Raw genomic sequence first — 112,896 nt, forward strand, 5'->3', positions numbered from 1 at the left:
AACAGAGCGTCTGGCTCGGTTCGCTGCGCGCGCCGGTCAGGATGGCGGCAATCGGGATGACGGCGCTGGCCTGTCTGATCGCGGCCTACCTGATCCTCGGGCAGATCTTCGGCTACAGCGATGTCGGCATGTACGAGATGCTGCGCCCGGCGGGACGGCCGGTCGTTGCGGCGATGCTGATCACGCTGTCGCTTTCGCTGTTGCTGGCGTCGATCTACCTCAGCGACACCCGCGGCTCGATCGAAGGCGAGCCGTCCGGCTTCTTCGACATCATTTCGCTGATCTGCGGCCGGCTGGCGATGCTGTCCATCGTGTTCATCGTGCTGGTGATGTTCTACGAGGTCTGCGCCCGCTACCTATTCGAGAAGCCCACCCTGTGGGCCAACGAACTGTCGCTGTGGATCGCCGGTTTCCTGTTCCTGCTGGCCGGCCTGTACGCCATGCAGCAGCGCAGCCACATCCGCATCTATATCATCTACGACATCATGCCCCGCTGGGCGCAGAAGACGGCGGACTGCATCTCGGTCCTGCTGATCTGGATCTTCGCCTTCTGCCTTGTCTGGGGCGGCTACAACGAGGCGCGCGACAAGATCCTGCGGATGGAAGCCTTCGGCACCGCGTGGGATCCTCCCATTCCGGCCACAATCAAGGCCGGCATCCTTATCATCATCTCTCTGGTGGCGATCCAGGCGCTGTCGAACCTGATCGCCGACTGGAACAAGGCGCCCGAGCACCACTCGCCCGCCGACGAGATCGACGAGATCGAGATCGAGAACATCAAGGCCACCCTGAAAGAGGACGGGAAGAATGGTTGATATCGGCACCCTTTCCCTGATCCTGCTGCTGGCGATGTTCGCATTGCTGGCGATCGGGATGCCGCTTGGCTTTGCCTCGGCCTTCCTGGCGGTGGTGACGCTGGTCCTGAAGTTCGGGCCCGACCTGCTGTTCGGAGATTTCGGGCGCGGCCCGCTCGCGGTGCTGTCGCAGTCGGTCTACCGGCAGATGACGAACTACTCGCTGATCTCGGTACCGCTGTTCATATTCATGGCGTCATTGCTGGAACGCTCGGGCATTGCGCGGGACATGTACTCGTCGCTGAACGTCTGGCTCAGCCGGGCGCGGGGCGGCATTGCCATCGTGACCTCGATCATGGCGGTGATCATGGCGGCGATGTCCGGGATCATCGGCGGCGAGGTCGTGCTGCTGGGCCTGATCGCGCTGCCGCAGATGCTGCGGCTGGGCTACAACCAGAACCTCGCCATCGGCACGATCTGCGCCAGCGGATCGCTCGGCACGATGATCCCGCCGTCGATCGTGCTGATCTTCTACGGGCTGGTCACTGAAACCTCGATCAAGGCGCTGTTCACCGCGTCCTTCCTGCCGGGCTTCATGCTGGCGTCTTTCTATATCGTCTACATCATCATCCGCACCCAGATGCATCCCGAGCAGGCGCCGCTGCCTGAGCCGAAGGAAGGCGAGCCGGCAGGTGGCCAGAAGTTCCAGATGTTCCTGGGCTTCCTGTCCTGCCTTGTCGTGATGGCGAGCGCCGTGCTGACGCTTCGGGCGCTGTTCTTCCTGCTGACCGGCGCCACCGTGCTGGTCGAGGGCGAGGACCCGATCCCGCTGGGCATGCCGTCCGACCTGCCGTGGCTGATCGGCGCGGGCGTGCTGGGGCTGGTGCTGATCTTCGTGGTGTTCGGGGTCGAGCGCACGAAGGAAGGCTGGCAGATGGGCAAGGGTCTTGTCGCGCCGATCGTTGTGATCGGGGTGGTCCTGGGCTCGATCTACGGCGGCATTACCGGGATCACGGAAGCCGCGGGCATGGGCGTGATCGCCGTCTTCGTGATCGGCCTGATCCGGCGCGAGATGACCTTCGATATCGTGTGGGATTCGGTGATGCGGACGCTGAAGTCGACCGGCACGATCATCTGGGTGACCATCGGCGCAGCCTCGCTTGCCGCAGCCTACACTCTGGCGGGGGGGCCCCGGTATGTGGCGAACCTGATCGTGGGCGCCGACATGCCGACGATGACCATCATCCTGGTGATGATGCTGATCTTCCTGATCATGGGCATGTTCATGGACTGGGTCGGCATCGTGCTGCTGGTGATGCCGGTGTTCTTGCCCATCGTCCTGCGCCTTCCGGTCGAGGAACTGGGCTGGCTGGGCACGCTGGAGCCGAAGAACGTGGGCATCTGGTTCGGGGTGGTGTTCTGTATGAACATGCAGGTCAGTTTCCTGTCACCACCATTCGGGCCAGCGGCCTTTTACCTGAAGTCCGTCGCGCCGCCGCACATTTCGCTGACGGATATCTTCAAGGGCTTCCTGCCGTTCATCGCGATCCAGCTGCTGGCGCTGTCGGTGCTGCTGATCTGGCCGCCGATCGTCGAGGTCCTGCTGGACTGAGCCAATGCGAAGCCGGGGGGACGCCGTCCCCCCCGGACCCCCCTCCGAGGTATTTTTGAAGAGAAGAAGATCGGGACGGGTCCGGCTTCTTCTCTTTTCAAATACCTCGGGGAGCGCGAGGGGCTGGCCCCTCGCTTTGCCGGCCGCAATCGGCGCGCATCGCGAAGTGGGTGTTGTGGTTGCCGCCCGGTTTGTGCAGAAACTTCCTTAAGCAACGCCGCCGGGACACATTTAAAGCGGCGGACTGCATCTGCCGACATCCGTCAGGACCGCCCGCGCGCCGGAGGAGGCGCTGCCGCGGCCAAGCCAAGGAGCCCAAGACATGGAACCTTTCGTGCGTCTCGACCCGAGCGACAACGTCGTCACCGCCACCCGCGCCCTCGAGGCCGGTGTGCAGGTCGAGGGGGTCACCACCACCGGCCTGATCCCCTCGGGGCACAAGATCGCCACGCGGGCCATCGCCAAGGGCGAGCCGGTACGGAAATACGCGCAGCTGATCGGGCTGGCGCACGAGGACATCGCGCCGGGCGACCACGTTCACACGCAAAACCTCGATTTCATCGGGACCGACGTGGAGTACGAGTTCGGCACCGACCAGCGACCGGTCGAGATGGTTGCCGAGGACAAGCGCGACACGTTCATGGGCTACCGCCGCGCCAATGGATCGGTCGGCACGCGGAACTACATCGCCATCGTAACCTCGGTGAACTGCTCGGCCACCGCCGCGCGCCGCATCGCGGATCATTTCACGCCCGAGGTGCTGGCCGATTATCCGAATGTCGACGGCGTCTGCGCCTTCGTCCACGGCACCGGCTGCGGCATGGCGGGCGATGGCGAGGGGTTCGAGGCGCTGCAGCGGGTGATGTGGGGTTATGCCCGGCATCCGAACCATGCGGGCGTGCTGATGGTGGGCCTCGGCTGCGAGATGAACCAGATCGACTGGTTGCTGGAGGCCTATGGGCTGAAGCAGTCCGACACCTTCCAGGTGATGAACATCCAGGGCGTCGCGGGTCTGCGCAAGACGATCGAGATGGGCATCAAGAAGGTCGAGGCGATGCTGCCTCTCGCCAACGAGGCCAAGCGCGAGCCCTGCCCGGCGAGTGAGTTGAAGGTTGCCCTGCAGTGCGGCGGCTCGGACGCGTGGTCCGGCATCACCGCGAACCCGGCGCTGGGCTATGCGTGCGACCTGCTGGCGGCGCAGGGCGGCACCGGCGTTCTGGCCGAGACGCCCGAGATCTACGGCGCCGAGCATTTGCTGACCCGCCGTTCGGTCACCCCCGCCGTTGGCGAGAAGCTGGTGGGCCTTGTGAAGTGGTGGGAGGATTACACCGCCCGCAACAAGGGCTCGATGGACAACAACCCGTCGCCCGGCAACAAGAAGGGCGGTCTGACCACGATCCTCGAAAAGTCGCTGGGCGCGGCGGCGAAGGGCGGCACCTCGCCGCTGGCGGGCGTCTACAAATACGCCGAGCCCGTCACGGCCAGCGGGTTCACCTTCATGGACAGCCCCGGCTATGATCCGGCGTCGGTCACCGGCCAGATCGCCGGCGGTTGCAACGTGGTGGTGTTCACCACCGGGCGCGGCTCTGCCTTCGGCTCGAAACCCGCGCCGACCATCAAGGTCGCGACCAACACCGAGATGTACGGCCGCATGATCGAGGATATGGACATCAACGCCGGCGCTATGCTGACCGAGGGCCAGAGCCTGGAACAGAAGGGCCGCGAGATCTACGAGAAGATCCTTGCCGTCGCATCGGGCGAGGTGACCAAGTCCGAGGGGCAGGGCCTTGGCGACTACGAGTTCGTGCCGTGGCAGATCGGGGCGGTGATGTAGGACGATGTCCGCGACGCTCGCCTCTTCGTGGATCGTCTGGGCGCTTTTGGCCGCGGTCTTCGCCGCGCTGACGGCGATCCTTGCGAAGGTCGGCGTATCATCCGCAGACCCGGAACTTGCGACGCTGGTGCGCACGCTGGTGATCTCGGCCCTGCTGGCGGGGTTCCTCGCCACCACGGGGCGGCTGCGGGCCATTGGGTCCATGTCGGGGCAGACCTACCTGTGGCTCGCCGCCTCTGGCGTCGCGACGGGTGCGTCGTGGGTCTGTTATTTCCGGGCGCTGAAGCTTGGCAACGCGTCGCAGGTCGCGCCGATCGACAAGTTGTCGGTAGTGCTGGTCGCGATCCTTGCGGCGCTGTTCCTTGGTGAAAGGCTAAGCCTTGCGGGCTGGGCCGGTGTGGCGCTGATCGCGGCCGGCGCAATCCTCGTGGCGCGAGGCTGAGCCGGGTGTCTGCCGACAGCCGAACGATACCGAACAGGGCGGCCTGAGCGGGAATGGCCGCACCGCTTCCCCGCGAGGACCGGACCGCCGCCGGGCTGCTGCTGATGGCGCTGGCGGTGTTCTGCTTCACGGGCATCGACACCTCGGCGAAGACGCTGATGCTGGCGGGGCTGGCGCCCTTGCAGGTGGTCTTCGTGCGCTACGCGGGGCATCTCGTGATGTGCCTGTTCATGTACCTGCCGCAAGAGGGCATGTCGGCCTTCCGCTCTGCCGCGCCGCGGCGGCAGCTGCTGCGCTCGATCCTTCTTCTGGGCAGCACGGCGCTGAACTTCACCGCGCTGAAGTATCTGCCAATCACGCTGACCACGACGATCATGTTCGCGGCTCCCATCGTCATCACGCTTCTGGCGATCCCGATCCTTGGAGAGAAGGTGGGCCCGCACCGGATCGTCGCGGTCTGCGTCGGCTTTGTCGGGGTGATCGTGACGATCCGGCCATGGGACGTATCGTTCGAGCCGGCGGTGTTCTTCACGCTTGGCGCGCTGTTGTGCTCGGCGGGCTATTTCATCATGACGCGTATGCTGGCCGGGATCGAGAGCAACGCGACCTCTCAACTTTGGGGCGCGGGACTGGCGACGCTGGCGCTGGCGCCGTTCGGGATCGGATCATGGGTCGCGCCCGACAGTTGGGTGACTGTGGTCGTGATGCTGGTGATCGGCGTGATCGGCGCTTTGGGCCATATCGCGGCGACGATGGCGCACCGGCTGGCGGATGCCTCGGTGCTGGCGCCGATGGTGTATATCCAGATCCTGACGGCGGCGCTGGCGGGTGTGCTGGTGTTCGACACATGGCCCACGGTCTGGACGCTGGGCGGCGGGGCGATCATCGTTGCCTCGGGCCTGTATATCTGGCACCGCGAGCGGCAGCGGAGCGGTCTTAAGCTGCGGGCGATGCGCGCCAGCCCCTACGGGCCGAGACGGCGCAGGGAACAGGATCAAGGGAGGAAGGACTGATGGCGAAACCGGAAATCGGATTCATCGGGCTTGGGCTGATGGGATCGGCCATGGTCGGGCGTCTGCAGGATCAGGGCTATGCGCTGACGGTTCTGGGCAACCGCAACCGCGCCGGGGTCGAGGCCGCCGTCGCGCGTGGCGCGCAGGAGGCTGCGAGCGCGAAGGACGTCGCTGCGGCATCGGATATCGTGATGCTGTGCATGGGGACGTCCGAGCAGGTCGAAGGTCGGATGCGCGGCGACGACGGCGTGATCGCGGGTTTGCGGCCCGGCGCGGTGGTCATTGACTTCGGCACCTCGCTTCCCGGCTCCACCCGCGCACTGGGCGCAGAGGTCGCGGATGCGGGCGGCACCTATCTTGACGCGCCGCTTGGCCGTACGCCGAGCCATGCGAAAGACGGCAAGCTGAACATCATGGCCGCCGGGGACAAGCCGACCTATGACCGGGTAAAGCCGGTGCTCGACGATCTGGGCGAGAACGTTTTTCACCTTGGCCCGCTTGGGTCTGGGCACACGATCAAGCTGATCAACAACTTCATGGCGATGACGATGGCGAACGGCATGGCCGAGGCTTTCGCGATGGCCGACGTGATGGGTGTGCCGCGGCAGGGGCTGTATGACGTGATGTCCGCCGGGCCGCTGCATTCGGGGATGATGGACTTTGTGAAGGCCTATGCCATCGACGGCGATCCGACCGCGCTTGCCTTCGCGGTGAAGAACGGGCTGAAGGACGTGGGCTATTACGCGCGGATGGCGGAAGAAGCGGGCGTCGACAGCCTGATGTCCGGTGCCGCGCTTGGGGCGATGAAAGCCTCGGACGCCGCCGGGCGGGGCGAGACGATGGTGCCCGAGCAGGTCGACTTCTTCGCGGAAAGGTTCAAGGGCTGATGCGCGTCGCCTGCATCGGAGAGGCGATGGTGGAGCTGTCGCTGGACGCCGCGCCGTCGAACGCGGCGCGGTTGGGGTTTGCGGGCGACGTGCTGAACACCGCGATCTATCTCAAGCGGTCGGCGCCGGACCTGCAGGTGGACTTCGTGACCTGTGTGGGGCGCGACGCGTTTTCCGACCGAATGGTGGAGTTCATCGCGTCCGAGACCGTCGGGACCGAGGCGATCGGCAGGTCCGACACCCGCAACGTCGGCCTGTACGCGATCACCACGGACGAAAACGGTGAACGGTCGTTCACCTACTGGCGCGATACCTCGGCGGCGCGGACGCTGTTCGAGGGGCGGGATGGCCCGGATTTCACGGTGCTGGAGGACTACGACGTGGTCTATCTGTCGGCCATCACGCTGGCGATCCTGTCGCCCGAGGTGCGCGAAGCGCTGATGGACTGGCTGGAGGGTTTCCGCGCGCGGGGCGGTCTGGTGTCGTTCGATTCCAACTACCGACCGCGCCTGTGGCCCGATGCCGAAACCGCCCGGGCGGCGATCGAGCGGATGTGGAAGACCTGCGATATCGCTTTGCCGTCCGTCGATGACGAGATGGCGATCTTCGGCGACGCGGAGGCAGATGCCGTGGCGGCGCGGCTGAAGGGCTGGAAGGTCCGCGACGGCGCGCTGAAATGCGGCGCGGGCGGGCCGGTCTCGCTGGGCGACCCGGTGGACGCCAAGTATCCGCCCGCCGCGAAGGTGGTCGATACGACCGCGGCGGGCGACAGTTTCAACGGCGGATACCTGTCGGCGGCGCTGGCCAACCGGGGGCAGGACGTGGCGCTGCGGGCCGGGCACGATCTGGCGGCGATGGTCGTCGGCGTGAAAGGCGCAATCGCACCGCGCTGAGGTCCGGCCCGATGGCTGCGCCGGGGGGCGCTGTCGCGGTGCGTCAGCGGAACACCTCGTCCGCGATCCGGCTGGCAAGATCGGCGTCCAGCGGCTGGCCGTTGAGTAGTCTGTACCAGAACGCACCGTGGACGAAGGCAGAGAGAATGGGCACATCGCGATGCGGCGCAAGTTCGCCGCTGGCCTGTGCCCGGTACAGCAGCGCCGTCACGATCTCTTCGCGCGGTGCGACGAAGGCGGCGTGGAACTGGCTGCCGAACTCCGGGTCGTCCTGCGCAGCGGCGATCAGGCTTTGCAGCGTGCGGCCGTCGCGCGCAAGGTGGGCGAACACCTGGGTCAGAAAGGTCACGAGCGCCGCGTGCGCGGTGCTGCCGTCGTCGGTGATCGGATGCGCGACCTCGGCAAGTGCGTCCTCCGCCAGCGCGTCCAGCACCAGATCCGCCTTTGAATTCCAACGGTTGTACAGCGACTGCCGCGACACTTTCGCGGTCGCGACGATGCTGCTGATACTCACGTCACGATAGCCGTGTTCGCGCACGAGGTTCAGCGCGGTCTCTTTCAGGCGGCGGCTGACCTTCTGGTCGACCGGGCGTCCGGGGCCGGAGGGCGTATCGGTCATGCACATCTCCTGTGTCGGTGCGCACAGGCGCTCATCTTTTTAATAGACGGCAGTCTGTTAAATTGAAAGCCAAGCGCCGTGGCGGAGGGGGACCGGCTGCACCGCACGAAAAAGGACCCTTCCATGCCGACCTCTCTCGAACTGTCCCGCGGCAGGTTCATTCTGATTACCTGCATCCTTGCGTTGTTGTCTGTCTTTCCACCGATTGCGACGGACATGTACCTGTCCGCGATGGGGCATCTGGCCGAAGCGTTGAACACAAGCGAGGCCGCGACAGAGTTGTCGCTGTCGCTGTTTTTCCTCGGGCTGTGCGTGGGGCAACTGATCATGGGACCCCTTATCGATGGCTACGGCCGGAAAGGGCCGCTTTTGGCGGGAACAGCGTTGTTCGCGCTGACGTCGGTGGCGCTTTTGCTGACAGAGGACGTGGCGGTGTTCAACTCCCTCAGATTCCTTCAGGCCATCGGCGCCTGCGCGGGCATGGTCGTGGGCCGTGCCGTGGTCGGCGATCTGGTCAGCGGGCGCGCGGCGGCGAAGATGATGACGGTTCTGGTTATGCTGATGACGCTGGGACCCATCGTATCGCCCTTCGCGGGCAGCCTGCTGCTGGGCGCCTTCGGCTGGCGCTCGATCTTCGTGACAATGGTGATTGTCGGCGTGGTCGCCCTGCTGCTGGCCGGGGCGGCTCTTCCTGAAACGCTGCCGCCCGAGCGCCGCGCCGCACGCCCCTTCGCCACGTCGTTCACGCGGATGGGGCAATTGCTGCGGCGCGGCCGGTTCATGGTTCCCGCCCTTGTCGCGGGGTTCGTTCAAGGCGCGATGTTCGCCTTTATCACCGGCTCCGCCGGGGTGTTTCTTGGAACCTTCGGCCTCAGCACCACGGCTTACGGTCTTGTCTTCGCATTCATCGCGGCGGCGCTTGTCGTGTTCGGTCAGATCAACAACTGGCTGCTGAACTACCATACCCCGCGCGCGATCCTGAACGCCGGGCTGCCCCTGTTCGTCGTGGCAGGCGCTGTGCTGTACGCGGTGGCGGGCAGTCAAGACCTTTGGGTGCTGGTTGCGCCGCTTTGGCTGGCGATCGGGATGGTCGGACTGCTGAGCGCCAACGCGATGACGCTGGCGATGGAGGGCAGCCCCGAAGGCGCCGGGGTCGGTTCGGCCCTGCTTGGGGCTTTGCAGTTCGGCATCGCCTTCTCGGTCTCGACCGGCGTTGCGCTTGCAAGCGCCGAGGGAGCGGCGCCCATGGCGCTTGGCATCCTGATCCCGGGTCTTGCGGGGCTGGCGCTGTGGCTGGCCGGACGCCGCCGGGTCACACAACCGGTCTCGGCGCCGGGCGAATGAACCCGGCGCCCTCAATGCGTGACCTCAGTCGCGGTCCCAGTCACGCAGGCGACCGTCCGGGGCCCATTCCGCCTCGAACCGGCGACCGTTCTCGTCCATGCCTTCGGCTTCAAGTCCGTCGCGGTCGATCTCGAGGCTGGTGATCCGCATCGCGTCGCCAAGGTTCTCCGGCGCCTGTATCCCTTGCGGCAGCAGGGGGCGCAGATCCGCAAAGGCGATCGACCCGCCACGGTCCACGTCGATCTCGTCCAGCATGCCGTCTCGGTCGTATTCCAGCTTCACCCGGTCGCCGGACGGAAGAACGCCCCAAAGGTCATGGCCCCAGTCGTCTGGGCGCACCTCGGCTTCGGTCAGACCCAGCGTGGCGGCGTCGGTCTCGATCCGGTCGGGCTGTTGGGCGAAGGCGGGAAGGGCGGCTGCGATACTGGTCGTCGCAAGCGCGGCCAGTGCGGCGGCGCGGATAGGGGTAGTCATCTGTCGTCTCCAAGTCGGGAAAGAAACCGGCTGGCGCATGGCTTGCCACACCAGACAGATGGGGGTGTCGGGACCGGGTGCCGGTGGTGACCCGGCGGCACCTCTCAGAGACGTGAGCCGAGCCGTGTCAGCATGTCGAGACACTGACCAAGCTGGTCGCGCGAGATGAACTCGTCCGCCATATGCGCCTGCTGGATCGAACCGGGCCCGCAGACCACCGCGTCGATGCCCAACGACTGGAACAGCCCCGCTTCGGTGCCGAAAGGAACAATGTGGGTGCCGTTCGCGCCGGTCAGCGTGCAGCACAGGTCACGGGCGGCGTTCGTCTCCATCGGTTCCAGACCGGGAACCTCGGCGATGGTGCGGGTCGTGATGCCGGCGTCGGGCGAGACCGCCTTCATCGCGGGCAGAAGTACCTCGTTCACGTAGGCGTCCATGTCCGCTTTGACGAAATCGGCGTCTTCCAGCACCACTGGCCGCATCTCCCACGCCACTTCGGCGCGGGCGGGGATCACGTTGTGCGCGTGCCCGCCGGAAAGGACGCCGACGTTGATTGTGGTCCACGGCGGATCAAAGCGGCTGCCCTCGGGCGTCCGCGCCTTCAGCCGGTCGGCGACATTCAGCAGGCGTCCCACGTAGCGGCTGGCGTATTCCACCGCGTTCACGCCACGGTCGGGGGCCGAGCCGTGGCCTTCGAGCCCGGTGAACTCGGTGTGGTATTCGTAGCAACCCTTATGCCCCTCGATCACCCGCATCTCGGTCGGCTCGCCGATGATCGCCAGCGCGGGCCGCAGCTTGCGCTTCTTCAGAAGCTCCACCAACGCCTGCGCGCCAAGGCAGCCGGTTTCTTCGTCATGGGTGAACACGAAATGCAGCGGGCGGTCGGTCACCTGCTCGGCCAGCATCGGCGCGGCCTCGACACAGCAGGCGATGAAGCCCTTCATGTCACAGGTGCCGCGGCCATACAGCAGCCCGTCGGCTTCCCACATCTCGAACGGGTCCTGCGTCCACGGCTGGTCCGCCACAGGCACTACGTCGGTATGGCCGCACAGCATCAGCCCGCCGTCGCCCTCTGGCCCGAAGGTCGCGACAAGGTTCGCCTTGGTGCCGCTGTCGTCATGCACGACCTCGATCCGCGCGCCCATCTCCTCCATCCGGCGGGCAAGGTAGCCGATGACGTCAAGGTTGGTGTCCTTGGACACGGTCGGGAACGAGATCAGGTCGCCCAGCGTGGCGACGGTGCGGTCGAGAAGGGTCATGGTCTCTAGGTCTGAAAGAGGATCGCGCGGGATGCAACCCGTGCCCCCAACACCCGATGGGCGAGGGCACGCGGCATGGTCAGTTCTTCACGAACAGCTGTCGGGGCAGGTCGCAGAAGGTTTCGGCCGGGCCGTCCTCGGTGATCAGGATCGACTCGGTGATCTCCAGCCCCCAGGTCTCCATCCAGAGGCCGGGCATGAAATGGAAGGTCATGCCGGGTTCCAGCACGGTCTCGTCCTCGGGGCGCAGCGAGATGGTGCGCTCGCCCCAGTCCGGCGGATAGCTGAGACCGATGGGATAGCCGCAGCGCGCGCCCCGCTGGATACCGGCGCGGTCCATCGCCGCGCCAAGCGCGTTGGCGATGTCACAGGCGCGGTTGCCGGCGCGGGCGGCCTCGAGCCCTGCCTCCAGCCCCTCGACCAGCGCCTCTTCGCCGCGCTTGATGTGGTCTGGCATGTCGCGGCCCAGAAACACCGACCGGCAGAGCGGCGCGTGATAGCGGCGGTAGCACCCGGAGAGCTCGAAGAAAGTGCATTCGCCTTCCTTCATCGGTTCGCCGTCCCACGTCAGATGCGGCGCGGCGGCCGACGGTCCCGAGGGCATCAGCGGTACGATGGCGGGGTAGTCGCCCCACGCCTCGTCGGTGCCCTCGATCCCCGCGGCCATCAGCTGCGCCGCGATGTGGTTCTTGGCGACACCCGGCGCGGCTAGGTCGATGGCCAGCCGGTTGATCTTTTCAGAGATCTTCGCCGCCTTGCGCATGAAGGCGATTTCCTCGTCCGACTTCACCGACCGCTGCCAGTTCACCAGCGCGGTGGCGTCCACCAGCGTTGCGTCCGGAAGTTCCTCAATCAGCGTGGTGTAGGCCTTGGCGGAGAAATAGTAGTTCTCCATTTCCAACCCGATCCTGCCCGTCCCCAGCCCCTGACCGCGCAGCAGCGAGGCAAGGTGCTGCATCGGGTGCAGTTCGGTCGACTGCACGAAATGGTCGGGATAGCTGTCGATCCCCGTGCGCTCGGTATCCACGGTGCGCAGCGCACCGTTCGCGTCCTGTCGGCGTCCCCACCAGTAGGGGCGGTCGTTCAGCGGCAGGATCACCGCCTGATGCACGTAGAAGGACCAGCCGTCATAGCCCGTCAGCCACGCCTGGTTCGACGGGTCGGTGACGATCATCACGTCAAGGCCGCGCGCCTCCATCTCGGCGCGGGTCTTGGCAAGGCGGCGGTCGTATTCGGCGGCGGAGAAGGGGGGTGTGGTGTCGGTCATGCGGCATGCTTTCCTGCGGAAAAGGCGGATGTCGAGAGGGCGCGCGGTATTTTCCCGATGCCTGCCTTAGTCTTGCCCAACTTTTGTGGAAAAGATGACACGAAATCGAGCAAGGCGCGAACAACAGCGCCTGAAACATAAGAATTCCAAGGGGTTCGCATGATACAGGCAACTCTCTTCCGGGTCGTCCTATTGTCCGGCATAGGCCTCGCGCTGGCCGGGTGCAAGGGCGGTGATTTCTCGACCAGCCGCGCCGGTTTCAAGGCCAACTACCTCGTTGCACGGGTCGCGCTTGAAGGCGGTCAGTATGACAAGGCGGCGCGCCAGTTCGGCTCGCTGTTGCGCACCGCGGGCCCGCTCGAGCCGCGCCTGAGGCTTGAATACGCCCATGCGCTGCTGCGCGCCGGCAAATACGCCAAGGCGGCGGACGAGGCGCGGCGGGTGTCGATGGAACTGTCGGGCACCGGCCGCTCTGCCGCGCTGGCGGTTCTGGGCACCGCCGAGCACGAAACGGCGCGGGCGGCGATCCTGAAGGGCAAGACGGGGCTTGAGACCATCAACCGGATGAAGGCCGCCAAGGCCGCCCTGACCGAGATGCTGGCCAACAACCCCGAACTCGATCCGACCGGCGGCATGGCGATGCGGCTTCAGCAGATCGAGACGGAACTGGTCACCGTCCTCTGAGGTTCGACCCGCGGTCTGGCGGTGCTTGTCCGGCATAGCGCGAACGCGCTAGACGCCTTCGCATGACCGCAACCTATTCCCCCGCGCGCAGATGACCGGCGACTGGCCGGTCGTCCTGTTCGTTTTGCTGGCGGGGCCTGCGGTCGGCTCGTTTCTTGGCGTTGTCGTCGACCGTCTGCCGGAGGGACGCAGCCTGTGGACCCCATCCGCCTGTGCCGCCTGCGGCACCCGGCTTGGGCCGCGCGACCTTGTCCCGATCCTGTCAGCGCTGCGGGGCCGCTGCCGCCACTGTGGCACGGCGATCCCCGCGCACCTGCTGCGCATCGAGATCGCGGCGCTTGGCGCAAGCGCACTCGCGGCGGCGCTGGCAGGCAGCCCGGCGATGACCCTGGTCCTGGCCGCCTTCCTGTGGTGCCTTGTCGGCCTGTTCTACGCCGACCTGCTGCACTTTCGCCTGCCCGACGTCCTGACCGGCGCTCTGTTCATCTCGGGTATGGCGCTGGCCCTTGTCTCGCCGGGGCGAACGGTGCCCGAAGCGCTGGCGACCGCTGCCGCCGGGATGCTGGTGTTCTGGCTGCTGCGCGAGGGCTACCGGCGGTTTCGGGGCCGCGAAGGGCTGGGGCTGGGCGACGTCAAGATGATGGCCGGTCTTGGCGCGGGGCTGGGGCCCGAGGCGCTGCCGCTTGCCGTTCTGGCGGCGGCGGTTCTGGCCCTGCTGGTGGCCTTTGCCGAGGCATGGCGCGGCGGCAGGCGGATGAACCCGCAGGCGCGGCTTCCGTTCGGGGCGTGGCTTTCGGGCGGCGCGGTGCTGGCGCTGTTGCTTTAACCCGGCGGCAACCCCTTGCAGCGCTGGGTTGTTTTTGGTCCTGTGAAGGCCCGAATTGACCGATGCCCGCCCAAGGAATTCTCGATGCCACTGCCGTTTCCCCCGCTTTCGGTCCGCACCGGTCTGGGCGCTGCCGCCCTTGCCCTGACGCTGAGCGGGGCGGGGGTCGCGCAGGATGCGGCGATGACGATGGAAGAGGTTGAACAGGCCTATCTCTCGGGCGACCGGGCCTCAGCGCGCGAGGGCATCCTGACCTTCGCAGAAGCGGGCGATGCGACAGCGCAGTACCGGCTGGGCTTCATGCTGGCCACGGGCGAGGGCGGGCCGTTCGACCGGCAGGGCGCAATCGACTGGCTGGAAAAGGCGGTGGCGCAGGACCATGGCGCGGCGGCGTTGCTATTGGCTCGGGTCTACCTGTCGGGCTCACCAGAGGAGCCCGACTACATCCGCGCGGGCGAGCTGTTGCAGGCGATCGCCGGTCCCGATGTGCCCGAAGCTGCCTACCTGCTGGCGCAACTGCTGCAAACCGGCCGCGCGGGAGAGGCCGATCCGGTCCGCGGGTTCGAGCTGATGCAGATCGCCGCCGAGGCCGGTCATCTTGGCGCGCAGTTCGGGTTGGCGCGGCTTTACGCCAACGGCACTGGGGTCGCGCAGGACGATGCGCAGGCGATGCGGTGGCTGTTCCAGTCCGCCGACGCGGGCTGGGCGCCGGCGCAGATGACGCTGTACGAGGGCTACAACAGCGGCGACGGGTTCCCGCAGGATCAGGCGAAAGCGCTGGAATGGCTGCGGAAAGCGGCCGAGGCGGGCTATGGCGCGGCGGAACACGTGCTTGGCTCGAACTATCTGCTGGGAGAGGGCGGTGTTGAAGAGGACGCGCTGCGCGGTGTCGCCTACCTCGTGCGTGCCGCCGAGAAGGGGATCGCCGAAGCGCAGTCGAACCTCGGCTACGCCTATTACACCGGCAAGGGTGTGGGGCAGGATGACGTCAAGGCGTTGGAGTGGTTCCGCGAAGCCGCCGATCAGGGACTGGCGCGTGCTGCTGCGGCGGCGGCGCAGATGTACGAGGCGGGACGCGGGGCCGAGGCCGACGTCGAGCGCGCGGTCTGGTACTTCCGCATCGCCGATGCGGGCGGGAACCCCTATGCCGGGGCGCGGCTGGGCCGGCTGATCGTGTCGGGCGACTACACCGCCGAGGATCAGCCCGAGCTTGCGCCCAGTTGGGTCGCGCAGGCCGCCGATGCAGGGGCGGAGGGGGCGGTCGACTGGCTGGACGCGCGCGCATCCGAAGGCGACGACATGGCCCATTACCTGCTGGCCGCGCTGTACCACGAAAGCGAAACCGTGGGCACCGATCCCGAAAAGGCCGTGCGCCACATGCGCATCGCCGCCGAGGCGGGCATCGTTCCGGCGCAGCTGTCGATGGGGCTGTTCTATTCCGAGGGCTACGGGGTCGAGCAGGATCTTGTTCAGGCCCATGTCTGGACCAACATCGCCGCCGCCAATGGCAGCGACGCGGCGGCCGAGAAGCGCGACGCCTTCGCCGCGCTGATGACGCCGGACGAGATCGCCAAGGCGCAGGAAGATGCAGCGTCCTGGCTGGACGACGACAGGTGATCCGCGCGCTCGCCGTCTGTCTGGCGCTGGCCGTCACGCCGTTGTCGGCGCAGACGTCCCTAAGCCTTGCCGACCTTCAGACGGCGGCGGCCGAGGGCGATGCGCAGTCGCAGTTCCTGCTGGCCGAAGTCTATCGTCGCGGCGAAGGTGTGCCGCAGAACTATGCACGCGCCGCGGACTGGTACGCGCAGGCGGCGGAACAGGGCCATGCCGCTGCGCTGAACGCGCTTGCGGGCCTTTATGCCGGGGGGCTGGGCGTGCCGAGCGACCCTGCGCGCGCCTATGAGCTGGTCGCGCAGGCGGCAGATTCAGGCGAGGCCGAGTATATCCACAACCTTGCGGCGGTGGTCGAGGCCGGCATCGGCACCGACGCCGATCCTGCCCGCGCCGCCGAGCTTTATGCAGAAGCGGCGGCGCTTGGCTGGGCCGACAGCGCCGTGGCGCTGGGGGTTCTGTATCAGGACGGCAGGGGGGTCGAGCAGGACGTTGCGCGGGCGATGAAACTGTACACCGGCCCGGCCGAAGCGGGTCATCCACGCGCGCAGAACAACCTTGGCCTGATCTTGTCCCGAGGCGAAGGCGGGGTCGCGCAGGACTACGCCGCAGCAGCAGAGTGGTTCCGCAGCGCCGCAGAGGCCGGGTTGCCAGAGGCGATCCGCAACCTTGGCGTGATGTACGAGAACGGTTTCGGCGTGCCGCTGGACGAGGCCGAGGCGCAGCGTCTTTACCGGCTGGCCGCGCTTGCGCCCGGCCAGTCTGCGGATGCGCAGGGCGATGCCTCGGGGCTGACGCTTCTGTATGACGACCGGCTGATGCCGCCCGACGCCAACCGGCTTGCCGAGTATTCCGCCGCCGCCCGCGCCGGGGATCCGGTGGCGGAATTCCTTCTGGGCTATCTCCGCGCCAGCGCCGCGCAGTCGGGTGCGGACTTCCGCGAGGCCGTCCGGCTGTTCGAAAGCGCGGCCAACAAGGGCTCTGCCGCCGCCATGGCGAACCTCGGCATCCTGATGTTCGAGGGGCGCGGCGTGTTGCAGGACTATGTGGCGGGGTACAAGTGGCTGTCGCTTGCCGCCACCGCGGGGCTTCCGGGCGCGGCTGCGGCGCGGGACGAACTGGCGCGCCTTTTGACGCCCGACCAGATCAATGCGGCCAACGCCGCCGCCGAACAGGCGTGGTCCGCCCGCGTGCCCGACTGACGGCGTCCGCCGGTCCCGCCCCCTCGGCCAGCGCGCCGTTGATCCGACGCATCCGGATGGCTATCGTGGCCGCGCAACCGGAGAGGAGCCTTCGCATGCGTACCTTCATTCCCGCCGCAGCCTTCGCCCTGAGCCTGACGCTTGCCGGTGCCGCCCTTGCGGCGCCCGATATCGAAGCGCGGGTGCAGCCGACCTCGATCTCGTTCGCGGGCGGCCAGAATTACACCAACGCGGTTCTGACCGTGACCGGGCCGGACGGCTATGTGAAAGAAGAAAGCGCCCTGCGCGGCCTGCCCATCTTCCGGCTTCAGACCGCCGGGCGGCTGGTCGACGGCTATTACCAGTTCGCCCTCTCCGCCGCGACGGACGAGGTCATCCCGCTTCGCAACAAAATGGACAACGGCCGTGGCGCCGGCGCGCGGACGACAGAGTACCGCGCCTTCAACATGTCCGGCGCCTTCCGGGTCGAGAAGGGTCTTATCGTTCCGGTTGACGAAACAGCGGGCGAAGGTGGCGACGTCGACGCAACGGAATAAGGTGCGCAAGCCTCAAATCCCCCTCGGTCCTGCAACGGGAAATTGCATGCGCGGCCGTTCGGTGTAGTCTTCGGCGCACACGGATCCGTGATCGAAGCCGTCGCGGCGCCGTGTGGTTGCCGGGCCATGCCCGCCGGAACAACTGGCCGCCGCAACGCGGGGAGGATTGATGAACCAGCTTGTTGCCAAGTCCAACGAGAAGCGGCTGCTGTTCGCCGTCCTCCTGTGCGCCATTCTCGCTTTCGTGTTCTGGACCCAGTCCCGCTATCCCGCGCTGAACGAGAAGGCGATGATGTCCGGCGCGATCCAGTTGGAGGACCCGCTGGGCTTCGAGGCGAAATTCCCCCTGACCGCCGAGATGACGACCGTCGAGCGGATCTTCTTTTCGACCCTCAACTGGATCAATACCAACAAGAAGGGCATGACCTTCGGGATCCTGTTCGCCTCGGCCTTCCTGACGCTGTTTGGCTACCTGCGCAGGCGCAGCTTCGAGGGCGGGTTCGCCAATTCCTTCCTTGGCCTCGTGATCGGGGCACCGCTTGGTGTCTGCGCCAACTGCGCGGCGCCTATCGGCAAGGGCATGTACGCAAGCGGCGTTCGCGCCGAGACGGCTTTGTCGGCGATGGTCGCATCGCCCACGTTGAACATTATCGTCCTGACCATGGCCTTCTCGCTTTTGCCGTTCTACATGGCCGCCGCGAAGATCGGCCTGTCGCTTCTGGTCATCCTCGTGGCGGTGCCGCTGATCTGCCGGATGCTACCGGGCGAACAACTGCAACGGGTTCCCGCGCCCGACGTTCCGGGGCAGGTCGAAGGGCATACCGCCGAACAGCGCGAGGGCTTCGTCCCCGCCTTCATCGAGTTCGTGAAGAGTTTTGCCGCCAATTTCTGGTTCATCGTGAAGACGACCGTGCCGCTAATGCTGATGGCCGGTTTCCTTGGCGCAATCGCCGGGACGCTTCTGCCGCAGGACCTTGTTCTTGGCACCACCTTCTCGGTGGGTGTCCTGGTGCTGGTGGCGATCGTGGGCACGTTCCTTCCGGTGCCGATTTCATTCGACGTGGTGGTGGCCGGCGCGCTTCTCAGCACGGGGCTGTCGCAGGGGTACGTCTTTGCGCTGATGTTCACGCTGGGCAGCGCTTCGATTTATTCCTGGCTGATCATCTCGTCGACGATCTCGTTCCGCGCGGCGAACCTGCTGCTGGCCGCGATCTGCGCGCTGGGCATTCTCGGCGGCGCGGCGTCGCAGTGGTACCACAACTGGCAGTCGGATCGCGCGCTGGAGATGCTGCTGTCGGTCGAGCGGATGATCCTGCCTGCCGCCGAAGCGCAGGAAACGGGATTCGCCATCGTAAGCGACAGCGAAATCCGGGTGTCGTCCAGCCCCTTCGCCGCACCGTCCTCGGCGGCGGACGCTCCCTTCACCCGCGTCGAGGCCGACACCGCCGGGATCGACCGGCCGCTGGAATTTTCGATGAAGGACATGTGGCCGCCGTTCTGGGAAGGGCGCAGCCTGTCTACCGGAGATATCGACGGCGACGGCGACCTTGATCTTGTCAGCGCCTCGACCGAGGCCGGGCTGTACATCTACCTCAACGACGGCAGCGGGACGTTCACGCGCTCGGATGACGACATCGCGCCGCTTGCGGGTTTCGACGTGTTCAACGCGGCGCTGGTGGACATCGACAACGACGGCTGGCTTGACCTGTTCCTTGCCACGTACCTCGACGGCAACTTCTGGGTCCGCAACGACGGTGGCCGCTTTCTGACCGACGCGGCGCGGCCGGTCACAAACAACCCCGAGACGCCGCTGTCGCTGGCGCTGACCTTCGGCGATGTGGACGTGGACGGCGACCTTGACGCGGTGATGGGGAACTGGGCGGCCGGCTGGTACCGGCGCATTCCGGGAGAGGAATCCCGCAACCGGGTAATCTTCAACGACGGCGGCGTGATGGACGGCTCGCAGTATGCCGATCTTCCGGGCTTGCCGGGTGAGACGCTGACGATCCTGCTGTCGGACGTGAACCTTGACGGCGCGCCGGACCTGCTGGTCGGAAACGACTTCGAGCTGCCGGACTACCTGTATTACGGCGACGGTGCGGGCGGCTTCACTCCGGTGACGAAGGCCGATGGCGTGTTGCCCCACACGACGAACACCACGATGGCGATCCGCACCGCCGACCTGCACAACGACGGGGTGCCCGAGTTGTATTTCGCGCAGATCGCGGGCCGGTCCTCGGGCGTGTCCTCGACCCTGAAGATGCAGGACCTCGACCTGTACTGCGACGGCATTTCCAACGCCGACGCGAAGGCGCTGTGCGAGCGGAACATGGCGATCAAAGCCTGGTACAAGTCGGGCAACCGCTTCGATCCCACCTATGCCTCGAACTGTCAGGCGCTGGACGGAGAGCTTCAGGCCGAGTGCAAGGCGATGCTGGTCAAGGACCTCGCAATCCAGCGCCGCGACCCGTCACTTTGCGCCCTGATCCCCGCAGAACGGCGGCAGGAGAAAGCGTATTGCGACCTGCACTTCAAACCCGCCGAGGCACCGTTGCAGTCGGTCTTCGACACCACCGTCCCGCAGATCATGCGGGCCAACGTACTGCTGACGCTGGGCGAGAGCGGTGCCTATGAAGACACCGCCGGTCCGGAAGGGCTGGAGGTGGGCGGCTGGTCGTGGGACGTGAAAGTCGGCGATTTCGACAACGACGGCTTTCAGGACGTCTACATCGTCAACGGAACATGGGTGCCGAACGAGGTCTCGCCCTCGAACCTGTACTTCCGCAACAACGGGGACGGCACCTTTACCGAGGCGTCGGGGCCGTTCGGGCTGGAAGATTACCTGATGACCGCGGCGGCCGTGGCCTTCGACATGGACGGAGACGGGGATCTCGACATCGTCACGCAGCCGGTGAACGGGCCGGTGGCGATGTTCCGGAACAATGCGCAGGATGGCCACGCGGTCACCGTTGCGTTGCGGGACGGGCAGGGGAACAGCCATGGGATCGGCGCCCTGCTGACGGCAGAAATTGCGGACGGCACCCGGATGACGCGCGAGATCACCTCGGGGGGCGGCTTCATGTCGTTCGATGCCCCCGTCGCGCATTTCGGGCTGGGCTCCGCAGACGCGCTTGCCGCGCTTTCGGTGCGCTGGCCGGACGGCGAGGTCACGACGGTCGAGGGGCCGCTGCCCGCCGGGGCCGGTTATGTTGTCGAGCGGATGGGCCACGCCGTCCAGTAGGCCGCCAACAGACGGGTCACGCGTCTGCGAACGGATCCTCGGGATAGCCGACACCGGTCAGGTACAGCCCGTCCGGCGGCGCGACGGGGCCGCATGCGGCGCGGTTCTTCGCCTCCAGCGCCGCTTTCACGTCCTCCGGCGCCCAGGACCCGGCGCCGACGCGTTCCAGCGTGCCGACGAAGCTGCGCACCTGGTTGTGCAGGAAAGATCGGGCGCGGACGCGGATTTGCACCTCGTCGCCCTCGGCGGTCACGGTCAGCTCGTCCACGGTCTTGACCGGGCTCTTGGCCTGACATTCCGCCGCGCGGAAGGTGGTGAAGTCGTGCAGGCCAATCAGGTGGTCCGCCCCGGCCTGCATCGCGTCGATGTCCATCGCGTTCGGCACTTTCCACGCCAGTCCGCGGTCATGGGTCAGCGGCGCGCGGCGGCAAATCATGCGGTAGAGGTACCGCCGTTCGACCGCCGAGAACCGCGCGTGCCAGTCGTCGGACACCCGCGCCGCCGCCACCACGGCGACAAGCGCGGGTTTCAGGTGATAGTTGATCGCCTCGGACAGACGGAACGGGTCCCAGTTGCGGCCCATGTCGCAGTGCGCCACCTGTCCCGTCGCATGCACGCCGGTATCGGTCCGCCCTGCGGCGCCGATGCCTGGAGCGTCCGGTTCCAGGCGGCGGATCGCCTCTTCGACGGCCTGCTGGACGGAAGGATGCTCCTTCTGCCGCTGCCAGCCGGAAAAAGCGCCGCCGTGATACTCGATCTTCAGCGCGAAACGGGGCATGGCCGTCCGCTTAGCGCGCCGCGCGGGGCCGCGCAATCGGGCAGGCGGGAACGTCAGGCACGAAAAAGCCCCGGCGCCAGAGGCCCGGGGCTGATTTCTTCACGCGTGTGCGGCGCAAGCGCCGCCTGCGCGGTGCAAGACCTTAGTAGGTGGTCTTGATGCCCTGCGACGACAGGTGCGAGCCGATGGTTTGGCCGTAGTCGTCGGTGGCGCCACCAACGGTGGTCAGAACGGCGATGCCGAGGCCAACGATGGCAGCGGTCAGCACGACCCAGTCGACGGTCACGGCGCCATCTTCGTCAGCACGGAAGCGGTTGATCAGGTTGAACAGTTTCATGGTCTCTCTCTCCATCAATCCTGCCCGCAAGCAGCAGCAGCAGGTGTTTGTATTGCCCTTTTGCTCGCGGGACTTTCTTCCCGCTCACTGAGGATGGTTTTGACGCCGGAATCGGGCAGGAATTGGTTCAGAGCGGTACGAATTCATAGCAATTCGCCGTTCTGTTTCCGGCCTCTGGCTGATCCGCCCGTACAGGGGTGGATTGCCCATACGTCAAGCAAGCAAAAAGGCCGCGCCCCAGAGGACACGGCCCTTTCGTAGGTGAAGACCGCCGATCAGTAGGTGGTCTTGATGCCCTGCGACGACAGGTGCGAGCCGATGGTCTGGCCGTAGTCGTCGGTGGCGCCACCAACGGTGGTCAGAACGGCAATGCCGAGGCCGACGATGGCAGCGGTCAGCACGACCCAGTCGACGGTCACGGCGCCGTCTTCGTCGGCGCGGAAGCGGTTGATCAGGTTGATCAGTTTCATGGTCAGGTTCTCTCTCAAAAAATTGGAACACTCTATCCGAGCATGTCGCGGCCTCTCGGGGGGCCTTTCAGCCGCGGCATGAGTATGGTTAACCATGCAACTAGGCGGGATTGCGGCGCGCTGCGGCTGATTTCAGGGAAACTACGCGGCGGGGCGGGGCCAGACGCCCTGTTGGAAAAAAGTCGCGTTTTGCGTTCTTTACCAAAGCCGACCGGGCCGATTAATGTGCTTAAAATAATGCCAGTATCGGAGGGTGGCTTGACCTATTTGAAGCAGTTCATTGTGGCCGGTTCGTTCATTCTTGCCGCGGGACAGGCGCAGGCCGCGCTGAAGTTCTGCAACGAGACCGAGCACGTGCAAAGCGTCGCCATCGGCTATAGCGGCGACCGCGACTGGACGTCCGAGGGCTGGTGGAACATCGATCCGGGCGATTGCGCGACGGTGGTCGGGGGCAACCTGACCAAGCGCTACTACTATTACCGGGCCGAGGTGAACGCCGGCGAATTCGCTGGCGGGACGTTCAACTTCTGCACCACGCCCGATGAATTCGAGATCGTGGGCGACACCAACTGCGAATCCCGCGGTTACGACACCGAGTCGTTTCGCGAGATCGACACCGGCGAAACGGCGACCGATTTCACTTTCACCCTGACCGGCGACGAATCCGCGCCGCGGTCAGAGGATGGGCCCTCTGCGGACACGTCGGAGCTTGGGCTGAGCATCTGCAACTCGACCTCCGAGGTTCAGTCCGTTTCGATCGGCTACGAGGGCGAGGACGGCTTCCTGTCCGAGGGCTGGTGGAACGTCGATCCGGACGATTGCGCACTGGTGCTCGCCGGTGAACTTCAGCAGCGGTACTATTACTACCGCGCGGAGGTGAATGGCGGCCCCTTCGAGGGCGAGGGCTATATGTTCTGCACCACGCCCGAGGTCTATACCATTCAGGGCGATACCGATTGCGAGGCGCGCGGCTACGACACCGAGAGCTTCACCGAGATCGACACCGGCCCGACCGCGGTCGGCCATGTCGAGTACATCACCGCGGATGGCGAGGCGCCGCCGCCGCAAACCACCCCCGACACCACCCCGTCGGGCGATGCCGGTCTTGAGATCTGCAACGACACCAGCGACGTGCAGTCGGTGACCATCGGATACGAAGGGGCCGAGGACTGGACCTCTGAAGGCTGGTGGAACATCGATCCCGGCGACTGCATGGTCCCGGCGCTGGATGGCGTGAACCGCCGGTATATCTACTACCGCGCCGAGATCGACGGCGGCGATTTCTATGGCGAGAACTACTTCTTCTGCACCACGCCGGAAGCCTTCGTCATCGTCGGCGATACCGAGTGCGAAGCGCGCGGCTACGACCGCGAGGATTTCGCCGAGGTCGACACCGGCGGGACGACCGGCACCTTCACGCTGACGCTGGTGGATCCCGAGGAACTGGACGGCACGCCTCCGGGCGACGACCGGGTGGAATTCCCCGACGAGCCCAAGGTTCCGGGCGATCCGACGGCGACCGATGGCGACACCGACACGGCGCCTGACGTCGACACGGTCGAGACCGATACGCCGGAAGAGCCGAGCTTCGATTTCGGTCTGCCGGGCGAAGAGGACGAAACGGTCGAGACCGAGACCGACGCCGACACCGCGCCGGAAACCGATATGACGACCGAAACGGATACGGACACCACGCCCGAGTTCGACTTCGACACGCCGGAGACCACGGAAGAGGACACGCCGGAAGAGGACACCACGCTGCCGGAAGAAGACACAACGGTCCCGGTCGAAGACGGCGAGCCGACGCCCACGCGGCGCGGCGGCTCGCGCGGGGGCTGATGCCATGCGTCAAACCCGCATTCTGTCACTTCTAAGCGCGGGCGGCCTGTGGGTCGCCCTCGCAACCGGCGCGCAGGCGTCTTTGGAGATCTGCAACGACACCGACGCGTTGCAGACCGTCGCGATCGGCTTCAAGGGCGATAGCGACTGGGTGTCCGAGGGGTGGTGGAACATCGAGGCCGGCGATTGCGCCGTCGTGCTCGGAGGCGCGCTGACCCGGCGCTACTATTATTACTATGCCGAGTCCGCGAACGACGACTTCGAGGGGCAGGATTATCAATTCTGCGCCTCGAACGAGATCTTCACCATCGAAGGCGACACAGACTGCGAACAGCGGGGCTATGAGACCCTTTCGATGCGCGAGATCGACACTGGCGAGCGGGCGCGCGACTTTACGCTGACGCTGGTGAACTCTGGCGGCAACCCGACCAGCACCGACAAGATCGCGCCGAAGATCGAGGATGAAAGCGCCCCGCCCACCGCCGAGGTGAACGAGGGCGTCAACGACAGTTCATCCGGTCCCGGCGGGCCCGGAGGCGGCGCTCCGGTCACCGAGACGGTGCAGGACACCACGATCGTCCCCGAGGACGTGCCGATGACCGTGTCGCCGGAGGATCTGACAACCGACATCCCCGCCGGCAACCACGGCAAGGGCTTCGAGACGCTTGCGTTGTTTCAGGGCTGCGAGTTGGCCGAGGGCCGCGAGATGTGTTCGTTCCACGCCGGCGACTGGAAGATGCGTGTCTTCTATCGCGGGCCGACGCCCGAAGCGCTGATGTATGCGCTCGAGGAACTGGCGGTGAACATGCCGGTCTATCTGAAGGGCGACATGGTCGAGACGCACGGCAACATCGCCGCCATCGTCGTCCGCGGGGTAGAGCCTCGGCCCGGCGAGGATGCGGACTCGCGTCTGCGCGCCACGTTGCAGGGCGACTGGATCGACAGCAGCGACCAGCGCTGGGAGATGACGGTCGACGGTTCCGAAATCCACTTCCGTCAGAACGGCGATTACTCTGGCAGCCGTTTCATGCGGATCGCCAAGCAATGCGATGGCGCGACCGGAGAGGGACCGTTCCTTGTGCAGATCAACGCCGAGAACAACAGGCGCACCTGCTACAGCATCGACCGCGCAGAACCCGGGCGACTGGACCTGACGGACGTGCGGCGGGGGCGGACCACAAGCTATCGCAAACTGCGCTGACAACTGTGGCATCCCGGTCGCACGATTCCACGACATGTGCGGCGCTTTCATGTGGCGCGAACAACATGTTGACGGATTCGCGGAGATAGAGATACGTAGTTCTCGTGGAGCGGCCCGTGCCGATCCCGTAGTCCAATCCAGGGTGAGTTAACGGTATCGGGAGTGGCTGAGTGGCGGCGTGACAACGCGCCGTCCGGCTTGTTCTGCTGCGTGGATTTGCGCGCGGTCGGGCTTGGTGCGCGGCCTTGTCTATCGGTATCCAGCATCTCGCCTGCCTCTGACCAGGAGAGAGCGAATTGCCTACCTTTGATTTCTTCGAAACCGGCGTGAGTGTGACCACTGCCTCGGGCAGCAATAGTGATACCAGCGTCACCCACACCGCTGACGGGATCCAGTTCACGATTTCCATTACCTCGCCCGATGACCAGTTCTGGGTGGCAATGGGCGGTGATAGAACGGACAGCGCAACGCCGCACCTTTACCTTGCCAACTCTGGCAACGGCCCGGATATCTTCCGCCTGACCTTGCAAAGCACCGCGAACCCCGGCAACAACCTGATGGTCGGCACCGCTCTGAACCCCGTCGCCGTACAAATGGACGACTGGGCCGAGCGCGGTAGCTTCAAGGTCAGCTTCACCGACTCGATCAACGGCACGGCCACGGTCGTCGACAGCACGGTGACCCCGAACGAACTGGTGACCGCTGTCGGCTCCTTCACGGGCATCGTCTTCACCTCGTCGGCAGCCGACACTGCCGCAACCATCCTGTCGGTGTCGATGAACAGCCTCGAATGCTTCTGCGAGGGTACCCTCATCGCCACGCCCTCCGGCGCACGCGCGGTCGAGGCGCTTTCGGCAGGCGACGAGATCCTGACCGCCGATGGCCGCACCGTCGCTATCCGCTGGCTTGGCCAGACCGTTGTCGAGCCGTCGCTTGCCAACCCGGCGCTGGTTTCGCCGGTGCGCATTGCGAAGGGTGCGCTGGGGCAGGGGCTGCCGGAACGCGATCTGCTGGTCTCGGCAGAGCACGCCATCGCGCTGGACGGCAAGCTGGTCAACGCGGGCGCGCTGCTGAACGGCACCACCATCCGCCGTGAAAAGCGCACCGAGCCCTTCGCCTACTTCCACGTCGAGACCGACGCCCACGAGCTGATTCTGGCCGAAGGCGTGGCGGTCGAGACCTATCTGGAACAGCGGTCCGACATTGCCTTTGACAACGCCGGCACCCGCCTGTCGCGTATCGTGCCGGAAATGGACCTGCCGCGTGTGACGTCGCGGCGTCTCATGGCCGCACGGGCCGCCTGACAAACCCACACCACAGGGCGTCCAAGTGCGCCCTGTGGTGGATTTCCATGGGATAACACGGTTTGCGGCGTTAGTTTTCCTTGACCGCAACAACATTTAACGGGATTCCTGACTCACACAAAAACACGTTCCCCCGCGTCAGAACGGGCGAGAGCGGATAGCAGGAACAGGAGTCCCAAATTGCCGCTTTTTGATTTCCAGACGACGGCGACCCCGACGTTTTCCACCGCATTCACGTCGGGATCCAATTTCACCTACACCGCTGATGGCGTGAAATTCACCGTGTCGTTCACGAACGCCGCCAACCAGGGTGAGATCTTCGTTGATATGGGCGGTCCCGTCTTCGGTGGCCCCGGCCCCTTCTATGTCGCCGACTCCATCGGCTTTGATAGCGCACCGGACACCATTCCGGACGTCATTCGTCTTACACTGGAAAGCACGGCGAACCCGGCCAACAAGACCTTCACCGGGACTGCGCTGAACCCTGTCGCGCTTCAGATGACATCCAACTACAAGAACGGCTCTTTCGATATCGCGTTTACGGATTCGATCAACGGCACCGGCACCGTCTCTTACACGACCTATACCGGCAACCAGCTTCTGACTGCCGTGGGCACCTTCACCGGCATCACCTTCACCTCCAGCCTGACATCCGGCAGCGACAACGCGCAGATGATGAACTCGCTGTTCGTCAACAGCCTCGAGTGTTTCTGCGAGGGAACCCGTATTGCGACCCCGACCGGCCAGCGCGCTGTCGAGGATTTGGCCGAAGGTGATGAGATCCTGACCGCCGACGGCCGCACTGTCGCGATCCGCTGGCTTGGCCAGACCATGGTCGATCCGTCGGTTTCCGATCCGGCCCGCGTCTCGCCCGTCCGCATCTCGAAAGGTGCGCTGGGGCAGGGGCTGCCGGAACGCGATCTTCTGGTCTCGGCAGAGCACGCCATCGCGCTGGACGGCAAGCTGGTCAACGCGGGCGCGCTGCTGAACGGCACGACCGTCCGCCGCGAAAAGCGCACCGAGCCCTTCGCCTACTACCACGTGGAAACCGACGCGCACGAACTGATCGTGGCCGAAGGCGTTGCCGCCGAGACCTATCTCGAGCAACGCTCGGATGTTGCCTTCGACAACGCCGACTCGCGGATGTCGCGCATCGTGCCGGAGATGGACCTGCCGCGCGTGACCTCGCGCCGCCTTGCAGAGGCCACCGCCGCCTGACACTGAAGGTCGCGTCGATCAAATCTTAAAGGCCCGCTGCACGGATTGCAGCGGGCCTTTTCTTATGGAGCAGGTCGTTACGAAGGCAATTATTTCCAATTCGGCATCAATTTTTAATTGAACCGGTTAACTGCCTAACGCTAAGTCATACGTATCTGCATTTGGTGGCGCAGTTTTCGACAACCACCACATGAGTGCATCAGACCTCAGGAGGATACGCATTGCCGGTTTTCGATTTTCGAACGACCAATCCCACGCAGCCAGGTTATTCGACGGTCTTTACGACCGGCGATGCTCCGGCTGAACACATCGCGGATGGTATCAAATTTACCCTGACCTTCGAATCCGGCGAGGGGAACCTCTTCTTCACGCTCGGCCAGGACGAAACCGGTTTCGGTCCGCCGGCGCTGTTCTTTGCGGACTCCTCCAACACCGTGTTCCCGGATGTCGTTCGCCTGACCCTGGAAAGCACGGCGAACCCGGCGAACAACGTTATGTCGGGCACGGCTTTGAACCCCGTCACCCTCCGAGCGCTCGACTATGCCGCAGCTGGCATGGTTCGCGTGTCTTTCACGGACAGCCGCGACGGGATCGGAACTGTCGTCCGCACGGTCACTAACAGCACGGCGACGCTGACGGCGGTCGGGGAATTCACCGGCATCGTCTTCACCTTGTCCGCCACGGGTTCAGATACCTCGCAGACATTCACGCAGATGTCGGTCAACGCGATGGTCTGCTACCTTGAAGGCACGCGCATCGCGACGGTCGACGGTTTCGCCAGCGTCGAAGACCTGAAACCCGGCAACACGCTGCGTCGCGCCGATGGGGGCGAGACCCGCGTCCGCTGGGTCGGCCAGCGCACTGTCGATCCGGCGATGCACGCGCCGCTTGACGTCAGCCCGGTCCGCATCGCGGCCGGCGCGCTTGGCAACGGCCTGCCGGAACGCGACCTGCTGGTCAGCCCGAAGCACGGCATTGCGGTCGACGGCGCACTGGTCGATGCGGCGGCCCTGGTGAACGGCAGCACCATCCGTCAGGTCAAACAGTCGGAACCCTTCACCTACTTCCACGTCGAGACCGACGCCCACGAGCTGATCCTGGCAGAGGGCGTGCCGGCCGAGACCTATCTGGAACAATCGCAGGAAATGGCTTTCGACAACGCGGACACCCGCATGCCGCGCATCGTGCCGGAGATGGATCTGCCGCGGATTACCTCGCGCCGCCTCCTGGCTGCCACCGCCGCCTGATCCAAGCGAACGAGAGACAAAGAAAACCGCCCTGCCGAGACGTCGGCAGGGCGGTTTTCCTTTTTCGGGCCCGTGCGGCGTGTCTTAGCCGCGCGGGTCGAGAAGCTTTGACAATACCGAGTCTCTGGTGATCTGGCCGATGATCTGCCCGTCCGGGTCTGTCACGCCAACGGGATGCCCGCTGGCCGCGACGCGGGCCATGACCTCGCGGATGTCGGTGTCGGGCGGAACGCGATCCTCCAGTTCCTCGCGCGCCGGCACCATCACATCGCGGGCGCACAGCACACCCAGCGGGTTCATGTGGGCGACGAAGTCGGCGACATAGTCATTCGCCGGGCTGGTGAAGATCTCTTGCGGGGTGCCGCACTGGACGATCCGCCCGCCTTCCATGATCGCGATCCGGTTGCCGATCTTGAACGCCTCGTCAAGATCGTGGCTCACGAAGATGATCGTCCGCTTCAGCCGGGCCTGAAGTTCCAGCAACTCGTCCTGCAGCCGCGTGCGGATCAGCGGATCGAGTGCCGAGAACGGCTCGTCCATCAGTAGCACCGGCGCCTCGGTGGCGAAGGCGCGGGCAAGGCCTACGCGCTGTTGCATGCCGCCCGAAAGCTCTCCGACCTTGCGGTCGGCCCAGTCGGACAGGCCGACCAGTTCCAGCTGGCGCTCGACCTGCCCCTCGCGTTCGGCGCGGGACATGCCGCCCAGTTCCAGCCCAAGACCCACGTTCTCGCGAACCGTGCGCCATGGAAGCAGTCCGAAAGCCTGAAACACCATCGAGATCTGCTTCAGCCGCAGCTCGCGCAGCAGCTTGGCCCCGGCGTGGGTCACGCTGACCTCGCGGTCGCCGTAAGTCACACGAACTTCGCCCCGAGCCACCGGGTTCAGCCCGTTCACCGCGCGCAGAAGCGTCGACTTGCCAGAGCCGGACAGCCCCATCAGCACGAGGATTTCGCCCTCGGCCACTTCAAGCGAGCAATCGTGAACGCCCAGAACCTGCCCGGTCGCGTCCTGGATCTCGGGCCGGGTCTGGCCCTGATCCATCAAGGGGAGGGCGTCGGCCGGGTTGTCGCCGAACACGATCGAGACGTTGTCGAAAATCACGGCGCTCATTTGCGGTCCACCCGAAGAATACGGTCAAGCATGATGGCCACGACCACGATGATAAAGCCGCTCTCGAAGCCAAGCGACGTGTTCACCTGGTTCAAGGCGCGCACCACCGGTACGCCAAGACCGTCGGCGCCGACCAAAGCCGCGATGACGACCATCGACAGCGACAGCATGATGGTCTGGTTCAGCCCGGCCATGATCTGCGGAAAGGCATAGGGCAGTTCCACCTTCCACAGCACCTGCCGTCCCGTCGCGCCGAAGGCTTTCGCGGCTTCCAGCAGATGCGTCGGTGTCGACGACACGCCCAGATGCGTCAGGCGGATCGGTGCGGGCAGTACGAAAATCACCGTCGCGAAAAGGCCGGGGACCATGCCGATGCCGAACAACACGATGGCGGGGATCAGATAGACGAAGGTCGGCAGCGTCTGCATCAGGTCCAGCACGGGCCGCATGGCTGCATAGAGCCTTGGCCGGTGCGCCGCCGCGATGCCGATGGGCACGCCGACGATCATGCAGACCGCGCAGGCGAACAGCACCAGCGTCAGGCTTTCAGTCGTCTCTTCCCAGTAGCCCTGATTGAGGATGAACAGAAAGCCCAGCCCCACGAACAGGCAGACCTTCCAGTTCCGCTGCAACGCCCATGTCAGGGCGACGAACAGCGCCACGATCAAAAGGGGCGGAGGGGTCTGAAGCAGGTACAGCACCCACTCGATCGCGACGTCTTCCATCCAGATCGCGATGGCGTCGAACACGTTGCCGCCGACGGCCTGCAACCAGTCGAACAGCGCCTCGGCCCAGTCGCCGATGGGTATCTTGTACTCGGTCAGCCAGTTCATTTCATTTCCCCCATCTCGGGTTCACCATGGCGTGAGGTCGCTTTCTTGGAAAGGGACAGGCCGCGCACTCGCCCTACCTGTCCACCACCAACAACAGGGAGTAGGACACGATGACGACAAGACGGACCTTCCTTATGAGTGCTGCCGGTGCCGCCGCCGGCGCCGGCGTGATTACCATCCTGCCGTTCGACGCACACGCTGCCGCCCACGGCGGCAACACCTTCCCGACCGACGGCGGCGAGGTCGTGGTGCATCCGGTGGAACATGCCTCTGTCGTGCTCGAGACGCCTGCGGGTGTGATCTATGTCGACACGGTCGGCGATCCGGCGATGTACGCCGACATGCCGGCCCCCGACATGGTGCTGATCACCCACGAGCACGGCGACCACTACAACGCCGAGACGTTGGCCGCGATCTCTGGCGAAGCGCCGATCCTGACGAACCCGGCGGTTTTCGACATGCTGCCGGAAGACCTGAAAGCCCGCGCTTCGTCCATCGCCAACGGCGAGTCGACCGAGATGATGGGCGTCGGGATCGAGGCGATCCCGGCCTACAACACCACCGAAGAACGGATGAACTTCCACCCCGAGGGGCGCGACAACGGCTATGTGCTGTCGGTCGACGGCATGACGATCTACATCTCGGGCGATACCGAAGGCACGCCGGAAATGCGCGCGCTTAGCGGAATCGACCTTGCTTTCGTCTGCATGAACCTGCCCTACACCATGGGTGCCGAACAGGCGGCCTCTGCCGTGGCAGAGTTCGCGCCGACCTACGTTTATCCCTATCACTACCGCGGGCAGGACGGCGGCACGCAGGACCCGGAGGCTTTCGCACAGATGGTCGCGGATGCCGGGGCCGAGACCGAGGTCAAGATGCACGACTGGTACAACGGCGCGTTGAGCTAAGCCGCCGACGGACTTTGGTCGTTCGGAACGTCTCGGGGCGCCTCTGGCGCCCCGATCCACGCGGGGGGACTTGCACCCCGCGTTCTCGATAACGGATTGCAGCAAAGCGGGGCCTTACATCAGGCCAAGGCTGGTTTTCACCGCTTCCATGGCGTCACCGCCATCCTGCGTGGTCACGCCGTCAAGCCATGCGTCCAGCGGCTCGGGATTGGCTTTCAGCCAAGCAGCCGCCGCATCTTCCGCATCCTCGCCGTCGTTCAGGATCGCGCCCATGATCTCGTTCTCCATCGCTAGCGAGAACTCGAGGTTTTCCAGAAACTTGCCGACGTTCGGGCATTCCTCGACGAAGCCTGCCGAGGTGTTCGTGTAGACCGTGGCGCCGCCAAGGTTCGGGCCGAAATAGTCATCGCCGCCGGTCAGGTAGGACATCTCGAAGTTGGCGTTCATCGGGTGCGGTTCCCAGCCAAGGAACACGATCGGCTCTTCGCGGCGGGTGGCACGTTCGACCTGCGCCAGCATGCCCTGTTCCGAGCTTTCCGCGACCTCGAACGCGTCGAGACCAAAGGCGTTCTCGTCGATCATCGACTGGATCAGGCGGTTGCCGTCGTTGCCGGGTTCGATGCCGTAGATCTTGCCGTCCAGTTCATCGACGAAGTTGGCGATCTCGGCGAAGTCGGTGATGCCAAGATCGGCCGCGGCCTTGTTCACGGCCAGCGTGTACTTGGCGCCCTCGAGGTTGGCGCGCACGGTGTCGACGGTTCCCGCATCGCGGTAGGGGGCGATGTCTGCCTCCATCGTCGGCATCCAGTTGCCAAGGAACACGTCCACGTCACCGGCGGCCAGTGAGGTGTAGGTGACCGGCACCGACAGCACCTTCACGTCGGTCTCGTACCCGAGCGCGTCAAGGATCACCGTGGTGGCCGCGGTGGTCGCGGTGATGTCGGTCCAGCCGACATCCGAAAAAGTGACGCTTTCGCAGTTGGCGAAGGCGGGTCCGGCAGCGGCTGCAAGGGCCAGTGCGGACAGGGCGGTTTTGATGGTCATTGTGAGCTCCCCGGTTTTCATTGATTGACGAGTCAATAATCTTCCTTCAGCTTCGCTCGGCAAGACCTTTTTTTCGGAGATGCCGGGATGCCGAAACTCGGGATGGAGCCTATCAGGCGGGCCGCGCTGGTCAAAGCGACGATCGACGAGATCGGCGCGGCGGGTACTTTGGACGTGACCGTAAGCCGGATCGCGCGCCGCGCGGGCGTCAGTTCCGCGCTGGCGCACCACTACTTCGGAGGCAAGGATGACCTGTTCCTTGCCGCGATGCGCCACATCCTGACGCAATACGGCATGGCGGTGCAGTCGCGCCTGACCAAGGCCGTCACCCCGCGCGAGCGGTTGGACGCCGTGGTGCGCGCGAGCTTCGAATCCGGCCAGTTTTCCGGCCACGTGGTCAGCGCTTGGCTGAATTTCTACGTGGCGGCGCAATCTTCGCCCCGGGCCCAGCGGCTGCTGACCGTCTACCAGCGGCGGCTTCGGTCGAACCTTGTTCACGACCTTCGCCCCCTTGTGGGCGACCGGGCGCATGTGGCGGCCGAGACGGTGGCCGCGCTGATCGACGGGCTCTATATCCGCGCCGCCCTGAACCCCGGCCACTCGGCCCCCGAGGACGCCGCCGGGCGGGTCTTGCGCCTATTGGACCTGGTGATCGCGGAGGTAACATGAGCGGCCCGAATATCCTTATCCTGATGGTGGACCAGCTGAACGGGACCCTGTTCCCGGACGGCCCTGCCGAGTGGCTGCATGCGCCGAACCTGCGCAAGCTGGCCGATCGGTCGGTGCGATTCGCCAACAGCTACACGGGTTCGCCCCTGTGCGCGCCGGGCCGGGCGTCGTTCATGTCGGGGCAACTTCCCAGCCGTACCGGCGTCTATGACAACGCCGCCGAGTTCCGGTCGGACATTCCGACCTATGCCCACCATCTGCGCCGCGCGGGCTATCGCACATGCCTGTCGGGGAAGATGCATTTCGTCGGGCCGGACCAATTGCACGGGTTCGAAGAGCGGCTGACCACCGACATTTACCCCGCCGATTTCGGCTGGACCCCGGACTATCGCAAACCGGGCGAACGGATCGACTGGTGGTATCACAACATGGGCTCGGTCACCGGCGCGGGCGTGGCCGAGATCACCAACCAGATGGAGTACGATGACGACGTCGCCTATCAGGCGATGTCGTGGCTGTACGACGCCTCGCGCGGCGGGGACAAGCGTCCGTGGTGTCTGACCGCCAGCTTCACCCACCCGCACGATCCCTACGTCGCGCGGCGGAAGTACTGGGACCTGTACGAGGACTGCGACCACCTGCAGCCCGAATTGCCCGCGATCCCCTACGATCAGCAGGACAAGCATTCCAAGCGGCTGTTCGACGCGAACGACTGGCGCAACTTCGATATCACCAAGACCGACATCGAACGTTCGCGCCGGGCCTATTTCGCCAACATCTCTTATCTCGACGACAAGATCGGCCAGATCCTGCAGGTGCTGGAAGATACCCGGCAAGAGGCGATCGTCGTCTTCGTCTCTGACCACGGGGACATGCTGGGTGAGCGGGGGCTGTGGTTCAAGATGAGCTTCTACGACGGCTCGTCCCGCGTGCCGCTGATGATCTCTGCGCCGGGGCTGGAACCCGGTCTGGTCGAATCGCCGGTTTCTACGATGGATGTCTGTCCGACCCTGTGCGACCTCGCCGGGGTGGCGATGGACGAGGTGATGCCGTGGACCGATGGCGAAAGCCTGCTGCCCGCCGCGCGCGGTGAGGGGCGGGATGCGCCGGTGAAGATCGAGTACGCGGCCGAGGGCACCGAAGCGCCGATGGTCTGCCTGCGCAAAGGGCGGTGGAAGCTGAACCTCTGCACGCTGGACCCCGACCAGCTGTTCGATCTCGAGGCCGATCCGAGCGAACAGGAAAACCTCGCGGAGTCCGCAGATCATCAAGAAACCCTGACGCTTCTGAAGAAAGAGGCGTTGGAAATGTGGGATCTGGACAAGTTCGATGCCGATGTCCGCGCCAGTCAGGCGCGCCGTTGGGTGGTCTACGAGGCGCTCCGTCAGGGCGGGTACTACCCCTGGGACTATCAGCCTTTGCGCGACGCGTCCGAGCGGTACATGCGCAATCACATGGACCTGAACGTGCTGGAAGAATCGAAGCGCTTTCCGCGCGGGGAGTAAGACAAATGAGAAACGTACAGCCCAAGGCCAGCCACTATGTCGGCGGCGCCTATGCCGACGACACGGCCGGCGCCGCGATCGATGTGACCTATGCCGCGACGGGCGAGAAGGTCGCCCGTTTGCACGCCGCGACGCCTGCCATCGTCGAGCAGGCGCTGGCCGCCGCCGAAGCCGCCCGCCGCGAGTGGGCTGCGCTGCCGGGAGTCGAACGCGGCCGCGTGCTGCGCCGGGCCGCCGACCTGCTACGCGAGCGGAACCGCGAACTGTCCGAGATCGAGACCATCGACACCGGCAAGCCGTTGCAGGAAACGCTGGTGGCCGACGCGGCCTCTGCCGCCGATGCGCTGGAATGGTTCGGCGGTATCGCGGCGGCGGTGCGGGGCGAGCACGTGCAGTTGGGGTCCGACTGGGCCTACACGATCCGCGAACCGCTGGGCGTCTGCGTTGGCATCGGCGCATGGAACTATCCCACTCAGATCGCCGCATGGAAGGCCGCGCCCGCGCTGGCTTGCGGCAACACCATGGTGTTCAAGCCGTCGGAAGAAACGCCGCTTTGCGCGCTGAAACTGGCCGAGATCCTGACAGAGGCCGGTGCGCCGGCAGGCGTCTTCAACGTGGTGCAGGGCAGGGGCGACGTCGGGGCCGCACTGATCACCGACCCACGCGTGGCCAAGGTCTCGCTGACCGGCTCGGTCCCTACCGGACGCAAGGTTTATGCCGCGGCGGCGGAAGGGATGCGCCATGTCACCATGGAGCTTGGCGGCAAGTCTCCGATGCTGGTGTTCGACGACGCCGACATAGATGCGGCGGTCGGGGGCGCGATCCTCGGGAACTTCTACAGCTCTGGTCAGATCTGTTCCAATGGCACCCGCGTGTTCGTGCAGTCCGGCATCAAGGAGGCGTTTCTTGAGCGTCTGACCGAGCGGCTGCAAGGCGTTGTCATGGGCGATCCGCTGGACGAAGCGGTGAACTTCGGCCCGCTGGTCAGCGAGGCGCAGTTGCAGAAGGTGCTTGGCCATATCGAGGCGGGCGTCGCCGAGGGCGCGACGCTGGTCACCGGCGGCAAGCGGGTGCAACGGGACGGCTGGTACGTCGAGCCCACGGTCTTCGCCGATGTAGCCGACGGCATGTCGATTGCCCGCGAAGAGATCTTCGGCCCGGTCGCCAGCGTCCTCACCTTCGAGGACGAGGCCGAGGGCATTGCCCGCGCAAACGCCACCTCGTTCGGGCTGGCGGCGGGCGTGTTCACCGCCGACCTCGCCCGCGCGCATCGCGTCGCGGCGGCGTTCGAGGCGGGCACCTGCTGGATCAACACCTACAACCTGACGCCGGTCGAGATCGGTTTCGGCGGATCGAAACAGTCCGGCATCGGGCGAGAGAACGGTCTCGGCGCGATTGAACATTTCTCGCAATTGAAGACCGTCTACGTGGGAATGGGAGGCGTGGATGCGCCTTATTAAGACAATCGGGGAAGAATGATGCAGGCGGATTTCGTCATCGTTGGTGCCGGATCGGCGGGCTGCGCCATGGCCTATCGCCTGACCGAAGCGGGGCACTCCGTGCTGATCGTCGAACTCGGCGGTACCGATGCCGGGCCGTTCATCCGGATGCCCGGCGCGCTGAGCTATCCGATGAACATGAAGCGCTACGACTGGGGCTATTCCAGCGAGCCCGAGCCTAACCTTGGCGGCCGCCGGATGGCAACGCCGCGCGGCAAGGTGATCGGCGGCTCGTCCTCGATCAACGGCATGGTCTACGTGCGCGGGCATGCGCGCGACTTCGACACATGGGCCGAGATGGGCGCGGATGGCTGGGGCTATGCCGGGGTGCTGCCTTATTACAAGCGGATGGAAAGCTGGCACGGGCCGGAGACGTCAAGCTGGCGCGGCACCGACGGGCCGCTGCACATCTCGCGCGGACCGCGGGACAATCCGCTGGTGCAGGCCTTCGTCGAAGCCGGGGAACAGGCGGGCTATCCCGTCACCCAGGATTACAACGGCGAACAACAGGAAGGCTTCGGCGCGATGGAGGCCACCATCTGGCGCGGCCGCCGCTGGTCCGCCGCCGATGCGTATCTGAAGCCCGCATTGCAGCGGCAGATCTGCCACCTTGTGCAGGGCCTTGCCCAGAAGGTGGTCATCGAGGATGGCCGCGCGACCGGGGTCGTGGTGAAGCAGGGCGGCAAGACCGTCACGCTGCGCGCCCGTCGCGAAGTGATCCTGTCGGCCTCTTCGATCAACACGCCGAAACTGCTGATGCTGTCCGGCATCGGCCCCGGCGCGGAACTGGCAAAGCATGGCATCCCGGTCGTCGCCGACCGCGCGGGCGTCGGGCAGAACCTGATGGACCATCTTGAGATGTACATCCAGATGCGCGCCACCCAGCCGGTCAGCCTGTATTCGTGGTGGAATCCGTTCGGCAAGGCGCTGGCAGGCGCCCAGTGGCTGTTTGCCCGCAAGGGGCCGGGCGCGTCGAACCAGTTCGAAAGCTGCGGGTTCATCCGGTCCCGCGCCGGTGTGGAATACCCCGACATCCAGTATCACTTCCTGCCGCTCGCCGTGCGGTACGACGGTCAGGCGGCGGCTGGCGGCCACGGCTTTCAGGCGCATGTCGGTCCGATGCGGTCCAAGTCGCGCGGCGCCGTCACCCTGCGGTCCGCCGATCCCTCGGACGCGCCGGTGATCCGCTTCAATTACATGAGCCACGAAGACGACTGGCGCGACTTCCGCGCCTGCATCCGCCTGACCCGCGAGATCTTCCAGCAGGACGCCTTCGCCCCCTATGCCGGTGACGAATTGCAGCCCGGCCCGGACGTCCAGTCCGACGAGGCGCTGAACGAGGCGATCCGCGAGCATGTCGAAAGCGCCTATCACCCCTGCGGTACCGCCCGCATGGGCCGCCGCGACGACCCGACCGCCGTGGTCGACCCGGAATGCCGGGTGATCGGGGTGGACGGCCTGCGCGTGGCGGACAGCTCGGTCTTTCCCAGCATCCCGAACGGCAACACCAACGGCCCCTCTATCATGGTGGGCGAGAAGGCCGCGGATCACGTGCTGGGCCGCACCCCGCTGCCGCCGGAAAACCTTCAGCCGTGGCTCAACCCGGCGTGGGAGGTGTCGCAAAGGTAATTGCGGTTAACATCATTCATTTGATCCGCGTCAAAGAGCGCCCCGAGTCGGGCGGCTAGGATCGGTCCAGACCAATGAGAGGAGACGGACATGTCCCAAGTCCCGCACGAACTCGCCGCCGAATTCCCGGAATTCGCGGACCGCATCCGCCAGCTCAAGCAGGGCAACGCCCACTTCGCCCGGCTGCTTGGCGAGTATGATGAGCTGAACCGCAAGGTGTATCAGGCCGAAACGAATGTCGCGCCGATGGAAGAACTGGCCGAGATGGAGCTGCGCAAGCGCCGGATGGCGTTGAAGGATGAGCTGTACCGCATCCTCGCCGCGCCGGCCGAGATCGGCTAGCCGATCCTGTAAGGAAGGACCCCGCGCGTGTCGGGGTCCACGCTAAGGGGCCGTTCCAAAGGTGGGACGGCCCTTTGATGACAGTCCCGCCGCTCGCAGATCCGGCATGAGATGCCGATCGGCTCGAAAGCGGTCCGGCGGCTGATGTCCATCCCATCCGCGTACACCAGCGCCTCGGCATGGCGAATCTCGCAACCAAGCTGAATGGCATAGCGCTGCACCGGCGCGTGGAAGCTGCCGCCGGGCTTCGAAACCGCGCGCGACAGGCACAGATAGCGGACCCCGTCGGGCGTTTCGGCAAGCTGGCGCAGGAACCTTTCGGGCTGCTCGAACGCCTGATGCACGTTCCACAGCGGACAGGCGCCGCCGAACCGCGCGAACTGCAACCGCGTGGCCGAGTGGCGTTTGGTGATCGTGCCGGCCTGATCCACCCGCACGAAGAAGAACGGCACGCCCTTGGCGCCGGGCCTTTGCATCGTCGACAGCCGGTGCGCCACCTGTTCCATCGAGGCGCCGAACCGGTCGGCGAGGATTTCAAGGTCGTGGCGATGTTCCTGCGCGGCGGCAAGGAACCGGGCATAGGGCATCAGGGCGGCGCCGGCGAAATAGTTGGCCAGTCCGATCTTCGCGATGCCGCGCGCCTCTTCGGTCTGGAACCGCGCAAGGTCCAGCGTCGCTTCGAGAAGATCGTTATGTGAAAGCAGCGCGACTTGATGGAGAAGTTGAAATCTCTGCGTTTCTGCCGGGCTGCGGTCCGACAGACTTAGAACCTTGCCCGTTGGATCGTACGAGCGAACCGCGCCAGTCTTCTGGAAATGCACGGTGATTCCGAGGTCGGACAGATGCGATGATGCGGTGTCACGGATGTCTCCCGAGGTGTCTCCGGACGTTGCAAACCGTTCCGCCGCGCGGTCGATCGCGTCGAGGTAGTTGTCGCAATAGTGGAAGAAGTCCCGGACCTCTTCCCACGGCGAGGGCTGCACCGTGCTGCCCTCGCGCCCCAGCGCCTCGTCCAGCGAGGCAAGCCGTTCGTGGGTCTGGCGATAGGCGCGGTGCAGCGACAGGAAGGCCCGCGCCAGCGCCGGGGCGTTCGACGCGACCAGCCGCAGATCGGCCAGCGGCGGGGTGCTTTCGGCAAAGACCGGATCGGCCAGCGCCTCGCGCATGTCGACCACGATCCGCTCGGCATCACCGGTCGACAGTTCGGTGACGTCCAACCCGAACTCTTGCGCCAGCGCCAGCACAACCGCCGCCGAGATCGGGCGGTTGTTGTTCTCCATCTGGTTCAGATAGGGCAGCGAAACGCCCAGCTTCTCGGCAAAGCTCTTCTGGGTCAGTTCCAGCCTGCCGCGCAGTTCGCGCAGCTTGGCTCCGGCATAGAGTTTCCGCTTCGGCATGCCCCCTCCGGTTTGCAGATTAGCAAAACGGGTTTAGCAGGCGCTAATCGGCCCCGGCAATCCCCAGTTGCCGCTCGCGCCGGATCACCATGACGATCGACAGCACGCCGAGGATAGAGGTGATGATCTGGATCCAGAGCACCGGGTAGGGGCCCGTCTCGACGCTCAGCATCTCACCCGCAAGCTGCGCCAGCGCGGCGCCGCCGCCGATCATCAGCGCACCGCCAAGGCCGCTGGCCGTGCCTGCCAGGTGCGGGCGGACGGACAGGGTGCCGGCGATGGCGTTCGGAAGAACCATGCCGTTGCCGAAGCCCACGAAACACATGAAGCCGAAGAAGGTGAACGCGGACCCGAAGCCGGCAAGGAACACCAGCAACGAAACCGTCACACCCGCCGCGCAGATGGACGAGCCGACGATGATCATCTTGTTGATCCCCATCCGGACGCTGTACCGCGCGGTCAGGTAGTTGCCGAACACGTAGCCCAGTGCGGGCGCGCCGAACAGGATGCCAAGTGCAGAGGGGCTGAGGCCGAAGATGTCCGACCCGACGAACGGCGCGCTGCCGACGTAGGAAAAGAACGCGCCAGACGAAAATGCCGCCGCCAGCGCATAGCCCCAGAACCGGGGCGAGGACAGCAACTCGGGATAGTCGCGCAACTGGTCTCGAAAGCTTGTGCCGGCGTTCGGGTTCGTCTCTCCCTGATCGGCCCAGATCAGCAGGAAGGTCGCGATGCCGAACAGCAGGAAGGCGTAGAAGTTCGCCTGCCATCCGAACCACTCGTCCAGCAGCCCGCCAAGTGCCGGGGCCAGCATCGGAACGACGGCCATGCCCATGGTAACGTAGCCGATCATCGACGCCGCATTCGCCTGATCGTTGGTGTCGCGCACCACGGCCCGGCTTAGAACCATGCCGACCACGATGAACGCCTGCATCAGGCGGAAGGTCAGGAAGACCGCCGCGTTGGGGGCCAGAAGGCAACCGATGGTGGCCACGATGAAGATGGCGAGGCCGCCCAGCATCACCGGACGGCGGCCGTAACGGTCCGCCACGGGGCCGATAAACAGCTGCAGTACCGCGTTGCCCAGCAGGAACAGCGTCACAGACCGCGCCATCACGGCATACTCGGTGCCGAAATGTTCGGTCATCTTTGGCAGCGACGGCAGGTACATGTTCATGGTCAGCGCCGAGGTGCTGGCCATCACGATTAGCGTGAAGATATGGGGCGGTGTGGAACGGTCCAGAAAACGGACACTGTTATTACGTGTCATTGGCATCCATTATTCCGGCAACCGGGTGTTGTCCATCTGTGACCTCGGCAGGCCAGTCGGTTTGCGGATTTGCAATATGCTGACGGCGGGTTGCCAAGTATTTGCAAATTTACCGGAAATCGCTTCCCGCACGCGGTTCCCTCGCGTAGGTTGCCGCCGAACGGGAACGGAGGCAAGCGCATGAAGGATATCCTGCAAGAGCTGGAAAGCCGTCGCGAGCAGGCCCGCCTTGGTGGCGGCGAAAAGCGGATCGACAGCCAGCACGCCAAGGGCAAGCTGACCGCACGCGAACGGATCGAACTTCTGCTGGACGAGGGATCGTTCGAAGAGTTCGACATGTTCGTTGCGCATCGCTGCACCGATTTCGGGATGGAGACACAGCGCCCCTACGGCGACGGCGTCGTGACCGGATGGGGCACGATCAACGGCCGGATGGTCTATGTCTTTAGCCAGGATTTCACCGTGTTCGGCGGTTCGCTATCGGAAACCCACGCTCAGAAGATCTGCAAGATCATGGATATGGCGGTGCAGAACGGCGCTCCGGTGATCGGGCTGAACGACTCTGGCGGTGCGCGCATTCAGGAAGGCGTCGCCTCGCTTGCCGGTTATGCCGACGTGTTCCAGCGCAATATCATGGCCTCGGGCGTGGTGCCGCAGATCTCTGTGATCATGGGGCCCTGCGCCGGCGGTGCGGTCTATTCCCCGGCGATGACCGACTTCATTTTCATGGTGCGCGACACCTCTTACATGTTTGTCACCGGCCCCGACGTGGTGAAGACTGTGACGAACGAGGTCGTGACGGCCGAGGAACTTGGCGGCGCGTCGACCCACACCAAGAAGTCCTCGGTCGCCGATGGCGCGTTCGAGAACGACGTCGAAGCGCTGGCCGAGGTTCGGCGGCTGGTCGACTTCCTGCCGCTTAACAACCGCGAAAAGCCCCCGGTGCGTCCGTTCTTCGACGACCCGCACCGGCAAGAGGCGTCGCTGGACACGTTGATCCCGGACAACCCGAACACGCCCTACGATATGAAGGAACTGATCCTGAAGATCGCGGACGAGGGCGACTTTTACGAGATCCAGGAAGACCACGCGAAGAACATCATCACCGGATTTGTTCGGCTGGAAGGGCAGACGGTTGGCATCGTCGCGAACCAGCCGATGGTTCTGGCGGGTTGCCTCGACATCGACTCGTCGAAGAAAGCCGCGCGGTTCGTCCGGTTCTGCGACTGCTTCGAGATCCCGATCCTGACGCTGGTCGATGTGCCGGGCTTCCTGCCGGGCACCGGGCAGGAATACGGAGGCGTCATCAAGCACGGCGCCAAGCTGCTGTTCGCCTATGGCGAGGCGACGGTGCCGAAAGTCACGGTCATCACCCGCAAAGCCTATGGCGGCGCGTATGACGTCATGGCGTCCAAACATCTGCGCGGCGATTTCAACTATGCGTGGCCCACCGCCGAGATCGCGGTGATGGGCGCGAAGGGCGCGGTCGAGATCCTGCACCGCGCCGACCTTGGCGACGCAGAGAAGATCGCGCGTCACACCGCCGACTACGAGGACCGCTTCGCCAACCCGTTCGTCGCCGCCGAGAAGGGTTTTATCGACGAGGTGATCATGCCGCGCTCGACCCGCCGGCGGGTCAGCCGGGCCTTCGCCAGCCTTCGCAACAAGAAGCTGTCGAACCCGTGGAAAAAGCACGACAACATCCCCTTGTGAGCCACCGGTGAGCCGCAACGACTGGCATATGATCGAGGGCGAGACGCTGACGCTCTGCCGCCGACTGCCGCCGCGCTTCGACGTGGTGGCAGAGACGGCGTTCCCGAAGGTGTCGCGGCGCCGGTTGGCAAGGCAGGTCCGTCAGGACGTTTGGCGCGCACTGCAATCGGTGCGCGGTTTTTCTCCCGTGGTCGAGGTTTCGTCCGCGGGCGAGGGCCTGCGCCTGAGGGCCGGCGGACGGATCGACGGGGGCCGGGTGGCACGCGGCGCGCTGGAAGCCCGCCTTGCATCGCTTTTGGCGGAACCGGAGAGGCGGGCGCGCTGGGCCCGCCATGCCGGGCGGGGGAGCCGCTGATGCCGATGATGGAGGGGGGACTCGACGTGTCGCCGCTGTCGCGGCGCGACCGGATGAACGTCGTCCTGCAGCGCTCGGACGTGCTGGGCTACTCGCGCGCCGCCTATGACGTCGTGCGCGATTGGGAGGCGGGCGACGACGAACCCCTACAGATGGCGGTGGCCGAAAACGGCGCCGACTACGTGAACAGCGCCGCAGAGATCATCAGCGAGGAATTCGAGGAAGTGCGCGGACTGCTGGAACGCGTGCATCACAAGCGCATCGCGGACATCGGCTGCGGCTACGGCCTGTTCGGGCTGTTCGCGGCTCGCGCGCTGAACTGCGATCTGCTGCTGATCGACATCGAGAAAACCAAAGAGCGGCACTTCGGCTTCGCCGAGCAGGGAGCGGGCTATGCCGACCTGTCGGCCGCGGTCGATTTCCTGTCAGCGAACGGCGTGGCGCGCGACCGAATCGCGACGTGGAATCCGTTGAAAGAGGATCTTCCGGACGGGCCGCGCGTGGACATCGCCGTCAGCTTCCTGTCCTGCGGATTTCACTACCCGGTCGATATGTATCTGCCGTTCTTCGAACACGCCGTGACACCGCGCGGTGCGATCGTTCTGGACCTTCGCGCATCAGAGGCGGATGAGAACATCGCGAAACTGGAGAATGTTGGAAAAGTGCGAGTCTTGCAGGCCAAACCCGGCCTGAAACGGGTCTTGGTGAAAAAATGGGACAAGTCATGAGGCTGTCGGCGATTGCGTTCTGGGCCCTTGCCGGCCCCGTTGCGGCAGAGCCGGTCGAGGTCCCGTCGGGCCAGCCGGTAGAGTTCGCCGAAGTGATCCGCGACGCGAAGGGACCAAAGGGCTTGACGTGGCGTTTCCGATTCGTCGCACCGGACATCGGACACGCGGAAGGCAAGATCACATTTGCGCAAGCTGCCTCGGACATGGAATTTCTTTGCCGATCCTACGCGGTTCCCCGCCTTCCGAACCTCGGTCCGAGGCCCTCGCAAGTGGTTATTTCCCTATCCGACAAACCGTCGGAATTCGGGGTGGCAAATCCGGAAATTACCCAGTTTTTCGAAGCTTATAGCATCGAAGGCGATCGCTGTATCTGGGAGGCATTCTGATGCGGACACAATATCTAGCGCCATTAGGCGGTCGCCGGGGGGCACTTGATGCAACGGTGCCACAAAACCACTCCCTCGCTCGGGTGGAATTTCCTTTTAGTCACGAATGTTCTATCGTCACGGGAGGTTACCGGACAGTGACCTGTACCCTGAATGGGAGGTCTCGCGCTGCAGAGTCAGCGTTCGGCCTCCATCTTTACGACAGGAGACTAGGATGTCGAAAAGCGTCAAACTGGTTCTCGCCTTTGGCCTCGTTGCCTTCGCTGCGGCCTGCGCCCAGCAAGAGGAAGAACCCGTCTACATCGATCCCGAGCCGATTACGATCGAACCGGTCTACACCGGCAAGTACAAGTAATCTTCGGACGGGACGGGCGCTCGCGCCCGTCCCGGACTCCCTGATCGTCCCGCACCGGGAGGGACGAGGATGCTGAAGCATCGAGGGTTTCCCGGACGTCTTCCAGGCACAGACTATCAATTCGTGATCCGCCGGGCGAACCCGCGCGGGGTGACACCGATCACGCGTCGCGAACGATTCGCCGACCGCCGTCCCGCCGACAAGCGCGCGGACGCGGGCTTTCTTCAGGCGCTGTGGGACTACTTCAGAGACGAGCCCTTCGAGCGAGGCAACCTCGACGCCGGACGCCTGTCGTGGCTGTTCGGTCGCGAAGTGGTAGCCGTCGAAGACCCTTTCGATCCCGCCAGCTACGACTCGCTTCTGCGCATCGATGCCGATGCCGCCCGCGCCGCGTTTCCCGAACTGGATTTCGACTGATGATCGGCGCTTTTCCGCATGAGCCAATACAATTTCGGCGGGAAACGGCGCAACATCAGGCCGTGCCCACGGCGGCCTATGCAGAATCTTTTGCGGGGTACAGTCTCAGCCTCGAGCCGTGGCTTCGGCCGGTATTGAATGCCGGGGCGCGACTCGACCGTTACCCTTCCCCTTATAGACGGTCTGGCCTTCCCCGGGCCAGACCGTCACCCTTGTCTCCGGATACCGCGAAAACGTCGAATTCTAGGCGGCAACCTGCCTATGAATCGCGTTTAATTGCAGTCGCGTTTGGATTTTTGCCGCTTCGGGCGCTAGATCGTCCCAGAGCAGTAAAGAACAAGGGCACATCCCAATGCGCATCAAGCTTTCCGCCGCGCTTCTGGTCGCGGCTTTGGGCCTTTCGGCCTGTGGTGACACTTCGTTGGAGCAAGGCATCTTCGGCGCTGGCGCCGGTACCGGCGCCGCTCTCCTTACGGGTGTCGACCCTGTCACCGGCGCGATCGTCGGTGCAGCCGGCAACGTCGCCTATTGCCAGTACGTCAAACAGGCCAACTGCCGCTGATCCCAGCGCCAGTCTGAGCCAGGGGCGGCCGTGTGCCGCCGTGATCGAAGCCGTCCGAGCCATGCGCCCGGGCGGCTTTTCGCGTTGCGGAACGGCGATTGCCTGACCGCCAAGGAGGAAGAGGGACGGGAGATGTTCAAGAAGATACTCATCGCCAACCGCGGCGAGATCGCCTGCCGGGTCATCAAGACCGCGCGCAAGATGGGAATTGCCACGGTTGCGGTCTATTCCGACGCGGACAAGCACGCGCTGCATGTGCAGATGGCGGACGAGGCAATTCATATCGGCCCGCCGCCGGCCAACCAGTCCTATATCGTGATCGACAAGATCATGCAGGCGATCAAGGACAGCGGCGCCGAGGCGGTTCATCCGGGCTATGGCTTCCTGTCCGAGAACCCCAAGTTCGCCGAAGCGCTGGACAAGGCTGGCGTTGCGTTCATCGGTCCGCCGGTGAAGGCAATCGAGGCGATGGGCGACAAGATCACCTCGAAGAAGATCGCGCAGGAAGCCGGGGTGAACACCGTTCCGGGCTACATGGGGCTGATCGAGGACGCGGAAGAGGCGGTTAAGATCTCGGCCGAGATCGGGTATCCGGTGATGATCAAGGCGTCCGCCGGTGGCGGCGGCAAAGGCATGCGGATCGCGTGGAACGAGCAGGAGGCGCGCGAGGGCTTCCAGTCGTCCAAGAACGAGGCGGCCAGTTCCTTCGGCGATGACCGTATCTTCATCGAAAAGTTCGTCACCCAGCCGCGCCACATCGAGATCCAGGTTCTGGCCGACGGGCACGGCAATGCGATCTATCTGAACGAGCGTGAATGCTCGATCCAGCGGCGCAACCAGAAGGTCGTTGAAGAAGCGCCGTCGCCGTTCCTTGACGCAGAGACCCGCAAGGCGATGGGCGAACAGTCCTGCGCGCTTGCCGCCGCCGTGGGCTATGCCAGCGCCGGGACGGTCGAATTCATCGTCGACGGCGACAAGAACTTCTACTTCCTCGAAATGAACACCCGTCTGCAGGTGGAACACCCGGTGACCGAACTGATCACCGGTGTCGACCTTGTGGAACAGATGATCCGCGTTGCCGCCGGAGAGAAGCTTTCGATCTCGCAGGCGGATGTCGGCATCACCGGCTGGGCCATCGAGAACCGGCTGTATGCCGAGGACCCGTATCGCAACTTCCTGCCGTCGATCGGTCGCCTGACCCGCTATCGCCCGCCCATGGAGCAGGCCGCGGGCCCGCTTCTGGAAACCGGGAAGTGGCAGGGCGATGCGCCGTCCGCCGAGGTCGCGGTGCGCAACGATACCGGCGTCTACGAAGGCGGCGAGATTTCGATGTACTACGACCCGATGATCGCCAAGCTTTGCACGTGGGGCCGCACACGGGACGAAGCCATCGAGGCGATGCGCGTGGCGCTGGACAGCTTCGAGGTCGAGGGCATCGGCCACAACCTGCCGTTCCTGTCGGCGGTGATGGACCACCCGCGGTTCACCTCGGGCAACATCACCACCGCTTTTATCGCCGAGGAATACCCCGAAGGGTTCGAGGGCGTTGAACTGGATGAAGCGGCGCTGCGCCGGATCGCGGCGGCGTGTTCCGCGATGAACCTTGTCTCGGAAATCCGGCGCACCCGCATCTCGGGGCGAATGGACAACCACGAACGCAAGGTAGGCCGCCATTGGTGTGTCAACCTGCAGGGCCACGACTTCGCGGTCCAGGTCGCTCCGGACAGCAATGGCTCGACCGTCACCTTCGAGGACGGCGCGACGCACCGGGTCGAGGGCGACTGGACCCCCGGCGACGCGCTTGCGGACCTGACGGTCGACGGCTCGCCGCTGGTGATGAAAGTCGGAAAGATCAGCCACGGGTTCCGCGTCCGCAGCCGAGGTGCGGACCTGAAGGTTCACGTCCGCACGCCACGGCAGGCGGAACTGGCCCGGTTGATGCCCGAGAAGCTGCCGCCCGACACGTCGAAGATGCTGCTGTGTCCGATGCCCGGCCTTGTCGTGAAGATCGACGTGGAAGAGGGGCAGGAGGTGCAGGAAGGTCAGGCGCTATGCACCATCGAAGCGATGAAGATGGAGAACATCCTGCGCGCCGAGCGCAAGGGCGTCGTGTCCAAGGTCAACGCTGCGGCGGGCGACAGCCTTGCCGTCGATGAAGTGATCATGGAGTTCGAATGACCCACTCCGCCGCGATCAACCAAGGCACTGCGTGGCGCCTGCCGCTTCTGGCGGCAGGGGCGGCGGTGCTGGCGCATTTCGCGCTACAGGTCGCGGCGTGGATGATCGCGGGCGTTTTCGAATACCCGCTGGACGATCCCTATATCCACCTCGCCATCGCAGAGCAGATCGCAAGCGGCGGTTATGGCGTCAATGACGGAGAGATCGCCGCCGCCGCTTCGTCGCCGATCTATCCGCTGTTGCTGACACCGTTCGCGGAAAGCGCGGTGCAGCGGTATCTGCCGCTGTTCTGGAACGTCGTCGGCCTTGTCGCGGCGGCGCTGCTGTGGGGTCGCATCCTGTGGCAGGCGGGCTATCGCGGGGGGCTTGGGGTGGTGCTGGCCATCGCCGGGCCGGTGGCGCTGAACATGACCGGGCTCGCATTCACCGGGATGGAGCACATGCTCCACACCGCCGCGAGCCTTGCCATCTTGCTGGGGCTGCTGATCCTGACGGACGAAGATCGCCTCACCCCGCTGTTGGTGCTGGGCATCCTTCTTGCGCCGCTGTTGCGGTTCGAGGGGATGGCGCTGGCGCTGGCGGCAGCTTTGGCGGTGCTGCTGCTGGGTCGCGTGCGCGCCGGCATCGGGCTTGGCCTGCTTGCGGTTCTGCCGGTCATGGGCTTTTGCGCGTTGCTGTGGTCGATGGGGCTGGACCCGGTGCCAAGCTCGGTGCGCTTCAAGATGACCGCGGGCGAGGTCGTTAGCGGCGGCCCGCTAGAGTACTTCCGCTTCAAGCTTTATACCGCCATGCACCAGCCGCCGGGGCAGATCCTGTTGCTGTCTTTCCTGCTGGCGCTGGGGATGATGTTCCTGCCGGGTATCCGCACAGCCCCGCGCCGCATACTGCTGCTGACCGTTGCGCTGGCCGGGGTCGGCCATGTGCTGCTGGGCAAGTTCGGATGGTTCGACCGGTACGAGATATACATTCTTGCCACCATGTCCGCCGGACTGCTGGCGGCGGCTCCGCTTGCGCCGACCGTGGTGCCGCGTCTTGTCGCCGCCGTCCCCGTCGCTTTGGCAGGCGTGTTCTATCTGCCGACAGTGGTGGCCGAGTATCCCCGTGCAAGCCGCCCGATCCACGTCCAGCAGGGCCAGATGGCCCGCTTTGCCAAGGACTTCCTGAACGAGCCGGTCGCCGTGAACGACATCGGCTATGTCGCGTGGCACAACCCGGATTACGTGCTGGACCTTTGGGGGCTCGCGAACGCCGATATCATGCGGCTGATCGAGGCCGGAGAGAACGTGCCCGGCTGGGCTGGCGCTCAGGCTGCCGAACACGGGATCAAGCTTGCCATGCTTTATGCCGGCGACTGGTTCCGCGACGAAGAGATGGGCGAGGGCTGGCAGCGCATCGGCGTTCTGCACACCGATGTCCACGTGAATTACCTTGGCTCTGACGAGGTGGTGTTCTGGCTCAGCGCCGATGCAGAGCCCGAGGCCTATACGGAAAAGCTTCGCGCCTGGGCCGAGGGTCTGCCCGAGGGCGCGCGGTTCACCTTTACGGACCCCTCGGACGAGGAGCCCGCGGCATGACCTATTCGGCGGCACGCCCTTTGCGGATTTCTTCCTGCCGAAGCGGCCACTTGTCGATGGCGCGCGTGATCTCTCGGACGTCCCACGGAAGCGGTTTGCGCAGGTTCACCCGGCCGTCCTTTTCAATCAGCGTCAGCTGGAACCCGCGGGGCCGCAGCGTGCGCCGCACGTCCGAGTTGGCGGAAGGATCGGCGTCGATGATCACCACGACGTCGCGCGCGATCAGCGCGTCCGGCCGGGCGCGCAAAAGCTCAAGCTGTTCGACGTATCGCGGATCGGCAGGCGTATCGGCGAAGACGACCACGGGTCGCTTCGTCCACAGGAATTCGTCCAGCGAGACCTCGGTCGCCTCGAAGAACAGTGTGTCCTCGACGGTGGCCGCCGCGACCTCGGGGTCGGCCTCGTCGGTGACCGTCATCACCCCTGCTTCCTGCGCCCACGCAGACGCGGCGACGCAGACAATGAATACTGAAGTCAAGACCTTGGCCATTCGTCCTCCTGCTTATTCGCATATAGGATGGCAGGCCGCGAAAACGAAGGGCCAAGGCACCCGCGCCGGAAACTGTGACCCGCGCGCACCCGCAGCAAAGGAGCCGAACCGATGAGCGACATGGACGCCTGGAAGGCCCGCGCCGAAAAGGAATTGCGCGGCCGCCCGCTGGAGAACCTGACCTGGCATACATTGGAGGGGATCGACGTGCGCCCCCTCTACACCGCCGAGGACACGGCGGATCTGCCCCATATGGGCACGCTGCCGGGGTTCGAGCCATTCACCCGAGGGGTGAAGGCGACGATGTACGCGGGCCGTCCATGGACGATCCGCCAATACGCGGGGTTCTCGACCGCAGAAGAGTCGAATGCCTTCTACCGCAAGGCGCTGGCGGCGGGACAACAGGGCGTCTCGGTCGCCTTCGACCTTGCCACCCACCGGGGCTATGACAGCGATCACGAGCGTGTCGTGGGCGATGTCGGCAAGGCGGGCGTGGCCATCGATTCCGTCGAGGACATGAAGATCCTGTTCGACGGTATCCCGCTGGATCAGGTGTCGGTGTCGATGACCATGAACGGCGCGGTGATCCCGATCCTCGCCAGCTTCATCGTCACGGGCGAGGAACAAGGGCACGACCGGGCCGTGCTGTCGGGGACCATTCAGAATGACATTCTGAAAGAGTTCATGGTCCGCAACACGTACATCTACCCGCCCGAACCCTCGATGCGGATCATCTCGGACATCATCGAGTACACGTCAAACGAGATGCCGAAGTTCAACTCGATCTCGATCTCCGGCTACCACATGCAGGAAGCGGGCGCGAACCTTGTGCAGGAACTGGCCTTCACGCTGGCCGATGGGCGCGAATATGTCCGCGCCGCCATCGCCGCCGGCATGGATGTCGACAAGTTCGCGGGCCGCCTGTCGTTCTTCTTCGCCATCGGCATGAACTTCTTCATGGAAGCCGCCAAGCTGCGTGCCGCGCGCCTGTTGTGGCACCGCATCATGGAGGAATTCGGCGCCAAGCAGGAGCGGTCCAAGATGCTGCGGACCCATTGTCAGACCTCGGGCGTCAGCCTGCAGGAGCAGGACCCCTACAACAACGTCATCCGCACGGCGTACGAAGCGATGTCGGCGGCGCTGGGAGGGACGCAGTCGCTGCACACCAACGCGCTTGACGAGGCGATTGCGCTTCCGACCGAATTCTCGGCCCGGATCGCGCGGAACACGCAGCTTATCCTGCAGGAAGAAACCGGCGTCACCAGCGTCGTCGATCCGCTGGCGGGATCGTACTATGTGGAAAGCCTGACCGCCGAACTGGCTGACAAGGCCTGGGCGCTGATCGGCGAGATCGAAGAGATGGGCGGCATGACCAAGGCTGTCGCCACGGGGATGCCGAAGCTGCGGATCGAGGAGTCGGCGGCGCGGCGGCAGGCCATGATCGACCGCGGCGAAGAGGTGATCGTCGGCGTGAACAAGTACCGTCGCGAGACCGAGGACGAGATCGACATTCTGGACGTGGACAACGTCAAGGTCCGCGACAGCCAGATCGCGCGGCTGGACCGCATTCGCGGCAGCCGCGACCAGGCGGCCTGCGACGCGGCGCTTGCGGAACTGGAACGGCGCTCGAAGGAAGGCGGCAACCTGTTGGAAGCCGCTGTCGAGGCCGCACGAGCACGGGCATCGGTTGGAGAAATCAGCATGGCGATGGAGAAGGTGTTCGGCCGCCATCGGGCCGAGGTGAAGACGCTGGCCGGGGTCTATGGCGCGGCCTACGAGGGCGACGAGGGCTTTGCCCAGATCCAGAAGGACGTCGAGACTTTCGCCGAGGAAGAAGGCCGCCGCCCCCGGATGCTGGTGGTCAAGATGGGTCAGGACGGCCACGACCGCGGCGCAAAGGTGATCGCCACGGCCTTCGCCGACATCGGGTTCGACGTGGATGTCGGGCCGCTGTTCCAGACCCCGGAAGAGGCGGCACAGGACGCGGTGGACAACGACGTACACGTCGTCGGCATCTCGTCGCAGGCGGCGGGGCACAAGACGCTGGCACCCAAGCTGATCGAGGCGCTGAAAGAGCAGGGCGCCGAGGACATCATCGTGATCTGCGGCGGGGTGATCCCGCATCAGGATTACGAGTTCCTCAAGAAAGCGGGCGTGAAGGCGATCTTCGGGCCGGGAACGAACATCCCGGCAGCCGCGAAAGACATCCTTACGCTGATCTCGGAGGCCCGCCGCGACGCCGCCTGAGACTGACGCCTGCGCATTCCCGCACCGCTTCCGCCGATTTTCGGCAAGGCGATGGGCCTCTCGTTGCAACATGCGGGAAAGGCGCTAGAAATGGCTGGGAAACAGTCTGTTGCATGAGGTGCGGGTGATGACGACGCAAAGAAAGATCCTGATCGGAATGGCGCTTGGCGTGGTCTGGTCCATCGCGCTGATCTGGATCGGCATTGCCAAGGTCAACATCCCGCCCTTCTCGCGCATCCTTGTCGAGCCGTTCTATCTGATCGGTCCGGGCATCGCGCTGATGTTCGTGGTGGCGGCGATTGCCATGCGCCGTTTCCTGACGCCGGGCATGATCGATGGCGGTGCGCCCGCGCCGGGCAGCGCCGGGGACATCGACCTGCGCGTGTTGCGGAACACGGTGGAGCAGTCGGTGCTGGCCGCCTGCCTTTGGCCCGCGATCGCCTATCTTTTCCTCGATGACGGCCTTGGCGTGGTCATGTCGCTGACAGTCGGCTTCGTTGTCGCGCGTCTGGCGTTCTGGATCGGCTATCACGTCTCGCCGCCCTTGCGCGCCTTCGGCTTCGCGGCAACGATGTATCCGACCGTGCTGGCGCTGGTCTGGGCGCTGATCCTGCGCGCTACCTGAGGCGCTTGGCCGGGCAACAGGTCTGGGAGATCCGCATGGCGTTCATGGCCGAACTCGATCACTTCGCGGTGTCCGCGACCACCCTGGAAGAGGGCGTCGATGCGGTCGAGTCCGCGCTGGGCGTCACGCTCGCCGGGGGCGGGCGGCACGAGAAGATGGGCACGCACAACCGCCTGCTTGGGCTGGGTCCGGTTTATCTGGAAGTGATCGCCATCGACCCCGAGGGCATTGATCCGGGTCGCCCGCGCCCCTTCGATATCGACAATTTCTCCGGCGCGCCGCGCATCACCAACTGGATCGCGCGCACCGACGATCTTGATGCCGCGCTGGCCGTCTCGCCGCCCTCTGCCGGGCCCGCGGCCGAGGTGTCCCGCGGGTCGCTGGTGTGGCACATGGGCGTGCCCGCCGACGGCAAGCTTCCGTTCTCCGGTGCTTTCCCCGCGATTATCCAATGGCCCGAAGGTGTTCATCCGACGCTGACGCTTCCCGACGCGGGCTGCCGTCTTAAGGCGTTGGAGATCAGCCATCCCGACGCGGGCGACCTGCGGGCGGCGCTGGCGAAGGTCTTCACCGAAATGCCAGTCGTCGTGCATGAAGGACCGCTTGCGATGCGGGCCGAGATCGAAACCCCATCCGGGCTGCGCGTTCTCGAATGACGATCCGGCCCGCGACCGATGCCGACGCCGCGCGGATCGCGGCGCTGTGGAACCCGGTCATCCGCGACACCGAGATCACTTTCAACCCGGTCGAGAAGTCCGAGGCCGACGTGGTGGCGATCCTCGCGCAGCGGGCGGCGGACGGGCATGCGTTTCTGGTGGCCGAAGAAAGCGGCGAGGTGCAGGGCTTCGCCACCTACTTTCAGTTCCGCGGCGGGCGCGGCTATGCCCGAACGATGGAGCATACGGTGATCCTTGATGCCTCGGTGCGGGGCCGGGGCATCGGTCGCGCGCTGATGGCGGCGGTCGAGGACCACGCGCGGCAGGGCGGGGCGCATTCGATCTTCGCGGGGGTCAGCTCTGGCAACCCGGCGGGCGTCGCGTTTCATGCGGCGCTTGGCTATCGCGAGGTTGCGGTGCTGCCCGAGGTCGGATGGAAGTTCGGCAAGCTGCTGGATCTGCACCTGATGCAGAAGATCCTGACCGAGTGAAGCCGCCGCCAGATCCTTGCGGGACCGGCGGCGGAGGTGGGACGACAGGAGGACAATGCGGGCGGTTCAGGCCGCCCTTGGTTTGTTCGGGGTCGTGTCGGGGTCACGGTCTTGCGCCCAAGCGGACAGCAGGCTTAGCGGCCAGTTGTCCCAGACCGAAGCATGGTGGTCACCGTGCTGCCAGTGACGGGTCACCAGATGCATCGCGGGCGACACGAACCGCTTCAATTCCCTGATCGGGGTCCGGTCGATGTCGAACTCCAGCAACCGCCCCGGCTGGTTGGCGAAATGGGTGCAGACCATGTCGTGATGCCGGTGAAAGTCGTCGGCCCACATATTCAGCACGCCACGGTCGCTCATCCCGGTGCGTTCTTTCGCCAACTCGAGGTACAGCCCGTCGCGATACTGCGCACGGTCGCGCAGCCAGTCCTGCTTGTCGCGGGTGTTCAGCAGGAACTTCGCGTCGGGATAGTCCTCGGCCAGCAGCGGGAACTGCCGGAAATTCTCGATCGCGCCGCCGTTCACCACGAATTCCATGTCGAAGAAGGCGTCGAACCCGTCGAGCCCCTCCAAGGCATGACGCCCGGCGCGGATGTTGCGGTGGATCATGATCTGCGCGTTGCGCCGGTCCAGCGCACGCGGTGTATCCTGCCACTCGATACCCGATCCGCGCAGCGCTTTGACGCCGCTGGCGGTGAATAGCTCGTAAAGTGCCAGGTCGGCACAATTGTTCAGGCCAATCTGAAAGAGGCGCATTTCTTGCCTCGCGTCTGCTCGATTGTCTATTTTTGTTGGGGTAAAGCCCTAAAAATGGATTCGGGCGGAATTAAGGCATTACGGCAACACTGGGCCCACACGGCGGCAACTTGCCGTGATCACGGCCTCAGAACCATTGCCCCGGCTCCATCAGTCCGAGATCGAGCAACTGCTTGGATTGCCACGTGAACGGTGTGGAGTTGTGCCAGACGAAATTCGGGATGTCGAAGGTCGAACCGGCGTTCGTCTTCAACGCCTTCGCGGTCCGGAACGAGCAGATCGCAGCCGTGATGTTGTGGTGCCAGGGGCAGGAATAGGTGTTGTATTCCTCGTCCGAGAACGTGTGGTTCGGACGCAGGCGTAACCCCTTCGCAGAGCGGAACATCGAAATGCGGTCGATGCGACGGCTGGCGGCGGGGATGTGTTCCTCGAACCGCCAGCGCAGGCCGCCAAAGAAGTCGAGCTGCCGCTCGCGCGGGTGGCCGACCTCGTCCTTGCGGGCTAGCGCGTAATAGCCGGATTTGTCGAGATAGGCCTCGTCCAGACAGACTGCATCCGGGTGAATCTCAAGGTCGCCCGCGTATAGGTCGATGACATAGGTCAGGATCGCGTCGCGCCGTTCCTCGGTGTGGAAGGCCAGCATCTCTGTCACCGACCGCGTCTCGCAGAACGGGTAGAACAGGTACTCGGCGTTATAGCAGTAGTACATCCAGATACCCGGCGCGGCGTCGATCAGCTGGTTGACCGCGTCCACCGCTGCCCCGCGCGCCTGCATCGGGTGGTCGATGCGATGCACCCGTTGCGCGATGTCGTCGGGCAGCGTCATCTCTTCCGGTCCGAAAACCAGAAGTGTGGGGAACTTGAGCCCAAGATGATGGCGGATGGTGCTTTCGACCTCGACCAGATCTTCGACGAAGATCATTCCCACCGGCCCCTTCGCAAGGGCCGGGCGTCCGTCGTTGAGAAAATCCACGAGGCTCGTGTAGCGCATCGTCTGCCCGTTCTGTTCGTTTTGCGTTAACATCTTCCGAACGCAGGCAGGTTTGCAAGAGCGCGGGCAAGGGTGTATGGCCCGCCTCTGAACTTCAGCGGATGCCCTTCAGCGGACGGAGCCGGACATGGCGGACCCCAGGAAGCTATTCATAAAGACCTATGGCTGTCAGATGAATGTCTACGACAGCGAGCGCATGGCCGAGGCCATGGGCGGGGCAGGGTATGTCGAAACCTCGACGCCCGAGGATGCCGACATGATCCTGCTGAACACCTGCCACATCCGCGAGAAGGCGGCAGAGAAGGTTTATTCCGAACTGGGCCGGTTCAAGGACCTGAAGGCGGCGAAGCCGGACCTGAAGATCGGCGTCGCGGGCTGCGTCGCGCAGGCCGAGGGCGAAGAGATCATGCGTCGTCAGCCGCTGGTCGATCTTGTTGTCGGCCCGCAAAGCTATCACCGCCTGCCCGAGATGGAGGCGCGAACCTCGAACGGCTCGAAGGTCGTCGACACCGACTTCCCGGAAGAGGACAAGTTCGAGAAGCTGAAAAAGCGCCCGCAGGCCAAGCGCGGGCCGACCGCGTTCCTGACGGTGCAGGAAGGCTGCGACAAGTTCTGCGCCTTCTGCGTCGTGCCGTACACGCGGGGCGCCGAAGTGTCCCGCCCGGTATCGCAGGTGCTGACCGAGGCGCACGATCTTGTCGAACGCGGCGTGCGCGAGATCACGTTGCTGGGGCAGAACGTCAACGCCTACCACGGCGCGCACGAGGGCGGCGACTGGTCGCTGGCGACGCTGATCCGCGCGTTGGCGAAGATCGACGGGCTGGACCGCATCCGCTTCACCACATCGCACCCGAACGATATGGACGACGATCTGATCGCCGCGCATGGCGAGTGCGACAAGCTGATGCCTTACCTGCACCTGCCGGTTCAGTCGGGCTCGGATCGGGTGCTGAAGGCCATGAACCGCAAGCACACCGCCGAAAGCTATCTGCGCCTGATCGAGCGTATCCGCGCCGCGCGGCCCGACATCCTGCTGTCCGGCGACTTCATCGTCGGCTTCCCGGGCGAGACCGAAGAGGACTTCGCCGACACGATGGCTCTGGTCGAGGCGGTGCGCTACGGCCAGTGCTATTCCTTCAAATACTCTGCCCGTCCCGGAACCCCGGCGGCCGAGCGTCCGTTGGTGGACGCCGACGCGGCAAGCGACCGTCTGGCGCGGCTTCAGGCGCTTCTGACCCGCCAGCAGCGCGAGATTCAGGACGAGATGGTTGGCCGCGAGGTCGGTGTGTTGTTCGAGCGCAAGGGCCGCATCGCGGGCCAGATGACCGGCAAGTCAGATTACCTGCACGCGGTACACGTCAAAGGTGACGTAGAGGTAGGCGAGTTGCGTCGGGTGCGGATCACCGAAAGCGGTCCCAACTCGCTGGGCGGTGTACTGGTCTGAAATCCGGGTCTTTTCACCGTGTGAGAAAGCGTCGATTCGCGGAAAATGCGTCATCAATTTTGCTAAATCACGGCAAGATTGCGGCGGATTTCCTCCTATCATCAACAGTCTATTAATATTTCCTGCTTTACTCTCAATCCGCGCTACCTTCTTTGGCGTCGGATGGATGTTCCATCCGCGCGACGAGGCCCCCACAGCTGCTTGGCCTCGCCGTGTCTCAGCTCTGTTATTGAGGGGTACAGACATGAAATTCGTTGCTCTTGCCGCTGCCGCGGCGATGGCCGTTGCGGGTGCCGCGACGACCGCCGACGCTCAGGGGAACGGCCGTTACTACTCTTACGGTCCGACGATTACCGTCAGCTGCTTCCGCGGCCCTTGGAAAGAGGTGATCTGGGATCGTCCGAACCCGGAATTCATCGATAGCCTCGTCGCAGCCGGCTACGACTATCCGACCGCGCACGCGATGGCCGAACGGGTCTGCCGCGACCGCAGCGGTGTCGGCAACTCGGCGGCCCTGCGCGAAACCGCACGGTCGGTGCTGCGCCGCTATTGATACCTGCGTTCTGATCCCGGCCTGAAACGGCCGGGACAGGGCATTTCGCCGGATCCGGCGCTTTTCCGAGCCCATCGCGAGGGCCGACTCGCTCACTCGCCCTCGAATCCGGTTATCCCCAAGCTTTAATTGATCTGTGGACAGTCCGCCGCGCGACCGAGCGGGCGCTGGCGCCTATTTTTTCATCGCCCGCAATGGTCGCGCTTCCTCTGCCCGCGTGCCCGAATTTACCGCGATTTTTGGAAGCTGCGCCGCGACATTCACGCGGCTGCAACATGGATCGGTTCAAAGTTGAATGGCAGCCGATCAACTTTTGACATTGCGGCTTGCGCGATGTCGCGTGTCTTGTCACGCTGAGACACAACATTTGGGAACGGAGAGCTCTTTGGCAATTGGCACGCTGACCCCGCCCGCCTCGCAGGATGACATCCACGAGACCCTGCTGGAATTTCCCGACAACCGTCTTCTGATCGACCTTTGCGGCGAATTCGACCGCAATCTGGCACAGGTGGAACACGGTCTTGGGGTGCAGATCTTCCGAAAGGGCAACCACCTTGCGGTGATCGGCGAAGGCGAAGCGCGCGGTCAGGCGGCGGCGGTCTTGCAGCAGCTCTACACCCGGCTCGAAGCTGGCCGCTCGGTCGACGCGGGCGACATCGACGGTCTGCTGCGGTTGGGTGCGACGCCCGAAGACACCGGCAGCCGTTCGGGTGACCAGATGGAAATGTTCAATTCTGGCTCGGTCGAGATCAAGACCCGCAAGAAAACGGTCGAACCCCGGACTGAGGCGCAGAAAGCCTACGTCCGCGCGCTGTTCGAGCACGAGCTTGCCTTCGGCATCGGCCCCGCCGGTACCGGCAAGACCTACCTTGCCGTCGCCGTCGGCGTCAGCATGTTCATCGGCGGCCACGTCGACCGCATCGTTCTGTCGCGCCCGGCCGTCGAAGCGGGCGAGCGGCTGGGTTTCCTGCCCGGCGATATGAAGGACAAGGTCGACCCGTATATGCAGCCGCTTTACGACGCGCTGAACGACTTCCTGCCCGCCAAGCAGCTTGCCAAGCTGATAGAGGAAAAGAAGATCGAGATCGCGCCGCTGGCCTTCATGCGCGGCCGGACGTTGTCGAACGCTTTCGTGGTTCTCGACGAGGCGCAGAACGCCACCACCATGCAGATGAAGATGTTCCTGACCCGCCTTGGCGAAGGCAGCCGCATGGTGATTACCGGCGACCGCAGCCAGGTTGACCTGCCGCGCGGTGTGCAGTCGGGCCTGCAGGATGCCGAGCGTCTGCTTGCCGCGATCAGCGATATCTCGTTCAGCTATTTCACAGCCAAGGACGTGGTCCGTCACCCGCTGGTGGCCAAGATCATTCAGGCGTACGACGCCGACGCCACTTCCTGAGCCGCTTCCCCAATCTAGGAGCAGATCATGGACTGGTTGCCCAAAGACCCGCAGATCGCGGACGAACTCGCGCGCCTTCACGAAGCCGCCGACCGTTCCACCGCCGAGAGGCGCGAACGCGGTGGCTTCAAGCCCGAAGAGAATACCGACGACATCGTGCGTCTGGGGTCGGAGTATCTGGCCCTGTCGCCTGAAGAGGGGCGCTTTGTCTATATGATGGCGCTGGGCGCGCAGGCCCGCACGGTCGTCGAGTTCGGCGCATCCTTCGGGATCAGCACGCTTTATTTCGCCGCCGCGATGCGCGAGACCGGCGGTCGCCTGATCACCACCGAGGTTCATCCGGACAAGTGCAACGCGTTGCGTGACACCTTCGCGCGGGCGGGGGTCGAGGATATCGTCACGCTGCTGGAAGGCGATGCGCGCGAGACGCTGAAACAGGTCGAAGGGCCGGTCGACCTGCTGTTTCTCGATGGTTGGAAGTCGATGTACCTGACGGTTCTGGACCTGCTGACTCCGGTGATGCGCCCGGGCGCCATGGTGATCGGCGACAACCTGAACCTTGCGTCGGCGCAGGAGTATTCCGACCGGGTGTCGGACCCGGCAAACGGTTTCCTGACCCAGATTCTTGGCCGCACGGGGTTGAGTGTAAAGCTGGACTGAACGCCGCAGCGGGCTTGCTCCTTGGGCCGCGGCGGCTAACTCTGGCGGCAACGCACGGAGGCGCTGCCATGGGGCACCATCACCATCACCACCACGTGGACCCCGACGCGGGCGACCGGCGGATGTACGGCGCCATCGGTGTGAATTTCGCCCTGACGCTGGCGCAGATCGTCGGCGGCATCCTGTCCGGGTCGCTCGCCCTGATCGCGGATGCGCTGCACAATCTCAGCGACGCGGTGTCGTTGGTGATCGCCTTCGCCGCCCGCAAGATCGCGCGGCGGCCGGCGGATGCGAAAATGACGTTCGGCTATGGCCGGGCCGAGGTGGTGGCGGCGCTGATCAACTATACCACCTTGATCCTGCTGTCGTTTTATCTGGTCTATGAAGCGGTGGAGCGGTTCTTCAACCCGTCCGAGGCGAACGGCTGGATGATCGTGATCATCGCCGGGCTCGCGCTGGTGGTCGATCTGGTGACCGCGGCGCTGACCTATGCGATGTCGAAGGACAGCGTGAACATCCGCGCCGCATTCCTTCACAACCTTGCCGATGCGCTGGGCTCGGTCGCGGTGATCGTGGCGGGCTTGTCCATCCTAGTGTTCGGCTGGTGGTGGGTCGACCCGCTGGTGACGCTGGTGATCGCCGGCTACATCCTGTGGATGGGCTTTGCCGAGGTCGGCGAGGTGATCCGTATCCTGATGCAGGCCAGCCCGCCGGGACTGGACAGCGAGGAGATCGTCGAAAGCCTGCGCGGCGTCGATGGCGTGGTCAGCATTCACCACGCGCATGTGTGGCAGATGGAGGAACATCACCCTGCCATGGAGGCGCATGTGGTGGTCGCGGACGGCCGCTGGGGAGAGGCGGACGCCATCAAGGGCCGCATCAAGGCGCTATTGAAAGAGAAATTCGGCGTCGGGCATTCGACGCTGGAACTGGAGTGCGCGCGGCACGCCTGTCACGACGCGCCGGTGATCGGGCACGCCTAAACCGGGACGGGCGAGTCGTCAGCCGGCGATCAACCGCAACATCGGCGCGGCACGCGGAACACGGCGCACAGCTTTGGCAGGCCGCAGGTACATCTGCAGGCAGGTATTGCGATACAGGACGGTCACGTACATTGCGGGTCTCTTTCCTGTCTGGCAGGGCGGGATTGCCCGTGCCTTCCGCATTCAACGTCTCCCTCGCGGCGATAGGCAAAGACCGCCGCATGTCATCCGATAGCAGCTTACCAAACGACACGCTGCTTTCCGGTTAATATGTCGGGTTTTATGAATTTTCCCGTCCATCGTGGCGCGCAAGCCGCGGCAGGCTTTACTTTCGGCGGCGCTTGTCATCATTGGCGGGCATGACTGTCGACGTGGTGATCGAGGCCCCCGAGTGGGAGTCACTGAAGCTCGAAGCGCTTGCCATGCGCGCCGAGGCGGCGACACTGCGGCACCTTGGGCTTGAGCCCGAAGACTTCGAGACGGCGGTTCTTGGCTGCGACGACGCCCGTATCGCGGTGCTGAACGGCGACTTCCGAGATAAGCCCACGCCGACCAACGTCCTGTCGTGGCCGTCCGAGGAACGCGCCGCCGAAGCAGCCGGCGACCGGCCCGACCTGCCCGAACCCGGCGAGCTTGGCGACATCGCCATCGCGGTGGAAACCTGTCGGCGGGAAGCCGCCGAGGCGGGGCGGCCCGCAGAGGACCATGTGACCCATCTAATCGTGCACGGCGTCCTGCATCTGTTGGGCTATGACCACATCGACGATGCGGATGCGGAACTGATGGAAAGTCTCGAGGTCGAGATACTTGCAACCATGGGGCTTCCGGACCCATATTAGCAGCGCGGGCCAAGACGGCTCGCGTCTGTGGAAAGGAAAGATGGGCGACGCGGATAGCGGGTCCTCTAGCGCAGCGCAAAGCGCGCAGGATCAGATTGAGAACGGGCAGGGCGGGTTATTTACCTGGTTCAAGAAAGCCCTGAACGGCACGACGGATGTCGAGCCGGAAGATTCAGATGAAACGAACGGCACCTCGAACGGGTCGGCGCAGGCCGGCGCGGTTCTTGGCATGCTCAACCTGCGCCGTATGCGGGTCGAGGACGTGGCGATCCCGAAGGCCGAGATCGTGTCGGTTCCCGTCGACATCTCGATGGAGGAACTGGTGGCCGTGTTCCGCGAAAGCGGGCTGACCCGTCTGCCGGTGTTCGAGGGTACGCTCGACACGCCATTGGGCATGGTTCACCTGAAGGACTTCGCCCTGACGCACGGCTTCAACGGTGCGGGCATCCCCTTCAACCTTCGCAAGATGCTGCGGCCGCTGCTGTTCGCGCCGCCGTCGATGCCGATCGGGGTGCTGCTTCAGAAGATGCAGACTCAGCGGATGCACCTTGCCTTGGTGATCGACGAGTACGGTGGGGTCGACGGCCTTGTGACCATCGAGGACTTGATCGAACAGGTCATCGGCGAGATCGAGGACGAACACGACACCGAGGAAGACCAGCTTTGGACGCAGGAGAAACCCGGCGTCTACCTCGCTCAGGCGACTGCGCCGTTGGAAGAGTTCGAGCACGAGATCGGCCTGTCCCTCGCGGATGACGAGGAGCAGGAGGAAATCGACACGCTGGGCGGGCTTGTCTTCATGCTGTCCGGCCGGGTGCCGGCGCGGGGCGAGATGATCCCGCATCCTGCGGGCGTCGAGTTCGTCGTGGTCGATGCCGATCCGCGGCGGATCAAGCGCCTTCGCGTGCGCTTGCCGCAGGTCGCGGGTGAGTGACATCGCCGTAGCGGCAAGGCCGGGGCTGTTCGCGCGCCGGTCGATGCCCGCGGCGGCTTTGCTGGGCGCATTGGGCGCGCTGGGACAGGCTCCGGTCGGTTTGCCGTGGGCGACGCTTGCGGCGCTGGCGCTGGTTTACCCGTTCTTCGCGCTTGCCGCGAAACCTCGGGCGGCGGCGTGGATCGGCTGGGGCTTTGGCGCGGGTTACTTCGCCGCGTCGCTGTTCTGGATCGTCGAGCCCTTTTTCGTCGACATCGCCCGCCACGGCTGGATGGCGCCCTTCGCGCTGGTCTTCACGGCGGGCGGCTTCGCGCTGTTCTGGGGCGCGGCCTTTGCTTTGGCGCATTGGGTCGGGGCGGGCCGCTATGGACGCGCCGTGGCCTTTGCCCTGTCGCTGGCCTTCGTCGAGCTGACGCGATCCTACATCCTGACCGGGTTTCCATGGGCGATGATCGGCCACGTCTGGGTCGGCTGGGCGCCGATGCAGCTTGTGGCATGGGTCGGGCCGGTGGGGCTGACGTTCCTGACGGTTCTTGCAGCGGCGCTTGCGTCGGCTGCATGGCCGCGCTGGCGGTCCGTGGCGCTGATCCTTCTGCCCTTCGCGGCGCTTTACGGCTTTGGCGCATGGCAGGCGCGGCAGCCGGTGCCTGTCCCCGATGCGCCGCAGGTGGTCCGGCTGGTCCAGCCCAACGCAGCGCAGCATCTGAAATGGGACCCCGAGCACGCGACGACCTTCTTCCGCCGTCAGCTTGAATACACCGCCGCTGGTGCGGACGGACGTCCCGATCTGGTGATCTGGCCGGAGACCGCGATCCCGACGGTCCTGAACAACGCCGAGCCGCTGCTGGACCGCGTCGCTCAGGCGGCAGGGGGCGTTCCTGTCGCGCTGGGCATTCAGCGCTGGGAAGGGATGGATGCGTTCAATAGCCTGATCGTTCTGGATGGCGAAGGCATCGTGGCCGACCTTTATGACAAGTATCACCTCGTCCCCTTCGGAGAGTACCTGCCGCTGTCATGGATGTTCGATGCCGTGGGGACCACGCTGTTCGGGTCCAGCATGGGCTTCGGGTACAGCTTCGGGCCGGGTCCGCAGCTTTTGGACCTTGGGCCGCTTGGCACCGCGCTGCCTTTGATTTGCTACGAGGCGATCTTCCCGCAGGACGTCAACGCCGCGCCCTCGCGGCCGGGCTGGCTGCTGCAAATCACGAACGACGCATGGTTCGGCAAGGTCTCGGGACCCTATCAGCATCTCGCGCAGGCGCGGCTTCGCGCGGTCGAGCAGGGACTGCCGATGGTGCGGGCCGCCAACACCGGGATCTCGGCGGTGATCGACGCGCGTGGCGAAATTGTGGCATCGCTTCCGCTCAACGAAGCGGGTTGGGTCGACTCGCCCCTTCCGGGAGCCCTCCCGCCGACAATCTACGCGAAAACCGGTGATTGGCCCGTTTTTATACTCATGTTAATCGGCCTTGGCACGCTATTCTCGCTGCGCCGCCGCAACGCCATTGACGCGAGTTCGCCACAAAGATAACCCATTTGGAATGTGCCGCCACAACGGCTTCCTGGCGTGGTCGGCCTTACATTCCAATGGAGCACACATGTCCCGACAGAGCTATATCTTCACCTCTGAATCCGTTTCAGAGGGCCACCCGGACAAGGTCTGCGACCGCATCTCCGACGCGGTCCTCGATGCATTCCTTTCAGAAGACCCGTATTCCCGCGTTGCGTGCGAAACCTTCGCCACCACCGATCGTGTCGTGATCGGCGGCGAGGTCCGCGGCCCCGGCGAAGTCATCCGCAAGGTCGAACAGATCGCACGCGATTGCGTGAAAGACATCGGCTACGAGCAGGAGGGTTTCCACTGGGCCAACATGAAGGTCGACAGCTACCTTCACGCCCAGTCCGCCGACATTGCCCAGGGCGTTGACGCCTCTGGCAACAAGGACGAGGGCGCAGGCGACCAGGGCATCATGTTCGGTTACGCGACCGACGAGACGCCCGAACTGATGCCGGCGCCGATCCTCTACAGCCACGCGATCCTCAAGAAGCTGGCCGAGGTCCGCAAGAACGGCACCGAGCCCAAGCTTGGCCCGGACGCCAAGTCGCAGCTGACCGTGCGTTACGAGAACGGCCAGCCCGTTGGCGTGACCTCGATCGTGCTGTCGACGCAGCACCTCGACCCGTCGCTCAGCTCGGCTGACGTGCGCGCCATCGTCGAGCCCTACATCCTTGGCGAACTGCCCGAGGGCTGGGTCACCGGCGAAACCGAGTGGCACGTGAACCCGACCGGCAAGTTCGTGATCGGCGGACCCGACGGCGATGCCGGCCTGACCGGCCGCAAGATCATCGTCGACACCTACGGCGGCGCTGCGCCGCACGGGGGCGGTGCGTTCTCGGGCAAGGACCCGACCAAGGTGGACCGTTCGGCGGCCTATGCCGCGCGCTACGTCGCCAAGAACGTCGTCGCTGCCGGTCTGGCGCACAAGTGTACGCTGCAGCTGTCCTACGCCATCGGCGTCGCCAAGCCGCTGTCGATCTACGTCGACACCCACGGCACCGGCGAAGTGGACGAAGCGAAGATCGAGGCCGCCATCGCGCAGGTCATGGACCTGACCCCGCGTGGCATCCGCGAGAAGCTTCAGCTGAACAAGCCGATCTTCCAGCGCACCGCGGCCTACGGCCATTTCGGTCGTGCGCCCGAAGCGGACGGCGGCTTCTCGTGGGAACAGACCGATCTGGTCGAAGCCCTGAAGTCCGCGATCTGATCGCCTGAACGAAAAGGAGGCCCGGTACATGGCGAAAACCGATGTATCGGGCCTTTCTCAACTCGGCGCCCATACCGAGCTGCCCGCATCGCCCGCCGAGGCGGTGCTGGAACGGGTCCCTTTCGGGTCGAAGGGGCAGGGGACGGCGGTGCGGTTCACCGCACCCGAGTTCACCTCGCTTTGCCCGATGACGGGGCAACCCGACTTCGCGCATATCGTGATCGACTACATTCCCGGCGAATGGCTGGTGGAATCGAAGTCGCTGAAACTGTTTTTGCATTCCTTCCGCAACCATGGTGCCTTCCACGAGGATTGCACCATGGAGATCGCGAACCGTCTGGTCGATCTGCTGTCGCCCGAATGGCTGCGCATCGGCGCGTATTGGTATCCGCGCGGCGGCATCCCGATCGACGTCTTCTGGCAGACCGGTCCTGCGCCCGAGGGCGCATGGATTCCGGATCAGGGCGTGCCGACCTACCGCGGGCGCGGCTAGGCCGCCGTCAGGCAAGCCCCGCCAGTATCGCGATACCCCAAACGACCAGACCCGCACCGGCCACGCGGCTGATTGCGCGGCCATAGGGCGTTAGCTTTTCAAGGGCGACGAAAGCCGCTAGCCCGACGATCCAATACAGGTTCATGATGCCGCCCACGAACAGCAGGGCCATCAGCGCCCAGCAGCAGCCAAGACAATACGTGCCATGCTCCAGCCCCATCACCAGCGCGCCGGATGCTCCGGGCCGCCGGCGTTCGGAAAGGAATTTCGCGGGCGACTGGCACTGGGCAAGGCACGCGTCTTTCAGTGGCGTGAACTGGAATGCGCCGGCGGCGATTAGCACCGCCGCACCCGCGCGGGTGTCGATCAGCGTCATCATCGAGGCCGATACGATTCCCGCAGCCTCCAGCCCCCATTGTGCCAGCGTAGCAAGCATGCTGAACCCGGCCCACGCCAGCAGGTAGCCGGCAAGAAAGCTTCCCGCGATGGCAGGGGTGCTGCCCACGCTTTCGGTGCGGCGCAGCAGGGCGGCGTACAGCAGGATCACCGGCGCGACCGACGGCAGCATCATCGCCACCATCATGACCCACCACATCAGGAAGACCAGAAGGGTGTAGCCCCCCGACCGGGCGCCAGCCGGGCGCATCGACGGCATGTCGCGCATCCCGGCCATTCGCGTCATGTCCAATGCGGTCATGTTCATGCCAATGCCGAACACCGTGTAGAGCCCGGCCAGCAGGAACAGCAGACCCATCGCGCCGACAAGCACGGCACGGTCGCGTCTTAGCGCGGCTTCCACCAATCCGCCGGACATGGCGTCAGGCGGCTTCGAGGACGCCGGTTCCCGAGATGTGCAGTTCGGCCATCTGGGCGTAGGTGTCGTTGATACCGTCGATTGCGATATCGCCGCGCACATTCGCCGTGCCGGAACCGATCTCGGCGATGCGGTATTCGAACCCGTTCGGCAGGTCGATGCGGACACGGTGCGGATCGCCGGTGACCGGATTGCGGATCGGCTCGGCGCTTAGGTCGAAGACATTGCCGACCTTGCCCTTGCCGTTGCGCTCTTCGATGTCGACAGACAGGCTGATCGGCACCCTTTGGGTGGGCAACCGGTTCGACGCCATTGCGTGGAAGATCCACCACATGGTCGCGAAGTCCTCGGTATCCTCGCCGCAGACGATGCTTTCCAATGCGGCGGCCTGCGCGTCGGTTGCGCGATCGTCGAGGAAGATCTGCATCGTGCCGTTGCCCTCGTGAACGGCGCCGGGCCACTGGTACAGAATACCCAGCCGTAACCCGTCCAACTGGGTGTCGCCGTGATGGCCCTTGTCGATTTCATAGATCACCGCCGCCTCGCAATGCCCCTTGTCCGGCAGGGCATTGAACTGGCACGGGCAGGCATAAACGCAGTTGCAGGTCACAAGCTCGTGCCCGTGGATTTCCCAAGTCGCCATCGTGATTTCCCCCTTGTCGTCGGTTGGTCTGAACTCCCTTACACTCGCATGACCACTCGTCAGGTTGACGCTACGTTAACATAAACGGCCTTCAATAACGAGCGTGAGGTTCCGGTGCCGCGACGGCTTGACCCCGGGGCGTCGGCTGCGCCATAGGGCGCGGCCATGAGCGACACCAAGAACGACCCGAAACATCCCGGCGCGCCGTGGCGCAATTTCTATGGCCGGCGGCACGGCAAGACGCTGCGCCCCAGCCAGCAGGAATACCTTGCCGAAGACCTGTCCGAGCTCAGCCCCGGTCCGGTCGGTTGGGACGTGAACCCCGACCGCGCTCCTCTGGATATCGAGGCGCTGTTCGGTGGCCGCGACCTGTGGCTGGAAATCGGCTTTGGCGGCGGAGAGCACATGGTGCATCAGGCGTCCGCCAACCCGCAGGCGGGGCTGATCGGCTGCGAGCCGTTCATCAACGGCGTCGCGATGCTGTTGGGGAAAATCCGCGAAGCCGGGGTCGACAACATCCGCATCCACCCTGGTGATGTCCGCGACCTGTTCGACGTGCTGCCCGAAGCGTCGGTGTCGAAGGCTTTTCTGCTGTACCCCGACCCTTGGCCGAAGAAGCGCCATCACCGGCGCCGTTTCGTGACCCCCGAGCATCTGGAGCCGCTGGCGAAGGTGCTGAAACCGGGCGCCGAGTTCCGGGTGGCGACCGACATCCCGGACTATGTGCGGCAGACGCTGGAACAGGTGCCGCGCCACGGGTTCGAATGGCAGGCCGAGCGCGCCTCTGACTGGCAGACGCCGTGGGACGACTGGTACTCGACCCGCTACGAACAGAAGGCCCTGCGTGAAGGCCGGACGCCGCATTACCTGACCTTCCGCAGAACGTGATAGACTGGCCCTCATTACACGCATGAGGGGGCCATGCCCGATATTCAGATCGTCAATTGCCACGTGCACACCTTCACCGGTCTGCACACACCGAAAGACTATCCTTCCCGCTGGCTGCGCCTGTTCCGCAAGGTTCCCGGCCTGATCCGTTTCACCGCTTGGCTGGCGCGGTTCTTTGCCCGATACGAAACGGCCGACATGCTGGACCGGTTGTACCGCTTCCAGCAAGAGACGGACCGCCCCGAACAGGCGGAACTGCTGGCGTCGGTCGCCCGCTATTACCCGTCGAACACCCGCTTCGTCGTTCTTCCCATGGACCTTGCGGGCATCGGCTATGGAGACGTGCCCGCATCGCTTCGCGAACAGCACGACGAACTCAACCGGCTGCACATCGCCCGGCCGGAAACGGTTGTTCCCTTCGCCACGGTCAATCCGCTGAACCCCGGAAGCGTGGACGAGTCGCTGCGGGCGCTGAACGAGTTGAAGTTCCGGGGCCTCAAGATTTACCCCCGGCTTGGCTACGCGCCCGATCACCCGGCGCTGATGGAACGGGTCTACCCCGAGGTTCAGGCGCTGGATCTGCCGGTGATGAGCCACTGCTCGCGCGGCGGGGTACGGGGCAAGAACGTGTCCCACTACACCGGGGACCGCCTGACCGAGCCAGAGGCCTATCTGCCGGTGATGAAGGCCTTCCCCGGCCTACGCATCTGTCTTGCGCATTTCGGCGGCGAGATGGATTGGCGCGCCTACGCGCAGGGCGAGCCTCCGCGCAGCGGATCGAACTGGCAGGTGAAGATCCGCAAGATGATCGGGTGCGGCGAGTGGCCGGGGCTATGGACCGACATCTCTTACACGCTGTTCCATTTCGACGACTACATCCCCTATCTGCGCCTGTTCCTGCTGGCCGACGACGAAGAGGGCGCGCGCCTGCGCGACCGGGTGTTGTTCGGGTCCGATTTCTACATGACCCGCAGACAGGAACTGTCAGAGCGCGACATCTGCTTCCGGCTGCGCAACGCGCTGGGCGAAGAGGTGTTTCGCAAGATCGCCGAAGAAAACCCGGTGCGCTGGCTGGAAGGCGATCGCCCGCGGGACGCGACGTGATCTTTCGCATGGACCCTCCCGCGCGGCTTCGCTATCCGAAGGGCGGATAAACAAGAGGTTCCCGATGTCCGGCCACGGCCCCGCCACTCCGATGACCGCCCGAAAGTCCGGGCCGCTGAAAGGCACCGCTGACGTGCCGGGCGACAAGTCGATCAGCCACCGCTCGCTGATCCTCGGCGCGCTGACGGTGGGCGAGACGAAGATCTCGGGCCTGCTGGAAGGGCAGGACGTTCTGGACACCGCCAAGGCGATGCGCGCGTTCGGGGCCGACGTGATCGAACATGGCGGCGGCGACTGGACCGTTCACGGTGTAGGTGTCGGCGGCTTTTCCGAGCCCGAGGACGTGATCGACTGCGGCAACTCGGGCACCGGCGTCCGGTTGATCATGGGCACGATGGCGACGACGCCGATCACCGCGACCTTCACCGGGGACGCCAGCCTGCGGAAACGCCCGATGGGCCGGATCACCGACCCGCTGGCGCTGTTCGGCACGCAGGCCGTTGGCCGCGAAGGTGGCCGCCTGCCGATGACGTTGGTGGGCGCGGCCGATCCGGTGCCGGTGACCTACACGCTGCCCATGGCCTCGGCGCAGGTGAAGTCGGCCGTTCTGCTGGCGGGTCTGAACGCGCCCGGCCAGACCGTCGTGATCGAGAAAGAGCCGACCCGCGACCACACCGAGCGCATGCTTGCGGGCTTCGGTGCCGAGATCACGGTGGAAGACACCGACGAGGGCCGCGTGATCACCCTGACCGGCCGCCCCGAGTTGAAGCCCCAGACCATCGCCGTTCCGCGCGATCCGTCGTCGGCGGCCTTCCCGGTCTGTGCCGCGCTGATCGTGGAAGGCTCGGACGTGCTGGTGCCGAACATCGGCCTGAACCCGACCCGCGCGGGGCTGTACACCACGTTGAAAGAGATGGGCGCGGACCTGACCTTCGAGAACGAGCGCGAAGAGGGCGGCGAACCCGTCGCCGACCTGCGCGCCCGCTTCTCGCCGAACATGAAGGGCATCGAGGTGCCGCCGGAACGCGCCCCTTCGATGATCGACGAATACCCGATCCTGTCGGTCGTCGCAGCCTTCGCCGAGGGCCGGACCGTGATGAAGGGCGTCAAGGAACTGCGCGTGAAGGAAAGCGACCGGATCGACGCGATGGCGCGCGGGCTGGAAGCCTGCGGCGTTGCCATCGAAGAAGACGAGGACACGCTGATCGTCACCGGCATGGGCCCCGGCGGCGTCCCCGGCGGCGCGACCGCCGAGGCGCGGTTGGACCACCGCATCGCGATGTCCTTCCTGTGCTGCGGCATGGCGTCCGAGAAACCCGTCTCTGTGGATGACAGCGGACCCATCGCCACCTCGTTCCCGATCTTCGAGCCGCTGATGACGACCCTTGGTGCGCAACTGGTGCGGAGCAACCGTTGAGCCCCTGCGTCGGACACTGGCAGCTGATTTCGGAACTCAGCCACTACTCGGCCGGCGGGCCGCCGGAAAGCGGCGACTATATCATCGAACAGGACGGCGACCGACTGTCCTTCACCGTGCGCTGGGTCAAGGACGGGCAGGAGATGGAGACCTCTTTTGCCGCGCCCGCGGATGGCAGCGCGGTGCCTGCCGACTTTCCCGGTCTCGACAGCTTCTCGGTGACCGACGAGCCGGACGGCAGCCTGTCGAGCGAGGCCGTCGCAAGCGGGGTCGTTGTCTCGAAAGCTCTGCGCCGGGTGTCGGACGACGACCGGCTGATGTCCGTCCTGCAGGAAAACGCGGACGGGCAGGGCGGCTGGATCCGCATCTTTCAGGTCTACCGGCGGGCCGGGTGATGGTCGAGGGCAGCTGCCTGTGCGGCGATGTCCGCTATGCCGTGACCGGGCCGTTGCGTCCGGTGGTCGCCTGCCACTGTATCCAATGCCGCAAGACCTCTGGGCACTTCGTCGCCGCCACCTCCGCCCCGCGCGATACGGTCAAGGTGACTGGGCCCGTTGCGTGGTATCAGTCCTCGCCAGAGGCCCGGCGCGGCTTTTGCCCCCGCTGCGGGTCCAGCTTGTTCTGGGACGGGCCCGGCAGCCATATCTCGATCCACGCAGGCACGCTTGACGGCGAGACCGGGCTGGCGCTGGCGGGTCATATCTTCTGCGCCTTCAAGGGCGACTACTATCCGATCTCGGACCCGCTGCCGCAGGTGGCCGCGGACGATCCGGATCTTACGACACAGGTGACCGATGACCGATAGCCCCTTCACCGTGGCCATCGACGGCCCCGCCGCCGCCGGCAAAGGCACGATCTCGAAACAGGTGGCGGCGCATTTCGGGTTTGCGCATCTCGATACCGGCTTGTTGTACCGCGCCGTTGGCGCGCGGACGCTGACCGGCGAGGACGCGCTGCAGGCAGCCCTGGCGCTGACGCCGGACGACCTGCACCGCGACGGCCTGCGCACCCCGCAGGTGGCCGACGCCGCCAGTCAGGTCGCCGCGATGCCCGCCGTCCGAAAGGCGCTGGTCGCCTTCCAGAAGGAATTCGCCCGCCGTCCCGGCGGCGCGGTTCTGGACGGTCGCGACATCGGCACCGTCATTTGCCCAGAGGCCGATGCAAAGCTGTTCGTCACCGCCTCTGCCGAGGTCCGCGCCGCCCGTCGCCACAAGGAACTGGCCGGCAAGGGACTGACCGTTACCTATGACGAGGTTCTGGCCGACCAGTTGGCGCGCGACGCGCGGGATGCCGGTCGGGCGGATGCGCCGATGACGCAGGCCGCGGATGCGGTTCTGATCGACACGAGCGACATGACGATAGAACAGGCGGTGGCCCGCGCCATCGCCGAGATCGAACGCAGGATGACGGGAGACGCATGATGCAGAAACGCAAGCTGGGCACGACCGAGGTTTCGGCTCTGGGGATCGGGGCAATGTCCTTCGGTCCGTTCTACGGCCCCACCACGCAGGACGAGAGCTTCGGCGTGCTGGACGCGGCGGTCGAACTGGGCGTCACCCATATCGACACGTCCAACGTCTACGCAGGCGGCAAGTCGGAAGAGACCATCGGCGCCTACCTCGCCGCGAACCCGTCCGCAAAGGACCACTTCGTGATCGCCACCAAGGGCGGGATCACCAAGGACGCGGATGGCAACCGCTGCTATCGCAACGACCTCGCGCATCTGGAGGCCGAACTGGACGGCAGCCTGAAGCGGCTGGGTGTGGATTGCGTCGAGCTGTACTACATCCACCGCCGTCAGGCAGACATGCCGATCGAAGAGGCTGCCGAAGCCCTTCAGGCGCTGGTGGCAAAGGGCAAGTGCAAGTCCATCGGTTTTTCCGAGATCGCCCCGTCCAGCCTGCGTCGCGCCGCAGCCGCCGCGCCGATTGCGGCTGTGCAGTCGGAATACTCGCTGTCGACCCGCGCGCCGGAACTGGGTCTGTTGCAGGCGGCCAAGGACCTGGGCGCGGCGCTCGTGGCGTTCTCGCCGGTGGGCCGTGGCCTGCTGACGGACACACCTCCGTCGATGGAGAAGGTCGAGAGCATCGGCTTCCTCAAGGGGAACCCCCGCTTCCAGCCCGATACCCTTCCGGCGAACCTTGAATACACCGACGCGCTGCGCGCCTTCGCCGCCGAGATGGGAGAGCCGACCGCCGCCATCGCTATCGCGTGGACGCTGGCGCAGGGCGACAACATCATCCCGATCCCCGGAACCCGCACCGCAGAACACTTCCGCGAGCTGGTGCGCGGGACCGAGATCACGCTGGGCGAAAGCGAGCTGGCCGAGATCGAGAAGATTCTGCCCGTCGGCTGGTGCCACGGCGACCGCTACAACGCGGGGCAGTGGAACGGGCCAGAGCGGTATTGCTGATCCCGGACCGGACCGACATTCTCCTTGCGCCCGCCAAAGCCGAAGACGGGCCACGGCTGGCAGAGATCCGGGTGGATGCGATGCGGCCCAGTCTCGAAGCGCTGGACCGGTTCGATCCTGTCAGGGCGCGCGAGCGGTTTCTCGGATCGTTCGCCCCGCCCGACACACGGCTGATCGAGGTCGATGGCGACCTTGTCGGCTTCGTCGTGGTCAGGCGGCGCGAGGATCACCTGTACCTCGACCACCTGTACCTGCGTCCCAACATGCAGGGCGTCGGACGGGGCAAGGCGGTCGTGAAGGTCGTGCTGCAAGAGGCGCGCGACGCAGGGCTTCCGGTTCGCCTGATGGCGCTTCGCGGCAGCCGGGCGAACGCGTTCTACGAAAGCTGTGGCTTCCGCCTTACCGGCAGCGATAGCTGGGACAACCACTATGAATGGCGGACCGGGGCGGACCCGTCGGACCAGGGCGGCGCGACCGGCTGACCTTGCGGCAGTATCGTGCCCGGCAAATCGGCTCCGGGGCTTGCGTTTTCCCGGTCTCTTGGCTATATCGCCCCCCGTCGACAAGACGGGATCAACCGCAAGACATCGAGACGAGCAGGGTCGGGACCACCGGCCCTCTTTGTTTTACGGACCCGTTGACCAATGAAACCCCAAGACCGGCGGAGACAACCGCACGGCCCGCAAAACACCTATGAAGGAAAACAGACGCCACATGGCTCATAACGCATCCATGGAGGAATTCGAGGCCCTCCTTAATGAAAGCCTCGAAATCGACACCCCGAACGAAGGTTCGGTTGTCAAAGGCAAGGTCATCGCCATCGAAGCCGGCCAAGCCATCATCGACGTCGGCTACAAGATGGAAGGCCGTGTCGAACTCAAAGAATTCGCGAATCCCGGTGAAGCGCCCGACATCGCTGTCGGTGACGAAGTCGAAGTCTTCCTCGACCGCGTCGAGAACGCCCGTGGCGAAGCTGTCATCAGCCGTGACAAAGCGCGCCGCGAAGAAGCCTGGGATCGCCTCGAGAAGGCCTATGCCGACGATCAGCGCGTCGAAGGCGCGATCTTCGGCCGCGTCAAGGGCGGCTTCACCGTCGACCTCGGCGGCGCCGTTGCCTTCCTTCCCGGTTCGCAGGTCGATGTGCGCCCCGTGCGCGACGCCGGCCCGCTGATGGGTCTCAAGCAGCCGTTCCAGATCCTCAAGATGGACCGCCGCCGTGGCAACATCGTTGTCTCGCGCCGTGCCATCCTTGAAGAGTCCCGCGCCGAGCAGCGCGCCGAAGTCATCGGCAAGCTCAGCGAAGGCGACGCCGTGGACGGTGTGGTCAAGAACATCACCGAGTACGGCGCGTTCGTCGACCTTGGCGGTGTGGACGGCCTGCTGCACGTCACCGACATGGCCTGGCGCCGCGTCAACCACCCGTCCGAGATCCTGTCGATCGGCGAGACCGTCAAGGTCCAGGTCATCAAGATCAACAAGGAAACCCACCGTATCAGCCTCGGCATGAAGCAGCTGCAGGACGATCCGTGGGATTCCGTCGAAGCCAAGTTCCCGATCGAGTCGGTTCACACCGGCCGCGTCACGAACATCACCGACTACGGTGCGTTCGTGGAACTGGAGCCGGGCGTCGAAGGTCTGGTGCACGTTTCGGAAATGTCGTGGACCAAGAAGAACGTCCACCCGGGCAAGATCGTGTCGACCTCTCAGGAAGTCGAAGTCATGGTCCTGGAAATCGACACCGCGAAGCGCCGCGTTTCGCTGGGTCTCAAGCAGACCATGCGCAACCCGTGGGAAGTCTTCGAAGAGTCGCACCCGATGGGCACCGAGGTCGAGGGCGAGGTCAAGAACATCACCGAATTCGGTCTGTTCATCGGTCTCGACAACGACATCGACGGCATGGTTCACCTTTCGGACCTGTCGTGGGACCAGCGTGGCGAGGATGCGATCCAGAACTACCGCAAGGGCGACATGGTGAAAGCCGTCGTCACCGAGGTGGACACCGAGAAAGAGCGCATCTCGCTCTCGATCAAGGCTCTGGAAGGCGACCCGTTCGCGGAAGCCATGGACGGCGTCAAGCGTGGCTCGATCATCACCGTGGAAGTCACGGCGATCGAGGACGGCGGCATCGAAGTGGAATACGACGGCCTCAAGTCGTTCATCCGCCGCTCCGACCTGTCGCGTGACCGTGCCGAACAGCGCCCCGAGCGCTTCCAGGTTGGCGACAAGGTCGACGTCCGCGTCACCAACGTCGACGCGAAGACCCGCCGCCTTGGCCTGTCGATCAAGGCTCGCGAGATCGCCGAAGAGAAAGAAGCCGTCGAACAGTACGGTTCCTCTGACTCGGGTGCGTCGCTGGGCGACATCCTCGGCGCCGCTCTGAAGGGCGACGAGTAAGACATTTCCCGGCACGCGCCGGTGAAGCGAACCCCGCGCCGAAAGGCGCGGGGTTTTTTGTTGCAAACGATTGAAAGCTTGCCGCGCGTTTCTCTCAAATCTATACGCAACAAAAAAATTTTCGTTGCGTATGAGGTGAATGGGTGATACGCAACGGAAATTATTTTGTTGCGTATGGCTATGATGATCAAACAGCACTCCGCCGTGGGAACGGCCGCCTATCTCGACCTTCGCCTGCTTCTGCAGGACGAAGCCGTGTCGCAGATCCAAGGAACGCTGGAGCGCAAGGAAATGCGCGGGCGCGCCTATTGGTACGACAGGTACCGCATGGGTCAGAAGGTCGTTTCCCGGTACATTGGCGAAGACACCGAAGAACTCCGAGCCCGCCTGCAACGCGCAACAGAAATGAGGGAAGGACAGAAAGAGAGGGCACCCCAAAGGTCCCGTTTGGTACGGATCTTGCGGGCAGAAGGCTATGCCGGGCTAGACGCCACGACGGGATCGCTTCTTACTTCCTTCGCGCGAGCGGGCCTGTTCCGCCTTGGCGGTACCATCGTCGGCACCGTGGCTTTTCGTCTGTACGAAGGCGAGTTGGGTGTAAGGCTCGGCTTCGATGCGATGGCGCAGACGTTGGACATCGATATCGCCAGCTTCGAGCGCCTGTCGCTTGCCCTGGGGGACAAGGTCACGGAAAATTTGGGCGAAGCGCTGAAGGGTTTGTCTTTCGACCCGGTGCCAAGCCTTGATGGACGAAAGGTCTGGCGCTGGCGCGAGGCGCGGGGCGAGGCTATGGTCGAATTCCTCACACCCAGCTTCGACGCCGACGAAGGCTTGCGCGATCTGCCGGCGCTGGGGGTCAGCGCGCAGGCGTTGCATCACCTGAATTACCTGATCGCCGATCCGATTCCGGCCGTCGCGCTGTACCGGTCCGGCATTCTGGTGCAGATCCCGCGCCCCGAACGCTTTGCGATCCATAAGCTGATCGTCGCGGACCGGCGGCGCGACGGGACGGACAGCCTGAAGGCTCGCAAGGATCGCGCGCAGGCCGCCTTTCTGGTCGAGGCGCTGGCCGATGAGCGCCCCGACGAGCTTGCCGAGGCCTACGAGGACGCGCTGTCGCGTGGCCCCAAATGGAAGCAGCGGATCGAGGCGTCGCTGGCCCGGATGCCCGAGACGAAGGACCGGCTGAAGCAGGTGACCGCCGGCTGAAACCGCGCGCGTGGCGGCGCAGAGAATCGCCTGATCCGCGAATCATCTGTGCCTGTGCGTTATTCGGACTGCCCGGAATTCAGCGAAATCATTGGATTTTTCCTGCTGCGCCGCCGCATCGACGCGCGAATCCATGCCGAAAACAGCTTTTCTGTCGCGAAACTCGTGGCGCTGTTGTTTTGTGCCTTCTAGAGTTGGCCTATAGTCATACGATATCTAGAGCCGTGAAAACGCGGCCGATTTTTGAATGCGATGGGGGAATGCTGCCAATGATCCGCTCGGAATTGATCCAGAAGATCGCAGACGAAAATCCGCACCTGTTCCAGCGCGACGTCGAACGTATCGTCAACACCATCTTCGAAGAGGTGATTGAGGCGATGGCGCGCGGCGACCGCGTCGAACTGCGCGGTTTCGGGGCCTTTTCCGTCAAGAAGCGGGATGCCAGACTGGGACGGAACCCGCGCACCGGCGAATCCGTTGAGGTGGACGAGAAACATGTCCCCTTCTTCAAGACCGGCAAGCTGCTGCGCGACCGGCTGAACGGAAACGCCTGAGATCCTAATGCGCTATATCCGCTATCTTATTCTGGCCGTCATCGCGGTCTGCCTTATCACCGTTGCCCTTGCGAACCGCGAGATGGTGACGCTGAACGTCCTTCCCGAGCAGACCAGTTTGCTGCTGGGCTTTAACTCGTCGATCACGCTGCCACTGTTCCTTGTGATCCTGGGCGGTGTCGTTGTTGGCCTGCTGCTGGGCTTCGTCTGGGAATGGCTGCGCGAGCACAAGCATCGCGCCGAAGCCGCCCGCCAGCGCCGCGAGAAGGAAAAGCTCGCCCGCGAGGTGACGCGCATCCGGCACGAGAAGCCGGGCACGTCGGACGACGTGCTGGCGCTGCTTGAGGATGATCGCAAGGCGAGCTAGACCCTCGCGTGCCATGACCACCACACGCATCAAGTTCTGCGGCCTGTCCCGGCCCGAAGACATCGAGGCCGCCGCCAAGGCGGGGGCGGCCTATGTCGGCTTCGTGTTCTTCCCGAAATCGCCTCGGAACGTCTCGCTGGAAACCGCGGCGGCGCTGGCGGCAGAGGTTCCGGTCGGCATCTGCAAGGTCGCGCTGACGGTGAACGCCGACAACGATCTTCTGGACCGGATTACGGGCGCGGTGCCGCTCGATATGCTTCAACTGCACGGGCAGGAGACGCCCGAGCGTGTGGCCGAGGTAAAAGCGCACTACGGGCTGCCGGTGATGAAGGCGGTCGGGATCGCCACCGCTGACGATCTTCCCGCGCTGGACAAATATGCCGCCGTCGCCGACCAGATCCTGCTGGACGCAAAGCCGTCGCCGGATGACGACCGCCCCGGTGGCAACGGCGTCGCTTTCGACTGGACGCTGATCGCGGGGCGCCGCTGGCCGGTGCCGTGGATGCTGGCGGGCGGACTGACGCCCGAGAATGTCGCCGAGGCGGTTCGTCTGACCGGCGTGCGGCAGGTCGACCTGTCCTCAGGCATCGAAAGCGCGCCCGGCGTGAAGGACCCCGCGAAGATCGCGGCGCTTGCGAAGGCGCTGGCATGATCTGGCGCGAGGCCCGGCGCGAGGATGTCCCTGCGGTTGTCGCCTTGCTGGCCAACGATTTTCTGGGGCAGGGACGCGAACAGTCCGATATGGACGGCTATCTTGCCGCCTTTGACGCGATGGCCGAGGAAGGCGCGAACCACCTGATCGTGGGCGAGGAAGACGGCGCCGTAGTCGCGACCTACCAGATCACCTTCATCTCGGGCCTGTCGATCAGCGCCGCGCGGCGGGCGCAGGTGGAAGGCGTGCGGGTGTCCGATACGATGCGGGGACGCGGGCTGGGCCGGGCGATGTTCGACGACGCCGAGGCGCGGGCGCGTGCGGCTGGCTGCCGGTTGATGCAACTGACGATGAATGCCCAGCGGACCGAGTCCCGCAAGTTCTACGAGGCGCTGGGCTACGAGCCCAGCCACGTCGGGTTCAAGAAGCCTCTGGCGTAGAAACGCCCGCCCCCCGGGAAGGGACGGGCGTCAGTCGCGTTATTCGCAGGTAAAACTGCTCGCCGCCATCGGATCGTCTCCGGTGTACTGCGCGTGCTGCGGCCACGGGCACAGCGGACGGGTCGCACCGAGATTGCCACTATCGGCTTCCTCGTTGCTTTCACGGATCGTCGCCGTCACAGCCGCCGGGGCGGTTCCATCCTCGACCCATGCGATCAGCGCGCCCAGCATGTCGACCTCGTCCGGCGCGTTGCCGCCCTGTCCGTGCGGCATTCCGGGGATCGCGTAGAGCCGCACGAAGTCGTTGGCTGCTGCGTTGTTCTCCATCAGGCGGGCATACCAGTCGGCGGTGTCCTTGAACGAGAACACAGGATCCGACACGCCATGGAACACGATCAGCTTGCTGCCCGCGGTTTCCATGCCGTCCAGCGTCGGCTCGGCGGCCGAGGGCGGAGTCATCACCTCCATCGGGCTTTCGGGGAACGCCTCGGAGGTAGCCCAGATCTTCGCAGCGTCCGTGTCGAAGTCGAAGGCCATCAGGAAGGCTTCGAGGGATTCCGGGTCGCCCGCGACCTGCGTCGGCGGAGTGGTGAAGATCTGCGCCAGCGAGCCAGAGCCCATGACCGCGATCAGGGGCTTCTTCCCCCACGGCGGGATCGGGCTTTCCAGTTTCCAGAACCGCCAGTTCCCGGTCGCGATTCCGGTGTCCCAGACCCAGTCACTGTATAGCTGCTTGCCGGAACTATCCGTCGGCCCGGCGTGGATTTTCACCAGCGCCGCGACCTTGTCTTCCGGAAGGCACATGCTGTTCTGCCCCGCTTCGCAGGACATCGAGGCCGGGTCGAACGCTGCCTGACAACCTTCGACGTCGAAGATCACGCCGTCCTCCAGCCCGTCCAACCCGTCACAGGCGGCGGTGACCGCATCCGACACGGCGGCAAGCTCGTCCGCGGTGAAAGCGGTGGCAAGGCTGTCGCCCACCGCGCGGAAGGATTGCACGTCCCACGCATGCTGGACCGCGGCTTTCGGAAGGTTGAAGCCCGGATAGCCGGCCAGCAACCCGTCGAAGGCATCGGGCATCCGCTCTGCCGCAACCATCGCGTGGCGGCCGCCGTTGGACCGGCCATAACCGTACACGTGATCCGGCGCGCGGCCGTAGTAGCTTTCGACCAGTGCAAGCGCCACAGGGTGCAGCTTGGCCACGGCGGAATAGCCATAGTCGCGCCGGGCCTCGAAATCGAAGCCAAACATATTCGACCCGGCCAGCCCGGCGTCTGGGTTCGCTTCGCCGTCGTGACCCGCATCCGACGAGACCACGGCCATGCCCCGTGCCAGCGCAGGGTTGCCCATCGCGACGCCGGTGCCTTCGCCGGTTGCCGGGACCACCTTGCCGTCGTTGCCGCCGTTGAACTGATGCATGAACCGGCCCTGCCAGTCGTCCGGCATCCGCAGTTCAAAGCGCAGCGCATAGGGCTTTCCGTCCATCCCGGTCCGCTCGTCCATCACGCCGCGCAGCAGGCAGTGGGCGACGGGGATTTCGTCGGTCGCCTCGGTCTGCACGGCTTCGGTGATGGTCACGCCTTCGGGCGCGGCCTCTGTCATTGATGCGCAGTCGGCGGCCCATACCGCGGGCGCGAACGCGAACAGGGCCGTGCCTGCGCACAGCATGGTCTTGGTCTTCATGATCTTCCTCCCGGGGTCCTTCTCCCGTTCCGAGAGTGCCGCCAAGCCGCGCCGCGCGTCAATTGCCATCGTGTCGGAACCCCGAGACACGGCGCGCGGCTTTACCGCGTGGGGCTTTCGCATTAAACGCGGGTGAACCAGTTCAAGAGGGCGCACCATGGCCGAAGATCTTCCCAACTCGTACAAGACGGGCCCCGACGAGAATGGCCGTTTCGGCCTGTATGGCGGGCGGTTCGTGTCGGAAACGCTGATGCCGCTGATCCTCGATCTCGAGGCGGAATACGAGAAGGCGAAGACCGACAAAAGCTTTTGGGACGAGATGGACTTCCTGTGGAAGCACTATGTCGGCCGTCCGTCGCCGCTATACCACGCCGAGCGCCTGTCCGAGCGTCTGGGCGGCGCCAAGGTCTATTTCAAGCGCGACGAGTTGAACCACACCGGCGCGCACAAGATCAACAACGTGCTGGGCCAGATCATCCTTGCCCGCCGCATGGGCAAGACCCGCATCATCGCGGAAACCGGCGCCGGTCAGCACGGCGTGGCCACCGCGACGGTCTGCGCCAAGTTCGGCCTGAAATGCGTCGTCTACATGGGCGCGCACGACGTCGAGCGGCAAAAGCCCAACGTGTTCCGCATGAAGCTATTGGGCGCCGAGGTGGTGCCGGTAACCTCGGGGCGTGGCACGCTGAAGGACGCGATGAACGACGCCCTGCGCGATTGGGTGACCAACGTGCGCGACACGTTCTACTGCATCGGCACCGTTGCGGGGCCGCACCCGTATCCGGCGATGGTCCGCGATTTCCAGTCGATCATCGGCAAGGAAACCAAAGAGCAGATGATGGAGGCCGAGGGTCGTCTGCCCGACACCATCATCGCGGCCATTGGCGGCGGCTCGAACGCGATGGGCCTGTTCTACCCGTTCCTTGACGACAAAGAGGTCCGTATCATCGGCGTCGAGGCCGGTGGCAAGGGCGTGAACGAGAAGATGGAGCACTGCGCCTCGCTGACCGGCGGGCGTCCCGGCGTGCTGCACGGCAACCGCACCTACCTGCTGCAGGACGACGACGGCCAGATCCTTGAGGGCTTCTCGATCTCGGCGGGTCTCGACTATCCCGGCATCGGCCCCGAGCACTCGTGGCTGCATGACACGGGCCGCGCGGAATACGTGGCGATCACCGACAAGGAAGCGCTGGAGGCGTTCCAGCTGTCCTGCGAGACCGAGGGCATCATCCCCGCGCTCGAACCCAGCCACGCGCTGGCCCACGTGATGAAGATCGCACCGGAGCTTCCGAAGGATCACATCATCTGCATGAACATGTGCGGGCGGGGCGACAAGGACATCTTCGCCGTCGCTCAGCATCTGGGTCAGGATCTCGGCTGACCTGCGAATCGGCGCCGGGATCTCCGGCGCCGAATTGCCGTGCCGCCGCATTTTTGCGGGCGCGTGCGCACAGTCCTGAAGGCGTCTAGCGTTCGCGTCGCGCAACCGGCAGATGCGCTGCCGCGCGAGGGGAAAGCGACGCAACTCGCTGAACTCCCTTGTTTCTTAAGGTCATAAACCGGGGTTTATGCGCTCTGGCCGAAGGTTTATGGCGCTCTGCCGGGGCCCATGGCATCCGAATTGCATCTCGTGTGTGCCACCACCACGCAGCCGCCCCCCAAAGCGGCGATCGGGACAAAGGCCCTCGGTGCGGATCTGACCAATCCTGCATCGAGGGCGCCTTCGGACGCGTCTTCTGGCGGTCAGGGGGACCCATTCGCGGGCAGACACGAAAATACAGAGCGGCGCCGGGATCCCAAAGCCGGTAGACGTTCCAATAAGATGCGGCGGTCTTTGTCCCCAGCTGGGACCGCCGCATCAACAATCGGAAAGATCTAGAATCGTCCGAAGGCGGAGACATGCTCAGACAGGCACTCACGGTCGCAATGATCCTACTGATGACACCGGTATCGGTGCGCGCAGCGTCGCTTGACGAGCAGGTGGCCGAACAGCTGCGCATCTACGGCTATACCGATGTCGAGATCAGTCACACGTTGCTGGGCCGTTTGCGCGTCGTCGGTCACGACGGCGACAGAGAGCGCGAGATCATCGTCAATCCCCGGACCGGCGAGATCTTGCGCGACTATACAAGCGGTGGCGGCTCGGGGCCGGACGGGCCGCGTCTGTTCCCCGGGTTGGCGCCGCCGGGCGCGGTCAATGCACCGGACTGGCCCGACAGCCCCGATGTTCCGGACCGCCCGGACAGACCGGGGCGGCCCGAACCGCCAGACAGACCGGACGGCCCCGACCGTCCGGATTTCCCCGACCGTCCGGACACCCCTGACCGCCCGGACTGGGCCGAGGGACCGGACAGGCCAAACGGACCCGACAGGCCAGAGCGTCCCCCGGTGCCGCCAAACGATTGAACGCAGACCATTGGCCGCCGAGTTGGCGGATTTCGCTATTTCAGTATAGGTAAGGACTGTCCGGCGGGGGGCGGACAGGACGCGCAGAGACGGAACAGGCAGCCCCGTGAAACGTCGGACACTGGTAATCGGTATTCTGTTCGTGCAGGCGATCTGTGCGATTTTTTTCGTATCGGACATTGCGATGACCGTGATCGGCGTGCGCCTGAAACCGATCAGCTGGCAGACCCGCGAATTCCTTGAAATCGGCGCATCGCTCGGGCTGGTGCTGGGATTGGTGCTGGGCGCGATGGCGTTGCGCCAGTCCTTCCGCCGCGCCGACGCGCTGGAAGACCGGCTGCGCATCGCGTCGGGCGCGTTTCATGATCTGATCGAGGACCGTTTCGCGTCGTGGCAATTGACGACGGCGGAATACGACGTGGCGATGTTCCTGCTGAAGGGGCTGTCCATTCAGGAAATCGCGGCCATGCGCAAGACGTCGGAAGGCACGGTCAAGGCCCAGTCGAACGCGATCTATCGCAAGGCCGGGGTGTCCGGCCGCCCGCAGCTTCTAAGCCTGTTCATCGACGATCTGATGGGCGACGAACTACGGCCCGATTCCGAGAAGGCGACCGAAAAGCCTGCCGAGAAACCGGCAGAACGGCCCGGGCGGGCGGCCTGACGGGGCCTACGCCTCGTGCAGAACCGTCTCGAATCCCTCGAACTGCGGCGGTCCGGCCATCACGTCCTTGGTGCCGCTGTTCCCGGCATTGCGGTGCGCGTCGCGGAACTGCTCTGACTTGGTCCACGCCTCGAAGTCGTCACGGCTGTCCCAGACCACGTGGCTGGAATACAGCGTATAGCCTTCGCCCTCGGGGCCTTTCAGCAGCCGGAACTCGCGGAAGCCTTTCAGCTCTTTCAGCCGGCTCTCGCGGCTCTTCCAGATGGTTTCAAAGGTCTCTTCCTTGCCGGGCAGAATCCGGAAGCGGTTCATTGCGATAAAGCTCATGGCCTGTCTCTTGCTGGTTCGGGGATCGGGCTGGCTTCGCCGGGGCGCTCGCTGGCTTGCCCAACGGGGTCGCATGCCCGGCGCGCGGGGTCAATCCGCCGTCATCGCCCGTTCCTGAAGCACCGACAGCGGCACGATCTCTAGCGCGCGCATGTGGGTCGCCGACAGGTCGACCTCGGGCGAGCAGCCCTCGTCATGGGCCTGCAGGAACCGCGCCGCACAGATGCACCAGTGATCGCCGGGCTCGAGCCCCGCAAAGCCCAGCTCCGGACGCGGCGTCGACAGGTCGTTGCCTACGTATTTCGAGAAGGCAAGAAACTCGGCGGTCATAACGGCGCAGACCGTGTGGCTACCTGCATCCTCATTGCATGTGTCGCAGGATCCGTTCCGGAAGAACCCGGTCAGCGGGCGGTCCGAGCAGGTCTCGAGCGGCTCGCCGAGCACGTTGACTGAAGGGTCCATGTCCATGGGGCGTCTCCGGAATTTGTCGGTCACGATGTTAGTTGCTGCCGCGCGGCGATCAACCTTCGGGCGCCCAGCGCAGCCACCGCCCGTGGAAATCCACCCGTCCCAGCCGGACTGTTCTGTCGCCGGGCCATAGACGCAGCGTCATGCCGGCGCCGGGCGAGCCATCGTCGGCTTCCATCCCCAGCCACGCAATCGGGGCGTCGTCGGTGGCGTTCTCGCCGGCGGCCTCGATCAAGGCGCGGGCGCGGGCTTTGACCGCCTCGGGAAAATACTGCCACGCGATGGTGTGGTAGATCAGGTGCAACCGTCCCGGCCGCGGCTCGGCCAGCCGGGTTTCCAGCCAATCCGCCGCGTCGGCGGCGTCCACCACCGGCTTGGCCGCAGCCAGCGCCGCGCGGGTGCGCGTCAAACGGTTGGTCTGATCGGGCCAGACATAGGCGCACAGGCGTTGGCGATCCGTCTGCAAGCTTGGGTCCAGCGGCGTCAGGTCGGTGCCGCGCCGCTCGATAACCGTCGGAGCAGCCTTGGGGGGCAGGGGGCCGTCCCAGTCGGGCGCAAGGGTCAGCACCGGATCGGCAGGGCCAAGGCGGCCGCCGGGCAGGTCCAGCGCATAGCGGTCCCAGAACAGGTTAAGGCCGGCGCTGGCGCCAAGTTCCGACAGAACGATCGGCAGGCCGTACACATCGGTCAGCCAGTGACCGGCGGCGATAAGAACCGCGCTTCGTCCGGTTTCATTCGTCTGGGGTGGCCGGTCAAGCCACTGGCCCAGCCGTTCGGCGTGATCTTCTATCGCCGACCGCACGGCGGCCCACAGCGTGTCATCGTCGGCGTCGTGCGGGGGATAGCAGGCGGCAAGCTCGGGGGCTTCGCCCTCGATCACCAGCCCGTGCAGGCTGCCGACCAGCCGCAACGGCACCGAATGCCCGCGAGAGGAAATGTCGCCGTCCCATCCGAGCAGACGGTCGGCGATGGCGGCTCCGGGCTTTAGCCGATCCGCGATCAATCGCAAAAGGCGGGCGTTGAACGGAGAGCCCAGCTGTTCACACGAGACCGCCTGATCGCGCAGCGCCGCGCGCAGGTTCATTTGAACTTGTCCACGAGCTTCTGAAGCGGGCTGCGCGAATCGGGCGCGGCTTCGGGTTCAGGTTCGGGCGTGCTGGCAGGCTTCGGTGCAGGCTCCGGTTTCTTCTCGGACGTAGAGGACCGAGGAGGCGCGGTGCGCAGGGCGACGGCGTTCAGAAACTTGCCCGTCTGTCCCTCGGCCAGAACCTTCGCCCCGTCCGAAATCCCGCGCAGCAGGTCGTCGAGCCACTCCTGATCCGCCTTCGAGAAATCGTGCAGGACGTAGTGCGACACCGCATCTTTGTGGCCGGGGTGGCCGATGCCCATGCGCACACGATGATACTTGTCGCCGATCTGCGAATGGATCGACCGAAGCCCGTTGTGCCCCGCATGCCCGCCACCGGTCTTGAACCGGCACTTGCCGGGGGCAAGGTCCAGTTCGTCGTGGAAGACGATGATGTCCTCGATCCCGATCTTGTAGAACTGGGCAGCAGCGGACACCGAGTTGCCGGACAGGTTCATGTAGGTCTCGGGCTTCAGCAGCAGCACCTTCTCCATGCCCAGCCGCCCCTCGGACACCTGGCCCTGGAACTTGCCGCGCCACGGACCAAAGCCGTGATCCTCGGCAATGCGGTCGACCGCCATGAAACCGATGTTGTGACGGTTGCGGGCGTACTTGGCGCCCGGATTTCCCAGACCGACGAACAGACGCATGGGGCGGGGCTCCTTGCTGCAGTTGCGAAGGGTCTATCCGCGCCGCGCGACGCGTGCAATGGCGGGGCGTTCGGGGGCCATGCTGGGCGGCGGGAAGGGCGGCTTGCCGCTCTTTCAGAATTCCAACTATTTGCGATCATTTTTGCGAACGATCACGGACAGGCTGGTCTGAAACGAACAACGGAGCCCGAAGGCTCCGCTGCGAATGTCTTGTCGATGCGACCGGGGATTACTCCTCGGCGGTTGCCTCTGCGGCGTCCGCATCGCCCTCTTCCTCGTCGTCGCCACCGCCACGCAGGCCCGAAGGCGCGGTGATGTTGGCGATCACGAAGTCGCGGTCGATGGTCGGCTTCGCGCCTTCCGGCAGGGTGACTGCCGAGATGGTCACGGTGTCGCCGACGTTCAGCTTCGACACGTCCACGGTGATGTGGTCCGGAATGTCACCAGCGGTCACAACCAGTTCGACTTCCGGACGAACGACGGTCAGAACGCCGCCCTTCTTGATGCCGGGCGACTCTTCCTGGCCGACGAACTCGACCGGGATGTACAGGTTGATCTTCGTGGTGCGACGCAGGCGCATGAAGTCGACGTGGGTCGGAAGGTCCTTCACCACATCGCGCTGCACAGAGCGGCAGATCACGCGGACATCTTCGTGTCCCTCGACCTCCATGTTGAACAGCGTGGCAAGGAAGCGGCCGGCTTTCAGGCGCTTCAGCAGTTCATTGAAGGGAAGGTTGATCGGCAGCGGATCGACACCGCCCCCGTACACGATACCAGGTACCAGATTGTCACGGCGTGCTTGACGGGCGGCCCCCTTGCCTGTCCCCGAACGCTCCGTGGCTACAAGATCAGGAATCTCGCCAGCCATAATTCGTCTCCTAACTGAGTGTTATGGGCATCCTCCAAGGGTGTATGCCCGGTGAAGCGCCGCCTATAGTGCAGATCGGGACCCGAGGGAAGGGCAAATAGTGGCCGGATGGGCCATCGCCGTCTTGCGCTTCCGGGCAGGCCGGGGATAGCGTCCGCCGCAAGACCCGCACGCCACGGCTGCGGGCAAAAGATAAGGGATCCCGAAATGTCCATCCTGACCGCGCTGCGCATCTCGCGCGCACCGGCTGCCGGCCTCATGTCCGTTGGTATCCTGTGGGGCAGCTTCGCCGCCATGGTTCCCGACATCAAGGCGCGTGTCGATGCGTCCGACGGTGAACTTGGCGGTGCGCTTCTGATGTCTGCCCTGGGCGGTCTGATCGCGATGTGGTCCGCTCCGAAGGTGACCGGCACGCTGGGCCGCTACGCAATGCCTCTGTTCGGCATCTGCGTCTGTTTCGTGGTCCTTTTGCCGATGTTCCCGCAGACGGTTGTCGCTCTGGGCGCATGCCTGTTCGCGATGGGCCTGACCGTCGCGCTGCTGGACATCTCGTCGAACCTGCACATCAGCGGGCTAGAGGCGCGACACAAGATGCACCTGATGAACGTGAACCACGCGATGTACTCCTTCGCCTTCGCGGGGGCGGCTTGGGTCTCGGGGATTGCCCGGCGTGCAGGGCTGGAGGCGGCACAGATCCTGCCGGCGATGGCCTTTGTCTGCGTGCTGCTGGTTCTGCTGATGCGCGTGCCGCGCACCGCGGCCCCGGTGGAAGAGGAAGCGCCGGACACCGCCGCGCGCCTGCCGTGGGGCGCCATCGCGCTGACCGGCGTCATCCTGTTCGCGGGCTTCATCGGCGAGAACGCGACCGAGGCGTGGTCGGCCCTGCATATCGAGCGCACGCTGGGCGGCGAGCATGGACAGGGCAGTTTCGGCCCGGCGACGCTTGGTCTGGTCATGGGGATCGGGCGGCTGTCCGGGCAGTTGCTGAGCGCCCGGCTGGGCGATGCGCGGCTGATTTTCTGGTCAGCGGTTCTGGGCGTCATCGGCGCATTGACCATCGCGGCGGCGCCCTCGGTCCCCGTTGTCCTGATCGGCGTCGCGATCACCGGCATGGGCATGGCGGTGGTCGTTCCCTCGGTCACGTCGCTGCTGGGGGCACGGGTGACGGAACGGATGCGCAGCTATGCCATGTCGCGCGCGTGGATGCTGGGGATCGTCGGCTTCTTCGTGGGCCCGTCGATGATCGGCGGCATCGCGGAACTGTTCGGACTGCGCTTTGCCTTCGTCGCGGTCAGCATCATCATCGCGGTGATCCTGCCGGCGATCTGGGCGCTGGCGTGGCGCGAGCCGAAGACGCAGGCGGCTTAGCCTGCGATCTCGGCCCGGATCGCGGCGATCTCTTCGCTTACAGTGCCCTTAAACCTTTCACGACCGGCGCGCCGGTACCAGTAACCGGCGTTCCAGTCGTCGCCCTCGATCTTGTGGACAAGGGCATGCACCCAAGCGGATGCCGTGTCGTCTTCGGTCTCGACGATATCATGCGCCGCCTGCCAGTCGCCCTGTTCCAACAGGTCCAGCGCGCGGGGCAGGTCGGCGGTCATGCCGTTGCCTGCCACTTGCCCGAGAAATCCTCGGGGATCAGAAGGATGTCGCGGTCGACCTCGTCAATCGTGCGTCGGCCACACAGCGCCATCGAGAAGTCGAGCTCTTTGTGGATGATCTCCAGCGCCCGGGTGACACCGGCCTGACCCATCGCACCCAGCCCGTAGATCGCGGCACGGCCGATGAAGGTGCCCTTGGCGCCCATCGCCATGGCCTTCAACACGTCCTGACCCGAGCGGATGCCGCTGTCGAGATGCACCTCGATCTTGTCGCCCACGGCATCAAGGATCGACGGCAGCGCGCGGATCGACGACAGCGCGCCATCCAGTTGCCGCCCGCCGTGGTTCGACACGACGATGGCGTCGGCCCCGACGTTCAGCGCCAGCTTGGCGTCCTCGGCATCCAGAATGCCCTTCAGGATCAGCGGCCCGCCCCACAGGCGCTTGATCTCTTTGACCTTCTCCCAGTCAAGGCGGGGGTCGAAGCTTTCCGCTGTCCATGCGGACAGAGACGTCAGGTTCGAGACGCCCTTGGCGTGTCCCACGATGTTGCCGAAGGTGCGGCGCGGGGTCTTCATCATCGCGCGGCCCCAGGCCCACTTGGTCGAGAGGTCGAAGATATTCGCCAGCGAAGGACGCAGCGGCACGCTAAGGCCGTTCTTCAGGTCCTTGTGCCGTTGCCCGAGGATCTGAAGGTCCAGCGTCAGAACCAGCGCAGAACACTTCGCCTCTTTCGCCCGCTCGATCATCCGCACGACGAAGTCCCAGTCGCGCATGACGTAAAGCTGGAACCAGAACGGTTTGTCGACATGGGCGGCCACATCCTCGATCGAGCAGACCGACATCGTCGACAGGGTGAACTGCGTCCCGAAAGCATGCGCCGCCTTGCAGGCAAGGATCTCGCCGTCCGGCCACTGCATCCCGGTCGATCCGACAGGGGCCAGCGCCACCGGCATCGACACGTCCTGCCCGATCATCTGCGTCGCGGTAGACCGGCCGGTCATGTCGACGGCCACGCGCTGTCGCAGGTAAAGCTTGTCGAAATCCGAAGAGTTCTCGCGGAAAGTCTGTTCCGTCCAGCTGCCCGACTCGCAGTAGTCGAAGAACATCTTCGGCGTCCGATGACGATAGATGCGTTTGAGGTCTTCGATCTCGGTGATGACGGGCATTGATGCTTCCTCCGGGGCATGTGTGCGGCGTCTTTGGTTAGCAGTCGCGCGCGGTGGTGACAATTGGCAGCGGCGGCGGCTGTGATACGCACAGGCGGCCGGGAGTGTCAGCGGAAGGTGACGTCCAGCCCGGGCAGGTCGCAGCCGTGAATTTCAGTCTGCCAGCGGTCGCCACCGGTTACGGGCATCGCGTCGGTAAGTGTACCGGTGGTGACGATGTCGCCGGCCTTCAGCGGTGTCTCGCCCGGCACGGCCGCCAGCCCGTCCAGAAGGAACCGCAGCGCCTGCAACGGGCCGTCCAGCACGTCGGCGCCGCGGCCTTCGGCCTGCACGTCGCGGCCCTTCAGCGTCAGTTCCAGACCGGCCAGCGACACGGCGGGCTGTGCGCCGAGTGAACCGAGCGGCTGGCGGGGGCCGATGAACAACGCGCCGTGCAGGCCAAAGGCGGCCTGGCAGTCGGCGGCGGCGAATTTCCAGCCGGGGTAGACCGAGGTCACGATCTCGAACCCGTGGGCGACCCATTCGATGCAATCCAGAAGTTCGGCGTCCGGCATCGCAGCGGCGGGCGTTGCGCCGAAGCCGAAGACGATCTCGGGTTCGATCCGAGGCTCCGGCACCTTGGGCAGATCGACCGTTGCCTTCGCCGCGTCCAGTTGCGTGACCGAACGGTCGAACATATCGCCCCAGATCGGCCCGTTGACCCCGTACAGCGGCCAGATTGTCCTGTTGGTGAAGCCGATCTTGCGCCCCACGGGCGTTTCGCCGCTGGTGATGCGCAGGGTGCGGATGCGGGCGGCGATGGCGTGGGCGTCATCCCAGCCGAACCCGTCCTCTGTGTCAGACAGGGGCGGGCGCTGGCGTCCGCCGTCGCGGGCGCTCAGAAGGTCTTCGGCAAGGGAGGCGATGCGGTCAGGGGGCAGGCTCATGCCGTACCCATGCACGGCTCGGGCGTTGCGGGCAAGCGATCAGGCGCGGTGCGCGCCGTCGGCCAGCGTCTTGACGTATGCCTGCACCGCATCGGTCGGTTCGCCGTCGGCGATCTTCGCGACGATGGCGGACCCGACCACCGCGCCGTCCGCGATGCCTGCAATCGCCTCTGCCGTTTCGGGGGTGCGGATACCGAAGCCCACGATCACCGGCAGGTCCGTCTTGGCCTTGATGCGCGCCACTTCCGGGCCGACATCGTTGGCCTGCGCCTCGGCCGAACCGGTGATACCGGTGATCGAGACGTAATAGACGAAGCCCGACGTGTTCTGCAGCACCTTGGGCAGCCGCTTGTCGTCGGTGGTGGGCGTGGCAAGGCGGATGAAGTTCAGCCCGGCCTTCTGCGCCGGAATGCACAGTTCCTCGTCCTCTTCCGGCGGCAGGTCGACGATGATCAGCCCGTCGATCCCGGCAGCCTTGGCATCGGCAAGGAAGGTATCGACGCCGCGATTATGGATCGGGTTGTAGTAGCCCATCATCACGATCGGCGTCGTGTCGTCGTCCTTGCGGAACTCGGTCGCCAGATCGAGGGTCTTCTGCAACGTCATGCCGCCTTCCAGCGCACGCTGGCCAGCAAGCTGGATCGTCGGGCCGTCGGCCATCGGGTCGGTGAAGGGCAGGCCAAGCTCGATTACGTCCACGCCCGCCGCGGGCAGCGACTTCACGATCTCAAGCGACTTTTCATAGTCCGGGTCGCCGGCCATCACGTAGGCCACGAAGGCCTTTTTCCCGCTCGCTTTCAGCTCTGCGAACTTGGCGTCGATCCTGGTCATGTCCGGTCCCCCAATTCAGGTCCGTATCCGTTTGGCGAATGGACCGGCGGAAATCAATCGGATTTCGCCGCTTGGCGTGCGGTCGCGGCAGGAATTGCGATGGCTGTGTCCGAAAAAGAAAAACGGCGATGCGCAGGGAGGAGGAAGCGCATCGCCGTCATTTCTACGTACGTCCCAGGGAGGAGGAGAGGAACGCCCGTATCTCTGTGTTGGCATCGGCGGCGCGCAGGGAGGAGGTAGCGCGCCGCCGACTTTCCAACGAACGTTCCAGGGAGGAGGAGAGGAACGCCCGTATCTCTGTGTTGGCATCGGCGGCGCGCAGGGAGGAGGTAGCGCGCCGCCGACTTTCCAACGTACGTCCCAGGGAGGAGGAGAGGGACGCCCGTATTCCGGTGGAAGGAACCGGCGACGCCCAGGGAGGAGGAGAGGGCGCCGCCGATCTTCCAACGAGCGTTCCAGGGAGGAGGAGAGGAACGCTCGTATCTCTGTTTTGGCATCGGCGGCACCCAGGGAGGAGGAGAGGGTGCCGCCGACTTTCCAACGAACGCCAAAGGGAGGAGGAGGCGTCCGCATTCGTATTCTTGCGAAGTCCCGGCGATGCCCAGGGAGGAGGAGAGGGCATCGCCGGTTCTTCGATCGCCTAGGCCCCAGGGAGGAGGAGAGGGGCTTCGGCGGTAATAAGGTGCGGCGACATCAGGGAGGAGGAAGACGTCGCCGCGAGTAATCAGACAACCTAGGGAGGAGGAGAAGGCGGCCTGAAACTCAATCTCTGTTTAGCGGGCCTCGGCGGTTCCGGTTTTGCCGCGCTTGGCTGCGGCCCGGCGGGCCAGCGAAAGCTCTTCGCGCATGTGGCGGACCAGTCCGGCTTCGAAGCCTGCGATTTCTTGCGTGAAAGCCATATTGCTTTCCTTCGTTCTCTGCGGGCGCATCGTGCGCCGTGTCTTGTCTCGGGTCGGCTGCGGGTGTTTGGTGTCCGCCGCCGGGTGTGTCTGTGTCAGCGCCATCAGTGTGCCGCCGTGTTGAGGATCAAAATAAACCTATGCTGCAGATGCACAATCCGTCGAAGCCTCATTCCGGCTATGCAGAAGGCGCATATGTAACCCTAAGTCACGCCACATGACTTATGCCGGAATTTTCAGCAAGGTCCCTCACAGCGCCTTCAGAAGAGGCTTAAAATTCACTGCTCCCTGCGGAGACCGTAAAGATGGCCTTAAACGCTGAAAAAATCCGTCAAGCCCTAATGGGCGTTGAGCTTCCCGATGGTGGCGACCCGGTCACGGCAGGGCTGGTTAAAGCGCTTTGGGTAGAGAGCGGAATCGTCCGCTTCGTGCTTGAGGCGGACAGCCCCGAGTCGGCTCGCAATCTGGAATCGGTGCGCGAGGAATGTGTCCGGACCGTCCGCGCCATGCCGGGCGTGCATGACGTGTCGGTGGTGCTGACGGCTCATGCAAATGCTGCGCCGCAGCAAGGCGTTTCGCAGGCGCGGCAAGCGAGCGGCGAGGCGCCCGGTCTGAAGATCGGGCGGCACCCGACGGCGCAGGAGGGGCCGCGGCAGGTCAGCGGCGTCGACCGCATAGTGGCTGTCGCCTCGGGCAAGGGTGGCGTCGGCAAGTCGACCGTTGCCACAAACCTTGCGGTTGCGCTGGCGCGGCAGGGTCGAAAGGTCGGTCTTCTGGATGCCGATATATACGGTCCCAGCGTTCCGCGCATGATGGGGCTATCGGGCAAGCCCGACTCGAAGGATGGCAAGACGATAGAGCCGCCGCGCGCGCACGGGGTCACCGTCATGTCCATCGGTTTGCTGGTCGAGGATGATCAGGCCGTGGTCTGGCGCGGCCCGATGTTGATGGGGGCGATGCAACAGATGCTGGGGCAGGTGAATTGGGGCGAACTGGATGTCCTTATTATCGACCTGCCGCCGGGAACTGGCGATGTGCAGCTGTCGCTGGCGCAGCGCACGCGGCTGACCGGTGCGCTGGTCGTCTCGACCCCGCAGGATGTCGCGCTTCTGGATGCGCGCAAGGCCATTGATATGTTTCGGCGGCTCGGAACGCCGGTGCTGGGTCTCATAGAGAATATGTCCTCGTTCTTCTGTCCGCATTGCGGGGGTGAAAGTCATATCTTCGGCCATGGCGGCGTGCGCGCCGACGCCGAGCGTCTGGGTCTGCCGTTCCTTGGAGAGTTGCCGCTTGCGCTGGATGTGCGTCTTGCCGGCGACGCAGGCACGCCGATCGCCGCGGGTGAGGGGCCGGAGGCTGAGGCCTACGCCCGCCTTGCCCGCGGGTTGGTCGCCGGTGGGGTCGCCTGACAGGACTCTGGATTTATCCACAGGAGTCTGTTAGTATCTCTTCAATTCAAAGATCCGACCGATGCCTCGCTGTCCAGCGGGGCATCGTCGACTCCGGGGGTATGGGGCGAGTGGGAATTTAGGGGATCCATATGGTCCCACCTGGTCCCAATCGCATTCGCGGACCGAAATCGGGCGATTCATTCATTTCAGGCGGTGCTCAGGCCGGGGAATAACGGCCCCAGAGTGGGAATCCTTGGGTTTGGCGGGATTTCATGGCACCGAAGCCGAAAATTGTTTTAACCATATATGGGAAGCTTCGTATCGATTTGATCTATATATTGGAAATCGACGCGTCGGCGAGTCACAAACTGTTGTTTCCCAGCCTCTGTCAACGCCAGATGTGGGGGTGGCGAAAAATAAACTCCATTGCTTCCCATGAAATCCCGTGGCATTCCTTTAACCACGATGAAGACGGGCTCAAACGGACAGCAAGATCCGAGGTAACCCAAAAGCAGGTTTCATACAGGCTCCCGCTTTCATCTGACCAAGAGATCCGGCGCGCGGGCGAGCAGACATCCCCCCAGGTGGCGCGCGCAGCTGGACAACCCGCTAAGCGGGACGAGGGCGGCGGATCGAGCAGTGGCAGCAGCTCGATCCGCCGTTTCCGTTCCAGGGGTTGAAAACGAAGAACGATTTCCGGGGGACGGGACAAGGATACGCGGGACAGTGGCGCGTAGGTTCAGAGGGGAATACACCCAGAAGGTGGACGGCAAAGGCCGTGTTTCCATCCCCTCTCGCTATCGCCGCGTGATCGAGTCCGGTGACCCCGACTGGGTCGACGGCAAGGCTCCCGAATTCATCATCGTTTACGGCGATGAGACCCGCAATTACCTTGAATGCTATACCGTCACCGCGATGGACGAGCTCGAAGAGCAGATCGAGGACATGGATCTCGGCACTGACGAGCGCGACGTGATGGAGACGATCTATTCCGGTCACTCGCTTGAAACGACCGTCGACGAGACCGGCCGCATCGTCCTGCCCAAGAAACTGCGCGACAAGATCGGCCTTGATGACGAGGCCTATTTCATCGCGAAGGGCAACAATTTCCAGATCTGGAAGCCCCAGACCTACGAGGAAACCAAGAAGTCCCGCACCGAAGCCTGGCTGAAGGATCAGCCCGAGAACTTCGATCCAAGGGTGCTTCTGAGCCGCAACCGGAGCGAATAGGCCATGGCCGCGACCGCATCTGCCAGCGCGTCCGCCCCCCACATCCCGGTCCTGCTGCGTCCGCTTCTCAGAGAGGTCGCGCCGGTCACCGGGCGGTGGCTTGACGGCACCTTTGGCGCAGGCGGCTATGCCCGCGGCCTGCTTGAGGCGGGTGCCGAGCACGTCACCGGCGTCGACCGCGATCCGATGGTCTTCGAAATGGCGAAAGACTGGGCCGGCGCGTACGGCGACCGGTTGACGCTGGTCGAAGGCACCTTCGGCCAGCTTGACGAGTACGATCAGGAACTTGACGGCATCGTGCTGGATCTCGGCGTTTCGTCGATGCAGCTCGACATGGCCGAGCGCGGGTTCTCGTTCCAGAAAGACGGCCCGCTGGATATGCGGATGGGCGACACCGGCCCCTCTGCCGCCGATCTCGTTGCCGAGACGGGCGAGGCGGAACTTGCTGATATTATTTACCTTTACGGCGAAGAGCGCGCCTCGCGCCGGATTGCGCGCGCCATCGTCAAGGCGCGCGCCGAGGCGCCGATCGAAACCACGCTGCAACTGGCGAAGATCGTCGAGTCACAGCTTCCGCGCCAGAAGCCGGGGCAGGCGCATCCCGCCACCCGCACTTTTCAGGCCATCCGCATTGCCGTGAACGACGAGTTCGGCGAGCTGGCGGCGGGCATGGAGGCGGCAGAACGCGCGCTGAAGCCCGGCGGCCAGCTTGCAGTCGTCACTTTCCATTCCATCGAGGACCGCATGGTCAAACGGTTCTTCCAGATCCGGGGCGGCAAGCAGGGGCAGGGCAGTCGTCACGCGCCGCCCACCGAGGCCGAGACGCCCCGCTGGGAGATCGTCACCCGCAAGGCTGTGGGCCCCGATGACGATGAACTGGCCGAGAACCCGCGTGCCCGGTCGGCACGGCTGCGGGTCGCGCGTCGCACCGATGCGCCGGCCGGCGCGGCGGACCGCGCCAAACTGGGGATGCCGATGCTGAACAAGGGGACAAGACATTGAGGTCGCTCGCTTTCGTACTGTCTATCCTGGCCGTCATGGGGCTGGCGTTCTGGGCCTATGGCGAAAACTACAAGACCCAGCGCGCGCTAAGCGAAGTGGAGTCGCTGCAAGCCCAGATCGGCCACCTGCGCGAGACCCGCTCGGTTCTGCGGGCCGAATGGGCTTATCTGAACCGCCCCGATCGCCTGCGTGATCTTGTCGGCATGAACTTCGCCTCGCTGGGGCTTGTGCCGCTGGCGCCCGCGCAGTTCGGTCGCGTCGAGCAAATCTCGTACCCGCGGCCCGACCCGCTGCCGTCCGAACTGCAACTGGGCCCCATTGTCGGTGCCGTCACCGTTTCGGCTCCGGCGTCCGCGCCCGTGCCCGCCGAGGATATGCTGATCCCATGACCCGCGTCCCTCTTCGACCGCTTGCCCGCATTCTTGAAGCCCGCCGCAAGGGCGAAAACCCCGACGCCATCGAGCGCGAGAACATCCGCCTGCGCCACGAACAGATGCGTGACAAGGCCCGCCAGCGCGCCGAGGGGCGTCTGCTGGTGCTGGGGCTGTTCTTCTTCTGCGCGTTCAGCGTGGTCGGCGCCCGCATGGGGCTGATGGCCGCTTCGGTTCCGGAAGAGCCGCGGGCGTCCGCCTCGACCAGCGAGATCGTCAACCAGCGCGCCGATATCGTCGACCGCAACGGGCGCATCCTTGCTACCAACCTGCAGACCCACAGTCTTTACGCGCAGCCGCCGATGATGGTCGACAAGGCCCGCGCCGCCAGCGAACTGGCGCGGATTTTCCCGGATCTCGACGCCGAAGAGCTGTTCAAGCAGTTCACCGGCAAGCGGAAATTCATCTGGATCAAGAAGGTTCTCAGCCCAGAACAGCAGCAGCAGGTGCATGACATCGGCGAGCCCGGCTTGCTGTTCGGCCCGCGCGAGATGCGCCTGTACCCGAACGGCTCGCTCGCCGCGCATATCCTCGGCGGCTACAAGTTCGGCGTCGAAGGGGTCTACGCGGCCGAGGTGATCGGCACCGCCGGGGTCGAGAAGGCGTTCGACGAGTTCCTGCGCGACCCGGCCAACAACGGCCGCCCGCTTGAGCTGTCTCTGGACCTGACGATCCAGTCCGCCATCGAAGACATTCTTTATGGCGGCATGAAGCTACTGAACGCCAAGGGGGCCGCCGCTGTCCTGATGGACGCCTACACGGGCGAGATCATCTCGATGGCGAGCCTGCCGGACTTCGACCCCAACAACCGCCCCGTGCCGTTGCTGGAAGGCGACCCGTCCGACAGCCCGCTGTTCAACCGTGCTGTGCAGGGCCTGTACGAGCTTGGCTCGACCTTCAAGATCTTCGCCGCCGCGCAGGCGCTGGAAATCGGTCTGGCCAATCCGTCGACGCTGGTCGATGCGGATGCGCCGATGCGGTGGGGCAAGTACACGATCAAGGAATTCGAGGGCCACAATTACGGGCCGCTTCTGTCGCTGACCGATGTCATCGTGAAATCCTCGAACGTGGGCACCGCGCATGTCGCGCTTCAGATCGGCGAGAAGCGGCAGCAAGAGTTCCTGAAGGCGCTGGGCTTTTTCGAGCCGACAGAGGTCGAGCTGTTCGAAGCGCCCTATGCGAAGCCGCTGACCCCGAAAAACTGGTCCGAGATCAACACGATCACCATTTCCTACGGCCACGGCCTGTCGGCCAGCCCGCTGCACCTTGCCGCCGCTTACGCCACGATCACCAATGGCGGCACCAAAGTGACGCCGTCGCTGATCAAGCAGGCCTACCGCATCCCCGGCAAGCGCGTGATCTCGGAAGAGACCTCGGCCGCGTCGCGCGCGATGCTGCGGGCGGTGGTGACCAGGGGAACGGCGAGCTTTGCCGAGGTTCCGGGCTATGGCGTCGCCGGCAAGACCGGCACCGCCGACAAGCCCAAGCCGAAGGGCGGGTATTATGACGACAAGGTGATCACCACCTTCGCAAGTGTTTTCCCCGCCGACGATCCGAAATACGTTCTGGTCGTGACGCTGGATGAACCGGTGGAAACTTCCGGCAGCAAGCCGCGCCGCTCTGCGGGGTGGACGGCCGTCCCCGTCGCGACCGAGGTGATCCGCCGGGTCGCACCGCTGCTGGGCCTCCGGCCGGTGATTGAACCCGACAGCGCCATTGGAGTAACAAAGGGCTGACCACGGAAAGCGGGCAGATGAGCGGACAGGAAAAAACACTTGCAGATCTTGGCCTTACCGCACAGAGCGGGCGCGAGGCGCGGATCACTGGCCTTTCCGTCGACAGCCGCGCGGTCGAGCCGGGGCACCTGTTTGCCGCGCTTCCGGGCAGCCGCATCCATGGCGGCGAATTCATCCAGTACGCGCTGCGGATGGGGGCAGGGGCGATCCTGACCGACCGTCAGGGCGCGAAGATCGCCGCCAAGGAACTGGCCGAGTCGGACGCCGCGCTTGTCATCGCCGAAGACCCGCGTCAGGCGCTGGCCTATGCCGCCGCGCTGTGGTTCGGGCTTCAGCCCGACACGACGGTTGCTGTGACCGGCACCAATGGAAAAACCTCTGTCGCGACATTCACCCGTCAGATCTGGACCGAGCTTGGCCTGAAGTCCGCCAACGTCGGGACCACCGGGGTCGAGGGCGCGTATCAGGCCCCGCTTCAGCACACCACGCCTGAACCGATCACCCTGCACCGTGTGTTGTGCGAGATCGCCGAAGCCGGCGTCGATCACGTCGCGATGGAGGCGTCCTCGCACGGGCTGTCGCAGCGCCGTCTGGATGGTGTGAACCTGTCGGCGGCGGCTTTCACGAACTTCACGCAGGATCACCTCGACTATCACGCCAGCTTTGAAGAGTATTTCGAAGCGAAGGCGGGCCTGTTCAACCGCGTGCTGCCCGACGACGGCGCGGCGGTGATCAACATCGATGATCCGCGCGGCGCGCAACTGGCCGAGATGGCGATGGAACGCGGGCAGGATATTCTGACTGTCGGTCGCTCTGCCGATGCCAATCTGCGCATCCGGGGCCAGCGTTACGACGCGACGGGGCAGGATTTGCGGTTCGACTGGAACGGCCGCCCGCGCCAGACCCGGCTTGACCTGATCGGCGGGTTTCAGGCCGAAAACGTGCTGCTGGCCGCCGGTCTTGTCATCGCAACCGGCTGCGACCCGACCCGCACCTTCGACATGCTGCCGCACCTGACCGGTGTGCGGGGCCGCATGCAGCTTGCCGCAACGCGCGAGAACGGTGCGACGGTGTTTGTCGACTACGCACACACGCCCGACGCGCTGAAAACCGCGCTGAAAGCGCTGCGTCCGCATGTGCTGGGCCGCCTGATCGTCGTGTTCGGCGCGGGCGGCGACCGCGACACGACAAAGCGCCCGCTGATGGGGCAGGCCGCGGCCGAGAACTCTGACGTGGCCTTCGTCACCGACGACAACCCACGCTCTGAAGATCCCGCCGCGATCCGCGCCATGGTCATGGCCGGCGCGCCCGACGCGACCGAGGTCGGCGACCGCGCCGAAGCCATCCTGCGCGGCGTCGATGCGCTGCAACCGGGCGACGCGCTGCTGATCGCGGGCAAGGGGCATGAGACCGGACAGGTCATTGGCGACGACGTCTATCCTTTCGATGACGCCGAACAGGCGAGCGTGGCCGTGGCCGCGCTCGACGGGCGGCTGGTATGACGCTCTGGACCGCGGCCGAGGCCGCAGCGGCCACCGGCGGCCGCGCGACGACCGACTGGTCCGCGTCCGGCGTATCCATCGACACCCGATCCATCGCGCCCGGCGACCTGTTCGTGGCCCTGACGGATGTGCGCGACGGCCACGATTTCGTGGCGCAGGCGCTGAACAAGGGCGCTGCCGCAGCGCTCGTGTCCCGCATCCCCGAAGGCGTGTCGCCGGATGCACCGCTTTTGATCGTGGACGAGGTTCTGCCTGCGCTGGAACGCCTTGGCACAGCCGCCCGCGCACGGTGCCGCGCGCAGGTCGTGGCCGTGACCGGGTCGGTCGGGAAGACCTCGACCAAGGATATGTTGCGCGCCGTTCTGGCCGCGCAAGGTACTGTTCACGCAGCGGAAAAGAGCTTCAACAACCAGTGGGGCGTGCCGCTGACGCTGGCCCGGATGCCCGCCGACGTCGACTTTGCCGTGATCGAGATCGGCATGAACCACCCCGGCGAGATCGTTCCGCTGGCCCGCATGGCCCGCCCGCATGTCGCGCTGATCACCACCGTCGCCCCGGCCCACCTTGAAGCCTTCGACAGCGTCGAGGCCATCGCCCGCGAGAAGGCCTCGATCTTCGAGGGGCTGGAGCCCGGCGGAACCGCGATCACCAACGGCGACATTCCGACCGCCTCGATCCTCGAGGCGGCGGCCCGCGAGAAGGGCGCGACGTTGCGCACCTTCGGCGAGGCAGCTCGAAACTTCCACCGCGTGACGGACGTCCGGCTTAGCCGCGAGACCACCGTCGCGCAGGGGCGGCTGTGGCGGCAGTCGATCGTCTACAAGGTGCAGTCCCCCGGCCGCCACTTCGCGATCAACGCAATGGCCGCCTTCGCGGCGGTCAAGGCGCTGAACGGCGACGTCGCGCTGGCCATCGCGGCGCTTGCCAAGTGGCAGCCGCCGGAAGGACGCGGCAAGATCGAGCGGCTGTATCTTGACCCGATCGAGCAGAAGCAAAGCTTCGACCTGATCGACGACGCATTCAACGCGAACCCCGTGTCGATGACGGCCTCGCTGGAAATCCTCGCCGCCACCAATCCGCGTGACGGGTTGGGGCGCATCGCCTCGGGCCGCCGCATCGCGGTGCTGGGCGACATGCTGGAACTTGGCCCCGAGGCCGCCGACCTGCACGCCGCAATCGCGCGCGACCCCAGCCTTGCCGAGGTCGACGTGATCCACTGTGTCGGACCTTTGATGCGCAATCTTTACGATGCCTTGCCGCCCGAAAAGCAGGGTCAGTGGACGCCCAATGCGGACAAGGTGGCCCGCGACGCGCATGGGCTTGTGGATGCGGGCGACGTTCTGCTGGTGAAGGGGTCCAAGGGGATCAAGGTCAGCCTCGTCGTTGACGCGGTGCGCAAATTGGGCCATCCGCTGCTGGCGGATTCCGAGGAGATCGCCTGATGCTGTACTGGCTCACCCAATTTTCCGACGGCGGCGACTTCTTCAACCTGTTTCGCTACATCACCTTCCGGGCCGGCGCGGCCTTCTTCACCGCGCTGATCTTCGGCTTCATCTTCGGCCGCCCGCTGATCGACCAGCTGCGCAAGCGGCAGGGCAGGGGCCAGCCGATCCGCGACGACGGGCCGGAAAGCCACCTTCTGACCAAGCAGGGCACACCGACGATGGGGGGGGTGCTGATCCTTGGCGCGCTGGTGGTCTCCAGCCTGCTTTGGGCGCGGTTGGACAACCCGTACATCTGGATGGTGCTGTTCGTGACGGTCGGCTTCGGCGCGGTGGGATTTGCGGACGACTACGCGAAAGTGTCCAAGTCCAACACCAAGGGCGTCTCGGGCCGTATCCGGCTGCTGATCGGCTTCACGATCGCGGGCCTTGCCGCGGTCTGGGCGTCGTGGTTCCACCCCGCGGACCTGAGTTTTCGCCTGGCCTTCCCCGTCTTCAAGGACGTGCTTTTGAACCTGTGGTGGTTTTTCATCCCCTTCGCCATGATCGTGATCGTGGGCGCGGCCAACGCGGTGAACCTGACCGATGGCCTTGACGGGCTTGCCATCATGCCGGTGATGATCGCCGCCGGGACGTTGGGTGTGATCGCCTACGCCGTCGGGCGGGTCGACTTTACCGAGTACCTGGACGTTCATTACGTCCCGGGCACGGGCGAGATCCTTGTCTTTGCCGCCGCACTGATCGGCGGTGGGCTGGGGTTCCTGTGGTACAACGCGCCGCCCGCGGCGGTGTTCATGGGTGACACTGGCTCGCTGGCCCTGGGCGGTGCGCTGGGGGCCATCGCCGTGGCAATCAAGCATGAGATCGTGCTGGCGATTGTCGGCGGGCTTTTCGTGGTCGAGGCGCTGTCGGTGATCATTCAGGTGCTGTACTTCAAGCGCACCGGCAAGCGTGTCTTCCTGATGGCGCCGATCCATCACCACTTCGAGAAACGCGGCTGGGCCGAGCCTCAGATCGTCATCCGGTTCTGGATCATTTCGCTGATCCTCGCGCTTATCGGTCTTGCCACGCTGAAGCTTCGCTAAGCCGCGATTGCGTGGTTTGTGAAAGGATCGTGCGCGGGGCGCATCTGGCGGCCGTCAGAATGCATGAAATGTGCAGCAGCGTTAGGATAGGCTTGTGCTGCGCCGGTTGGCGGCTCACAGCGCGAGCAGCGCCGCCACTGGCCCCCGGCCACAATCCGCGCTAACCCATCCGTGACTGATACAGGAGCCCCAAGATGATCCCCGTCCGCGGCTACGCCGGCCACAAGGTCGCCATCCTCGGTCTCGGCCGCTCTGGCCTTGCCGCCGCCCGAGCGCTGCTGGCCGGAGGCGCCACGCCGGTCTGCTGGGACGACGGGGCAGAGGGTCGTGCGCGGGCCGAGGCAGAGGGCTTCGAGATCGCGGACCTGTCCCGCCCTGGCACCTATGAAGGCGTCGCCGCCCTGATCGTCTCGCCCGGCATCCCGCACCTTTACCCGCAGCCCAACCGCGCCATCGCCGCCGCGTGGGACGCGGGCATTCCCGTGGACAACGACATCGGGCTGTTTTTCGCCAGCCTCGGTACGGAAGAGTGGATGAGCTTCGACCAGCCGCCACGCGTGATCGCCGTTACCGGGTCCAACGGCAAATCGACCACCGCCGCGTTGATCCATCACATCCTGCGCCATGCCGGCCGCCCGACGCAACTGGCGGGCAATATCGGGCGCGGCGTGCTGGACATCGACCCGCCGGTAGATGGCGAGGTCATCGTGCTGGAACTGTCCAGCTATCAGACCGACCTTGCGCGGGCGCTGACGCCGGATATCTCCGTCTTTACGAACCTCACCCCTGATCACCTTGATCGTCACGGCGGTCTGGGCGGGTACTTTGCCGCCAAGCGCCGCCTGTTCGCCGAAGGCGCGCCGGACCGTGCGGTGATCGGCGTGGATGAAACCGAAGGCCGGTTCCTTGCCAACCAGATGGCGCAGGGGCCGGGCGATGACCGGGTCATCCGTATCTCGTCCGGGCAAAAGCTTGGCGGGCCGGGGTGGTCGGTCTTCGCGCGGAAGGGCTTCCTGTCAGAGTATCGCAAGGCCCGGCAGATGGCGTCCATCGACCTGCGCGAAATCCGCGGGCTTCCCGGCGCCCACAACCATCAAAACGCCTGCGCCGCCTACGCCGCCACCCGCTCGCTCGGTCTGTCGCCGAAGACCATCGAGTCCGCGTTCCACGACTTTGCAGGCCTTCCGCACCGCAGCCAGCTGATCGCCGAGGCGAACGGGGTGTCTTACGTCAACGACTCGAAAGCGACCAACGCCGACAGCGCGGCGCAGGCGCTTAGGGCCTTCAAGCGCATCCGCTGGATCGCCGGCGGGCTGGGCAAGGACGGCGGTATCGCAAGCCTGACAGACGCGCTGGCAAACGTGACCAAGGCCTACCTGATCGGCCACTCCGCGCGCGATTTCGCGCTGCAACTCGGCGGCACGCCGCACCAGATCAGCGAGACGATGGAGCAGGCGGTTGCCGATGCCATGGCCGACGCGGAGCCCGGCGACACCGTTCTTCTGGCCCCCGCCGCGGCCAGTTTCGACCAGTATCCGGACTTCGAGAAACGGGGCGAGCATTTCACCGCAGAGGTTACCGCGCGGTTGGAAACGTGACAGAAAGCTGCCGCATTTGCCCTAGCGCCAAGGGCTGAATCTCGCTATTGTGCCAGACAGACCCGGCCAACCGGGCAAGCAGTACATTTTGGCAGGCGGTACTCCATGACGGAAATGGTGTTCGGTGCGGTCCCGGTCCGGGAAGGCGAGCCGATTCTTCCCAGATGGTGGCGGACCATCGACAGGTGGTCGATGGCATGCGTGCTTTTGCTTTTTGGCGTGGGCATGCTGTTGGGCCTGGCGGCGTCGCCGCCCCTGGCCGCGCGCAACGGGCTTGACCCCTTCCACTATGTCCAGCGTCAGGCGTTCTTCGGCTGCCTCGCGCTGACGGTGATGTTTCTTGTGTCTATGATGTCGCCGCTGGTGATCCGCCGCCTTGGCGTAATCGGCGCCATCCTTGCGCTGGCCGCGCTGATGATGCTGCCGTTCTTTGGGACCGATTTCGGCAAGGGCGCCGTGCGGTGGTTCTCGCTGGGCTTCGCCTCGGTCCAGCCGTCCGAATTCCTCAAGCCCGGTCTGATCGTCATCTCGGCATGGCTCATGGCCGCCAGCCAAGAGATCCACGGACCTCCGGGCAAAAGCCTGTCCTTCGGGCTGGTCCTGGCCGTTGTGGGGCTTCTGGCGCTGCAGCCCGACTTCGGGCAGGCCTGCCTTGTGCTGTTTGGCTGGGGTGTCATGTATTTCGTGGCCGGAGCACCATTCACGCTGCTGACCGGGATGGCGGGTCTCGTCGTCGCGGGCGGCACCATCGCCTATAACTCGTCGCAGCACTTCGCCCGCCGGATCGACGGCTTCCTGTCGCCCGACATCGACCCGCGCACCCAGCTTGGCTATGCCACCGGCGCTATCCGCGAGGGTGGGTTCTTTGGCGTTGGCGTGGGCGAGGGGCAGGTGAAATGGTCGCTGCCCGACGCGCATACCGATTTCATCATCGCGGTCGCTGCCGAAGAGTACGGGCTGATCCTCGTGCTGTGCATCATCATCCTGTACATGACGATTACTGTCCGGTCGCTGATGCGACTTATACGGGAGCGGGATCCGTTCATTCGACTGGCGGGAACGGGTCTCGCATGTACGTTCGGTGTGCAGGCCATCATCAACATGGGCGTTGCCGTCCGGCTGTTGCCGGCGAAGGGCATGACGCTTCCCTTCGTCAGCTACGGCGGCTCGTCCCTGATCGCGGGCGGCATCCTCGTTGGCATGCTGCTGGCGCTGACGCGGACCCGTCCGCAGGGCGAGATCGGGGACATCCTGCTGAGAAGCCGGCGGTGATGTCTGTTGAAGAAGTGAAAGTTCAGGCGCGAAACAGCGCAAAAGTTGCCGTGAAAAAACAGAATACTGAAACTCTGCGAGGGGCGGCATGACCGCCCCGCTTCTTGTCATCGCGGCCGGAGGCACCGGCGGGCATATGTTCCCGGCGCAGGCATTGGCCGAGCATATGCTGGCCCAAGGCTGGCGTGTGATGCTGTCGACTGACGCGCGCGGCGCCCGGTACACCGGCGCGTTCCCGTCTGACGTCGTGATCGAACAGGTCGCCTCGGCGACCTTCGCACGCGGCGGGGCTGCGGCCAAGCTGGGCGTGCCTTTCCGAATTGCCGGCGGGGTGCTGAAAGCGGTCATGGACTTCCGCAGGTTGAAGCCCGCCGTCGTGGTGGGCTTCGGCGGCTACCCCTCGATCCCGGCGCTTGCGGCGGCCACTTTGCTGAAGCTGCCGCGCATGATCCATGAGCAGAACGGTGTCCTTGGCCGGGTGAACCAGTTGTTCGCCAAGCGGGTCGACGCCGTCGCCTGTGGCACTTGGCCCACCGAACTGCCCGAGGGTGTCGAAGGCTTCCACACCGGCAACCCGGTGCGCGCGGCCATCGCGGAACGTCACGCGGCGCCCTATATCGCACCCGGCGATTACCCGATGCAGATCCTCGTGCTGGGCGGCAGTCAGGGCGCGCGCATCCTTTCGGATGTGGTACCCGAGGCGGTTTCGAAACTGCCCGAGCAGATCCTTCGCCACATCCGTGTCTCGCATCAGGCCCGCGCCGAGGACGAGGACCGCGTCAACGCCTTCTATTCAGAGCATGGCATCAAGGCCGATGTTCAGACCTTCTTCACCGACGTGCCCGACCGCATGTCCGAGGCGCAACTGGTCGTCGCCCGTTCGGGCGCATCGACGGTCGCGGACCTGTCGATCATCGGCCGCCCCTCGATCCTCGTGCCCCTTGCGGCGGCGATCCGGGACGAGCAGACGGCGAACGCGCGCGGGCTCGTTTCCGCCGATGCGGCGGTGATGATCCCCGAATCCATGCTGGACGCCGACACGCTTTCAGAGCATATGGCCGCAGTTCTGACGAACCCGCAGGCCGCGAACGCGATGGCGCGGGCGGCGCTGACCGTGGGACGACCGGACGCGACAGACAGTCTGGCGGCTTTGGTGGAACAAATGGCAGAGAGGCGATAGACGGGCATGACTTTCGAGCGTTGGGAACGATTCCGCATGGCTGGCACGAACGCGGCAACCAAGCTGCCCACCGAAATGGGTCCGATTCACTTCGTCGGGATCGGCGGCATTGGCATGTCGGGGATCGCCGAGGTTCTGCTGAACCACGGCTACATGGTGCAGGGATCGGACCTGAAGGCATCCAAGATCACCGACCGGCTCGCCGGGATGGGCGCCAAGATCTTCGTCGGCCAGACCGAAGAGAACCTTGCCGACGCCGAGGTCGTGGTGATCTCGTCGGCGATCAAGCCGGGCAACCCGGAACTCGACGCCGCCCGTGCCCGAGGAATGCCGGTGGTGCGCCGGGCCGAGATGCTGGCCGAACTGATGCGGCTGAAGTCGAACGTCGCCGTGGCGGGGACGCACGGCAAGACGACGACGACCACGCTGGTCGCGACGCTGCTTGATCAGGGCGGCATCGACCCGACCGTGATCAACGGCGGCATCATCCACGCCTATGGCTCGAACGCCCGCGTCGGAACCGGCGACTGGATGGTGGTCGAGGCGGATGAAAGCGACGGCACGTTCAACCGCCTGCCGGCGACCATCGCAATCGTGACGAATATCGACCCCGAGCACATGGAACACTGGGGCACCGAAGAGAAGCTGCATCAGGGTTTCCTCGATTTCGTCGAGAACATCCCGTTCTACGGGCTTGCCGTGTGCTGCACCGACGACCCGGACGTGCAGACGCTGGTGTCGAAAGTGACCGACCGCCGCGTCGTGACCTTCGGGTTCAACGCGCAGGCCGACGTCCGCGCCGACAACCTGCGCTATGAAGGCGGGGTCGCGCATTTCGATATTCGCCTTGCCGCAGAGGACAAGGTGATCGAGAACTGCACGTTGCCGATGCCCGGAAACCACAACGTTTCCAACGCTCTGGCGGCGGTCGCCGTGTCCCGTCACCTGGGTATCCCGCGCGAGAAGATCCGCGAGGCGCTGGCCGGGTTCAAGGGCGTGAACCGTCGCTTCACCAAGGTCGGCGAAGTGAACGGCGTGACGATCATCGACGACTACGGCCACCACCCGACCGAGATCGCCGCCGTGCTGAAAGCGGCGCGTCAGGCGTCGTCGGGCAAGGTCATCGCGGTTCACCAGCCGCACCGTTACACCCGGCTGTCCAGCCTGTTCAAAGACTTCTGCGCCTGCTTCAACGACGCCGATGTCGTCGGCATCGCCGAGGTCTACGCGGCGGGCGAGGATCCGATCCCGGGCGCAAGCCGTGACGATCTGGTCGCTGGCCTTGTCCGCGCCGGGCATCGCAACGCGAACGCGATCTCGACCGAGAACGACCTTGAAGCACTGGTCCGCGCCAATGCCGAGCCCGGCGATATCGTCGTCTGCCTTGGCGCTGGTACCATCAGCGCCTGGGCCAACGGTCTGCCCACGCGGCTCGCCGGCTGAGAGGGGCGCGCGCGATGAGCCTGCCACTGATCCTTGCGTGCCTGTGGGTCGTGGCAGCCTCGCTGACCGCGCTTCTGCCGATGAAGGTCCAGATCGTGCCGGGGCTGGCGTTGTTGCTGTCCGCCCCGCCGCTTTTGTACTGGATCGCCGTCACGCATGGCCCGGTGCCCACGCTGATCGGCGTCTTCGCCGTGCTGTCGCTGTTCCGCCGCCCGTTGATCCACCTTGCCCGCAAGATGGCCCGCGCGTCATGACGATTCCGTTCGTTCTTGCCTGCCTGTGGTGCATTGCCGCGAATTTCGCGGGCATGCTGCCGTCGCGGCGCAGCCACTGGCCTGCGGCCTATGTGCTGATCGCCACCGGCGTGCCGATCCTTGTCTGGCTGTTTTTCGAGAACGGGCCGTGGTTCGCGGTGATCTTCCTTGCCGCCGGGGTGTCGATGCTGCGCTGGCCGGTGCGGTATCTGATCCGGTGGCTGAAACGAATTGGCGGACAGCCTGACTGACATGACCGACTTGCCCGAAGTACGCGGGGCGCTGACCCCCGACCGAGACCTTTCCTCGCTGACATGGCTGCGCGTGGGCGGCCCGGCGGACTGGTTGTTCCAACCCGCGGATGCGGACGACCTGAGGGATTTCCTGAAGGCGCTTGACCCCGCGATCCCGGTGTTTCCGATGGGCGTGGGGTCCAACCTCATCGTCCGGGATGGCGGCATTCGCGCTGTGGTGATCCGGCTGGGGCGTGGCTTCAACGGGATCGAGATCGACGGTGACCGGGTGACTGCTGGCGCGGCGGCGCTGGATGCGCATGTCGCGCGAAAAGCGGCGGCCGAGGGGCTGGACCTGACCTTCCTGCGCACCATCCCCGGCGCGATCGGCGGCGCGGTGCGGATGAACGCGGGCTGCTACGGAACCTATACGGCGGACGTGTTCGAACAGGCCACCGCCATCACGCGGGCAGGGGAGGCGGTCACGCTGACGGCGGACGACCTGAACTTCGCCTACCGCCAGACCGATTTGCCCGAGGGCATGGTCATCACCTCTGCCACGTTCCGCGCGCCCAAGGGCGACCCGGCAGAGTTGGAGGCGAAGATGGCGGACCAACTGGCGCGGCGCGATGCAAGCCAGCCCACCAAGGACCGCACGGCGGGATCGACCTTCCGTAATCCGGCGGGCTTCAGCTCGACCGGGCGGGCGGACGATACCCATGAACTCAAGGCTTGGAAAATCATCGAAGAGGCCGGTTTCCGCGGGTTCCGCCACGGCGGCGCGCAGATGTCCGAGAAGCACCCGAACTTCCTGACCAACGCCGACGGCGCGACCGCCGCCGAGCTGGAGGAACTGGGTGAAATGGTTCGAGAAAAGGTATTCCAAACCCGCGGAATTTCGTTAGTATGGGAAGTCATACGGGTCGGAGAACCCGTCTCCAATTAAGAGCGGACGCACGGGCCACAAAATAAGGTCCGGCACGGAACACAGAGGCAGAGTCGTTGGGTATGTCGGGCAGGGCATCCCCCAAGGTTGCGGTATTGATGGGCGGACTCTCGGCCGAGCGCGAGGTGTCGCTGTCCAGCGGGCGTGAATGCGCCGCAGCGTTGAGGGGCGAAGGGTTCGAGGTTGTCGAGATCGACGCCGGACCGGACCTTGCCGCGCGCCTGTCCGAGATCAAGCCCGACGTGGCCTTCAATGCGCTTCATGGCCGCTATGGCGAGGATGGCTGCGTTCAGGGCATCCTTGAATGGCTGAAGATCCCTTACACCCATTCCGGCGTTCTGGCCTCGGCCCTTGCGATGGACAAGGAAAAGACCAAAGAGGTCTACCGCGCCGCCGGACTGCCTGTCGTCGACAGCGTGCTGGCCACGCGGGAAGAGGTGCGCGCCCGTCACGTGATGGAGCCGCCCTATGTCGTGAAGCCCTATAACGAGGGCTCGAGCGTCGGCGTCTACCTTGTGAACGAAGGCGCGAACGGCCCGCCCCAGCTTGACGACGCGATGCCCGACACCGTGATGGTCGAGACCTACGTGCCCGGCCGCGAGATGACGACCACCGTGATGGGCGACCGCGCGCTGACGGTGACCGACATCATCACCGACGGCTGGTATGACTATGACGCCAAGTACAAGGAAGGCGGCTCGCGCCACGAGGTGCCCGCCAAGATCCCGCAAGACATTTTCGACGCCTGTCTCGCATACGCGCTGAAGGCGCACGAGGTGCTGGGCTGTCGCGGGATCAGCCGCACCGATTTCCGCTGGGACGACAGCCGGGGACTGGCCGGGCTGGTTCTGCTGGAAACCAACACGCAGCCGGGCATGACGCCCACGTCGCTTGCGCCCGAGCAGGGCGCGGTCTGCGGCATGCCGTTCGGCCCCTTCTGCCGCTGGATCGTCGAGGACGCCTCATGCAACAGGTAGACTACCGTAACTCGCGCCGCGATCCGGCGCCGTCCCGCTGGGCGTACAGGATGCACCGGCTGTGGCTGACGCCCTATGTGCCGCGCTTGCTGCGGCTGGGCGTGCCGGTTGCGATTTCCGCTCTGTCGCTGATTTACGTCTTCTCGCAGCCCGAGAACCGCACCGCCTTCACCGACATGATGGCCGAGATCCGCCGAACCGTCGCCGAGCGGCCAGAGTTCATGGTCACCTCGATGACCATCGAGAACGCGTCCGAGGAACTGACCGCCGATATCAAGGAAATCCTGCCGATGGATTTCCCGATCAGCTCTTTCGATATCGATCTCGTGGCGATGCAGAAAGTCGTCGAGCAGCTTGACGCCGTGGCCCGTGCCGATCTGCGGGTGCGGCCGGGCGGGGTGCTGGAACTGGCTGTGACCGAACGTTTGCCGGCTGTCGTCTGGCGCGCGCCGGGACTGCTGGAACTGCTGGACGGGCAGGGGCGCCGGGTCGCGGCGCTGGAAGAACGCGGGCGTCGCGGTGACCTGCCGCTGATCGCGGGGATCGGCGCCGACACCGAAGTGCCCGAAGCGCTGAAGCTGTACGCGGCTGCCGGGCCGATCGTCGACCGGCTGCGCGGCATCGTCCGGATGGGCGAGCGCCGCTGGGACATCGTGCTGGACCGCGACCAACGGATCATGCTGCCCGAGGACAACCCCGTGATCGCGCTGGAGCGGGTGATGGCGCTGCACGAGGCGCAGGATTTGCTGGAACGCGATCTGGCGGCGGTGGATATGCGGAACCCGGACCGGGCGACGTTGCGGATGCGGCCTGACGCGGTAGCGAACCTGCACATGATCAAGGGCATAGAACTGGGAGACATACTGCAATGACGGACTTCTACGACTCCCAGCGCGCGATGCGGGCCATGCGCAAGGCCGCGTTGCAACGGGGCGTGATCGCGATCCTGGACATCGGCACGTCCAAGATTGCCTGCCTCGTGCTGCGGTTCGACGGACCCGAGCAGTACCGCGAAAGCGATGGCGTCGGCTCGCTGGCGGGGCAAAGCGCCTTCCGCGTGATCGGCGCGGCGACCACCCGGTCGCGTGGCGTTCGCTTCGGCGAGGTGTCCGCGATGAACGAGACCGAGCGCGCGATCCGCACCGCCGTGCAGGCGGCGCAGAAGATGGCCGGCGTCCGCGTCGACCACGTCATTGCCTGCCTGTCCGGCGCCAACCCGCGCAGCTATGGCCTTGCCGGCTTTATCGAACTGCACGAAAGCAGTGTAACCGAACAGGACGTCGCCCGCGTTCTGGCGTCCTGCGACGTGCCCGACTACGGCGAGGGGCGGCATGTGCTGCACGCCCAGCCGGTGAACTTCGCGCTGGATCACCGCTCGGGTCTTGGCGATCCGCGCGGCCAGATCGGCAACCGTCTTGCCTGCGACATGCATATGATGACCATCGACGGCGACGCGGTGCAGAATCTCCTGTACTGCATCAAGCGCTGCGACATGGAGCTCGCCGGGATCGCCAACTCGGCCTATACCTCGGGCATCTCCTCGCTGGTCGAGGACGAGCAGGAACTGGGCGCGGCCTGTGTCGACATGGGCGGCGGGTCGACCGGCATCTCGATCTTCATGAAGAAGCACATGATCTATGCCGACAGCGTCCGTCTGGGCGGCGAGCATGTGACCTCGGACATCTCGAAGGGTCTGCAGGTGTCGCTGGCCACCGCCGAGCGCATCAAAACGGTGTTCGGCGGGGTGGTGGCGACCGGCATGGACGACCGCGAGCGGATCGAGATCGGTGGCGACACGGGCGACTGGGAACACGACCGCCGCACCGTCAGCCGGGCCGAGCTGATCGGCATTATGCGCCCCCGTGTCGAGGAGATTCTCGAAGAGGTCCGGGAAAGGCTCGATGCAGCAGGATTCGAACATCTGCCCAGTCAACAGATCGTGTTGACGGGCGGAGCCTCGCAGATTCCCGGCCTTGACGGCCTTGCGCCCAAGATCCTCGGCAATCAGGTGCGCATCGGACGCCCCTTGCGAGTTCAGGGTTTACCTCAGGCCGCAACCGGTGCAGCTTTCGCGTCGTGTGTGGGGCTGGCGCTTTTCGCGGCGCATCCGCAGGACGAGTGGTGGGACTTTGAAATGCCGATGGAACGGTACCCTGCCAGATCGCTGCGGCGCGCGGTGAAATGGTTCAAAGACAATTGGTAGACACAATATGTCGTTGAGCTGACCATATCCCGCCGCTAGCCGTGAAATAGCTTCGATATTTTGTGGCGAAATTTGTTTTTCTCGTGACCTTCCGTCGGTGAGTCGGTATGGTCGATGTCAACCGAGGCGGACCTGGGCCATACCCGGGCGGACATAGAGCAGGCGGAAAGAGGATGACTTTGAATTTGCAGATGCCCGAACGTGAGGACCTGAAGCCCCGTATTACGGTCTTCGGTGTCGGCGGCGCCGGTGGGAACGCCGTCAACAACATGATCGAGAAGCAGCTTGAAGGTGTCGAGTTCGTCGTTGCGAATACGGACGCCCAGGCGCTGTCTCAGAGCCGCGCTGCCTCGCGGATCCAGATTGGTGTGAAAGTGACCGAAGGTCTCGGCGCCGGTGCCCGCCCCTCCGTCGGGGCCGCGGCCGCGGAAGAGACCATCGAGGAGATCGTCGATCACCTCGCCGGCGCGCACATGTGCTTCATCACCGCCGGGATGGGCGGCGGCACCGGGACGGGTGCTGCTCCGATCATCGCGCAGGCCGCCCGTGAGCTGGGCGTTCTGACCGTCGGCGTCGTGACCAAGCCCTTCCAGTTCGAAGGCGCCAAGCGGATGCGCCAGGCCGAGGACGGCGTGGAAAATCTGCAGAAGATGGTCGACACGCTGATCATCATCCCGAACCAGAACCTGTTCCGCCTCGCCAACGAGAAGACGACCTTTACCGAGGCGT

The 112,896-nt window shown here is 65.0% G+C and carries 115 protein-coding genes and 1 riboswitch (2 of these 116 running past the window's edge); of the genes, 87 read left to right on the forward strand and 28 right to left on the reverse strand.

What is annotated here, in order from left to right; all coding sequences use genetic code 11:
• From ACP156_RS15335 to ACP156_RS15365, 7 genes are all read left to right on the forward strand, one after another.
• On the forward strand, positions 1–815 hold the 3' portion of the coding sequence (locus ACP156_RS15335; RefSeq protein ID WP_425052229.1) for a TRAP transporter small permease subunit. The gene continues 7 nt to the left of window position 1, outside the view; the window shows 815 of its 822 coding nt (coding positions 8–822); its start codon lies off the left edge, out of view; its stop codon occupies positions 813–815.
• Entirely contained in the window at positions 808–2,406 is a 1,599-nt protein-coding gene (locus ACP156_RS15340; protein WP_425052230.1) for a TRAP transporter large permease, read from the forward strand. The genes ACP156_RS15335 and ACP156_RS15340 overlap by 8 nt, the downstream gene beginning before the upstream one ends.
• A 322-nt stretch (positions 2,407–2,728) precedes the next feature.
• Positions 2,729–4,240, forward strand: coding sequence for a UxaA family hydrolase (locus tag ACP156_RS15345; RefSeq protein ID WP_425052231.1), 1,512 nt, complete (start codon positions 2,729–2,731; stop codon positions 4,238–4,240).
• Positions 4,241–4,244: 4 nt separating this feature from the next.
• Positions 4,245–4,682: an EamA family transporter gene (locus ACP156_RS15350; RefSeq protein WP_425052232.1), complete on the forward strand. Its 438-nt coding sequence runs from the start codon at positions 4,245–4,247 to the stop codon at positions 4,680–4,682.
• A gap of 53 nt (positions 4,683–4,735) precedes the next feature.
• Positions 4,736–5,695, forward strand: a complete 960-nt coding sequence (locus ACP156_RS15355) for a DMT family transporter (protein WP_425052233.1) — start codon at positions 4,736–4,738, stop codon at positions 5,693–5,695.
• On the forward strand, positions 5,695–6,582 hold the full coding sequence (locus ACP156_RS15360; protein WP_425052234.1) for an NAD(P)-dependent oxidoreductase: 888 nt from the start codon (positions 5,695–5,697) through the stop codon (positions 6,580–6,582). The genes ACP156_RS15355 and ACP156_RS15360 overlap by 1 nt, the downstream gene beginning before the upstream one ends.
• Entirely contained in the window at positions 6,582–7,475 is an 894-nt protein-coding gene (locus ACP156_RS15365) for a sugar kinase (protein ID WP_425052235.1), read from the forward strand. The genes ACP156_RS15360 and ACP156_RS15365 overlap by 1 nt, the downstream gene beginning before the upstream one ends.
• A gap of 43 nt (positions 7,476–7,518) precedes the next feature.
• Here the strand turns inward: ACP156_RS15365 and ACP156_RS15370 are convergent, their stop codons facing one another.
• Positions 7,519–8,094 carry a TetR/AcrR family transcriptional regulator gene (locus tag ACP156_RS15370; protein WP_425052236.1) on the reverse strand — a complete coding sequence of 192 codons (576 nt, stop codon included), beginning with the start codon at positions 8,092–8,094 and terminating at the stop codon, positions 7,519–7,521.
• A 123-nt stretch (positions 8,095–8,217) separates the two neighbouring features.
• On the opposite strand from ACP156_RS15370, the gene ACP156_RS15375 reads away from it, so the two are divergent.
• Positions 8,218–9,438 carry a multidrug effflux MFS transporter gene (locus ACP156_RS15375; RefSeq protein WP_425052237.1) on the forward strand — a complete coding sequence of 407 codons (1,221 nt, stop codon included), beginning with the start codon at positions 8,218–8,220 and terminating at the stop codon, positions 9,436–9,438.
• Positions 9,439–9,462: 24 nt separating this feature from the next.
• Here the strand turns inward: ACP156_RS15375 and ACP156_RS15380 are convergent, their stop codons facing one another.
• From ACP156_RS15380 to ACP156_RS15390, 3 genes are all read right to left on the reverse strand, one after another.
• Entirely contained in the window at positions 9,463–9,912 is a 450-nt protein-coding gene (locus ACP156_RS15380) for a hypothetical protein (RefSeq protein WP_425052238.1), read from the reverse strand.
• A 104-nt stretch (positions 9,913–10,016) separates the two neighbouring features.
• Complete coding sequence (gene argE / locus ACP156_RS15385) at positions 10,017–11,171, reverse strand: acetylornithine deacetylase (protein ID WP_425052239.1); 1,155 nt, start codon at positions 11,169–11,171, stop codon at positions 10,017–10,019.
• A 79-nt stretch (positions 11,172–11,250) separates the two neighbouring features.
• Positions 11,251–12,438 (reverse strand): M24 family metallopeptidase, encoded by a 1,188-nt coding sequence (locus ACP156_RS15390; protein ID WP_425052240.1) that lies wholly within the window; start codon positions 12,436–12,438, stop codon positions 11,251–11,253.
• A gap of 159 nt (positions 12,439–12,597) precedes the next feature.
• Between ACP156_RS15390 and ACP156_RS15395 the strand changes: the two genes are divergently transcribed.
• From ACP156_RS15395 to ACP156_RS15420, 6 genes are all read left to right on the forward strand, one after another.
• The gene (locus tag ACP156_RS15395; RefSeq protein WP_425052241.1) at positions 12,598–13,122 is read left to right on the forward strand and encodes a hypothetical protein; all 525 of its coding nucleotides are present in this window, start codon (positions 12,598–12,600) and stop codon (positions 13,120–13,122) included.
• 91 nt (positions 13,123–13,213) lie between these two features.
• Entirely contained in the window at positions 13,214–13,948 is a 735-nt protein-coding gene (locus ACP156_RS15400; protein WP_425052242.1) for a prepilin peptidase, read from the forward strand.
• A gap of 84 nt (positions 13,949–14,032) precedes the next feature.
• Positions 14,033–15,565, forward strand: a complete 1,533-nt coding sequence (locus tag ACP156_RS15405) for a tetratricopeptide repeat protein (RefSeq protein ID WP_425052243.1) — start codon at positions 14,033–14,035, stop codon at positions 15,563–15,565.
• On the forward strand, positions 15,562–16,761 hold the full coding sequence (locus ACP156_RS15410) for a tetratricopeptide repeat protein (RefSeq protein ID WP_425052244.1): 1,200 nt from the start codon (positions 15,562–15,564) through the stop codon (positions 16,759–16,761). Before ACP156_RS15405 ends, ACP156_RS15410 begins: the two co-directional genes overlap by 4 nt.
• 95 nt (positions 16,762–16,856) lie before the next feature.
• The gene (locus tag ACP156_RS15415) at positions 16,857–17,297 is read left to right on the forward strand and encodes a hypothetical protein (RefSeq protein ID WP_425052245.1); all 441 of its coding nucleotides are present in this window, start codon (positions 16,857–16,859) and stop codon (positions 17,295–17,297) included.
• A 169-nt stretch (positions 17,298–17,466) separates the two neighbouring features.
• A complete protein-coding gene (locus ACP156_RS15420) occupies positions 17,467–20,538 on the forward strand; it encodes an FG-GAP-like repeat-containing protein (protein WP_425052246.1) in 3,072 nt (1,023 codons plus the stop codon).
• Positions 20,539–20,554: 16 nt separating this feature from the next.
• Here the strand turns inward: ACP156_RS15420 and truA are convergent, their stop codons facing one another.
• The 3 genes from truA to ACP156_RS15435 form a co-directional block, all read right to left on the reverse strand.
• Complete coding sequence (truA, locus tag ACP156_RS15425) at positions 20,555–21,316, reverse strand: tRNA pseudouridine(38-40) synthase TruA (protein WP_425052247.1); 762 nt, start codon at positions 21,314–21,316, stop codon at positions 20,555–20,557.
• 142 nt (positions 21,317–21,458) lie between these two features.
• Complete coding sequence (locus ACP156_RS15430; protein WP_275632351.1) at positions 21,459–21,653, reverse strand: Flp family type IVb pilin; 195 nt, start codon at positions 21,651–21,653, stop codon at positions 21,459–21,461.
• A 275-nt stretch (positions 21,654–21,928) separates the two neighbouring features.
• Positions 21,929–22,123 carry a Flp family type IVb pilin gene (locus ACP156_RS15435; RefSeq protein ID WP_425052248.1) on the reverse strand — a complete coding sequence of 65 codons (195 nt, stop codon included), beginning with the start codon at positions 22,121–22,123 and terminating at the stop codon, positions 21,929–21,931.
• Between the two features lie 258 nt (positions 22,124–22,381).
• On the opposite strand from ACP156_RS15435, the gene ACP156_RS15440 reads away from it, so the two are divergent.
• The 5 genes from ACP156_RS15440 to ACP156_RS15460 all read left to right on the forward strand — a co-directional run bounded on the left by ACP156_RS15440 (position 22,382) and on the right by ACP156_RS15460 (position 28,932).
• Entirely contained in the window at positions 22,382–23,962 is a 1,581-nt protein-coding gene (locus ACP156_RS15440) for a DUF1036 domain-containing protein (protein WP_425052249.1), read from the forward strand.
• A gap of 4 nt (positions 23,963–23,966) precedes the next feature.
• Positions 23,967–25,163, forward strand: a complete 1,197-nt coding sequence (locus ACP156_RS15445; protein ID WP_425052250.1) for a DUF1036 domain-containing protein — start codon at positions 23,967–23,969, stop codon at positions 25,161–25,163.
• 296 nt (positions 25,164–25,459) lie between these two features.
• Positions 25,460–26,467 (forward strand): Hint domain-containing protein, encoded by a 1,008-nt coding sequence (locus tag ACP156_RS15450; RefSeq protein WP_425052251.1) that lies wholly within the window; start codon positions 25,460–25,462, stop codon positions 26,465–26,467.
• 180 nt (positions 26,468–26,647) lie between these two features.
• Positions 26,648–27,685 carry a Hint domain-containing protein gene (locus ACP156_RS15455; protein WP_425052252.1) on the forward strand — a complete coding sequence of 346 codons (1,038 nt, stop codon included), beginning with the start codon at positions 26,648–26,650 and terminating at the stop codon, positions 27,683–27,685.
• Between the two features lie 221 nt (positions 27,686–27,906).
• On the forward strand, positions 27,907–28,932 hold the full coding sequence (locus ACP156_RS15460) for a Hint domain-containing protein (protein WP_425052253.1): 1,026 nt from the start codon (positions 27,907–27,909) through the stop codon (positions 28,930–28,932).
• A gap of 84 nt (positions 28,933–29,016) precedes the next feature.
• Here ACP156_RS15460 and choV read toward each other — a convergent pair whose 3' ends face one another.
• Both choV and choW read right to left on the reverse strand, forming a co-directional pair.
• Positions 29,017–30,042: a choline ABC transporter ATP-binding protein gene (choV, locus tag ACP156_RS15465; protein ID WP_425052254.1), complete on the reverse strand. Its 1,026-nt coding sequence runs from the start codon at positions 30,040–30,042 to the stop codon at positions 29,017–29,019.
• Complete coding sequence (gene choW, locus ACP156_RS15470) at positions 30,039–30,875, reverse strand: choline ABC transporter permease subunit (RefSeq protein WP_425052255.1); 837 nt, start codon at positions 30,873–30,875, stop codon at positions 30,039–30,041. The genes choV and choW overlap by 4 nt, the downstream gene beginning before the upstream one ends.
• A 110-nt stretch (positions 30,876–30,985) precedes the next feature.
• On the opposite strand from choW, the gene ACP156_RS15475 reads away from it, so the two are divergent.
• Positions 30,986–31,783 (forward strand): MBL fold metallo-hydrolase, encoded by a 798-nt coding sequence (locus ACP156_RS15475; RefSeq protein WP_425052256.1) that lies wholly within the window; start codon positions 30,986–30,988, stop codon positions 31,781–31,783.
• Between the two features lie 114 nt (positions 31,784–31,897).
• Here ACP156_RS15475 and ACP156_RS15480 read toward each other — a convergent pair whose 3' ends face one another.
• Positions 31,898–32,827 (reverse strand): choline ABC transporter substrate-binding protein, encoded by a 930-nt coding sequence (locus tag ACP156_RS15480; RefSeq protein ID WP_425052257.1) that lies wholly within the window; start codon positions 32,825–32,827, stop codon positions 31,898–31,900.
• A gap of 87 nt (positions 32,828–32,914) precedes the next feature.
• Between ACP156_RS15480 and betI the strand changes: the two genes are divergently transcribed.
• The 5 genes from betI to ACP156_RS15505 all read left to right on the forward strand — a co-directional run bounded on the left by betI (position 32,915) and on the right by ACP156_RS15505 (position 38,471).
• The gene (gene betI / locus ACP156_RS15485) at positions 32,915–33,496 is read left to right on the forward strand and encodes a choline-binding transcriptional repressor BetI (protein ID WP_425052258.1); all 582 of its coding nucleotides are present in this window, start codon (positions 32,915–32,917) and stop codon (positions 33,494–33,496) included.
• Positions 33,493–35,001: a choline-sulfatase gene (betC, locus tag ACP156_RS15490; RefSeq protein WP_425052259.1), complete on the forward strand. Its 1,509-nt coding sequence runs from the start codon at positions 33,493–33,495 to the stop codon at positions 34,999–35,001. Before betI ends, betC begins: the two co-directional genes overlap by 4 nt.
• A gap of 5 nt (positions 35,002–35,006) precedes the next feature.
• Positions 35,007–36,461, forward strand: coding sequence for a betaine-aldehyde dehydrogenase (betB, locus tag ACP156_RS15495; RefSeq protein WP_425052260.1), 1,455 nt, complete (start codon positions 35,007–35,009; stop codon positions 36,459–36,461).
• Between the two features lie 18 nt (positions 36,462–36,479).
• On the forward strand, positions 36,480–38,129 hold the full coding sequence (gene betA / locus ACP156_RS15500; protein ID WP_425052847.1) for a choline dehydrogenase: 1,650 nt from the start codon (positions 36,480–36,482) through the stop codon (positions 38,127–38,129).
• A 90-nt stretch (positions 38,130–38,219) separates the two neighbouring features.
• On the forward strand, positions 38,220–38,471 hold the full coding sequence (locus ACP156_RS15505) for a YdcH family protein (protein ID WP_425052261.1): 252 nt from the start codon (positions 38,220–38,222) through the stop codon (positions 38,469–38,471).
• Here ACP156_RS15505 and ACP156_RS15510 read toward each other — a convergent pair.
• Positions 38,468–39,868, reverse strand: a complete 1,401-nt coding sequence (locus ACP156_RS15510) for a helix-turn-helix domain-containing protein (protein WP_425052262.1) — start codon at positions 39,866–39,868, stop codon at positions 38,468–38,470. The two genes, ACP156_RS15505 and ACP156_RS15510, sit on opposite strands and share 4 nt — an antisense overlap.
• Before the next feature lie 43 nt (positions 39,869–39,911).
• Positions 39,912–41,138, reverse strand: a complete 1,227-nt coding sequence (locus ACP156_RS15515) for a multidrug effflux MFS transporter (RefSeq protein WP_425052263.1) — start codon at positions 41,136–41,138, stop codon at positions 39,912–39,914.
• Between the two features lie 180 nt (positions 41,139–41,318).
• On the opposite strand from ACP156_RS15515, the gene ACP156_RS15520 reads away from it, so the two are divergent.
• The 9 genes from ACP156_RS15520 to ACP156_RS15560 all read left to right on the forward strand — a co-directional run bounded on the left by ACP156_RS15520 (position 41,319) and on the right by ACP156_RS15560 (position 49,406).
• Positions 41,319–42,851: an acyl-CoA carboxylase subunit beta gene (locus tag ACP156_RS15520; protein WP_425052264.1), complete on the forward strand. Its 1,533-nt coding sequence runs from the start codon at positions 41,319–41,321 to the stop codon at positions 42,849–42,851.
• 7 nt (positions 42,852–42,858) lie between these two features.
• The gene (locus tag ACP156_RS15525; RefSeq protein WP_425052265.1) at positions 42,859–43,206 is read left to right on the forward strand and encodes a hypothetical protein; all 348 of its coding nucleotides are present in this window, start codon (positions 42,859–42,861) and stop codon (positions 43,204–43,206) included.
• Entirely contained in the window at positions 43,206–43,934 is a 729-nt protein-coding gene (locus ACP156_RS15530) for a class I SAM-dependent methyltransferase (protein WP_425052266.1), read from the forward strand. The genes ACP156_RS15525 and ACP156_RS15530 overlap by 1 nt, the downstream gene beginning before the upstream one ends.
• Positions 43,931–44,320 (forward strand): DUF6497 family protein, encoded by a 390-nt coding sequence (locus ACP156_RS15535; protein WP_425052267.1) that lies wholly within the window; start codon positions 43,931–43,933, stop codon positions 44,318–44,320. The genes ACP156_RS15530 and ACP156_RS15535 overlap by 4 nt, the downstream gene beginning before the upstream one ends.
• Positions 44,321–44,534: 214 nt before the next feature.
• Complete coding sequence (locus ACP156_RS15540; RefSeq protein ID WP_275632882.1) at positions 44,535–44,675, forward strand: hypothetical protein; 141 nt, start codon at positions 44,535–44,537, stop codon at positions 44,673–44,675.
• Positions 44,676–44,744: 69 nt separating this feature from the next.
• Entirely contained in the window at positions 44,745–45,092 is a 348-nt protein-coding gene (locus ACP156_RS15545; RefSeq protein ID WP_425052268.1) for a hypothetical protein, read from the forward strand.
• Positions 45,093–45,444: 352 nt separating this feature from the next.
• A complete protein-coding gene (locus tag ACP156_RS15550; protein ID WP_425052269.1) occupies positions 45,445–45,654 on the forward strand; it encodes a hypothetical protein in 210 nt (69 codons plus the stop codon).
• Between the two features lie 132 nt (positions 45,655–45,786).
• Positions 45,787–47,832, forward strand: a complete 2,046-nt coding sequence (locus ACP156_RS15555; RefSeq protein ID WP_425052270.1) for an acetyl-CoA carboxylase biotin carboxylase subunit — start codon at positions 45,787–45,789, stop codon at positions 47,830–47,832.
• Complete coding sequence (locus ACP156_RS15560) at positions 47,829–49,406, forward strand: hypothetical protein (protein WP_425052271.1); 1,578 nt, start codon at positions 47,829–47,831, stop codon at positions 49,404–49,406. Before ACP156_RS15555 ends, ACP156_RS15560 begins: the two co-directional genes overlap by 4 nt.
• A gap of 1 nt (position 49,407) precedes the next feature.
• Here ACP156_RS15560 and ACP156_RS15565 read toward each other — a convergent pair whose 3' ends face one another.
• Entirely contained in the window at positions 49,408–49,896 is a 489-nt protein-coding gene (locus ACP156_RS15565; protein ID WP_425052272.1) for a DUF4174 domain-containing protein, read from the reverse strand.
• Between the two features lie 111 nt (positions 49,897–50,007).
• Between ACP156_RS15565 and scpA the strand changes: the two genes are divergently transcribed.
• The 4 genes from scpA (at position 50,008) to ACP156_RS15585 (ending at position 53,915) form a co-directional block, all read left to right on the forward strand.
• Complete coding sequence (scpA, locus tag ACP156_RS15570; RefSeq protein WP_425052273.1) at positions 50,008–52,143, forward strand: methylmalonyl-CoA mutase; 2,136 nt, start codon at positions 50,008–50,010, stop codon at positions 52,141–52,143.
• 127 nt (positions 52,144–52,270) lie between these two features.
• A complete protein-coding gene (locus tag ACP156_RS15575; protein WP_425052274.1) occupies positions 52,271–52,768 on the forward strand; it encodes an MAPEG family protein in 498 nt (165 codons plus the stop codon).
• A gap of 35 nt (positions 52,769–52,803) precedes the next feature.
• Complete coding sequence (locus ACP156_RS15580; RefSeq protein ID WP_425052275.1) at positions 52,804–53,424, forward strand: VOC family protein; 621 nt, start codon at positions 52,804–52,806, stop codon at positions 53,422–53,424.
• On the forward strand, positions 53,421–53,915 hold the full coding sequence (locus ACP156_RS15585; RefSeq protein ID WP_425052276.1) for an N-acetyltransferase family protein: 495 nt from the start codon (positions 53,421–53,423) through the stop codon (positions 53,913–53,915). Before ACP156_RS15580 ends, ACP156_RS15585 begins: the two co-directional genes overlap by 4 nt.
• A 66-nt stretch (positions 53,916–53,981) precedes the next feature.
• Here the strand turns inward: ACP156_RS15585 and ACP156_RS15590 are convergent, their stop codons facing one another.
• Positions 53,982–54,671 carry a hypothetical protein gene (locus tag ACP156_RS15590; protein ID WP_425052277.1) on the reverse strand — a complete coding sequence of 230 codons (690 nt, stop codon included), beginning with the start codon at positions 54,669–54,671 and terminating at the stop codon, positions 53,982–53,984.
• 127 nt (positions 54,672–54,798) lie between these two features.
• A complete protein-coding gene (locus tag ACP156_RS15595; protein ID WP_425052278.1) occupies positions 54,799–55,662 on the reverse strand; it encodes a glycosyltransferase family 2 protein in 864 nt (287 codons plus the stop codon).
• Between the two features lie 127 nt (positions 55,663–55,789).
• Between ACP156_RS15595 and miaB the strand changes: the two genes are divergently transcribed.
• From miaB to queF, 10 genes are all read left to right on the forward strand, one after another.
• The gene (gene miaB, locus ACP156_RS15600; RefSeq protein ID WP_425052279.1) at positions 55,790–57,106 is read left to right on the forward strand and encodes a tRNA (N6-isopentenyl adenosine(37)-C2)-methylthiotransferase MiaB; all 1,317 of its coding nucleotides are present in this window, start codon (positions 55,790–55,792) and stop codon (positions 57,104–57,106) included.
• 244 nt (positions 57,107–57,350) lie between these two features.
• The gene (locus ACP156_RS15605) at positions 57,351–57,659 is read left to right on the forward strand and encodes a hypothetical protein (RefSeq protein WP_425052280.1); all 309 of its coding nucleotides are present in this window, start codon (positions 57,351–57,353) and stop codon (positions 57,657–57,659) included.
• 385 nt (positions 57,660–58,044) lie between these two features.
• Positions 58,045–59,058 carry a PhoH family protein gene (locus tag ACP156_RS15610; protein WP_425052281.1) on the forward strand — a complete coding sequence of 338 codons (1,014 nt, stop codon included), beginning with the start codon at positions 58,045–58,047 and terminating at the stop codon, positions 59,056–59,058.
• A gap of 27 nt (positions 59,059–59,085) precedes the next feature.
• The gene (locus tag ACP156_RS15615) at positions 59,086–59,718 is read left to right on the forward strand and encodes an O-methyltransferase (RefSeq protein WP_425052282.1); all 633 of its coding nucleotides are present in this window, start codon (positions 59,086–59,088) and stop codon (positions 59,716–59,718) included.
• Between the two features lie 68 nt (positions 59,719–59,786).
• Positions 59,787–60,701, forward strand: coding sequence for a cation diffusion facilitator family transporter (locus tag ACP156_RS15620; protein WP_425052283.1), 915 nt, complete (start codon positions 59,787–59,789; stop codon positions 60,699–60,701).
• Between the two features lie 359 nt (positions 60,702–61,060).
• Positions 61,061–61,540 (forward strand): rRNA maturation RNase YbeY, encoded by a 480-nt coding sequence (gene ybeY, locus ACP156_RS15625; protein ID WP_425052284.1) that lies wholly within the window; start codon positions 61,061–61,063, stop codon positions 61,538–61,540.
• 40 nt (positions 61,541–61,580) lie between these two features.
• On the forward strand, positions 61,581–62,474 hold the full coding sequence (locus ACP156_RS15630; protein WP_425052285.1) for a hemolysin family protein: 894 nt from the start codon (positions 61,581–61,583) through the stop codon (positions 62,472–62,474).
• 43 nt (positions 62,475–62,517) lie between these two features.
• Positions 62,518–64,005 carry an apolipoprotein N-acyltransferase gene (gene lnt, locus ACP156_RS15635; protein ID WP_425052848.1) on the forward strand — a complete coding sequence of 496 codons (1,488 nt, stop codon included), beginning with the start codon at positions 62,518–62,520 and terminating at the stop codon, positions 64,003–64,005.
• Positions 64,006–64,017: 12 nt separating this feature from the next.
• Positions 64,018–64,069: riboswitch (SAM-SAH riboswitch) on the forward strand.
• A gap of 3 nt (positions 64,070–64,072) precedes the next feature.
• On the forward strand, positions 64,073–65,239 hold the full coding sequence (gene metK, locus ACP156_RS15640) for a methionine adenosyltransferase (protein ID WP_425052286.1): 1,167 nt from the start codon (positions 64,073–64,075) through the stop codon (positions 65,237–65,239).
• Between the two features lie 28 nt (positions 65,240–65,267).
• On the forward strand, positions 65,268–65,732 hold the full coding sequence (queF, locus tag ACP156_RS15645; RefSeq protein WP_425052287.1) for a preQ(1) synthase: 465 nt from the start codon (positions 65,268–65,270) through the stop codon (positions 65,730–65,732).
• A gap of 7 nt (positions 65,733–65,739) precedes the next feature.
• Here the strand turns inward: queF and ACP156_RS15650 are convergent, their stop codons facing one another.
• Together ACP156_RS15650 and ACP156_RS15655 are read right to left on the reverse strand one after the other, a co-directional pair.
• Entirely contained in the window at positions 65,740–66,546 is an 807-nt protein-coding gene (locus ACP156_RS15650; RefSeq protein WP_425052288.1) for a DUF2182 domain-containing protein, read from the reverse strand.
• A 4-nt stretch (positions 66,547–66,550) separates the two neighbouring features.
• Entirely contained in the window at positions 66,551–67,189 is a 639-nt protein-coding gene (locus ACP156_RS15655) for a DUF1326 domain-containing protein (RefSeq protein WP_425052289.1), read from the reverse strand.
• A 165-nt stretch (positions 67,190–67,354) separates the two neighbouring features.
• Here ACP156_RS15655 and trmB point away from each other — a divergent pair, with 165 nt between their 5' ends.
• The 15 genes from trmB (at position 67,355) to ACP156_RS15730 (ending at position 78,627) form a co-directional block, all read left to right on the forward strand.
• Positions 67,355–68,077 carry a tRNA (guanosine(46)-N7)-methyltransferase TrmB gene (gene trmB, locus ACP156_RS15660; RefSeq protein WP_425052290.1) on the forward strand — a complete coding sequence of 241 codons (723 nt, stop codon included), beginning with the start codon at positions 67,355–67,357 and terminating at the stop codon, positions 68,075–68,077.
• Between the two features lie 33 nt (positions 68,078–68,110).
• Positions 68,111–69,181: an amidohydrolase family protein gene (locus tag ACP156_RS15665; protein WP_425052291.1), complete on the forward strand. Its 1,071-nt coding sequence runs from the start codon at positions 68,111–68,113 to the stop codon at positions 69,179–69,181.
• Between the two features lie 64 nt (positions 69,182–69,245).
• Positions 69,246–70,598 carry a 3-phosphoshikimate 1-carboxyvinyltransferase gene (gene aroA / locus ACP156_RS15670; RefSeq protein ID WP_425052292.1) on the forward strand — a complete coding sequence of 451 codons (1,353 nt, stop codon included), beginning with the start codon at positions 69,246–69,248 and terminating at the stop codon, positions 70,596–70,598.
• Positions 70,595–70,993 (forward strand): hypothetical protein, encoded by a 399-nt coding sequence (locus ACP156_RS15675; protein ID WP_425052293.1) that lies wholly within the window; start codon positions 70,595–70,597, stop codon positions 70,991–70,993. The genes aroA and ACP156_RS15675 overlap by 4 nt, the downstream gene beginning before the upstream one ends.
• The gene (locus ACP156_RS15680) at positions 70,993–71,403 is read left to right on the forward strand and encodes a GFA family protein (RefSeq protein WP_425052294.1); all 411 of its coding nucleotides are present in this window, start codon (positions 70,993–70,995) and stop codon (positions 71,401–71,403) included. The genes ACP156_RS15675 and ACP156_RS15680 overlap by 1 nt, the downstream gene beginning before the upstream one ends.
• Positions 71,393–72,019, forward strand: coding sequence for a (d)CMP kinase (locus tag ACP156_RS15685; protein WP_425052295.1), 627 nt, complete (start codon positions 71,393–71,395; stop codon positions 72,017–72,019). Before ACP156_RS15680 ends, ACP156_RS15685 begins: the two co-directional genes overlap by 11 nt.
• The gene (locus ACP156_RS15690; protein WP_425052296.1) at positions 72,019–73,011 is read left to right on the forward strand and encodes an aldo/keto reductase; all 993 of its coding nucleotides are present in this window, start codon (positions 72,019–72,021) and stop codon (positions 73,009–73,011) included. Before ACP156_RS15685 ends, ACP156_RS15690 begins: the two co-directional genes overlap by 1 nt.
• A complete protein-coding gene (locus tag ACP156_RS15695) occupies positions 72,984–73,493 on the forward strand; it encodes a GNAT family N-acetyltransferase (RefSeq protein WP_425052297.1) in 510 nt (169 codons plus the stop codon). The genes ACP156_RS15690 and ACP156_RS15695 overlap by 28 nt, the downstream gene beginning before the upstream one ends.
• A 211-nt stretch (positions 73,494–73,704) precedes the next feature.
• The gene (rpsA, locus tag ACP156_RS15700) at positions 73,705–75,405 is read left to right on the forward strand and encodes a 30S ribosomal protein S1 (protein WP_425052298.1); all 1,701 of its coding nucleotides are present in this window, start codon (positions 73,705–73,707) and stop codon (positions 75,403–75,405) included.
• A gap of 180 nt (positions 75,406–75,585) precedes the next feature.
• Entirely contained in the window at positions 75,586–76,614 is a 1,029-nt protein-coding gene (locus ACP156_RS15705) for a nucleotidyltransferase family protein (protein ID WP_425052849.1), read from the forward strand.
• 54 nt (positions 76,615–76,668) lie between these two features.
• Positions 76,669–76,806, forward strand: a complete 138-nt coding sequence (locus ACP156_RS15710; protein WP_425052299.1) for a hypothetical protein — start codon at positions 76,669–76,671, stop codon at positions 76,804–76,806.
• 77 nt (positions 76,807–76,883) lie between these two features.
• On the forward strand, positions 76,884–77,168 hold the full coding sequence (gene ihfB, locus ACP156_RS15715) for an integration host factor subunit beta (RefSeq protein WP_275632911.1): 285 nt from the start codon (positions 76,884–76,886) through the stop codon (positions 77,166–77,168).
• Positions 77,169–77,175: 7 nt separating this feature from the next.
• Complete coding sequence (locus ACP156_RS15720) at positions 77,176–77,535, forward strand: lipopolysaccharide assembly protein LapA domain-containing protein (RefSeq protein WP_425052300.1); 360 nt, start codon at positions 77,176–77,178, stop codon at positions 77,533–77,535.
• Between the two features lie 13 nt (positions 77,536–77,548).
• Complete coding sequence (locus ACP156_RS15725) at positions 77,549–78,187, forward strand: phosphoribosylanthranilate isomerase (RefSeq protein WP_425052301.1); 639 nt, start codon at positions 77,549–77,551, stop codon at positions 78,185–78,187.
• Positions 78,184–78,627, forward strand: coding sequence for an N-acetyltransferase family protein (locus tag ACP156_RS15730; RefSeq protein WP_425052302.1), 444 nt, complete (start codon positions 78,184–78,186; stop codon positions 78,625–78,627). Before ACP156_RS15725 ends, ACP156_RS15730 begins: the two co-directional genes overlap by 4 nt.
• 39 nt (positions 78,628–78,666) lie before the next feature.
• Here the strand turns inward: ACP156_RS15730 and ACP156_RS15735 are convergent, their stop codons facing one another.
• Entirely contained in the window at positions 78,667–80,310 is a 1,644-nt protein-coding gene (locus ACP156_RS15735) for a tannase/feruloyl esterase family alpha/beta hydrolase (protein WP_425052303.1), read from the reverse strand.
• A 157-nt stretch (positions 80,311–80,467) separates the two neighbouring features.
• Here ACP156_RS15735 and trpB point away from each other — a divergent pair, with 157 nt between their 5' ends.
• The 3 genes from trpB to ACP156_RS15750 all read left to right on the forward strand — a co-directional run bounded on the left by trpB (position 80,468) and on the right by ACP156_RS15750 (position 83,377).
• The gene (gene trpB / locus ACP156_RS15740; protein ID WP_425052304.1) at positions 80,468–81,691 is read left to right on the forward strand and encodes a tryptophan synthase subunit beta; all 1,224 of its coding nucleotides are present in this window, start codon (positions 80,468–80,470) and stop codon (positions 81,689–81,691) included.
• A gap of 545 nt (positions 81,692–82,236) precedes the next feature.
• The gene (locus ACP156_RS15745; protein WP_425052305.1) at positions 82,237–82,716 is read left to right on the forward strand and encodes a hypothetical protein; all 480 of its coding nucleotides are present in this window, start codon (positions 82,237–82,239) and stop codon (positions 82,714–82,716) included.
• A 106-nt stretch (positions 82,717–82,822) separates the two neighbouring features.
• Positions 82,823–83,377 carry a helix-turn-helix transcriptional regulator gene (locus ACP156_RS15750; RefSeq protein ID WP_425052306.1) on the forward strand — a complete coding sequence of 185 codons (555 nt, stop codon included), beginning with the start codon at positions 82,823–82,825 and terminating at the stop codon, positions 83,375–83,377.
• A 6-nt stretch (positions 83,378–83,383) separates the two neighbouring features.
• On the opposite strand, the gene ACP156_RS15755 is transcribed toward ACP156_RS15750, so the two are convergent.
• The 5 genes from ACP156_RS15755 to ACP156_RS15775 form a co-directional block, all read right to left on the reverse strand.
• On the reverse strand, positions 83,384–83,704 hold the full coding sequence (locus ACP156_RS15755; RefSeq protein ID WP_425052307.1) for an antibiotic biosynthesis monooxygenase family protein: 321 nt from the start codon (positions 83,702–83,704) through the stop codon (positions 83,384–83,386).
• Between the two features lie 90 nt (positions 83,705–83,794).
• Positions 83,795–84,172 (reverse strand): DUF2237 family protein, encoded by a 378-nt coding sequence (locus ACP156_RS15760; protein WP_425052308.1) that lies wholly within the window; start codon positions 84,170–84,172, stop codon positions 83,795–83,797.
• Positions 84,173–84,224: 52 nt separating this feature from the next.
• Positions 84,225–85,256, reverse strand: coding sequence for a DUF2332 domain-containing protein (locus ACP156_RS15765; protein WP_425052309.1), 1,032 nt, complete (start codon positions 85,254–85,256; stop codon positions 84,225–84,227).
• A complete protein-coding gene (gene pth, locus ACP156_RS15770; RefSeq protein ID WP_425052310.1) occupies positions 85,253–85,948 on the reverse strand; it encodes an aminoacyl-tRNA hydrolase in 696 nt (231 codons plus the stop codon). The genes ACP156_RS15765 and pth overlap by 4 nt, the downstream gene beginning before the upstream one ends.
• A 229-nt stretch (positions 85,949–86,177) precedes the next feature.
• Complete coding sequence (locus ACP156_RS15775) at positions 86,178–86,816, reverse strand: 50S ribosomal protein L25/general stress protein Ctc (protein WP_425052311.1); 639 nt, start codon at positions 86,814–86,816, stop codon at positions 86,178–86,180.
• A gap of 207 nt (positions 86,817–87,023) precedes the next feature.
• Here ACP156_RS15775 and ACP156_RS15780 point away from each other — a divergent pair, with 207 nt between their 5' ends.
• Positions 87,024–88,184 carry an MFS transporter gene (locus ACP156_RS15780; protein WP_425052312.1) on the forward strand — a complete coding sequence of 387 codons (1,161 nt, stop codon included), beginning with the start codon at positions 87,024–87,026 and terminating at the stop codon, positions 88,182–88,184.
• Here the strand turns inward: ACP156_RS15780 and ACP156_RS15785 are convergent.
• From ACP156_RS15785 to trpA, 4 genes are all read right to left on the reverse strand, one after another.
• Positions 88,181–88,417: a hypothetical protein gene (locus ACP156_RS15785; protein WP_425052313.1), complete on the reverse strand. Its 237-nt coding sequence runs from the start codon at positions 88,415–88,417 to the stop codon at positions 88,181–88,183. The genes ACP156_RS15780 and ACP156_RS15785 overlap by 4 nt on opposite strands.
• The gene (locus ACP156_RS15790; protein WP_425052314.1) at positions 88,414–89,586 is read right to left on the reverse strand and encodes an alpha-hydroxy acid oxidase; all 1,173 of its coding nucleotides are present in this window, start codon (positions 89,584–89,586) and stop codon (positions 88,414–88,416) included. The genes ACP156_RS15785 and ACP156_RS15790 overlap by 4 nt, the downstream gene beginning before the upstream one ends.
• 107 nt (positions 89,587–89,693) lie before the next feature.
• Positions 89,694–90,512: a 2-keto-4-pentenoate hydratase gene (locus ACP156_RS15795; protein ID WP_425052315.1), complete on the reverse strand. Its 819-nt coding sequence runs from the start codon at positions 90,510–90,512 to the stop codon at positions 89,694–89,696.
• 39 nt (positions 90,513–90,551) lie between these two features.
• Positions 90,552–91,343: a tryptophan synthase subunit alpha gene (gene trpA, locus ACP156_RS15800; RefSeq protein WP_425052316.1), complete on the reverse strand. Its 792-nt coding sequence runs from the start codon at positions 91,341–91,343 to the stop codon at positions 90,552–90,554.
• A gap of 128 nt (positions 91,344–91,471) precedes the next feature.
• On the opposite strand from trpA, the gene ACP156_RS15805 reads away from it, so the two are divergent.
• Positions 91,472–91,987, forward strand: a complete 516-nt coding sequence (locus tag ACP156_RS15805) for a hypothetical protein (RefSeq protein ID WP_425052317.1) — start codon at positions 91,472–91,474, stop codon at positions 91,985–91,987.
• Positions 91,988–92,116: 129 nt separating this feature from the next.
• Here ACP156_RS15805 and ACP156_RS15810 read toward each other — a convergent pair whose 3' ends face one another.
• The gene (locus tag ACP156_RS15810) at positions 92,117–92,347 is read right to left on the reverse strand and encodes a hypothetical protein (protein WP_425052318.1); all 231 of its coding nucleotides are present in this window, start codon (positions 92,345–92,347) and stop codon (positions 92,117–92,119) included.
• 200 nt (positions 92,348–92,547) lie between these two features.
• Between ACP156_RS15810 and ACP156_RS15815 the strand changes: the two genes are divergently transcribed.
• The 19 genes from ACP156_RS15815 to ftsZ form a co-directional block, all read left to right on the forward strand.
• Complete coding sequence (locus tag ACP156_RS15815; RefSeq protein ID WP_425052319.1) at positions 92,548–93,651, forward strand: P-loop NTPase; 1,104 nt, start codon at positions 92,548–92,550, stop codon at positions 93,649–93,651.
• A gap of 708 nt (positions 93,652–94,359) precedes the next feature.
• Entirely contained in the window at positions 94,360–94,863 is a 504-nt protein-coding gene (gene mraZ / locus ACP156_RS15820; RefSeq protein WP_425052320.1) for a division/cell wall cluster transcriptional repressor MraZ, read from the forward strand.
• Between the two features lie 3 nt (positions 94,864–94,866).
• Positions 94,867–95,865 (forward strand): 16S rRNA (cytosine(1402)-N(4))-methyltransferase RsmH, encoded by a 999-nt coding sequence (gene rsmH / locus ACP156_RS15825; RefSeq protein ID WP_425052321.1) that lies wholly within the window; start codon positions 94,867–94,869, stop codon positions 95,863–95,865.
• Complete coding sequence (gene ftsL / locus ACP156_RS15830; protein WP_425052322.1) at positions 95,862–96,254, forward strand: cell division protein FtsL; 393 nt, start codon at positions 95,862–95,864, stop codon at positions 96,252–96,254. The genes rsmH and ftsL overlap by 4 nt, the downstream gene beginning before the upstream one ends.
• Positions 96,251–98,032 carry a peptidoglycan D,D-transpeptidase FtsI family protein gene (locus tag ACP156_RS15835; protein ID WP_425052323.1) on the forward strand — a complete coding sequence of 594 codons (1,782 nt, stop codon included), beginning with the start codon at positions 96,251–96,253 and terminating at the stop codon, positions 98,030–98,032. The genes ftsL and ACP156_RS15835 overlap by 4 nt, the downstream gene beginning before the upstream one ends.
• A 17-nt stretch (positions 98,033–98,049) precedes the next feature.
• Positions 98,050–99,534: a UDP-N-acetylmuramoyl-L-alanyl-D-glutamate--2,6-diaminopimelate ligase gene (locus ACP156_RS15840; RefSeq protein ID WP_425052324.1), complete on the forward strand. Its 1,485-nt coding sequence runs from the start codon at positions 98,050–98,052 to the stop codon at positions 99,532–99,534.
• Positions 99,531–100,976 (forward strand): UDP-N-acetylmuramoyl-tripeptide--D-alanyl-D-alanine ligase, encoded by a 1,446-nt coding sequence (locus ACP156_RS15845; protein ID WP_425052325.1) that lies wholly within the window; start codon positions 99,531–99,533, stop codon positions 100,974–100,976. The genes ACP156_RS15840 and ACP156_RS15845 overlap by 4 nt, the downstream gene beginning before the upstream one ends.
• Positions 100,976–102,061: a phospho-N-acetylmuramoyl-pentapeptide-transferase gene (gene mraY, locus ACP156_RS15850; protein ID WP_425052326.1), complete on the forward strand. Its 1,086-nt coding sequence runs from the start codon at positions 100,976–100,978 to the stop codon at positions 102,059–102,061. The genes ACP156_RS15845 and mraY overlap by 1 nt, the downstream gene beginning before the upstream one ends.
• A 194-nt stretch (positions 102,062–102,255) precedes the next feature.
• Entirely contained in the window at positions 102,256–103,659 is a 1,404-nt protein-coding gene (gene murD, locus ACP156_RS15855) for a UDP-N-acetylmuramoyl-L-alanine--D-glutamate ligase (protein WP_425052327.1), read from the forward strand.
• A 105-nt stretch (positions 103,660–103,764) separates the two neighbouring features.
• Complete coding sequence (locus tag ACP156_RS15860; RefSeq protein WP_425052328.1) at positions 103,765–104,931, forward strand: peptidoglycan glycosyltransferase FtsW; 1,167 nt, start codon at positions 103,765–103,767, stop codon at positions 104,929–104,931.
• 88 nt (positions 104,932–105,019) lie between these two features.
• Positions 105,020–106,111: an undecaprenyldiphospho-muramoylpentapeptide beta-N-acetylglucosaminyltransferase gene (murG, locus tag ACP156_RS15865; protein ID WP_425052329.1), complete on the forward strand. Its 1,092-nt coding sequence runs from the start codon at positions 105,020–105,022 to the stop codon at positions 106,109–106,111.
• 36 nt (positions 106,112–106,147) lie between these two features.
• A complete protein-coding gene (murC, locus tag ACP156_RS15870) occupies positions 106,148–107,554 on the forward strand; it encodes a UDP-N-acetylmuramate--L-alanine ligase (protein WP_425052330.1) in 1,407 nt (468 codons plus the stop codon).
• Between the two features lie 14 nt (positions 107,555–107,568).
• A complete protein-coding gene (locus ACP156_RS15875; protein ID WP_425052331.1) occupies positions 107,569–107,808 on the forward strand; it encodes a DUF2484 family protein in 240 nt (79 codons plus the stop codon).
• A complete protein-coding gene (locus tag ACP156_RS15880) occupies positions 107,805–108,059 on the forward strand; it encodes a DUF2484 family protein (protein WP_425052332.1) in 255 nt (84 codons plus the stop codon). The genes ACP156_RS15875 and ACP156_RS15880 overlap by 4 nt, the downstream gene beginning before the upstream one ends.
• 1 nt (position 108,060) lies before the next feature.
• Positions 108,061–108,987 carry a UDP-N-acetylmuramate dehydrogenase gene (gene murB / locus ACP156_RS15885; RefSeq protein WP_425052333.1) on the forward strand — a complete coding sequence of 309 codons (927 nt, stop codon included), beginning with the start codon at positions 108,061–108,063 and terminating at the stop codon, positions 108,985–108,987.
• 62 nt (positions 108,988–109,049) lie between these two features.
• Positions 109,050–109,964 (forward strand): D-alanine--D-alanine ligase, encoded by a 915-nt coding sequence (locus ACP156_RS15890; protein ID WP_425052334.1) that lies wholly within the window; start codon positions 109,050–109,052, stop codon positions 109,962–109,964.
• Positions 109,952–110,836, forward strand: coding sequence for a cell division protein FtsQ/DivIB (locus ACP156_RS15895; protein ID WP_425052335.1), 885 nt, complete (start codon positions 109,952–109,954; stop codon positions 110,834–110,836). The genes ACP156_RS15890 and ACP156_RS15895 overlap by 13 nt, the downstream gene beginning before the upstream one ends.
• Positions 110,833–112,167, forward strand: coding sequence for a cell division protein FtsA (ftsA, locus tag ACP156_RS15900; protein WP_425052336.1), 1,335 nt, complete (start codon positions 110,833–110,835; stop codon positions 112,165–112,167). Before ACP156_RS15895 ends, ftsA begins: the two co-directional genes overlap by 4 nt.
• Positions 112,168–112,340: 173 nt before the next feature.
• Positions 112,341–112,896, forward strand: the 5' portion of a protein-coding gene (gene ftsZ, locus ACP156_RS15905; protein WP_425052337.1) for a cell division protein FtsZ. 1,082 nt of this gene lie beyond the right edge of the window; only the first 556 of its 1,638 coding nucleotides appear in the window; its start codon is at positions 112,341–112,343; its stop codon lies beyond the right edge, outside the window.

It is taken from the genome of Psychromarinibacter sp. S121 (assembly GCF_049801035.1).
GTDB lineage: Bacteria > Pseudomonadota > Alphaproteobacteria > Rhodobacterales > Rhodobacteraceae > Psychromarinibacter.

Coding starts and splice junctions, on each gene's coding strand:
- ACP156_RS15595 (WP_425052278.1), bottom strand. CDS start 55,662: ATGCGCTACACGAGCCTCGTGGATTTTCTCAACGACGGACGCCCGGCC.
- ACP156_RS15350 (WP_425052232.1), top strand. CDS start 4,245: ATGTCCGCGACGCTCGCCTCTTCGTGGATCGTCTGGGCGCTTTTGGCC.
- truA (WP_425052247.1), bottom strand. CDS start 21,316: ATGCCCCGTTTCGCGCTGAAGATCGAGTATCACGGCGGCGCTTTTTCC.
- ACP156_RS15730 (WP_425052302.1), top strand. CDS start 78,184: ATGATCTGGCGCGAGGCCCGGCGCGAGGATGTCCCTGCGGTTGTCGCC.
- murB (WP_425052333.1), top strand. CDS start 108,061: ATGACCGACTTGCCCGAAGTACGCGGGGCGCTGACCCCCGACCGAGAC.
- ACP156_RS15520 (WP_425052264.1), top strand. CDS start 41,319: ATGAAGGATATCCTGCAAGAGCTGGAAAGCCGTCGCGAGCAGGCCCGC.
- ACP156_RS15615 (WP_425052282.1), top strand. CDS start 59,086: ATGGACTGGTTGCCCAAAGACCCGCAGATCGCGGACGAACTCGCGCGC.
- ACP156_RS15810 (WP_425052318.1), bottom strand. CDS start 92,347: ATGGCGCTGACACAGACACACCCGGCGGCGGACACCAAACACCCGCAG.
- rsmH (WP_425052321.1), top strand. CDS start 94,867: ATGGCCGCGACCGCATCTGCCAGCGCGTCCGCCCCCCACATCCCGGTC.
- ACP156_RS15725 (WP_425052301.1), top strand. CDS start 77,549: ATGACCACCACACGCATCAAGTTCTGCGGCCTGTCCCGGCCCGAAGAC.
- ACP156_RS15380 (WP_425052238.1), bottom strand. CDS start 9,912: ATGACTACCCCTATCCGCGCCGCCGCACTGGCCGCGCTTGCGACGACC.
- ACP156_RS15605 (WP_425052280.1), top strand. CDS start 57,351: ATGAAATTCGTTGCTCTTGCCGCTGCCGCGGCGATGGCCGTTGCGGGT.
- ACP156_RS15530 (WP_425052266.1), top strand. CDS start 43,206: ATGCCGATGATGGAGGGGGGACTCGACGTGTCGCCGCTGTCGCGGCGC.
- lnt (WP_425052848.1), top strand. CDS start 62,518: ATGCCCGCGGCGGCTTTGCTGGGCGCATTGGGCGCGCTGGGACAGGCT.
- ACP156_RS15345 (WP_425052231.1), top strand. CDS start 2,729: ATGGAACCTTTCGTGCGTCTCGACCCGAGCGACAACGTCGTCACCGCC.
- ACP156_RS15760 (WP_425052308.1), bottom strand. CDS start 84,172: ATGGACATGGACCCTTCAGTCAACGTGCTCGGCGAGCCGCTCGAGACC.
- rpsA (WP_425052298.1), top strand. CDS start 73,705: ATGAAGGAAAACAGACGCCACATGGCTCATAACGCATCCATGGAGGAA.
- ACP156_RS15575 (WP_425052274.1), top strand. CDS start 52,271: ATGACGACGCAAAGAAAGATCCTGATCGGAATGGCGCTTGGCGTGGTC.
- ACP156_RS15550 (WP_425052269.1), top strand. CDS start 45,445: ATGCGCATCAAGCTTTCCGCCGCGCTTCTGGTCGCGGCTTTGGGCCTT.
- ACP156_RS15805 (WP_425052317.1), top strand. CDS start 91,472: ATGCGCAGGGAGGAGGAAGCGCATCGCCGTCATTTCTACGTACGTCCC.
- ACP156_RS15560 (WP_425052271.1), top strand. CDS start 47,829: ATGACCCACTCCGCCGCGATCAACCAAGGCACTGCGTGGCGCCTGCCG.
- ACP156_RS15370 (WP_425052236.1), bottom strand. CDS start 8,094: ATGACCGATACGCCCTCCGGCCCCGGACGCCCGGTCGACCAGAAGGTC.
- ACP156_RS15390 (WP_425052240.1), bottom strand. CDS start 12,438: ATGACCGACACCACACCCCCCTTCTCCGCCGCCGAATACGACCGCCGC.
- ACP156_RS15680 (WP_425052294.1), top strand. CDS start 70,993: ATGGTCGAGGGCAGCTGCCTGTGCGGCGATGTCCGCTATGCCGTGACC.
- ACP156_RS15580 (WP_425052275.1), top strand. CDS start 52,804: ATGGCGTTCATGGCCGAACTCGATCACTTCGCGGTGTCCGCGACCACC.
- ACP156_RS15375 (WP_425052237.1), top strand. CDS start 8,218: ATGCCGACCTCTCTCGAACTGTCCCGCGGCAGGTTCATTCTGATTACC.
- ACP156_RS15630 (WP_425052285.1), top strand. CDS start 61,581: ATGGGCGACGCGGATAGCGGGTCCTCTAGCGCAGCGCAAAGCGCGCAG.
- ftsA (WP_425052336.1), top strand. CDS start 110,833: ATGACGGACTTCTACGACTCCCAGCGCGCGATGCGGGCCATGCGCAAG.
- ACP156_RS15430 (WP_275632351.1), bottom strand. CDS start 21,653: ATGAAACTGTTCAACCTGATCAACCGCTTCCGTGCTGACGAAGATGGC.
- ybeY (WP_425052284.1), top strand. CDS start 61,061: ATGACTGTCGACGTGGTGATCGAGGCCCCCGAGTGGGAGTCACTGAAG.
- trpA (WP_425052316.1), bottom strand. CDS start 91,343: ATGACCAGGATCGACGCCAAGTTCGCAGAGCTGAAAGCGAGCGGGAAA.
- ACP156_RS15735 (WP_425052303.1), bottom strand. CDS start 80,310: ATGAAGACCAAGACCATGCTGTGCGCAGGCACGGCCCTGTTCGCGTTC.
- ACP156_RS15860 (WP_425052328.1), top strand. CDS start 103,765: ATGACGGAAATGGTGTTCGGTGCGGTCCCGGTCCGGGAAGGCGAGCCG.
- ACP156_RS15365 (WP_425052235.1), top strand. CDS start 6,582: ATGCGCGTCGCCTGCATCGGAGAGGCGATGGTGGAGCTGTCGCTGGAC.
- ACP156_RS15535 (WP_425052267.1), top strand. CDS start 43,931: ATGAGGCTGTCGGCGATTGCGTTCTGGGCCCTTGCCGGCCCCGTTGCG.
- ACP156_RS15895 (WP_425052335.1), top strand. CDS start 109,952: ATGCAACAGGTAGACTACCGTAACTCGCGCCGCGATCCGGCGCCGTCC.
- miaB (WP_425052279.1), top strand. CDS start 55,790: ATGGCGGACCCCAGGAAGCTATTCATAAAGACCTATGGCTGTCAGATG.
- ihfB (WP_275632911.1), top strand. CDS start 76,884: ATGATCCGCTCGGAATTGATCCAGAAGATCGCAGACGAAAATCCGCAC.
- ACP156_RS15755 (WP_425052307.1), bottom strand. CDS start 83,704: ATGAGCTTTATCGCAATGAACCGCTTCCGGATTCTGCCCGGCAAGGAA.
- ACP156_RS15340 (WP_425052230.1), top strand. CDS start 808: ATGGTTGATATCGGCACCCTTTCCCTGATCCTGCTGCTGGCGATGTTC.
- ACP156_RS15395 (WP_425052241.1), top strand. CDS start 12,598: ATGATACAGGCAACTCTCTTCCGGGTCGTCCTATTGTCCGGCATAGGC.
- choW (WP_425052255.1), bottom strand. CDS start 30,875: ATGAACTGGCTGACCGAGTACAAGATACCCATCGGCGACTGGGCCGAG.
- ACP156_RS15665 (WP_425052291.1), top strand. CDS start 68,111: ATGCCCGATATTCAGATCGTCAATTGCCACGTGCACACCTTCACCGGT.
- ACP156_RS15435 (WP_425052248.1), bottom strand. CDS start 22,123: ATGAAACTGATCAACCTGATCAACCGCTTCCGCGCCGACGAAGACGGC.
- argE (WP_425052239.1), bottom strand. CDS start 11,171: ATGACCCTTCTCGACCGCACCGTCGCCACGCTGGGCGACCTGATCTCG.
- ACP156_RS15780 (WP_425052312.1), top strand. CDS start 87,024: ATGTCCATCCTGACCGCGCTGCGCATCTCGCGCGCACCGGCTGCCGGC.
- ACP156_RS15545 (WP_425052268.1), top strand. CDS start 44,745: ATGCTGAAGCATCGAGGGTTTCCCGGACGTCTTCCAGGCACAGACTAT.
- ACP156_RS15705 (WP_425052849.1), top strand. CDS start 75,586: ATGATGATCAAACAGCACTCCGCCGTGGGAACGGCCGCCTATCTCGAC.
- ACP156_RS15480 (WP_425052257.1), bottom strand. CDS start 32,827: ATGACCATCAAAACCGCCCTGTCCGCACTGGCCCTTGCAGCCGCTGCC.
- ACP156_RS15555 (WP_425052270.1), top strand. CDS start 45,787: ATGTTCAAGAAGATACTCATCGCCAACCGCGGCGAGATCGCCTGCCGG.
- ACP156_RS15655 (WP_425052289.1), bottom strand. CDS start 67,189: ATGGCGACTTGGGAAATCCACGGGCACGAGCTTGTGACCTGCAACTGC.
- ACP156_RS15765 (WP_425052309.1), bottom strand. CDS start 85,256: ATGAACCTGCGCGCGGCGCTGCGCGATCAGGCGGTCTCGTGTGAACAG.
- ACP156_RS15360 (WP_425052234.1), top strand. CDS start 5,695: ATGGCGAAACCGGAAATCGGATTCATCGGGCTTGGGCTGATGGGATCG.
- ACP156_RS15875 (WP_425052331.1), top strand. CDS start 107,569: ATGAGCCTGCCACTGATCCTTGCGTGCCTGTGGGTCGTGGCAGCCTCG.
- ACP156_RS15720 (WP_425052300.1), top strand. CDS start 77,176: ATGCGCTATATCCGCTATCTTATTCTGGCCGTCATCGCGGTCTGCCTT.
- ACP156_RS15845 (WP_425052325.1), top strand. CDS start 99,531: ATGACGCTCTGGACCGCGGCCGAGGCCGCAGCGGCCACCGGCGGCCGC.
- ACP156_RS15585 (WP_425052276.1), top strand. CDS start 53,421: ATGACGATCCGGCCCGCGACCGATGCCGACGCCGCGCGGATCGCGGCG.
- ACP156_RS15620 (WP_425052283.1), top strand. CDS start 59,787: ATGGGGCACCATCACCATCACCACCACGTGGACCCCGACGCGGGCGAC.
- betA (WP_425052847.1), top strand. CDS start 36,480: ATGCAGGCGGATTTCGTCATCGTTGGTGCCGGATCGGCGGGCTGCGCC.
- ACP156_RS15795 (WP_425052315.1), bottom strand. CDS start 90,512: ATGAGCCTGCCCCCTGACCGCATCGCCTCCCTTGCCGAAGACCTTCTG.
- betI (WP_425052258.1), top strand. CDS start 32,915: ATGCCGAAACTCGGGATGGAGCCTATCAGGCGGGCCGCGCTGGTCAAA.
- ACP156_RS15775 (WP_425052311.1), bottom strand. CDS start 86,816: ATGGCTGGCGAGATTCCTGATCTTGTAGCCACGGAGCGTTCGGGGACA.
- metK (WP_425052286.1), top strand. CDS start 64,073: ATGTCCCGACAGAGCTATATCTTCACCTCTGAATCCGTTTCAGAGGGC.
- ACP156_RS15415 (WP_425052245.1), top strand. CDS start 16,857: ATGCGTACCTTCATTCCCGCCGCAGCCTTCGCCCTGAGCCTGACGCTT.
- choV (WP_425052254.1), bottom strand. CDS start 30,042: ATGAGCGCCGTGATTTTCGACAACGTCTCGATCGTGTTCGGCGACAAC.
- ACP156_RS15840 (WP_425052324.1), top strand. CDS start 98,050: ATGAGCGGACAGGAAAAAACACTTGCAGATCTTGGCCTTACCGCACAG.
- trpB (WP_425052304.1), top strand. CDS start 80,468: ATGGCCGAAGATCTTCCCAACTCGTACAAGACGGGCCCCGACGAGAAT.
- ACP156_RS15650 (WP_425052288.1), bottom strand. CDS start 66,546: ATGTCCGGCGGATTGGTGGAAGCCGCGCTAAGACGCGACCGTGCCGTG.
- betC (WP_425052259.1), top strand. CDS start 33,493: ATGAGCGGCCCGAATATCCTTATCCTGATGGTGGACCAGCTGAACGGG.
- aroA (WP_425052292.1), top strand. CDS start 69,246: ATGTCCGGCCACGGCCCCGCCACTCCGATGACCGCCCGAAAGTCCGGG.
- betB (WP_425052260.1), top strand. CDS start 35,007: ATGAGAAACGTACAGCCCAAGGCCAGCCACTATGTCGGCGGCGCCTAT.
- murG (WP_425052329.1), top strand. CDS start 105,020: ATGACCGCCCCGCTTCTTGTCATCGCGGCCGGAGGCACCGGCGGGCAT.
- ACP156_RS15790 (WP_425052314.1), bottom strand. CDS start 89,586: ATGCCCGTCATCACCGAGATCGAAGACCTCAAACGCATCTATCGTCAT.
- ACP156_RS15835 (WP_425052323.1), top strand. CDS start 96,251: ATGACCCGCGTCCCTCTTCGACCGCTTGCCCGCATTCTTGAAGCCCGC.
- ACP156_RS15745 (WP_425052305.1), top strand. CDS start 82,237: ATGATCCTACTGATGACACCGGTATCGGTGCGCGCAGCGTCGCTTGAC.
- ACP156_RS15475 (WP_425052256.1), top strand. CDS start 30,986: ATGACGACAAGACGGACCTTCCTTATGAGTGCTGCCGGTGCCGCCGCC.
- ACP156_RS15590 (WP_425052277.1), bottom strand. CDS start 54,671: ATGCGCCTCTTTCAGATTGGCCTGAACAATTGTGCCGACCTGGCACTT.
- murD (WP_425052327.1), top strand. CDS start 102,256: ATGATCCCCGTCCGCGGCTACGCCGGCCACAAGGTCGCCATCCTCGGT.
- mraY (WP_425052326.1), top strand. CDS start 100,976: ATGCTGTACTGGCTCACCCAATTTTCCGACGGCGGCGACTTCTTCAAC.
- ACP156_RS15815 (WP_425052319.1), top strand. CDS start 92,548: ATGGCCTTAAACGCTGAAAAAATCCGTCAAGCCCTAATGGGCGTTGAG.
- ACP156_RS15510 (WP_425052262.1), bottom strand. CDS start 39,868: ATGCCGAAGCGGAAACTCTATGCCGGAGCCAAGCTGCGCGAACTGCGC.
- pth (WP_425052310.1), bottom strand. CDS start 85,948: ATGCGTCTGTTCGTCGGTCTGGGAAATCCGGGCGCCAAGTACGCCCGC.
- trmB (WP_425052290.1), top strand. CDS start 67,355: ATGAGCGACACCAAGAACGACCCGAAACATCCCGGCGCGCCGTGGCGC.
- ACP156_RS15685 (WP_425052295.1), top strand. CDS start 71,393: ATGACCGATAGCCCCTTCACCGTGGCCATCGACGGCCCCGCCGCCGCC.
- ACP156_RS15505 (WP_425052261.1), top strand. CDS start 38,220: ATGTCCCAAGTCCCGCACGAACTCGCCGCCGAATTCCCGGAATTCGCG.
- queF (WP_425052287.1), top strand. CDS start 65,268: ATGGCGAAAACCGATGTATCGGGCCTTTCTCAACTCGGCGCCCATACC.
- ACP156_RS15445 (WP_425052250.1), top strand. CDS start 23,967: ATGCGTCAAACCCGCATTCTGTCACTTCTAAGCGCGGGCGGCCTGTGG.
- ACP156_RS15880 (WP_425052332.1), top strand. CDS start 107,805: ATGACGATTCCGTTCGTTCTTGCCTGCCTGTGGTGCATTGCCGCGAAT.
- murC (WP_425052330.1), top strand. CDS start 106,148: ATGGCTGGCACGAACGCGGCAACCAAGCTGCCCACCGAAATGGGTCCG.
- ACP156_RS15355 (WP_425052233.1), top strand. CDS start 4,736: ATGGCCGCACCGCTTCCCCGCGAGGACCGGACCGCCGCCGGGCTGCTG.
- ACP156_RS15540 (WP_275632882.1), top strand. CDS start 44,535: ATGTCGAAAAGCGTCAAACTGGTTCTCGCCTTTGGCCTCGTTGCCTTC.
- scpA (WP_425052273.1), top strand. CDS start 50,008: ATGAGCGACATGGACGCCTGGAAGGCCCGCGCCGAAAAGGAATTGCGC.
- ACP156_RS15400 (WP_425052242.1), top strand. CDS start 13,214: ATGACCGGCGACTGGCCGGTCGTCCTGTTCGTTTTGCTGGCGGGGCCT.
- ACP156_RS15690 (WP_425052296.1), top strand. CDS start 72,019: ATGCAGAAACGCAAGCTGGGCACGACCGAGGTTTCGGCTCTGGGGATC.
- ACP156_RS15515 (WP_425052263.1), bottom strand. CDS start 41,138: ATGACACGTAATAACAGTGTCCGTTTTCTGGACCGTTCCACACCGCCC.
- ACP156_RS15890 (WP_425052334.1), top strand. CDS start 109,050: ATGTCGGGCAGGGCATCCCCCAAGGTTGCGGTATTGATGGGCGGACTC.
- ACP156_RS15405 (WP_425052243.1), top strand. CDS start 14,033: ATGCCACTGCCGTTTCCCCCGCTTTCGGTCCGCACCGGTCTGGGCGCT.
- ACP156_RS15565 (WP_425052272.1), bottom strand. CDS start 49,896: ATGGCCAAGGTCTTGACTTCAGTATTCATTGTCTGCGTCGCCGCGTCT.
- ACP156_RS15785 (WP_425052313.1), bottom strand. CDS start 88,417: ATGACCGCCGACCTGCCCCGCGCGCTGGACCTGTTGGAACAGGGCGAC.
- ACP156_RS15420 (WP_425052246.1), top strand. CDS start 17,467: ATGAACCAGCTTGTTGCCAAGTCCAACGAGAAGCGGCTGCTGTTCGCC.